The organism is Streptomyces sp. SID13726, assembly GCF_010548375.1.
Classification (GTDB): domain Bacteria; phylum Actinomycetota; class Actinomycetes; order Streptomycetales; family Streptomycetaceae; genus Streptomyces.
Genome location: NZ_JAAGLY010000009.1, coordinates 1 through 114,081, shown reverse-complemented (window position 1 = coordinate 114,081; position 114,081 = coordinate 1). Strand labels below are relative to the sequence as shown.

The following is a 114,081-nucleotide window of genomic DNA, read 5'->3' as shown; positions in this document are numbered from 1 at the left end:
GGGCTGCACCTCTATGCCGACCTCGGGGGCGTTCTTCTTGTCCACCTCGCGGTAGTGCCGCCCCTCGTGGTCGGTGTCGTCGAGGACCTTGCCCACCGGTGAGACCGACTGCCCTTCCTTGTGCTCCTGTGCCCCACTGGTGCCACAGCCCGCGGATCCGGTCACCAGCACGACACAGACCGCGAGCGCGGCAAGGAGTCCCCGCGTCCACGACATGACCCGGAGCGTAGAACACAGGTCCGACACCGCGAATCCCCCTGGGGTCTGGTTCTCGTCCTCCTCCCTGAGGAGGTCAGGGCGGCGGAATCGGTTCCACGGGCCGGCCCCTTGCGCCCGCGAAACCTCATTCCTATGGTGTTCCATAGGAATCGGACCGCAAGGGAGCGACCATGAGCGGGGACCCGCGGAAGACCGCCGAGGGCTTGACCTACCTCACCGGTTTCGGCAACGAACACGCCTCGGAGGCCGTACCGGGTGCCCTGCCGGAGGGCCGCAATGCCCCGCAGCGCGCCCCTCTGGGCCTGTACGCGGAGCAGCTCAGCGGTACGGCGTTCACCGAACCTCGGGCCCACAACCGCCGCTCCTGGCTCTACCGGATCCGCCCGTCCGCCGCGCACCCGGCGTTCACGCACACCCACAATGGCTGGATCCGTACGGCCCCCTTCACCGAGTCGGTCCCGGACCCCAACCGGCTGCGCTGGAACCCGCTGCCGGACCCCGCGGAGGGCACCGACTTCCTGGCCGGCCTGTGGACCCTCGGCGGCAACGGCGACGTCACCCAGCGCACCGGCATGGCCGTGCACCTGTACCACGCGACCGACTCCATGGACCGCGTCTTCAGCGACGCCGACGGCGAGCTGCTGATCGTCCCGGAGCACGGCGGACTGCTGCTGCGCACCGAGTTCGGGCTGCTGCATGTGGAGCCGGGACATGTCGCGCTGATCCCTCGTGGGGTCCGCTTCCGTGTGGAGCTGCTGGACGAGTCGGCCCGCGGTTATGTGTGCGAGAACTACGGCGCCCCCTTCCAGCTCCCCGACCTCGGCCCGATCGGCGCCAACGGCCTGGCCAACGCCCGCGACTTCCGGGCCCCGGTCGCCGCGTACGAGGACGTCGAGGGACCGGTCGAGGTCGTCAGCAAGTTCTGCGGCAACCTCTGGACCGCGACCTACGACCATTCCCCGCTCGACGTCGTCGCCTGGCACGGCAACCATGTGCCGTACGTCTACGACCTGCGGCGCTTCAACGTCATCGGCAGCATCTCGTACGACCATCCCGACCCGTCGGTCTTCACCGTGCTGACGTCCCCGTCGGACACCCCGGGCCTGGCCGGTGTCGACTTCGTGGTCTTCGCGCCGCGCTGGCTGGTCGGCGAGGACACCTTCCGGCCGCCGTACTTCCACCGGAACGTGATGAGCGAGTACATGGGCCTGATCGAGGGGGCGTACGACGCCAAGGCCGAGGGCTTCGTGCCCGGCGGCGGCTCGCTGCACAACATGATGTCGGCGCACGGACCGGACCGGGAGACGTTCGACCGGGCGAGCGCGGCCGAGCTGAAGCCGCAGAAGGTCGACGACGGGCTCGCGTTCATGTTCGAGACACGGTGGCCGGTGACGCTCACCGCGCACGCGGCCCAGGCGGACCACCTCCAGCGGCACTACGACGACGTGTGGCGGGGCCTGGAACGCCACTTCCGCCCGTTGCACTGACCGCCGCGCGAAAGGTACGGATAGCCCGTGACCTCCTTCGCCCCGGACTCGATCGTCCTGAACCGCAAGCTGCCGCTCTGGTACCAGGTGTCGCAGTCCCTGCGCGCCTCGATACTCGGCCGCTCCCCCCAGGACCCGCTCCGCCTGCCCACCGAGGAACAGCTCGCCGGGCACTACGGGGTGAGCGTGCTGACCATGCGGCAGGCGCTCAAGGAGCTGGAGGACGAGGGGCTGATCACCCGCCACCGCCGCCGGGGCACCTTCATCGAGCCGGACGCGCTCAGGGGCGCCCCGGTCCGGCTGCTCGGCTCGGTGGACGCGATCGTGGCCCAGCAGTCCGGCATGACGACCGAGCTGCTGGAGCACGGCAAGTCACCCGTGCCGCCCGAACTCGCCGAGTACTTCCCGGAGTCGGACGAGGTGGCGTCGTACCACCGCCTGCGCAGCGAGGAGAAGACGGGCGAGCCGACCAACCACGCCCGCAACTACGTCCGTCCCGAGGTAGCCGCGCGCATCGACCCCGCCGACCTGGTGCGCTGGCCGATGACCAAGGTGCTGCGGGACGTCGTCGGGGCGGACATCAGCCGCATCACGGACACGGTGGAGGCCCGGCTGGCCGATCCGGAGACCGCCCGGCTGCTCCAGGTCCCGCTGCTCAGCCCGATCCTGCACTACACGGGGGTCACGTACGACACGGACGGGCGGGTGCTGGACGCGGCGGTGATCCACTATCGGGGGGACCGGTTCTCCTTCACGGTGACGCTGGACGCCACGTAGGTGCTCCGCGGGGAAGCACGTCACACGCCCGCGGGCCCGGTGGGGGCCGATCGCGCCGTTCCCCGCGCCCCTTCGGGTCGCTCGACACGTCGTACGATGCCCAGCGTGACGCACGACGACGCTCCGCCGCTGGCGGACCTCATGCCGTGGTCCGTCGCACCGCCGCGGCTCGGCCGGGGGTGGCCGACGGGGCCCGACGCGGCCTCCCTGAAAGCCCGTTGGGACGCCCTGCTGAAGGCCGAGGGGCCCGACCGGGAGGCCCTGTTCGAGCCGACGCGCTCGCGGACCCTGCGGTCGGCGGTCGGGCAGCTGCCGGGGCAGCCGGGCGGCACCGAGCGGCTCGCGCGCGCCTCCGGCCCCTGTCCGGAGCCGGTGCGGGTGCTGCACGCGCCCTTCGACGAGCAGTGGCTGATCCCGGACCACCGGCTGATCGACGCGGCCCGGCCGGAGTTGTGGCGGGTGGCGGACGAGCACCAGGTGTTCGTGGTGGAGACGCCCACGGACTCCCCCGACCGCCTCCAGCTCCTCGCGACCTCCCTGCTCCCCCTGCTGCGCCCCCGCCGCGTCCGCCCGCTGTACCGCCGCCCTGGCGGCACGGAACCGAATCTGGCGCCGGGGCTCCTGGAACACCTGAGGGCCCGGCTCGGGATCGCGGTGGAGCCGCTGGACGTGCTCGCCTGGATCCTCGCCGTGACCCGCCCCGACCTCACCGTCCCGCTCACCGGGGACCCCGAACTCTGGTCCCGGGGCGTCGAGTCGGGGCACCGCGCGCTCTGGCTGATGCGTCGGCACGGCGACCGTCCGAAGCTGCCCGGAGGCCGTCGCCCGTACGTCCGCGCGCCCCTGCCCGCCCGTCCCGTGGCCCTGGACTACGACCGCGACGAGCAGGCCCTGCTGCTGGACGAGGGCCGTATCTCCCCGGTGCCGCCCGCCGCCTGGGACTTCGAGGCGGACGGGGTACGGGTGCTGGAGCAGTGGTTCACGAGCCGGATCGCGGACGCCGAGCCCGGCACGCTGGCGGCGATCCGCCCGGCGACCTGGCCGCAGACGTGGACGTCGGAACTCCTGGAGCTGATCACGGTCCTGGCCCTGCTGGCGGAACTGCGGCCCCTGCGGGACGAGTTGACGTCCCCGGTCACGACGGCCGGCCTGCGCGCGGCGGGTGTGCTCCCGGCGCCGGAGTCCGCACACCGGCCGGCCTCGGTGCTGGACGGGCACGAGGAGGGGCCGGAGGGGCAGTTGGCGCTGATCTAGGGTCTGGGCTCGAAACCGTCCAGCACCCGCCCGAGCATCCGCTCGAACACGGCGTCCAGATCGATCGGCCCCGCGTCCTCCATGAACGACGCCGCCAGTCGCGGATACGCCCCCGACGCCACCTGACCGCCCAGATACGCGATCCGCACCGCGTTCTCCTGCTCCTCCGACCACGGCAACGACCGCACCCGCTCGGCCGTCGACAGCTCGTTGGAGACGTACGTCGTCACACACCCGTTCAGCATCGCGACCAGCTCGATCTTCGTGCCGGAGGGGGCGTCCAGCGGGTCGAGGCAGGCGAGGCAGTGCTCCAGGTAGCGCAGGGCGTTGGGGCTGAAGCCGTAGACCCCCGACATCAGCCGCACCATCCAGGCGTGCCGGTGCATGAGCGCCTTGGTCTGGCGCGCGTTGCGCAGCATGTCGACCCGCCAGTCACCGGTCGGCGCGAAGAGTTCGTGCTCCCCGCTGACCGCGTCCACCATCAGCTCGTACAGGTCCTCCTTGCGGGGGACGTAGTTGTACAACGACATCGTCCCGCAGCCGAGTTCGGCCGCGACCTGCCGCATCGACACCGCGTCGAGACCGCCCGCGTCCGCCAGCCGCACCGCCGCCGCCGCGATGTCCGCCCTGGTGAACGCGGGTTTCGGCCCACGCCCGGTCCGCTCGGGACGTGCCCAGATCACTTCGGGTACGGCCGCCTTGCCCGCCATCGATCATCACCTCGGCCACCATCCTAGTTACGTACAGCGTACGTAGTGCGCTATGGTCGCGCCATGACTTCTACGTACGCTGTACTTAGTGAAGGTCTGGAGAAGCGGTTCGGGGAGGTCCATGCCCTGCGCGGGCTCGATCTCGCGGTCGCTCCGGGCACGGTCTGCGGCATCCTCGGCCCCAACGGCGCCGGCAAGACGACGGCCGTACGGCTGTTGACCACGCTGCTGCGGCCGGACGCCGGCTCGGCGCGGGTCGCCGGGCACGACCTCGTCCGGGAGCCCGAGGCGGTACGCCGCGACATCGCCGTCACCGGGCAGTACGCGTCGGTCGACGGGGACCTCACCGGACGGCAGAACCTGCGCCTGTTCGCCCGGCTGCACCGGGTGCGCGGACCGGCCGAGCGGGCCGCCGAGCTGCTGGAGCGCTTCGGTCTCACCGAGGCCGCCGACCGTCCCGCGTCCACCTGGTCGGGCGGGATGCGCCGCCGCCTGGACCTCGCCGCGAGCCTGATCCGCCGCCCGGAGATCCTGTTCCTGGACGAGCCGACGACCGGCCTGGACCCGGCCGGCCGCAACCTGATCCGGGACGCCGTACGCGGTCTCACCGCGGACGGCACGACCGTGCTGCTGACCACGCAGTACCTGGAGGAGGCCGACCAACTCGCCGATGACATCGCCCTGGTGGACAAGGGGCGGGTCGCGCACACGGGGTCGCCGTCCCAGCTCAAGGCGATCATCGGGGCGCATGTCGAGATCGTCGTCGCGGACCCGGACGTCCTCGGCAAGGCGGCCGGGGTCCTCGACCAACTCACGGGCGGGGAACCGTCGTTCGACCACGACCGGCACGCGGTCGGCGCGGTCACCCGGGACACCACGCTCACCCTGCCGCGTCTGGTGCGTGAACTGGACGCGGCGGGCGTGCCGTTGCTCGACGCGAGCATCCGGCCGCCGACCCTCGACGACGTCTTCCTGCGCCTGACCGAGGAGGTCGCGGCATGAGCACACTGGCCTACGACGGCACCGCGATGCTGGGCCGTCAGCTGCGGCGGGTCCGGAACAACCCGGGGCTGCTGATCCTGACCCAGACCATGCCGATCACCATGCTGCTGTTCTTCGGCTACGTGTTCGGCAGCGCGCTGGCGATGCCGGGCGAGGTGTACCGGACCTTCCTGGTGCCGGGGCTGCTGGTGGCGACGGCGGCGAACGGGATCATGACCGGGATGTTCCAGGCCGCCCAGGACGTCCACCGGGGTGTGACGGACCGGCTGCGCACCCTGCCGATCAGCCGGTCCGCCGTACCGTTGGGGCAGTCAGTGGCGGACGTGGCGGTCACCGCCATCGGCACCGTGCCGTTCCTGCTGGTGGGGCTCGCGGTGGGCTGGCGGATCGAGGGGTCCGCGCTCCAAGCGGCGGGCGCCGTCGGGCTGTTGCTGCTGTTCCGGTTCGCCACGACGTGGATCGGGATCTTCCTCGGCCTGCTCACCCGGAGCGAGGAGGCCTCGGGTCAGCTGGGCGGCGCGACCTTCATGCTGCCGCTGCTGTCCAACGCGTACATCCCGACCGAGGGGCTGCCCGGCTGGCTGCGCACCCTTGCCGAGTGGAACCCGATCAGCGCGGTGACCACGGCCCTGCGGGATCTGTTCGGGAACGCGCCCGTGCCGGAGGGGGCCGCCTGGCCGGTGGCCCATCCGGTCGCCGGGTCACTGCTGTGGTGCGCGGTGCTGCTCGCGGTCTTCGCGCCGCTCGCGGTACGCCGGTACGCGCGCGGAGAGGGCTGAACCCCTGGTGCCGGGAGGGGAGTTCGGGCCCTGCCGGGGTCCGGGCCGACCTCGGAGGCGCGCATGACGAAGGTGTGACGTACGGGGAGGCCGAGCCGGGGATCACGCCCCGCGCTCGGCCGACTCACCTGGCGCGTGCCGCGTGCCGTGGGGATGACGGACCGGATCGCAGCACGACACCGGGCGGCAAGGGCTCAGCGCCCGCCGAACAGCGAACGGCGCAGTCGGCGCAGCGGCGCGAACAGCGAGACGCGGCGGACCCGCGCACCCCTGTCGCTGCGCTCCTGCTTGGTGGTGTCCCGTGCGGTCAGCTCCAGCATGAGCGATGTCGCCTCCGCCGTCTCACGCTGTGGGACCGCCGGCCCCGACAGCACCGAGAGATGGCGGTCGAGGCGCGAACTGGTCGCGCTGCTCCCGCAGGTGATCGCAGGGACCCTCGCCCTGCGCACTGTTATCTGTTCCATGTCACTCCCCACCCGTACGAGTCCACCCGGCCCGGGCAGGTTAACCCTATCGCCCCGTTGGGGCACACGTGTATCGGCGTCACAGGATTCACCTTCCCCGTAAGGGTGTTGACGACCCCTCTTTGATTACTCTCCGAATCCAACCGATTTCAGGGCGAGTTGGACAACCGGCTGTGTAGTGGGTTGCGGAGAGCCACCATCCGGCTCGACCGTCACAGCGAGTGATGTCGCGGACTTGTCGAGACCGGTCGCGACCAAGGGCGTGTCGGAGGCGAACAGCCCCAGGGAGCGCGGTTGCTCGTTGGGGCGCATGAGCCACAGTTGGCGCACGCGTCCGCTCGGGGGCGCGCTGTACCCGCTCAGGGTGACGACCGCGCGCCCCTCCGATGCGGAGGCCACCACTCCGATACTTCGGCCCTGTGCGTCCTGTCCCCGGGTCGCGAGCGCGTCCGCGGCCTGGAGAACGTGGGCGATCTCACTGGCCTGGGCCTTCTGCGCGTCCAGTTCGTCCTGGGTCCGGTTGGCCTGGACGGCGAACAGGGAGGCGACGACGAGAGCCGCGGCGGCGGTCGCCGTCGCGAAGGGCACGAACAGCGGACGCCGCTGCCGCACCCTGGGCGGCGGCTGGGCACCCCACACATGGGGCGGAAGCTGCGACTTGCGGGCACGGACCGGCTCACGCTGCCGGGCGGACTCGCGCTGCCGGGCAGGTTCGCGCTGCCGCGCGGGCTCCCGCTGCCAGTTCGACTCCCGCAGCGGGGACGGCTCCTGCGGAGTCGCGCGTACGGCGGCCAGCACCCGGTCGCGCATCGCGGGCGGCGCGGGGGCGACCGTGGACCAGGCGAGCCGGATGGCGTCCTCGGACAGCGCCCGCACCTCGGCTGCACAGCTGTCGCAGTCCTTGAGATGCCGCTCGAAGCGGACCCGCTCGGCGGGCTCCAGCGCGTCCAGGGCATAAGGGGCCGCGAGGGAGTGGAGGTCCTCGCGGCGGAACCGGTCACGCAGGCTCATGCGACACCTCCCAGGCACTCGCGCAGCCGGGTCAGTCCGTCGCGCATCCGTGTCTTCACCGTGCCCAGCGGCAGGGAGAGCCGCTCGGCCACTTCACGGTACGTGTAGCCGTCGTAGTAGGCGAGCGTCACCGACTGGCGCTGAAGCTCGGTGAGGCGTTCCAGGCAGCGGCGCACCCACTCCCGTTCCAGGCCCGCCTCGACCTCCTCGGTCACCTGGTCGAAGGCGGTGTGGTGGGCCCGGCGGGCCTCGCGCTGCTCCCGCTCACCCGCCGCGCGGGCACTGCGCACCCGGTCGACGGCGCGCCGGTGGGCGAGGGTGAGGATCCAGGACAGGGCGGTGCCCCGGCGTGGGTCGAACCGCGCGGCGGACCGCCAGAGTTCGAGCAGCACTTCCTGGGACACCTCCTCCGACTGCGCGGGATCGCGCACCACTCGCCGTACGAGACCGAACACCGGCCCGGCCACGAGCCCGTACAGCTCCTCGAATGCCTTCTGGTCCCCACCCGCCACGAGCACCAGAAGCTCGTCCGCTTCCAACTCGCCGCCCCCTCCCGCAAAGCCGCACCTGGGCCGTCCCGTCCCATGAGGTATTCGCAACGAACTCACCTTCGGATGGGGTCTGAGCCTGTGTCACCTCCGCCTGGCCACAGAGATGCACAGGCTCATACGGATCAGAGGGCCGAAAACGCGGGTCGAGCAGCGAAAAAGAAGTTTTGAGATTCGACCAATCCGGCCCGACCCCCACTCCGAATCCTCCAGCGTCAGGCAAGTTGGACTGAGGACGGACGGCATGACACCTATCTCCAGGAGCGGCTCGGGACGCAGGAGTCTCGCGACCCTCATATGTGGTGCGCTGGCCGCCGGGGGGCTCGCAGCCGCCGGCGTCGTCGCGCTGGAACCGGGGGCGGCCTCCGCCTCCAGTCACCGGGAGGCCCCGCTCATCTCGGGCGACCCGCAGTACGACAACACGGACGTGTACGCGTTCGTCAGCCCCGACAAGCCCGACTCGACGACGATCGTGGCCAACTGGATCCCGTTCGAGGAGCCCGGGGGCGGGCCGAACTTCTACCAGTTCGCCGAGGACGCGCAGTACGACCTCCACATCGACAACAACGGTGACGGACAGGGCGACCTGCTCTACCGCTTCACCTTCAAGACGCACATCAAGAACAAGAAGTCGTTCCTGTACAACACCGGCGTGGTCGAGAGCCTCGACGACCCGGACCTCAACGTCACGCAGACGTACGACATCGAGCTCTTCAAGCTGAAGAACCAGAATGTCCAGTACAAGACGAAGGTCGCCGACGACATCCCGGTGGCCCCGTCGAACGTCGGCAAGGCGTCCATGCCGAACTACGAGAAGCTGCGCGACCAGGCGGTCTACAAGCTTCCCGGCGACTCGACGTCCTTCGCCGGCCAGGCCGACGACCCGTTCTTCGCCGACCTGCGCGTCTTCGACCTGCTGTACGGCGGGAACCTCACCGAGGTCGGCAACGACACGCTCAAGGGCTACAACGTCAACTCGATCGCCCTCCAGGTGCCGACGGACATGATCACCGAGTCCTCGCACCAGCCGATCGTGGGCATCTGGTCGACGACCCAGCGCAAGAACGCGCAGGGCTACTACTCCCAGGTCTCGCGCCTCGGCAACCCGTTGGTCAACGAGGTCGTCAACCCGCTCAAGGACAAGGACAAGTTCAACGCGTCCTCGCCGTGGGACGACGCCCAGTTCCTGAAGAACGTGACCAACCCCGAGCTGCCGAAGCTCATCGAGGCGATCTACAAGATCAAGGCGCCGGCCGAGCCCCGCAACGACCTCGTGGACGTGTTCCTGAAGGGCGTCAAGGGACTGAACCAGCCGCCGCACGTGCGGCCCGCGGAGGAGCTGCGCCTCAACACGTCCATCAAGCCCACCGATTCTCCGAAGCGGCTCGGTGTGCTTGATGGCGACAACGCCGGGTTCCCGAACGGGCGTCGGCTCACCGACGACGTGATCGACGCCTCGCTCCAGGTCGTCGAGGGCGAGCTGGTCGGCTCGAAGAACGACCTGGGTGACGCGGTCGACAAGAACGACAAGGACTTCGAGAAGTCGTTCCCGTACGTCGCGCTGCCGACCGAGGGGTCCCGCGGACCGCTGGCCAAGGGCACGAGCGGCGGGAACGACGTCCGCAACCAGCTCGGCGACGCGCTGTCCCCGGCCGGTGCGTCCGGGTCGAACAACATGACGCTGATCGCCGGGTCCGCGGGCGCGGGTGCGGCCGGGATCGTGCTGATCGGGGCGGCGCTGATGTGGTGGCGCCGGATGCGGCGACGGGCGTACTAGTCACCGCCGACCGCCCGTAGTCACCCCCTTGCTGGCGCGGCCTGCGCGTACTCATCCCCCACGGTGCAGGCCGCGCCGCAGTTCACGATCACGAGACGAAACACGAGACGAAACAGGAGAGGGCATGTCCGGGTCTACGACCGACAGCGCAGCCGAGAACGAGCACGACGGATCGTCGGAGACCGTGGAGCCCTCTGCTCAGACCGATTCCGCTCAAGCCGAATCCACTCAGGCCGACTCCGCGCAGGCGGAATCCGCTCAGACCGACTCCGCTCAGCCCGACGAGGAGAAGGTCGCCGCCGTGCGGCGGGTCGGAGAGGCCGGGCGGCGGTGGCGGGCCGCTCAACTCGCCGGGTGCGCGGCGCTGTTGGCCGTCGCGCTGACCGGCGGGTCGATCGCCTTCGGGGCGCTGCGGGACGGCGGCACCGCCACCGTCGCCAGTTCGTCCTCGGCGGTCTCCCCCGGGCTCATGGCCAGTGGGGACCTGGACGCGAGCATCAAGGCGATCCAGGTTCATCTGCGCAGCCAGCCCAAGGACTTCGGGAGCTGGGCGACCCTCGGGCTCGCCTATGTCGAGCAGGCGCGGACCAAGGGTGACCCGTCGCGCTATCCGCAGGCCCAGCAAGCCCTGGAGAAGTCACTGAAGTTGAAGGCGGACAACGAGCAGGGGCTCGCCGGTCTGGCCGCGCTGGCCGCGGCCCGGCACGACTTCAAGGACGCCCTCACGTACGCCGACAAGACCCTCAAGCAGAACCCCTACGACGACCGCGCCCTGTCCTCCCGGATCGACGCCCTCGTCGAACTCGGCCGCTACGACGAGGCGTCGAAGGCGGCCGACCTCGCGGACGAACGGCGGCCCGGCATCCCGGTGTTCACCCGGTACGCCTACGTCCACGAGCTCCGCGGCGACGTACGCACCGCCCGGACCGTCCTGGAGCAGGCCCTGTCCACCGCGACCACCCCGGGAGACATCTCATACGTGGCCACCGCTCTGGGCCAACTCGCCTGGAACCAGGGCGACTACGACACGGCCCTGACCGACTACGCCCGCGCTCTCGCCGCCGACGACACCTACCTTCCGGCGCTGGAGGGCAGGGCCCGCGCGCAGGCCGCGAGCGGGGACCGGGCGGCCGCGATCAAGGGCATGGAGAACGTCGTCTCCCGGTATCCGCTGCCCCAACCGCTCGTCGAGCTCGGCGAGTTGTACGAGGACCGCGGCGCCGACGGCGACAAGGCGAAGGCCAGGGACCAGTACGCGCTGGTCGACGCCTGGATCGCGCTCGCCCGGGCCAACGGCGTCAACGCCGACCTGGACACCGCGCTCGCCGCCGCCGACCACGGCGACAAGGCCTCCGCGCTGAAGGCCGCCCGCGCCGAGTGGGCCCGCCGGCACACCGTGCACACCGCGGACGCCCTCGCGTGGGCGCTGCACGTCAACGGCCGGGACAAGGAGGCCCTGCCGTACGCCCGGCAGGCCACCGCCACCGGCTACCGCAACGCCTCCTTCCTCTACCACCGCGGGATCATCGAGCGCGCCGCGGGAGACGAGAAGGCGGCCCGGACACACCTCACCGCCGCCCTGAAGCTGAACTCCGGTTTCTCCCCGCTCGGTGCCCGCGAGGCCCGCAAGGCACTGAAGGAGATGGCCCGTTGAAGCCCCGCCGTCTGTTCGCGTCCCTCACGGCCGTCCTGACGGCGGCTTGTGCGCTCGCGCTGCTCCCTTCCAGCAGCGCGAGCGCCCACCCTCTCGGCAACTTCACCGTCAACCGCTACGACGGTCTCGTCGCCGCCCCCGGTCAGCTCCGCGTCGACCATGTCGAGGACCTCGCCGAGATCCCGGCCACCCAGGCCAAGCCGGACATCGAGAAGCTCGGCATGACCGAGTGGGCCGCGCAGCGCTGCCAGAAGGCGGCGGAGGGCGGCAAGGTCACCGTGGACGGCCGTGCGGTCGCCCTCACGGTCAGGAGCAGCGAGGCGCGGGTGCGTCCCGGTCAGGCCGGGCTCGACACCCTGCGCGTGCAGTGCCGGCTGACCGCCCCGCTGCCCGAGGACGCCACCGTCGCCCTCGGCTTCCACAGCGCGGGCACCGACACCGGCCCCGGCTGGCGCGAGATCACCGCGCGCGGCGACCGGACGACGCTCGCGAAGTCGGACGTACCGACGAAGTCGATCTCGAACGAACTGACCAGGTATCCGCAGGAGTTGCTCTCCTCCCCCGCCGACACGGTGACCGCCTCGCTGCGGGTGCGGCCCGGCGGCCCCGCTCTCGCCGAGGAACAGTCGGACGCGCCCGCCGCCTCGGTGCTGCCCCGCGGCGCCGACCGCTGGACCCGCGCCCTGGACTCCCTGGTCGCCCGCCAGCACCTCAGCGTCGGGTTCGCCGCGCTGGCCCTGCTCATCGCGGTGGTCCTGGGCGCCATGCACGCGCTGGCCCCGGGCCACGGCAAGACCCTGATGGCCGCGGTGGCGGCGGCGCGCGGCGGCAAGGCCCGGATGAAGGACGTCCTGCCGCTGGCCGCCTCCGTCACGGTCACCCACACCCTGGGCGTGGTCGCCCTGGGCCTCCTGGTCACGGCCGGCTCGGCGGCGGCACCCTCGGTGATCGCGTGGCTGGGCATCGCGAGCGGCGTGATGGTGACCGCGGCGGGCGTGACACTGCTGCGCCGGGCGCTGCGCAACCAGAAGCACGGGCACGGACACAGCCACGGGCACGGGCACGGGCACGGTGACAGCGGCGGCCATCCGCACAGCCACGATCACGACCACGGCCACTCGCATCCGCACCCCCACCCGCACCCGCACCCGCACGGCCCCAGCGGCCACACCCACGACCACGATCACGAAGAGGCCGAGGACCGCCCCCTGGTCCTGGCGGCCGCCCACGCGGAACCGGCCCGGGCCGCCACCAAGACCCGCGCTCACGCGCACACCCGCCATCACGACCACGGGCACGACCACACCCACGACCACCCCCATCCCCATCCCCACGCTCACCCCCACACCCTGGAACACACCCACGGCGGCTTCACCCACACCCACGCCGTCGCCCCCACCATCCGCGGCACGATCCTGCTCGGCTTCGCCGGCGGCCTCGTGCCCAGCCCCTCCGCCGTCGTCGTGCTCGTCGGCGCCGCCGCGCTCGGGCAGGCCTGGTTCGGTCTGCTGCTCGTCGTGGCGTACGGCGTCGGACTCGCCCTCACCCTGACCGCGGCCGGCTTCGCCGTCGTCAGGCTGGGTAGCGGAGTCACACGGGTGCTGGACCGCCGCCCCCGTCTCGCGGCGAGCCCGATGACCGCCCTGGTGCGCAGGACCGCGCCCCTGATGTCGGCGTTCGTCGTGGTGGCCCTCGGGGCGGGATTGGTACTCAAGGGGGCGGCATCCGCACTCGGCTGAGCTACTTTTGTGAGGAAATCATGCGAAGTCGAGCGGAGTGCGAAGTGGGGGACGTCCGTGTCCGAAGAACCGGGCAGTGAGCGACTGATCGCGGGCCGCTACCGGCTCCTGTCCCCGCTCGGCGAGGGCGGCATGGGAACCGTGTGGCGCGCCCGTGACGAGGTCCTGCACCGCGAGGTCGCCGTCAAGGAGGTGCGCGCGCCCCACGGACTGCCGACGCACGAGATCGAGCGGATGTACGCCCGCCTCGAACGCGAGGCCTGGGCGGCGGCGCGGGTGGCGAACCGGAACGTGGTGACCGTGTACGACGTGGCCGCCGAGGACGGCCGCCCGTGGGTCGTGATGGAGCTGGTGCGCGGTATCTCGCTGGCCGAACTGCTGGACGCGGAGGGCCCGTTGAGCCCGCAGCGGACCGCGCACATCGGTGCCGAGGTGCTGTCCGCGCTGCGGGCCGCGCACGAGGCCGGGGTGCTGCACCGGGATGTGAAGCCGGCCAACGTCCTGCTGTCCAACGACGGCCGTGTGGTCCTCACCGACTTCGGGATCGCCCAGGTGGAGGGCAGTTCGGCGCTCACGATGACCGGCGAGGTCATCGGCTCGCCCGAATTCCTCGCCCCGGAGCGGGCGTTGGGCCGTACGCCCGGCCCGGAGTCCGATCTGTGGTCGCTGGGCGTGCTGCTGTACGCGGCCGTCGAGGGCAACTCCCCGTTCCGGCAGAACACCCCGCTGAGCACCTTGCGCGCGATCGTGGACGAGGAGCTGCCGCCGCCGTACCGGGCGGGTCCGCTCACCCCGGTGATCGAGGGGCTGCTGCGCAAGGACCCGGCCGAGCGGCTGTCCGCCGACCGGGCCGAGCAGGAGCTGCGGATCATCGGGGCAGGGGGCACGCCTCGCGCGGACACCGTGCAGTCCTCGTCGTACGCCCCGACGGTGGCGGCGCCCTTCCCGCAGGAGCCGGCGCCCTATCCACGGGACCCGACGCCCTATCCGCCCGCGCCCACCCCGGCCTCCACGCCCGTGGCGACCACCACGGCCCCGGCCCCGGAGCGCAACCGCCGGGCGGCCGTCGTCCTGGTCGTGGGTGTGCTGGCGCTCGCGCTGGCCATCGCGGGGCTGACGTACGCGCTGCTCAACCGTGACAACGGCGACAAGGACGGGGAGACCGCCAAGGACACCGGACCCGCGGTGAGTTCACCCTCGGCGACCGGCAAGGACGAGTCCGGGAAGGAGAATCCGCCGCCCAGCAAGAGCCAGAACACCACGAGCGCGGCCCCGCGGCAGTCCGTGGACGTCTCCCTGACGGGTTCGAACACCGACTACTCCGGCACCTGTCCACCGGACAGGTCCGAGGCCCCCGGCTTCACGGCCACCCTGACGGTCGGCAGCCTTCCGGCGACGGTGACGTATCGCTGGGTCTCGGAGAACGGCTCGGTGAACGGCAGTTGGAAGACGCTGACCTTCCCGGCCGGCGGCGGCAGGACCCAGCAGGACCGCCGGTTCATCACCACCCAGGACGACAGCGGGACCTTCGAGGACACCATCAGCGTGGAGGTCCGCGACCCCGTGGCGGAGAAGTCCAACTCGGTCCCCTTCACGCTGACCTGTGTGACGGAGACCCCGTCCGAGTCCGACGAGGCCTCCCCCACCGCGTCCCCGTGAGGGGGATCAGGCCGCGCTGTTCATGACCGGCAGATAGCCGCCGGACTGTCCGGCCGCCGTCGGGTGGTACGACTCGCCGATGTTGAGCAGGTTGAGGCTGTGCAGCCAGGCACTGCCGGAGCAGAGCTCGTGGCCGGTGAAGGTGGAGCGGACGTCGCCCCAGGCGAAGCCGTGGTCCGCGGCTCGCTTGGCGATGGCGGTGTCGAGGTAGTCGGCGGCCGAGTTGATCGCCTTCCGCTTGGTCTCGGAGAGGCCGACGCAGGTGGTGCCGATCCGGTAGAAGCGGGGGTAGCCGAGGACGACCACATGGGCGTTCGGGGCCCGGGTGCTGATCGCCGAGTAGACGTCGTCCAGTCGGCCGGGCAGCGTCGAGTCGACGTACGCCTTCGCGGTGTTGATCCGGGACAGGCAAGAACTGTCGGACTGGAGCACACAGGTCGTCATGACGTCGGAGAACCCGGCGTCGTTGCCGCCGATGGTGATCGAGACCAGGGCGGTGGCGGAGCTGAGCGGGGTCAGCTGGTTCGCCAGGACATCACCCGTTCGAGCGCCCGAGCAAGCCGTGAACGCGAACGACGAGGGTGAGTTGGCGGCCGCCCAGAGGTAGGGGTAGGCCTTCGCGCTGCGCTTGCAGTCACCGCTGGAACCGAGGTAACTGCCTGCGCCGACCCCCGAGGAATAGGAGTCTCCGAGGGCCACGTAGGGGCCTTCGGCCGCGTGGGCGGCGCCCGTCCCGGTGAGGACGGCGGCGACGGCCAGGAGGAGCGAGCCGACGTAAGCGGCAATTCGGGAACGTCTCATGGAACCTCCCTTAGCAGGATCTCTGCCACATCCGTCGTAGCAATGACACGTATCAACGGGAAGTGTCCATGCCAAAACTGCCGTTGATTTCGTGGACATGACAGATTTGTTGACAGGGGCTCAACTCCCTTGTTCTACGCCAGTAGTTGGGCCACTCTTTACTCCAGCCCGGAGCGGAACGCGACGCTCCAGGTCGTGTGCGCGTGCTCGCGCGCACCCCCCACGGACGCGCTTCCGACCCAGTCGCGCGTCGCCCATGAGGAGGACTCCCTCGTAATGGCACAACTGCGTAGCAAGAAGTTCCGGTTCGCCGCGATAACCAGCCTGGCGACCGCCGCTCTCGTGGGCGGGTTCACCGCTCTGCCCGCCCAGGCCGCCCCGGCCGAGGGCACGGTCCTCGCCGCCGACTCCCCCACCGCGGTCAAGGACAGCTACATCGTCACGCTCAAGAAGGGCGCCGCCGGCTTCAAGGCGTCCTCCAGTGACGGCAAGAACCTCGTCAAGGAGTACGGCGGCACGGTGAGGAAGACGTTCGGCACCGCGCTGAACGGCTACTCCGCCACCCTCTCCGCGACCGAGGCGAAGAGACTCGCCGCCGACCCGGCGGTGGCCTCGGTCGAGCAGAACCAGGTCGTCAGGCTGGCCGACACCACGCAGTCCAGCGCCCCCTGGGGCCTGGACCGCATCGACCAGTCCGCGCTTCCGCTCTCCGGGACCTACACCTACCCGGACACCGCGGGCGGCGGCGTGACCGTGTACGTCATCGACACCGGCGTGCGCATCACCCACACCCAGATCTCCGGCCGTGCCTCCTACGGCTACGACGCGGTCGACGGCGACACCACCGCCTCCGACGGCAACGGCCACGGCACCCATGTGGCCACCACGATCGCGGGTACCACCTACGGCGTCGCCAAGAAGGCGAACATCGTGGCGGTCCGGGTGCTCGACAACAGCGGTTCCGGCACCACGGCCGGGGTCATCGCGGGGATCGACTGGGTCACCGCGAACCACACCACCCCGGCGGTCGCCAACATGTCACTCGGCGGCTCCGCCTCCACCTCGCTGGACACGGCGGTCGCCAACTCCATCGCGAGCGGCGTCACTTACGCGGTCGCGGCGGGCAACAGCTCCGCCAACGCCTCCTCGTACTCGCCGGCCCGGGTCTCGACGGCGATCACGGTCGGCGCGACCACCAGCACGGACGCCAGGGCCAGTTACTCGAACTACGGCTCGGTCCTGGACATCTTCGCCCCCGGTTCCTCGATCATCGCGGGCTACAACACCAGTGACACCGCGACCGCCACGCTCTCCGGCACCTCGATGGCGACCCCGCACGTCGCGGGCGCCGCGGCGGTCTACCTCGCGAGCCACACCTCGGCCACCCCGGCCACGGTCGCGTCGGCCCTGGTGGCCGGTGCCACGTCCAACGTGGTCACCAGCCCCGGCACCGGCTCGCCCAACAAGCTCCTGAAGCTCGTCCCGTAACTCCCGCCGGACGATTCCCCGGAGGCGCTCCGTGCCTCCGGGGAATCTCCTGTTCAAGCACATACCAACACTGGGTACAGACCGCCACCCCGTCTTGACGCCCCCCTCGGCACTGAGCGACATTGAAGCCCGGCATCCGGCGCTTTCTGGGGGGAAACGTCGCCCATGCAGATCACACGTATCCGTACCTCATCAAGACCGTCGGGCAGAGAGCTGACTCCGCTGCTCGCCGGCGCCGCGACCGCCGTGGGGGCGCTCGGCGCAGTGCTCGCGCTCACCGGCTCGGACTCGCCGCTGCGCGCGCCGCTCGTGCTCTTCTTCCTGCTCGCGGCACCCGCCACCGGCATCGCCGTCGCACTGCGCGGCCTCGATCCGTTCGCCCGGGTGCTGACCGCGCTGGCCGGTTCGGTCGTCCTCAACATGCTGGTGGCCCAGGGCATGCTGGCCACGCACCGCTGGTCACCGCGCGGCGGTGTGCTGGCGATGGCCGTGATCAGCGCCCTCATCCTGCTGCCGGTACTGCTCCGGCGGCGCCGGGCGGCGCGGGAAGGGGCGACTGTAACGGTCAAACCAACAAAAACGTGAGGCCTCGTTCCAGGTCTTGCCATACGGGTTCAATCGTCAATACCGTCATACATCACACCCGCATCGTCCCGTCATCGAGCGGCTCTAGGGGAGGGCTCAAGGACCGCGACGGGGGGACGCGGGGCGCGGTAGGGGGGTGCCGTGCTCGGTGACCGCACATGTGACCGAGTCGTGCCGCGCGACCGGCTGTCGTCTCTCAGAAACAAGCACAGCACGACGGCTGTCGGCCAGCTTTGCCAGCTCACCCGGCACGTACGGAGATTCCTTCCGGCATGCCGTGGGTGAGAACCCCCCTTTCGAACCGGAGCAATAAACCGGACCGCCCACAGGGGCGGGCGGTCCACCGGACGAGAGGGAACCAGACTCATGAGTTCAGTTCTGCGCCCGGCGGCTACGGGCCAGGATGTGCCGACAGCCGGCCAGTACCGACCGATCTCCACTCATCTGGCCATAGCGCCACCGGTGAGCGTGGTCATACCCGCCATGAACGAGGCGGAGAACCTTCCGTACGTCTTCAAGACCCTGCCCGACTGGATCCACGAAGTGGTCCTGGTGGACGGCAACTCCACGGACGACACCGTCGCGGTGGCCCGTGAGCTGTGGCCCGAGGTGAAGGTCGTGAAGCAGCACGGCAAGGGCAAGGGGGACGCCCTGATCACCGGGTTCGAGGCCTGCACCGGTGACATCGTCGTCATGATCGACGCGGACGGCTCGGCCGACGGGAACGAGATCGTCTCCTATGTCTCCGCCCTGGTCTCGGGCGCGGACTTCGCCAAGGGGTCGCGCTTCGCCAACGGCGGCGGCACCGACGACATGACCTTCATCCGCAAGCTCGGCAACTGGGCGCTGTGCACCATCGTCAACCGCAAGTTCGGCGCCCGCTACACGGACCTGTGCTACGGCTACAACGCCTTCTGGCGGCACTGCCTCGACAAGATCGACCTCGACTGCACCGGCTTCGAGGTGGAGACCCTGATGAACATCCGGGTGGTCAAGGCGGGGCTCAAGGTGCAGGAGATACCGAGCTACGAGTACCTCCGCATCCACGGCGCCAGCAACCTGCGGGCGGTCCGGGACGGCTTCCGGGTGCTCAACGTGATCCTCGGGGAGCGGTCCAACCGGCGCGCGCTGCGCCGCCGTACCCACCGCTCTCCGCTGCTCGACTCGCGCCGGGGAGAGGTGTCTTGAGCGGTCCCGACGTCTCCGTCGTGATCTGCGTGTACACCGAGGACCGCTGGGAGGACATCCTCGCGGCGGTCTCCTCGGTGCGCACGCAGTCGTACCCGGCCCTGGAGACGCTGCTGGTCGTCGACCACAACCCGGCGCTCCTGGACCGGCTGGCCAAGGAGTACAAGGAGGCCGAGGACGTCCGCGTGTCCGCCAACGCGGGCCCCCGCGGCCTGTCCGCGGGCCGCAACACCGGGATCGCCGCCGCGCGCGGCGAGGTGATCGCCTTCCTGGACGACGACGCCGTCGCCGAGCGCGACTGGCTGCGTCACTTCGCCGCGGCCTACGCCGATCCGCTGGTCATGGCGGTCGGCGGCCGTACGGTGCCGATCTGGGCGTCGGGACGCCGACCCGCCTGGTTCCCCGAGGAGTTCGACTGGGTGGTGGGCTGCACCTACAAGGGCATCCCGGCCGGCCTGGTCCGGGTCCGCAACGTCCTGGGCGGCAACGCCTCCTTCCGCCGTACGGCGTTCGACGCGGCCGGCGGTTTCGCCACCGGCATCGGACGGGACGGCGACAAGCGGCCGCTGGGCTGCGAGGAGACCGAGCTGTGCATCCGGCTGAGCCGGGCCAGACCGGACGCGGTCCTGCTGATCGACGACCGGGCGGTGATCCACCACCGGGTGCCCGAGGCGCGCGAGCACTTCGGGTACTTCCGCACGCGCGCCTACGCCGAGGGCCTGTCGAAGGCGCTGGTGGCCCGAAGTGTCGGCGCGGACAAGGGACTTGAGTCCGAGCGCCGGTACGCGACACGGGTGCTGCCGTCCGGCGTGGTGCGCGGGCTGCGGGACGCGGCGCTGTCCCGGCCGGGCGGCGCGGGCCGGGCGGGCGCGATCGTCGCCGGGGTGCTGACGGCGGCCGGCGGGTATGTCGTCGGGACCGTGCGGGCGCGCAGGGGCGGAGCCACGTTCACGGTCGTGGACATCCGGGGGGAGAGAGATGGCTGAGCCACCCGTACCGATCCTCATGTACCACGCGGTGGCCACCGACCCGAACGACGCCACCCGCGTCCTGTCGGTCTCCCCCGAGTCCTTCGCCCAGCAGATGGACGTCATCAGCGAGTTGGGACTCACGCCGGTCAGGACCGCCGATCTCGCGGCCCGTTGGCGCGAGGGGCGCCCGCTGCCCGCTCGGCCCGTCCTGATCACCTTCGACGACGGCTACGAAGGCGTCCACCGCCACGCGCTGCCCGTGCTCGCCAAGCACGGCTTCACGGCCACGGTGTTCGTCTCCACCGGCTGGCTCAGGGGGCCGTACGACACCGGCGGCGGCCTGGACACCATGCTGGACTGGGACCAGGTCCGCGAACTCGCCGCGGCCGACGTCGAGATCGGCGGCCACACCCACACGCACCCGCAGCTCGACCAGCTCGACGACGCCACGCTGCGTCATGAGCTGATCCACTCCAAGGAGATCGTCACCGACGAACTCGGCACTGTACCGGCCTCGTTGGCGTATCCCTACGGCTACTCCAGCCGCCGGGTGCGCGAGGCGGTGCGTGAGACGGGGTACGGCCAGGCGCTCGCCGTGAACAACGGCCTGGCGCGCCGACGGCAGGGCCCCTACGCGCTGACGCGGCTCACCGTGCGCCGCGCCACCACGGCCGAGGAGTTCGAGCGGCTCGTCCAGGGCCGGGCGATCGCCCGGGACTTCGCCAGGGACCGTGCCCTCACCAAGGGGTACGCGTTGGTCCGAAGAGCACGACAGGTCCGCCGGAAGGTCTCCCGTTCCCGTGTCTGACACGACGACCACGACCGAGCCCGAGTCGACCGCCGCCGAGGCGCCCGAGCAGTCGGGGCGCCGTCTTCGGCTGCCCGGACTCGGCAAGGGCGCGGGCGGTGGCAACCAGCTGTTCCGCAACGCCTACGCCCTGATGCTCAACACCGGTATCTCCGCGGTGCTCGGCCTCGGCTTCTGGCTGGCGGCAGCCCGCTACTACTCCGAGTCGGCGGTCGGCCAGGGCTCCGCCGCCATCGCCGCGATGAAGTTCCTCGCGGGTCTGACCGCGGTCACCCTGACCGGGGCGCTGGCCCGCTTCATCCCGGTGGCGGGACGCGCCACCGGGCGGCTCATCTTCCGTACGTACGCGGGCAGTTCGCTGGTCGTGGCGGTGGCCGCGGTCGTCTTCCTGCTGACCCTGGACGTGTGGGGGCCGTCGTACCGCTTCCTGCACGGCCCGCTCAACGGCCTGGGGTTCATCGCAGCCGTCGTCGCCTGGAACGTGCTCACGCTCCAGGACGGTGTGCTGACCGGGCTGCGCAGCGCGCCCTGGGTGCCGGTCGGCAACACCGTGTTCTCCGCGGTGAAGCTGGGGCTGCTGGTCGCCTTCGCGGTGGCGATCCCCACGGCCGGGGTCTTCGTGTCCTGGGTCGCGGCCATCGCGATGTCCGTACTGCCGCTGGGCTGGCTGGTGTTCCGCCGTCTGGTGCCCCGGCATGTGAAGGCCACCGAGGACCACGCCAAGCCTCCGTCGGTCAGGGAGATCGGGCGCTTCCTCGCCGGCGACTACACCGGCTCGCTGTTCTCGCTGGCCGTGGTCTATCTGATCCCGGTGATCATCGCCTCCCAGGTCAGCTCCGAGGACAACGCGTACTTCTACATCACCACGACGATCGGCGGCACCTGCAACCTGCTCGCCATCAACATGGGTGCCTCCCTCACGGTGGAGGGCTCGCACGACCCGGGCCGACTGGCCGCCAACACCCGGGCCGCGCTCAAGCGGATGGCGCGGATCATGCTGCCGGTGGCCGGGATCCTGTTCGTCGGGGCGCCCTGGATCCTCGGCGTCTTCGGGGCGGGCTACGCGGAAGCGGCCACCCCGCTGCTGCGCTGGTTCGCGGTCGGCGCGGTGCTCCGGGTCGTCATGGAGACGTACTTCGCGGTGCTGCGCGCGCAGAGCCGCACCGCCGGACTCGCCTGGCTCCAGGGCCTGTTGTGCGTGCTGGTGCTCAGTCTGACCCTGCTGCTGCTCCCCCGCATGGGGCTGACCGGAGCGGGCGTCGCCGAGATCTCCTCGCTCGCGGTGATCGTCGCGATCGCCGCGCCCAAGCTGTACCGGACGATCCGGCACGCGCCGCCCGCCGAGGTCCCGGCGACCGCGGCGCCCGACGGCGACCTCGCCGACCTCGGGGCCCGCGAGACCACGGTCACCGGCCGCACCCGCCGCCCCGGCTGGGCGCTCGACCAGGACACCCTGGCCCTGGGCATCCACGTCGACTTCGACCACCAGGAGCGCCGCCCCGACGTACGCCCGGGCCCCGGCACCCCGCCCACCGGCACCCCGGTGCCACGCCCGGAGCGCGACCGGCCGACCTGGGCCCTGAAGAGGCTTCCCGAACTCGGGCTGCCCGTGGAGGCGCGGGAGCCCGGCTCCGAGTCCTCCCTCGGCCCGTCCGAGACCGAGGTGGACGCGCCGTTCGAGGTGGCCTTCGACGCGGGCAAGGAGACCGGCGTACGGGAGGAGAGCGTCGTACCGGAGGAGCCCGCCGGGCCGGAGGAGGCGCCGCGGCCCGACGAACCGCCACGGCCCCTCTCACTGCGGGAGCGGCTCCAGCCGACCTGGCTCGGCGTGTTCCTCGGCTGTCTGCTGACCGTCGCGCTGCTCATGTACTGGGTGCCGGCGCTGAGCCTGGGCGAGTCCGACCTGGACCGGATGGGCGGGCTCGGGCTGATCTCGATCCTGCCGATGCCCACGCTGATCGGTGCGGCGCTGCTGGTCGTGGTCTTCGCCTCGCTGCTGTGGCTGGGCCGCGAGCACAAGGCGCTGCTGCTCGTCACGCTGGTGGCGACGGTGTTCTCGCTGCACGCGCTGCCCGCGGTGATCGAGGCCGAGCCGCGGTTCGCGACGGCCTGGCAGCACCTCGGGTTCATCGACTACATCGAGCGGACCGGCTCGGCGGTGCCCGACCTGGACGCCCGCTGGAGCTGGCCGGGCTTCTTCGCGGCGGCCACCTTCGTGGCGCAGGCCTGCGGGGTCAAGGACTTCACCGAGATCATCCGCTGGTGGCCGACCGGCATCCAACTCCTCTACCTGGTACCGATGTTCTTGCTCGTACGGCACATGCGGGCGAGCTGGCGGGCCAAGTGGACCGGCATCTGGATCTTCGTGCTCAGCGGCTGGGTCGGCCAGGACTACTTCTCCCCGCAGGGCTTCACGTACCTCCTCTACCTGGTGTTCGTGGCGGTCCTGCTGGTCTGGTTCCGCGCCCCGCGCGTGATCTGGACCAGAAGGCGACCCGGCGAGGCGGAGGTCGAACCGAGCGACCGGCGTCAACAGGCCGTCCTGCTCGCGGTGGTGATCGGTCTGTTCGCGGCGACCGTGCCCGCGCACCAGCTCACGCCGTTCGTGATGCTCGGTGTGCTGGCCGCGCTCGTGGTCTTCGGCCGCAGCGAACTGCGGGGCCTGCCCATCCTGTTCGCCGTCATCGTGACCGCGTGGATCGGCTACATGGCCGAGCCCTACTGGTCGGGCCACTTCGACGATCTGTTCGGCGGGGTCGGCGGCGTCGGCAGCAATGTGTCCTCGTCGGTCTCCGGCCGTATCGAGGGCGGCAGTTCGACCCACAAGCTGGTCCTGTACGTACGGGTCCTGCTCGCCGGTTCGGTCATGGCCCTGGCCTGCTACGGCTGGTGGCGGCGGCGCGAGCACAAGTACCGGGAAGTCTCGCTGCTGATCCTCACCTTCGTGCCGTTCCTCGGCTTCGGCATGCAGTCGTACGGCGGCGAGATGGCGCTGCGCGTCTTCATGTTCGCCCTTCCGGGCGCGGGCCTGCTCGCCGGTCTCGCGCTCTTCCCGCGCACCGGCGTCACCGCGAAGGAGCGCGACAAGGACCGGGTGAGCCTGGCTCCGGTGGCCGCGCTCATGGCGGGTCTGCTGCTCATCGGCGGCTTCCTGGTGGCCCGTTGGGGCAACGAGCCGTTCGAGCGGATCCGGCCCGGCGAGGTCGCCGCGATGGACTACGTGTACGCCCATGACGATCCGACGGTCCGGGTGCTGTGGCTGTCCAACGACACGGTGAACAACGTGACGCCGGCGATGCCGTGGGGCGCGAAGGACATGGAGAAGGTGTCGTACGTGCCGACGCTGGCGCCGACCGACCCGGTGCTGGTGTCGAGTCTGGTCAAGTCGCTCAAGGACGCGGGGCCGAACTCGTATCTGATGGTCAACGTCAGCCAGGTCACCTATCTGCGGCTCGACGTGGGCTATTCGAGGACGTGGGAGCCGCGGCTCCTGGAGAACCTCGACAACCGCAAGGAGCTGAAGCGGGTCTTCACCAACGCCGACGTGACCATGTACGCCCTGCGGGACCAGCCCGCGGGGAAGGTCCCCAAGCCCGATCCCGGGCCGATCGGGCCGCAGATCACCTGGACGCCCTGGTCGGTGGTGGGGGCGCTGGCCGCGCTGGCGCTGATCCTGCTGCTGTCGGCCCGTGAGGTGGTGCGGGTCGCGGTGCGGCCGGGGGTGCGGCAGCTGCGGTGGCTCCAGAGCAGCTTCTGGTTCTCGCTGCCGCTGCTGGCGGTGTTCCTGGCGGCACTGATCCAGCGGTTCCTGACGATGAAGTAGGCGCTCTTCTCGACGAGGTCCAGTGGCTGAGTGGTTCAGCGGTTGAGTGGCTCAGTGGCCAAGTGGTTCAGTGGCCAAGTGGTCCAGTGGCTGAGCGGCTCAGCCACTCAGCGGCTCAGCCACTTGACCTCGTACGCCTGCATGTCGAACTTCTTCCCGTCGACCTCGGCACTGATCCGCCGGTTCAGGGTGTTCACCACGAGGACGGTCCTGTCCGTGGCGAGGACCCGGACGTTCGGTACGTCGTCGGCGGCGACGGAGACGTCCTGGTACGTGCTCCCGGGCGCGAACGCCTTGCCGAACCGGCTCACGAGGTCGAACATCGGCAGCTTCGCACCGCCGCTCGCACCGCTGGTCGGCGTCCACAGACAGCCCGCGCAGGCGGTGCCCTTCTCGTTCTCCGGGTTCCAGTAGAAGGCGGACGTGGTGCCGCCCTTGGCCAGCGCGATCATGCCGGCGGCCTGCACGGCGACCCGGCGGTCCTCGGACCAGCCCTCGCGTTCGTCCCGGCTGTCGGCGGGCTCGACGTAGTACTCGGCCCACCACAGCGGGAGGTTCCCGGTCTGCTGCCGCACCCACCTGCTGACCGCGGTGAACTTGTCCGTGGCCGCGAACTCGTTCGGCAGCAGCTCGTCGTCGTTGGTGTAGCTGGAGCCGTCCACCACCACGAAGTCGGCGCCGGCCTTGTGCTTGTTCCAGTAGTCGAAGGCGTCGACGATCCGCTGGTCCATCGCCCCCCAGGCACCCGTGAGGGCGGTGGAGGCGTCCTGCGAGCGCGGGTCGACGCTGTCCATCACGAGATAGGGCCCGCCGACCATGATCTTCGGGTTGACCTTCTTGAGCGCCTTGTAGACCAGGTTGTACAGCTGGGTGTAGCCCTCGTAGTCCCAGCGTGCCTTCGAATCGTTCCAGAAGCCCTTGAACTCGTTCCAGACGATGAAGTGGCGTACGTCCGGGTAGCGCTTGGCGACGGTCGCGGCGAGCGCGGCGTAGTCCTTGAAGTGCGCCGGCTGCGGGGCGGTCTCCAGCGACGCCTGGCTCCAGTCGGTGTTGCCGACGCCCGCCTTGCCGCCCTTCATCCAGTCCGGCGCGCAGCACAGGGTGATGACCGGGGTGGAGCCGGAGGCGCGCATGAAGTCGACGCGCCGGTCCAGGTCCTCGAAGTCGTAACGTCCCTTGACCGGCTCGGGGTTGTCGGCGCCCCAGCCCATGATGTGCTGGTTCTGCGGGAGTCCGCCCGCGTCCTTGATCTCCTGTTCGACCCGCTCGGTCGCCTCGGAGCTGCCCTCGTCGGCGCTGAACTGGGTATGGGTGAATCCCCAGCCCACCTCAGGGGTCTCCGCGTCCGGCGTGCTCGTCGGGTTGCCGTGCACTCTGTCGCCGTTGCGGGAGGTGCCGTCGGTGCTCGCGCCGCTGCCCGGAAGTGTGTTGAGGAGGGTCACGGCCAGCGCCAGAGCCGCCGCGCCCACACCGAGCAGAGCGGTGAGCCGCCACCGCCGTGCCCCCGTATACCACCCATGACGTCCCATCGAGGGCAACGGTATCCGCGAACACGCGTGTGCGGGCAGATGCCGTGGATACACATCTCGGTAACAGGAAGTAAAGGACAGACCAGAAGTACGGGACACCCGCGACACAACCGACGCACTACGGAAACCGGGTGCGTCCGGGGGGCCGGTGCCGGATCATGGGCGCCATGTCTGCCAACCCTCACGACGCGCTGCCGATCCGGCTCAACGTCGACGACAGCGACTCGCCGTCCGACGTCGTCGACGCGCTGTTCCTCGGCCGCTTCGCGACGGGCGAGCAGCCGTACTCCCACGCGGCCAACATCGACCGGGTCCGCTCCGGGGCCACCCTGCTGCCGGCGGGCGCGAAGGTGCTGCGCGTCGCGCGCGACGACGACCGCAGCGCGACCCTCGCCGAGGGCGACGGCTGGACCCTGCTGATCTCCCGCTGGAACCGCGGTGCCGACGTCACCGTCACCGCGACCACCGCCGAACTCGCGAAGAAGGTCCTCGACCAGGCCACCGACGGCGCGGCGGACGAGCCCGAACCCCAGCCGGAGAACGTGACGATGGGCTTCTGGTACGTCTCCCCCAGGCGCGGCCCGCACCGCACCACCCGGCAGATCTCCGCGGGCACCTGGGACGAGGTCCGGGACAACTACACGGCGCCGGTCGCGGACGCGATGGACCACCTGATGAAGACGACCCCGGAGGACATCGCGGGCCGGCTGCTCCTGCTGCACGGCCCGCCCGGCACCGGCAAGACCTCCGCCCTGCGCACCCTCGCCCGCTCCTGGCGGGACTGGTGCCAGGTCGACTGCGTCCTGGACCCGGAGCGTCTCTTCTCCGACGTCGGCTATCTGATGGACATCGCGATCGGCGAGGAGGACTCGACGGGCAAGGGCCGCTGGCGGCTGCTCCTGCTGGAGGACTGCGACGAACTGATCCGCGGCGAGGCCAAGCACACCGCGGGCCAGGCCCTGTCCCGGCTGCTCAACCTCACCGACGGCCTGCTCGGCCAGGGCCGCAACGTCCTGGTGGGCGTCACCACCAACGAGGACCTGGAGCGCCTCCACCCCGCCGTGGTCCGCCCCGGCCGCTGTCTGGCCCGGATCGAGGTGGGCCCCCTGACCCGCGGCGAGGCGGTCACCTGGCTCGGCACCGAGGAGGGCGTGGGCCGCGAGGGCGCGACCCTGGCGGAGCTGTACGCACTGCGCCGGGGGACATCACCGACGGCACTGCCGGAGCCGCGGGCTGGGGCGGACGCGGGGCTGTACCTCTAGTACGGCTGGTACGGCGACGCGTTCCAGCGGCTCCGGCGATTGGGAACCTTGATCAGCCCTGTCCGTAGGCCGCCCGCAGCGCGTCCCGTACGGCGGCCAGCGCGTCCGACTCCGTGAGCCCCAGCCGCCGGGCCCGCTCGACGTACGTCTGCGCGGCCGCCGCCAGCTCCCGTTCCGCCGCGGAGCCCGCCGCGGCCACGAAGGTGCCGTTGCGCCCCCGGGTCTCGATCACCCCGTCGCCCTCCAGCGCCCGGTACGCCTTGGCGACGGTGTTCGCGGCGAGCCCGAGCGACTCCGCGAGCCCCCGCACGGTCGGCAGCCGGTACCCCACCGGCAGCACCCCCGTCCGCGCCAGCTCGGAGATCTGCACCCGCACCTGCTCGTACGGCGGTGCGCTGTCGTCGATGTGGATCTTCAAGGTCACGAGCCGATTGTCCCGCACCCACCGGAAAATGAGAGGCACCCCCGCACACCTCCCACGTAGCGTGCGCCTTCATGACTGTGATCGTGCGTGATCTGCGCCCCCAGGACCCGGCGGACGTCGAGAGCTTCGTCCACGCCCGCCATCTCGCCATCCCCCACATGCTGTGGACCGCGGCCGGAGTCCTCCACCGCACGGTCCACACCCACCCGGACGCCCACTACCGCTCCCTGGTCGCGGAGGAGGACGGCGAGGTGGTCGGCACGGCCCAGCTCGGCCTCGTGCACGACAGCCCGGAGCCGGGCCAGGGCTTCCTGAACATCTACGTCCGCCCGGACCGCACCCGGCACGGCGCCGGCACGCTCCTGGTCCGCACCGCCGAGGAGCACCTGGCGGCGCACGGCGCGACCAAGTTGTTCTCCTGGGTCCTGGACGAGCCGCAGAACCGCGCGTTCGCCGAGCGGCACGGCTACCGGGCCAGCCGCTCGGCGCACTTCCTCCGGCTGGACCTGGCGACCGCCGTACTGCCCCCGCTCCAGACCCCTCCCCCGGGCGTCGTGCTGCGCACCGCCGCCGACTTCGCGGACGACCCGCGCCCCTTCTTCCTGCTGGACGCGGAGACCGCGGGGGACGAACCGAGCGACGTGGACACCGAGTTCACGGACTACGAGGTGTGGATCGAGGAGTACTGGAAACACCCGCTCCTCCACCTCGGCCTGACCACGATCGCCCTGGTCGACGGCCGCCCCGCCGCCTTCAGCGCCGCCCACACCGATGGCACCGGCCGCTATGCCACCGCCATGACCGGAACCGCCCGCGCCTTCCGCGGCCGGGGCCTCGCCAAGCTCGCCAAGAACCACTCCCTGCACCGCGCCCGCGCCACCGGCCACACCGAGGCCCTCACGAGCAACGACACGGACAACGAACCCATGCTCGCGATCAACAAGTGGTTCGGGTACGACATCTGCGCCACGGAGGTACGCCATGTCCGCGAACTCACCTGAGCCGAGGCCCCTCCTGGACGTCGTCCTGGTCAAGGCGGGCCGCACGAAGATCCGTTACGAGGCCGAACTCCTCACCGACGACGGCACCCGCGTCACCGTCCGCGCCCCCTGGGCCGGCCGGGGCGTCCGCGACTTCGGCTTCGTCCGCTTCGAACCGGGCGACGTCTTCACCGAGCACTACTGGCGAGACCGCTGGTACGCCGTGAAGGAGGTCCGCTCCGCCTCCGGCACCCTGAAGGGCTGGTACTGCGACATCACCCGCCCGGCAACCCTGAACGGCACCGAGCTAGTCGTGGAAGACCTGGACCTCGACCTCTGGGTCTCGGCCGACGGCAAGGACGTCCTACGCCTGGACGAGGACGAGTTCGAGGAGAGCGGCTTGAGAAGAACGGACCCGGTGGCAGCCGCGTCGGCGATGACAGCACTGAACGACTTGGAGCAACTGGCACACACCAGGGGCGCGGGGAACTGCGCGATCAGCCACAACGCACCCGCAGCCGACACACCGCCCTGGCTCCCGAGCTCCTAGTCGCCCCGAACCACCACCACATACCGCTCGTCATCCACGTCCTTCCCCCACAACGACGAATCCCCCGACAGCCGCTCCAGGACGACTCGCCCCCCAAGCGGCTCCACCAACCCCGAAACCACCTCGGCCGATATCCCAACGACCCCCCACACCCCCTCCACCAGCACCATCCGCCCACCCGGCCGCAACAACCCCCACCACCGCCGCAGCACCCGCCCGGGATCCCGCAGAGCCCACAGCACATGCCGCCCCAGCACCACATCGAACCGCTGCTCCCCCACCGGCGGCACCGCGGCGTCACCGACCAGGAACACCGCGTCACGCCCGGCCAGCTTCGCGCGGGCCAGCTCCACCATGGCCGGTGACAGATCCACCCCGGTCACCCGATGTCCCTGCTCGGCCGCGAGGAGCGACAGGCTCCCGGTCCCGCACCCGAGGTCGAGCACGTCGGCCCCTCGCTCCGGCAGCCACTCCCGCAGCCGCGCGGCCCAGGCACCGCGCACCTCGGGGTCCCGCAGCCCGTGGTCCGGCTCCTCGTCGAAGGAGGCCGCCGCCGCGTCCCAGTCCACTCCGTCACTGTTCTCCGCCATGCGCCCAAGAGTGACACCCGCCACTGACAGTCGAATCGTGACAACCGCCACTGACAGATCAGTGACCGATGAGGAACCCTCCCCGAAAGGGTCTACCTCCGTGTGAACGCGGGAACTCGGTAGGCACCGAAGGAGGCAGCCATGCGCCGTACCACCGTGCAGAAGCCCCTGAAGAGGACGGACACCCGCCGGATCCGCGAGGAGGCCGACCAGCGCCCCGCGGGACGACCCGAGGTCCGAAAGGACATCGCGCGCACATGGTGGCCCGACGGCTGACGGCGCCGGTCATGCCTCGTGTCAGACCAGTCGCTTGCGGTAGTGGACGCGGTCATAGGGCCCGTCCACTCGCCGTTCCACGACCTCATAGCCGAACTTCGGATAGATCTTCTGGTTCTCCCACATCAGCGCGTTGGTGTAGAGCCTGACCTCGGGCAGACCCCGCGCACGCGCGTGTGCCTCCACGAACCGCAGCAGCCGTCCGCCCACGCCCTGCCCTTGGGCGTCCGGGTGGACGGCGATGTTGTCGAGGTACAGATGGTCCTCGCGTTCCTCCACCACCACGAGCCCGGCCACGGGATCCCCCGTGACGAACACCTGCCCCGCGGCCACCTCCGCCGTGTGGTCCCGCTCCATGGGCAGCGGCATTCGCCCGAGGCGCTCGATGTAGTGCGCGTAGGCCGCGTCGGTCACGGCCTTCACGGCGGCCACGTCGGCCGGTCCGGCCGGTCGGATCTCCTCGTTCGTCATGCGCGCACGCTACCTACCTGATCTCAGTCTCAGCACTCCCTTAAGACAGCCATAAAGATCGTCAGCGGCCGTCACAAGCTGGGGATTTCACGGTTTCTTGGTTCCGGCACCCCTGTCAGCACCGGTTCCGAGGAGATCCCCCATGCCCGCACGCCGCAAGGCCGCCACCGTGGCCGCCGTCGGCCTGGCCCCGCTCGCCCTGACCGCCCTGGCCGCCGCACCCGCGTCCGCGCACGGCTCGATGGGCGACCCGGTCAGCCGGGTCTCGCAGTGCTACGCGGAGGGTCCCGAGAGCCCGAGGTCGGACGCGTGCAAGGCGGCGGTCGCGGCCGGCGGCACCCAGGCGCTCTACGACTGGAACGGCATCCGGATCGGCGACGCGGGCGGACGGCACCAGGAGCTGATCCCGGACGGCAGGCTGTGCAGCGCGAACAACAACGAGTTCAAGGGGCTCGACCTGGCCCGCGCCGACTGGCCGGCGACGAGCGTGCGCGGTGGGTCGTACACCTTCAAGTACCGCGTGACCGCCCCGCACAAGGGCACCTTCAAGGTCTACCTCACCAAGCCGGGCTACGACCCCACGCAGCCGCTCGCCTGGAACGACCTGGACCTGTCGAACCCGGTCGCGACGGCCACGGACCCGGTCGCCTCGGGCGGCTTCTACACGTTCTCCGGCACGCTCCCCGAGCGCTCCGGCAAGCAGCTCCTGTACGCGATCTGGCAGCGCTCGGACAGCCCGGAGGCGTTCTACTCCTGCTCGGACGTGACCTTCGGCGGCAGCGGTGGTGACAGCAACTCGACTGCCACAGCTGCGAGTTCGGCCCCGACCCCCGCGCCCACCGCCTCCGCCCCCTCCGAGGCGCAGATCGAGGACGGCGCCGACAGGTCGACGATCGAGCACCACGGACACGGCGACGACGACGCGAGTACGTCGGCGGAGCCGGTGGCCGCACCTGCGGAGAGCGCCCCGGCCAACGACGTGCAGGCGGCGGGCACTTCGCAGAACCTCGCCGACACGGGCGGCGACAGCAGTACGTCGTATCTCGCGATGGGCGGCGCGGCCACCCTCGCGGCCGGCGCGGCGATCCTGTTCGGCTCGGTGCGCAGGCGGGCGGCGAACGGCGGCGGCCGGCACGGCCGTTGACCGACCGGACTCCGGGGCCTGACCGGCGGCTCAGGCCGGACAGGCCCCGGCGGCGGTCAACTCAGCGCCGACGCGCAGGTGGTGCGGGTGGCGTGCGCCGGGTCGAGCGAGTTGGCCACCTCGTGGAAGGCGATCCGGTCGAACAGCCCGATGGCCGCGTGCTCGGAGAGGTCGAGCGGGCACAGGTCCTGGAGCAGGACGTTGCGTACGCCGGACCCGCTGAGGAACTGGCTCTGGTACGGCGTCACGACCTCGTCGTACTTGGTGGCGAGGACCGTGTACTTGACGCCGGGGACGGTGTCGCCGCCCGCGTTCAGCTTGGTGAGGAACGCGGAGCCGACGACCTGGTCGGCGAGGGCCGGGGTGTTGGTGGTGAGGAAGTCCCCGATGCCGGGGAAGTACGGCAGCAGGTTGGTGAGGCCCGACAGGGTGGTGCCGTGGTTGTCGGGGGCGATGCCGACGAGGGCGTTCACCTTGGCGGCTCCGCCGAGGAACTTGAGGTAGTAGCGGGGCATCATGCCGCCCTGCGAGTGTCCGACGAGGTCGGTCTCGGCGGCGCCGGTGGCGGCGAGCACCTTGTCGACGAAGGCCGCGAGCTGCTCGGCCGACTTGTCGATGGGGCCGAGGCCGTAGATGAAGGAGACTCCGGGCAGCTGGCCGTAGTCGAAGGAGAAGACGCAGTAGTCGCGGTCCTCCAGGTAGGGGGCGAGGGCCAGCCAGTTGTCGACGGAGTTGGCGAAGGTGCCGTGCACGAGGACGACGGGGCGGGGGTGGGCGGCGGAGGGTTTGCAGGAGTAGTCGTTCCAGCCGCTGCTCGGGGCGGCGGCCGCCTGGGCGACACCGGCGGCGGCGGCGAGGGCGACGGCGGCGGTCAGGAGCAGTGCGGCGAGGGGTCTGAGCACTCGTTTCCAGGGCAGCATCGTGTGATCTCCTTGCGGCTCAAGGGAGTTGCGATGGCCTTACGCCCTGTGATCCGGATCACGAAGGATGCTGTTCAATTCGAAAGTTACGGACGAGTAGTGCACTTGTGAAGTTACGCGTCAGTAAAAACTTCCAGTGGTAACCGGGTCGGATGCATCCACTGATGAACCGTCACCAGGCGGGCCTGATGGGACCATAGGGAGCAATGCGCCCCAATCGGTCGCACAACGCGCGCACTTCACTCTCACCGAGTACATCGACCCACGCCCGTACGGCTTCCGCGGCGGCCTCCTCCGCCGCCCGGGTGCAGGCCCAGCCCCGCTCGGTCAGCACCACGAGCCGGGCCCGGGCGTCACGAGGGTGCGGCCGCCGCTCGACATACCCCTTGCCGACCAGCTCCTCGACGAGCTGGCTCGCCGCCTGCTTGGTGACCCCCAGATGGACCGCGAGCTCGGTGACCGTGGCCCCGTCGGGCGCGAGCCGCGTGAAGGCGAACCCGTAGGCGGGCCGCCCCTCGAACCCGCGGGCGACGACCCCGTCGTTGATGCGCTGCGTGAGATCACCGGCGGCGGCGAGCAGGGCGGCGGTCAGGGCGAGGGCTTCGGAGTTTTGCACGGAGGCATTGAAACACCCTTGACGATTTGGTCAAGCAGCTTGACCATAGAGGCATATAGTCAAGCTACTTGACCATCTGGTCGGAGGTCTCCGCATGCCCGTAGTCCGCTCGTCCGAAGCCGTCACCCACGAGATCCACGGCGCCCGCTTCGTCTCGTACGCCACTCCCCTGACCGGCGCCAAGGAGCTCTGCGCCTGGCGCGGCGAGATCCCCGCGGGGACGAAGGCACCGGCTCACACCGTCAACCGCGAGGAGATCTTCCATCTGCTCGTCGGTGAACTCCTGATCACCCTCGACGGCACCACGCACCGGATCACCGCGGGTGACACGGTGATCATCAACCCCGGCGCGACCCTGTCCGTGGAGAACCCGGCCGACCACACCGCGCTCACCTGGGTCACCACCTCCATCGGCCTGGAGGCGACACTGGCCGACGGCACCCGGATCACTCCTCCGTGGGCCAACTGACCTTCAGGGCCTGTCCAGCGGATCAGGCCGGCATCATGGGGCTTGGGACCCCCTCTCCCACAGCCTTGGACAACCTCGCGCGGGTGGGGCCCGTCATTTCCCCGCCGCAGAGCGGCCGATGCCACAGTCCCCTCCGCCTCGCGGCCGTCCGCACCAAGCCCCGCTCACCCACACTGATCAGCACCGTTCCGTGCAGCCGGTCTGATCCGCCGGAGGCCCTACGCCGCCAGCGCCCCCGGCAGCACCGCGAGCGGTCCGAACTTCGCGCGGGCGCGGTCCGCGACCTCCTCGATGCGGCGCAGCTTCTCGTCGGTCGGGTCGAAGGCGAGCTGGCAGGAGGCCTGTTCGGCGGAGTCGAGGCCCTCGGCGCGCAGGACCAGCGCGCGGACCCGGGCCCGCTGGAGGCCCAGCGCCTCGTACATGCCGTAGGCCGCCCTGGTCAGGGCCGCCGAGTGGGCGGTGGGTTCGCCGAGGGTGCGACTGCGGGTGGTCGCGGAGCGGTCGGCGTAGCGGACGGTGAGGGTCAGGGTGCGGCAGACCTTGTCGAGGGCGCGCAGCCGGGCGCCCAGTTCCTCGGCCGCGGAGAGCAGCGCGCGGCGGTGCAGGACCGGGTCCAACTCGTCGCGGGTGAAGGGGCGTTCGGTGGCGAGCGAGCGCGAGACGCCGTTCGGGACGACCCGGCCGCGGTCGACCCCGCTGGCCTTCTCGCGCAGCTCACGGCCGCCCTTCGCACCGATCAGGCGCTGGAGCGTGGACAGGGGTGCGGCGGCGACCCGGCCCAGGGTGTCGAGGCCGTACTCGCACAGGGTGCGGGCGGTCGCGGCGCCGACGCCGGGGAGCGTGGCGACGGGCCGGTCGGCGAGGAAGTCGGCCGCCGCGTCCTCGGGAACCGTGCAGGTCACCCCGGGCCGGGCGTCCCTCAGCGCCATCCGGGCCAGCATCGGTCCGGGCCCGGCGCCGATCGCGCAGTCCACCCCGTGCAGGGCGAGGGCGCGGACCCGGATCACCGAGGCCAGCTCGACGGCGTCCCGCTTGAAGTACCGTTCGGCGCCCCGCAGATCGGCCAGCGCCCCGTCCGGCGGCAGCGCCTCGACGACCGGCGTGAACTCCTCCAGGAGGCCGAGCAGTTCGGGCAGGGCCGCCTCCCGCGTCGGCGGCTGCTGGAAACGTACGCAGAGGATGGTCATCCCGCACTCCCCGGACTCTGGTGCCACAACTTCCGTACCTGTGAAGGCTCTTGACCCGCCGGTCGCAGATCGGCCCACGGATGCATTTCGTATCCCGTCGGCATTTGGATTCGCCGGCCGCCGGTCGGATCACCGGGCGCGTCACCGGCCCGCTCCGGCGCCGGTTCCGCCAGCCGCGCCGCCACCGCGTCGAGGCCGTCCCGGTCCCGCAGTTCGACCAGTTCGGCGAGGTTCCAGGCGGCCGAGCCCACCACGCTGAGGCTGCGCGGGCCGCGCCGCTGCACCACCCCGCGCACCAGCAGCAGCCAGGAGTGGAAGACGGTGTGCGCGCAGGCGTCGTGCGAGTCGTCGAAGAAGGCCAGGTCGACCAGGCCGGTGCCGTCGTCCAGGGTGGTGAAGATGACCCGCTTGCCGGACCGGATCGGCGGGGTCTGGGTGGCCGCCTTGGCCCCCGCGACCAGCACCGCCTCCCCGTGCCGCGCCTCCCGCAGCCGCCGCGCGCCGACCACGCCCAACTCCCGCAGGAATTCCCGGTGGTCGTCCATCAGATTGCGCGAGACGTCCATCGACAGCACCCCCAGCTCGGCGCTGAGCCGCTCCACCGAGGAGAGGTCCGGCAGCCCGGCCGGCGCGGTCTCCCGCCCGCCGGCCAGCGGGAGTTGGCCACCGCCCGCGCCCCGCCCGCCGCGGTGCAGCTCGGTCAGATGCAGTTGCAGATCCCGCCGGTTGGCGCCGAAGGAGTCCAACGCCCCTACCTGGGCGAGCCTTTGGGCCAGCGGCCGGCTCGGCCTGCCCCGCTCCCAGAAGTCCAGCAGCGAGGCGTAGGGCTGCCCCTCCGCGATCCGCGCCGCCTCGGCCTCGCTGACACCGTGCACGTCGGAGAGGGCCAGCCGCAGTCCCCACACCGCCGGAGATTCAGACACCAGTTCGATCCGATGAGCGACCGCGGACCGGTTCACGTCCAGCGGCAGGATCGGCACGCCCCGCCGCCGCGCGTCCGCCAGCAGCAGCCGCTTCGGGTACATCCCGGGGTCGTGCGTGAGCAACCCGGCGTAGAAGGCGGCCGGGTGGTGCGCCTTGAGCCACGCCGACTGGTACGTCGGTACGGCGAAGGCGACCGCGTGGGCCTTGCAGAAGCCGTAGGACCCGAAGGCCTCGACGATCTCCCAGGTCCGCTGAATCGTTTCCGCGTCATACCCCTTCGCCGCCGCGTGCTGGGCGAACCAGAACCGGATCCGCCCCTGCGACTCCGGGTCGGACAGCCCGCGCCGCACCCGGTCGGCCTCGCTCCGCCCGCAGCCGGTCATGATGTCGACGATGTCGATGATCTGCTCGTGGAAGACGACGACCCCGTACGTCTCCTTCAGCGGCCGCTCCAGATCCCGGTGCGGATACCTGATCGGCGCCCGCCCGTGCCGCGCCTCGATGAACGGCCGCACCATGTCGGCGGCGACCGGCCCGGGCCGGAAGAGCGAGATGTCGACGACGAGGTCGTGGAAAGTGGCCGGCTGCAACCGCCCCACCAGGTCCCGCTGCCCCGGCGACTCGATCTGGAAGCACCCCAGCGTCTCGGCGGATCTGATGAGCCGATACGTCGCCGGGTCACCCGGCGGCAGTCCGTCCAGGTCGACCACGGCCCCCGTGGCCCGCTCGACCTCCGCGACCGCGTGCGCCATCGCCGACTGCATCCGCACCCCGAGCACATCGAGCTTGAGCAGCCCGAGCTCCTCCACGTCCTCCTTGTCGAACTGCGACATGGGCAGCCCCTCGCCGCTGGTCGGCACGACCGGCGTACGACGGAGCAGGGAGGCGTCGGAGAGCAGCACCCCGCACGGGTGCATGGCGACTCCGCGGGGCAGGGCGTCGAGCGCCTCGACCAGCTCCCACAGCCGACCGTACCGCTCCTTCTCCCCTGCCAGCTCCTTGAGTTCGGGCAGTTCCTCCAGTGCCGCGCGGGCGTCCCTGGCCCGGATGTGCGGGAAGGACTTGGCGATGCGGTCGATGTCGGCGGGGTCCATGGAAAGGGCCGCGCCGACGTCCCGGACCGCGTGCCGCACCCGGTACGTCTCCGGCATCGCGACGGTGGCGACCCGCTCGGTGCCGAACCGCCCGATGATCGCCCGGTAGACCTCCAGCCGGCGCGCGGACTCCACGTCGATGTCGATGTCGGGCAGGACCAGCCGCCGGGTGGACAGGAACCGCTCCATCAGCAGCCCGTGTTCGACCGGATCGGCGTGGGCGATACCGAGCAGATGGTTGACGAGCGACCCCGCGCCGGAGCCACGGGCCGCGACCCGGATTCCCATGTCCCGTACGTCGTCCACGACTTGAGCGACCGTCAGGAAGTAGGAGGCGAAGCCGTGGTGGGCGATGATGTCCAGTTCCCGGTGCATCCGCTCCCAGTAGGCGCGTCGTTCCGCGTACCCCTTCAGCACCATCCCGGCCGCCGCCCGGGAGGCCAGTGCCCGCTGGGCGGTACGCCGTCCCGCGCCGACCAGACGCGGCTCGGGAAAGTGGACGGTGCCGATGCCGAGGTCGTCCTCGGGGTCGAGCAGGCACTCGGCGGCCGTCATCCGTGTCTGTTCGAGGAGCCGGTGCGCGGTGTCCCGCCGGAAGCCCGCGGCCTCGACGATCCGCTCGGCGGCGGCCAGCATGGCGCCCGCGTCCTTGAGCCAGCCCTCGCCGGAGTCCAGTTCCCCGAGGGCGCCGACGGGCACGAGCCGGCGCGCGGAGTCCAGCACGTCGGCGACCGGACCGAGGCCGGGATCGGCGTACCGGACGGCGTTGCTGAGCACGGGCCGGATCCGCTGCTCGGCGGCGAACCCGACGGTACGGGCGGCCAGTCGCAGCGAGCCGGGTCCGGTGCCCTTGCGCCCGTGCCAGACGGCTTCGAGGCGCAGGGCGTCGCCGTAGGTCTCCCGCCAGGGGCCGAGCAGCCGGGCGGCCCGGTCCGGCCGGCCGGCGGCGAGGGCGCGGCCGACGTCCGAGGCGGGTCCGAGCAGCACGGTCAGCCCGTCCCCCCGGTTCTCGCTCCAGGACAGCAGGGGCACGCCCTCCGCGCCCTTGCCGGAGTGCGCCGCCGTGACGATCCGGCACAGGTCGGCCCAGCCGTGGGCGCCGTCCCGGGCGAGGAAGGTGACCCGGGGGGCCGACTCGTCGACAAAGGCACCCCCGCGCACCGGAGCACGGCGCCGCCCTCGTCGTACGGAGTCGCCCTCCTCCACCGCCAGGCCCACCCCGAACAGCGGCCGGACCCCGGCCTTCGCGCAGGCCTTGGCGAACCGGACCGTGCCCGCGAGGGTGTCCCGGTCGGTGAGGGCGAGGGCGTCCATGCCCCGCTCGGCGGCGCGCTCGGCGAGGTGCTCCGGGTGGGAGGCGCCGTAGCGCAGGGAGAACCCGGAGACGGTGTGCAGATGGGTGAAGCCGGGCATCCACACCTCCCACTCGAACATCAGTTCCCTACTCCCGCACCCCCACCATACCCCCATTCTCGAACGCTTGTACGACTACCATCGAAACGCCCCTCACCTGCGAAAACACCCGGACGTCCGGCCCCTACGCAACGCGATCCCCCTCCGGCCGCCGCTCACCCCACAGTCACGAACCCGGGCAGGGTCAGAGCCGAGTGGACCGGCCGCCCCTCCCCCACGGGCATGGTGCCGAGACTCCGCAGCATGTCGTTGCGCCGCTCCAGCGCCTCGGCGGTGGTGGGGAAGAGCGTGGCGCCGCCCTCCCCGATCTGGTCCTGGTTCGCGGTCACGAACCCGCGGGTGTCGCGCTCGTAGGCGGCGAAGCCCTCGGCGGCGTCCCGGCCGGCCAGGGAACAGGCGAGCATGTACGCGCCGACGAGCGCGAGGCTGGAGCCCTGCCCCGTGAGGAACGAGGGCGCGTACGCCGCGTCGCCCACCAGCGCGACCCTGTCGTCGGACCAGCGGGGCATCCTGATCTGGCTGACCACGTCGACGAACAGGTCGTCGGCCTCGTACATCGCGGCGATCATGCCCGGCACCTCCCAGCCCGCTCCGGCGAACACCCCGGCGACCAGGTCGCGTTGGGCCTCCGGATCGCGGAACGCGCCGAACGACGGTTCCGGGCGGGCGAAGTTCAGGAAGGCGTGCACCTCGTCGCCGTCCCCCACGGCGTAGAGAGCCGCCGCCCTGCCCGGGACGTTCCACATCGCGATCTCACGGGAGAGCCCGAGGGTGTTGCGCATGGTGAACCCGGCGAAGCAGTACCCGAGATAGCGGTGGAACCGCTCCTCGGGCCCGAACACCAGCTCCCTGGTGCGGGAGTGCAGACCGTCCGCGCCGAACACCATGTCGAACGTACGGCTGCCACCTCCGCGGAAGGTGACGTCGACCCCGTGACCGGACCGGTCGAGGGTGTCGACGGAGTCGTCGAACAGGAACTCCACGTCGTCGCGGACCACCGAGTACAGGGCGTCGGTCAACTCCCCGCGCGGCACCTCCACATCCCGCCCCTCCACATCCGGCCCCTCCGCACCGCGCGGCTCGACCGAGGCCACCGTGCCGCCGTCCCCGTCGAGGAAGGTGAACCGGCGCAGGTCGACGCGGGCGTCGCGCAGCCGGGGCAGGATGCCCATGCGCCGGACGACCTCCAGCGCGGTACCGCGCACATCGATGGGGTAGCCACCGCTGCGCGGGGCGTGGGCCTTCTCCACCACCGTGACCGCATACCCGTGACGGTTCAGCCAGAAGGCGAGAGCGGGACCCGCGATGCTAGCCCCCGATATCAGGACCTCGCGGCGCTTCGACCGGCCGTTGAGGGTCATCGCTTGACTCCTTTGCGCAGGAAGCGAACGGCGAACAGGGACAGCGCGGTGACGGCGCCGGCGATGACGAAGCCGGTGACGAAGGCGGACTCGTCCGGATCCTCCGCACCGGGACGGGTCCCGGCGGCGAGAAAGGCCCCGCTGACCTGGGCGCCCGCGGCGAACCCGATCACCCGGGTGACCAGAACCAGGCTGGTCGCGGTGCCGGTGTCGCCGTGCCCGACGGAGGTGGCGGTCCTGACGACCATCGCCGTGACGCAGACCCCACTGGCCAGGGCGACCAGCGCCTTGCCGACGACGAGATGCCAGACCTCGCTGTGCACGAACGCCAGGCCCGTCAAGGTGACCGTCATGATCCCGATCCCGGCCGCGACCACGGCACTTGAGCCGAACCGCCGCACCGCCCAACGGCCCGCTGACCGCCCCCGCGACGGCACCGGGCAACAGATACCGCCCGATGTCGGTGGACCCGGCCCCGAAGCCGTACCCGTCACCGGACACCGCGAACAGCTGCGGAACGAGGAACATCGACACCGCGGTGCCCGCACACACGGCGAACGTGATGACGTACGAACTCCACACGGCGGGCTCGGCCACCACCCCGAGATCGACCATCGGCGAGGCCGACCGCCGCTCGACGAGGACCCAGCCACCCACGAGAAGTGCCAGCACCACCACGAAGGCGCCCAACAGCAATGGCCGGCCGCCGAGTTCGGGCGCCGCCGCCAGCCCGAACATGAGCGTCAGCAGAACACCACTCAGGAGCACCAGCCCTGGCCAGTCGATCCTGGCGTCCGGCCGCCCCGGCGGATCGTCCGGCAGCAGCCGGTGCACGAGCAGGGTCGCCCCGACGATCGCGAGGGTCGGTAGGGCGAACATCCAGTGCCGGGACAGCCCTTCGGCGATGGGCCCGGCCATCAGCGTGCCCAGCATCCCACCGCCCACGAACAACCCGCTGACCACCCCGATGGCCACCTGGGACTCGCCCGCGGAGAGGTGCTTGCGCACCAGGATGAACGACAGCGGCATCGCCCCGACCATGGCGCCCTCCAGCACCTGGCCGAGCAGCAGCACCGGCAGGTTGGGCGCCAGTGAGGACACCAGGCCACCGGCCGAGACCACCGCCATCAGCCGGACCATGACGCGTTTCCCGCCGTGGCGGTCACCGAGGTTGCCCGCGACCGGCGTCACGAGAGCGCCGGTGATGAGCATCGTGATGCTGAGCAGAGCCCCTTGAGCGGGGCTCATCGATAACTCCCGCTGCAACAGCGGAAGCGTCGGCGTCACCACCGACTCCAGGGCGCCGGTGAAGGCGGCCAGCAGACCGAGGGCCCCGACAGCGGCCTTTCCGACACGGACCGGTGGAGCAAGCGTTGCGGTCATGAACATCCCTCCCACGAACTACACTACACGGTGTAGTGCACTCAGGTTAGGATACGGCCATGCCGACCACGAAGCCCCTGCGCGAGGGAGCCACACCAAAGCGGGCCGCGATCCTCACCGCGGCCCGCGAACTCTTCCTCGCCGACGGCTTCGACCGCTCCAGCGTCGACGCGGTCGCCGCCCGCGCCGGCGTCTCCAAGCGGACGGTCTACGACTACTTCGGCGACAAACAGACCCTCCTGCAAGCGGTCGTGGACGACGTGGGCCACTCCCTGGTCACCACGGTCCGGCGCATCCTCGACGACACCCTCACCGACCCCATCGAGACCGCCGACCTGGAGAACGTCCTCACCACGTTCGCCCTGCGCATCGCGACCGACATGCTCGGCTCGGCGGAGTACGCCACCCTGCAACGCCTGGTCCGGGCCCGCCCCGGCCACCAGAGCGAGAACTCCATGGCCGACACCCCGGACGAAGCCCTCGCAGAACGCCTCGCCGCCTTCGCCGAGGCCGGCCTCCTCACCGTCCCCGACCCCCGCCTGGCCGCGGACCAGTTCATCGCCCTGACCTTCGGCGTAGCCCTCAACCGCCACGGCTCCGCCAACGCCACGGAGGACCCCCGCATCCAGCCCCTCCTCACAGAGGGAGTACGAACGTTCCTCCGAGCACACCAACGGACCACTTAGCGCCGGGCGCGCCTAGGAGGGTGCCGGGTTCGGTTGTCTGGCGGGTGCGGATTCGTCGTGGCTTGTCGCGCAGTTCCCCGCGGGCAGCTGCGCTGGGCTTGAGCCGGGCGCCTATGGGGGTGCCGGGTTCTGTTGTTTGGCGGGTGCGGGTGCGTCGTGGCTGGTCGCGCAGTTCCCCGCGCCCCTGACGAGCTACAGGCACCCTGCGCCGATACCCGACCCCCCTCGACCGCGGCGCCCAACGCGCGCCACGACGGGCCGTCAGTCGCCGACGGTGCGAAGGGGACGGGGTGGGGGGTGTCCGCCCGCAGCGGCCGGCGTCCATAACCGAGCACCTCTACAAGGGACCGAGCCGCCGGACCGAGGACGGATACCCCCCACCCCGGCCCCGACCCCACCACCGAACGCAACGCGCTACACAAGCCCCCACCGGACCGCAACGGGCCGCCGCAGGCATCTCAGGGGCGCGGGGAACTGCGCAAAACGCCCGCCCCCACCGAACCCGCACCCGACACACGACCGACAACCCACAACCAAAAGCCCCGTCCCCCCAAAAGGAGGACGGGGCCAAAAACCCATCAGCCGATCGACGCCCCCGTCGCCGACAACGCCTCAGTCACCGGCTGAAAGAACGTCTCCCCACCCGAGGCACAGTCCCCACTCCCCCCCGACGTCAACCCAATCGCACTGCTCCCGGAGAACAACGACCCCCCACTGTCCCCCGGCTCCGCACACACATCCGTCTGGATCAACCCGTTCACGACATCCCCGTTCCCATAGTTCACCGTCGCATCCAGCCCGGTGACCTTCCCGGAGTGCACCTGAGTCGTGGACCCACTACGCGTCACGGCCTGCCCGACAGTCGCCGAAGCCGCCCCCGTGATCGCCTGGGCGGACCCGTCATACAGATCCACCTCACTCGGATGTTCGACATCCGCCGTGTACTTCACGAGCCCGAAGTCGTTGTCCGGGAAGCTCGACACGGAGTTGGTCCCGATCACCTTCCCGCTGGAGTCCGCCCAACTGGAGATCGCCTCCGTGCAGTGCCCCGCCGTGAGGAAGTACGGCTCCCCGCCCTTCACCACGTTGAACCCCAGCGAACACCGCCCCCCGGACCCGGAAATCGCGTCGCCCCCGGCGATGAAGGGCTTGAACTCCCCCTGGGACCGCTGGAGTTCCGCCACGGACCCCAACCCGTCGACCACCTTCGCGAGCTTGGCCCACTCGGCCGACGACACCGTACGGTCCGCGGTGACGACCACCTTGTTGGTGGTCGGGTCGGTCACCCACGAAGTCCCCGGAATCGTCGCGGAACCCGTGAGCGTCGTCCGCGCGCTCTTCAGCTCACCGAGCGAGTGCGAGACGACTCTCGCCGTGGCCCCGGCCGCCGACACGGTCCGCGCCGCGTCCTCGTCGAGCACGTTCACCACAAGGCTCTTGGTCTTCGCGTCGTAGAACGTCCCGGCCGCGTCCGCGCCGAGATCCGCCCCGAGCGTCGAGGCGAGCTTTCCGGCCGCGAGGGCCGAGAGGGTCTTGACCTCGGGCGAGGCCGGCGACTCGCTGGCGTTCGCAGTCTGCAAGGTGACTCCCGCGGCGACCAGCGCGGCAACACCCGCACCTGTCACGACGATCCGCCGCCTGGGTATGCGTCGATGCTTCAACTCGCGTCCTCCTGTGGGGGGGCGGCCCGGAGATTGTGGGGACCTCACGGACCGGAAGGCTGGTTGACGGAGGCCCACTCTTCCGAACCCCACAGGGGGCGCACAAGGTTGACTTCAGGACGCGCGTAGAACGCGGTTGCACTCCCCCTCTGGATTGACCGTGCACAGTCACACCAGGCAAATTCACACTGCAAACACTACGAGCGAGTAACCCTTCACCAACCCGTGAGGTCTACTCCTGTCCTGAATTCGCCCCTCCGGAACCCTGATCCGGCAGGGACTCAAGAGACGCCCGTTGCTCCCGCACCGGTTGCTGAACAGCCTGCTGCACCGGCTGCTGCACCGGCCGCTCAACAGATTGCGGCACCGGCTGCTGAACAGGTGGCGGCACCGGCTGCTGAACAGCCTGCTGAACCGCCCCCGCCCCCACCCCCGCCCCAACCCCCTGCTGCGCCTTCTCCAGAAACCGCAACAACTCCACCGGAAACGGCAACACCAGCGTCGAGTTCTTCTCCGCCGCCACCGCCACCACCGTCTGGAGCAACCGCAGTTGCAGCGCCGCGGGCTGCTCCGACATCTCCTTGGCCGCCTCGGCGAGCTTCTTCGACGCCTGGAGCTCCGCGTCCGCGTTGATGACCCGCGCCCGCCGCTCCCGGTCCGCCTCGGCCTGCCGGGCCATGGACCGCTTCATGGTCTCGGGCAGCGAGACGTCCTTGATCTCGACGCGGTCGATGGTGACCCCCCACTCCACCGCCGGGCTGTCGATCATCAACTCCAGCCCCTGGTTGAGCTTTTCGCGGTCGGAGAGCAGATCGTCCAGCTCGCTCTTGCCGATGATGGACCGCAGCGAGGTCTGCGCCATCTGCGAGACCGCGAACCGGTAGTCCTCCACCCGCACGACCGCCTCGGCCGGCCCGGTCACCCTGAAGTAGACGACGGCGTCCACCCGCACGGTGACGTTGTCCCGGGTGATCCCCTCCTGCGCGGGCACCGGCATGGTCACGATCTGCATGTTGACCTTCCGGAGCTTGTCGATGCCCGGAACGATCATGGTGAACCCCGGTCCGCGCACATCCGACCGGAGCTTGCCGAGGCGGAAGACCACGCCCCGTTCGTACTGTTTGACGACCCGCGCTGCCGCCATCGCGTACACCGCTCCGGCGGACACGAGCGTCACGCCCGCCGCCACCAGCTCCTCGACCATCGCGACCCCCAGGGTCCGAACCAGGCGCTCAAGGTGTGTACTTCGACGGTAACTCCGGGATGTACACGAAGGGGAGACGGAGGACACAGGTGGTCGATGGCATACGCACACGGGACGGCCGGCGGCTGACGGTCGAGGAGCACGGCGACCCGGACGGCACCCCGGTGTTCCTGCTGCACACCACCCCGGGGTGCCGCTTCGGCGGGGTCCCCGAGGAGGTCCTGGCCGCGCGGCGGGACATCCGGTTCATCGCCTACGACCGTCCCGGCTACGGCGACTCGGACCGCCGCCCGGGACGCCGGGTGGCCGACGCGGCGGCCGACGTGTCCGATGTCGCCGACGCGCTCGGGCTGGACCGCTTCTCGGTGCTCGGCCGCTCGGGCGGTGCCCCGCACGCCCTGGCCTGCGCCGCGCTGCTGCCCTCCCGGGTCCGGCGGACCGCGGCGCTCGCGTCGCCCGCGCCGCCCGACACCCGGGAGCTGAGCTGGTTCGACGGCATGGCCGAGTCCCACGTCCAGGAGTACACCCGGGCCCTCACCGACCCGCTGGCCTTCGCCGAGCGCCTGGCCGCCCGCGCCGCCGACATCCGCCGGGACCCGGCGCAGCTGCTCGTCTCCCTCCGCGACGGGCTCACCGCGTCCGACCGGCGGATCGTCTCGGACCCGGTCGTCGGCGCGACGCTGCTGCGCAACTACCGCGAAGCGCTGGGCGGTTCGGCGTACGGCTGGCTCGACGACGAGCTCGCCCTGCTGAGCGACTGGGGCTTCGACCCGGCCACCGCCACCCGGCCGGTCCTGCTGTGGCACGGCGCCCTGGACACCATCTCCCCGGTGGGCCACTTCAAGTGGCTCGCCGACCGCATCCCGCGGGTCCGGCCCGTGCTCCAGCCGGACGCCGGGCACTTCGGAGCCATCGAGGCCCTGCCCGCCGTACTGGACTGGCTGTGCTCCGCCCCGGGGCGGGCCACGCCCTGACCGGCGACGAGCCCCCGTACGTCGGATGCGTACGGGGGCTCACCGGGCGCCGGCTGCGGCACAGGGGGTGCGGGGTCTAGAAGACGCTCACGCCATAGGCGCTCAGGGCCTCGGTGACCGGCTGGAAGAAGGTCGTACCGCCGGAGGAGCAGTTGCCGCTGCCGCCGGAGGTCAGACCGTAGGCGACACCGTTGCTGCCGTACAGCGGACCGCCGGAGTCGCCGGGCTCGGCGCAGACGGTGGTCTGGATCATGCCGTAGACGACATCGCCGCCACCGTAGTTGACGGTCGCGTTGAGCGCGGTGACCCGGCCGCTGTGGATACCGGTGGTGGAGCCGCGGCGGTTGACCGTGGTGCCCACGCTCGGGGTGGCGGCGCTGGTGATGTCGACGCTGCCGACGGTGCCGGAGATCGACGAGACCGGGTAGCTCGAGGAGTACCGGACGATGCCGTAGTCGTTGGTCGGGAAGCTGGACCCGGCCGTCGAACCGAGCGTCGTGGTGTGCCCGGAGTTCGACCACCAGGTGCCCGCGCCGTCGGTGCAGTGACCGGCGGTCAGGAAGTAGTACGTGCTGCCGCTGCGGACGTTGAAGCCCAGGGAGCAGCGCCAGCTACTCGCATAGATGGCGTCGCCGCCGGAGATCAGCTTGTTGAACTTGCCCGGGGTCCGCTTGATCGTGAGCGCGTCGGAGTTGCTGCCCGCCTGCTCCTTGATCTTGGCGATCTCGGCCTGCGAGACCGTGCTGTCGACGGTGACGACGACACGGTTGGTCTTGCTGTCGACGGCCCAGGCGGTGCCGGGGATGTCGGCCTTGAGCACCGAGTTGCTGGCGCTCTTGAGCTCGGTGGTGCTGAACGGGGTCGCGGCGGTCGCGTTTGCGCTGGGGACCGCGATGGCGGCCGCGGCCACGAGACCGGTGGTACCGGCGATGAGGCGGGTGCGTCTCGTGATGCCGCTGCGGGGTGTGGTGCGCTTGATCCTCACTTTTCGTTCCCTCCCAGGGGAATTCGGGGGCCCGCGTGGGGTCGGGGCCCGTGAGGCGCAGTCGGGGGCGGGCAGGGTCCGGATTTCGAACACGCCGTGCCCCTGACAAGCGCTGTGGGGGAGTATTCGGCCGAACGGCCGGTAGGCGCAAGGGCGCCTTTCGGCCGTCAGCCTTTGGAACACCTTTGCGTTCGGGAGGGAACCTCAGCCCTTCAGATCACGTCCCGCTCCCCCGCCGCGACCGCGACGCCGAGGGTGTTCCCGGGCGGTGGGAAAGGGCAGATGTAATGGTCGGCGAAGGCGCAGGGCGGCAGCAGCGCGCGGTTGAAGTCGACCGTCGTACGGCCCTCGGCGTCCGGCGCGGCCGGGTACAGGAAGCGGAACCGGTAACTGCTGTCGCCGCTCGTCGTGTCGCCGAAAACCGCCCACAGCGAACCGTCGCCCTGGACCGCGACCTTCAGCGTCAGCTCCCGCCCGTCGAGCGCGAACTCGACCTCCCCGCCGAGTCCGAGCCCGCGCTCGACCCCGTCCGCGGTCGGCACCCGGACGGTCCGCTGTGTGTCGTACGGCGTGAAGCGCCCCGGCACCGACCAGCGCGGGTCGTAGGGCGTGGCCTTGATGCCGCCGAAGGTCCGCCGGGCCGGGGAGCCGGGGTCGAAGTCCCGTACTCCCCACACGCCTTCGCGCACCAGCACCACCAACCGGCGTTCCCCGAGGGCCACTCGGGACGTCTCCGGCGTCCCGGGGTCGGCGGCCAGCCGGACCTCGCCGCCGAACGGCCGCCCGTCGACGGTCAGTCCGTCCGCCTCCTCGGCGGTGAGTACGACACCGTCGTCCGCCGGGCTCCAGCTGCCGGGGAGTCCGGGAAGCCGCCCGTCGGGGTGGTCCACGGGCCAGTGCGTGCCGGTCAGCGCGAGCGGCCCGTAGGGCGCCGACACCGACTCGACCCGGTGCTCGTGCCACTGCTTCCACGCGTCGGTCGCGTCCGTGGTCATGGGTCAGCCTTTCTGTACGGGGTCGGGGAGCCCCAGGTGGGAACGGAGGGTGGTGCCGCGGTACTCGGTGCGGAACGCGCCGCGTTCCTGGAGCAGCGGGACCACCCGGTCCACGAACTCGTCGAGCCCGCCCGGGGTGAGATGGGGTACGAGGATGAAGCCGTCGGCGGCCTCGCGCCGCACGAACTCGTCGAGTTCGGTGGCGACCGCCTCCGGGGTGCCGGTGAAGAACTGCCGCCCGCCCGCCTCGATCACGGTCTGCCGGATCGACAGGCCCTTTTCCTTCGACAGGGCCCGCCACTTCTCGGCGACGGCGACCGTGTCACGGCGCCGGGTCCGGCCCTGGGTGAGCGCGGGGTCGACGACCGGATCGATGTCGGGGAGGGGTCCGTCGGGGTCGTAGGAGGACAGGTCGACTCCCCAGATCTGCTCCAGCGTGAGCAGCGCGGTCTGCGGGGAGGTCTGCTGCCGGCGGATCTCGGCGGCCCTCTCCCGGGCCTCGGCGGCGGTGTCGCCGAGGACGACCCCCACCCCGGGCATGATCTTCAAGTCCCCATGGGCGCGGCCGTACTTGGCGAGTCGCCGCTTCACATCGGCGTAGAAGGCGCGGCCGTCCTCCAGCGAGCTCTGCCGGGTGAAGATCACGTCGGCGGTGGAGGCGGCGAACTCCCTCCCCTCGTCCGAGTCCCCGGCCTGGATGACGACCGGGTGCCCCTGCGGTGAGCGCGGCACGGTGAACTCACCCGCGATGTCGAAGTGCCGCCCCCGGTGCGCGAACGGCCGCGAGATCCCGTCCGGTGTCCAGGAGTCCCACAACTCCCGGGCCGTCTCCAGGAATTCGGCGGCACGGGTGTAGCGGTCGGCCCGGTCCAGGAAGCCGCCGCGCCGGAAGTTCTCCCCGGTGAAGGCGTCGGAGGAGGTCACCACGTTCCAGGCGGCCCGGCCGCCGCTGAGGTGGTCCAACGTGGCGAACCTGCGGGCGAGTTCGTACGGCTCGTTGAAGGTCGCGTTGACCGTGGCCGCGAGCCCGAGCCGCTCGGTGACCGCGGCGAGCGCGTTCAGCACGGTGATCGACTCGGGCCGCCCGACCACGTCCAAGTCGTGGATACGGCCCTTGTGTTCGCGCAGCCGCAGCCCCTCGGCGAGGAAGAAGAAGTCGAAGAGTCCGCGCTCGGCGGTGCGGGCCAGGTGCTCGAAGGACGAGAACTCGATCTGGGACCGCGACTTGGGGTCGGCCCACACGGTGGTGTTGTTGACGCCCGGGAAGTGGGCCGCCAGATGCATCTGCTTGCGGCTCATGACACTCCCCCGGTCCGGGCGTACTGGTTGGCGGGCCTGGCCAGGCCCAGGTGCTCCCTGAGCGAACTGCCCGGATAGAAGGTGCGGAACAGTCCGCGGTGCTGGAGCAGCGCCACCGTGCCGTTGACGAGCCGCTCCAGGTCGCGGAGCGGTTCGGCGGGCGTGAGGTGGAAGCCGTCGACGACGCCCTCGCCGTGCCAGGTGGCGATCAGTTCCGCGAGGTCGACGGGGCCGCCCCGGTACACCGGCCCCTGCGCGGTCTGCCGGGGTCCGCCTCCGCCGTGGCCCGGCTCGGCGGCGTGCTCGCCGTCACCGAGGTCGACGAGCAGGCTCGCGAGCACCCGCAGTTCGTCCGGGTCCCGCCCGAACCCGGCGGCCTCCGCCCTCAGTTGATCCCGTACGGCGGCGGTCTGGCCCGCGCTCACGGCCCGCACCAGGGCCACGTCGGCGTACCGGGCGGCGGTCCGCCTGGCCTGTCCGTCGGTGGCGTCGACCACGCGCACCGGGTGCCCCTGGGGCGGACGCGGCACGATCGAGGGGCCCTTGACGGAGAAGGACGTGCCCCGGAAGTCGACGTGATGGAGCTTGTCCCGGTCGATGAAGCGGCCGGTCGGCACGTCCCGGATCTCGGCGTCGTCCTCCCAGCTGTCCCACAACCTCGCGGCCACGTCGGCGACTTCACCGGCCTCCTGCCACAGGGCGTCGGCCGGTGCCGCGTGCCGGCGCCCGAAGAGACGGGCCTCGCCCTCGGTGGTCGACACGTCGAGCCGCCAGCCGGCCCGGCCCCGGCTGACCCAGTCGAGGGTGGCGACGGCGGCCTGGACGTGGAAGGGCTCGGTGTGGGTGGTCGTGACGGTGGGCACCAGGCCGATCCTGCTGGTGGCGGGCGCGACCCGGGACAGCACGGCGAGCGCGTCGGGTCCTGGCCGGGCGAAGGAGTCGTCCAGGGTCACGAAGTCGAGGCCGCCGCGCTCGGCGAGCCGGGCCAGGCCGACGTAGGAGGCGGCGTCGTAGGCGGACAACTGGTCGACAGCGGCGGCGAGATGCAGCATCACAGCACCTTCGAGAGAAAGGACCGCGTGCGTTCGTGCCGCGGATCGTCCAGTACGTCGGCGGGCGGGCCCTGTTCGACGATCCGGCCGTCGTCCATGAACACGACGGTGTCGGCGACCTCGCGCGCGAAGCCGATCTCATGGGTGACGACGATCATCGTGGTGCCCTGGTGGGCCAGGTCCCTGATGACGTCGAGGACCTCACCGACCAGTTCGGGGTCGAGCGCGGAGGTCGGTTCGTCGAACAGCAGCAGCCGGGGTTCAAGCGCCAACGCCCGCGCGATGGCGACCCGTTGCTGCTGCCCGCCGGAGAGCTGCCGGGGATAGGCGCCGGCCTTGTCGGCGAGCCCCACCCGGTCCAGGAGCCGCCGCGCCGCCTCGACGGCCTCCTTGCGCGGCCGCTTCAGCGCGGACACCGGCGCCTCGACGACGTTGTCCAGCACGGTCAGATGCGGGAACAGGTTGAAGTTCTGGAAGACGAACCCGATCCGCGTCCGCTGTCTCAGCACCTCTCGCTCGGGCAGCTCGTACAGCCTGTCCCCGGAGCGCCGGTAGCCGATCAGCACCCCGTCCACGCTGACCACGCCCTTGTCCACCTTCTCCAGGTGGTTGACGGTCCGCAGCAGCGTCGACTTGCCGGAGCCGGACGGGCCGAGGATGACGGTGACCTCGCCGGCGCGCACCGCGAGGTCGATCCCCTTGAGCACCTCCAGGCCGCCGAAGCTCTTGTGCACGGACCTGATGTCGACCATGACGCTCATCGCTGAACTCCCCTGTTTCCCATATGTCTTAGGCGGCCGCACGGCCGACGAGTCCGGCGAGGAACACCAGCGCGGCCCGCGCGGTCGCGTCGTTCTGGCGGAACGCGGGACCGCCGGTGCGCGGCCGGGTGAAGGCGCCGGGGGTACGGCCATCGGTGTGCGGCCCGAGCGCGAACCGCCGCGGGTGCGGCCGCCCGGACCGGTCCAGGACCCGCCCGTCGGCCCGGTCCACCCGGAGCAGCCCGTCCGGACTCTCGGCGACCCCCTCGGCGTACAGCTCGCGCAGCAGCGGATCGAGCGCCCGCCGGACCGTAGGCTCGGGCAGCCGCGCCTCGACCAGCGCCCGCGCCTGGACCGAGAACCCCGGCACGGTCGGACTCGACGCCGTGAACACCCCGTCCGCGGCCCGGACTTCCATGTCCGCCCCGACGAACCTGAGCACCCCGGCCCGGGACAGCGCAAGCAGCTGCCGCAGCCGGGGTCCGGGCGGCCCGGAGGCGAGGTAGCTGAAGAACCCGTGCCACCACCCGCCGATGTCCCCGAGCCGCACCAACTGCCCGTAGACGGAGAGCAGTCCGAGGAAGACCGCCAGGTCCGGGCTGTGCGACGGATCATGATGGCGTGTCAGATCGACCTCGACGTACGCCCGCAGCCCGTCCTGGAACTCCTCGTGCGACCCGAACCGCACGCCCTCCAGCGGCCGGTCGAGCGCGGCGAGGTCGAGCCGGTCACCGGGGTCGGGCACGGCGGAGGCGACCAGCACCCCGCGCTCGTCCGGGTCCGCCACCGCGTACTTCTCCTCGAAGTCGGCCCAGGACATCGCGGTCCGCTCCGAGTGCACGGTGAACAGCCGGTGGTAGTGGGCGAATCCGAGCTCCTTCTCCACCAGCGGCCAGACATCCCGCCGGAAGTCGAACCCCTCCGCACGGGCCAGCAGTTCGTCGATCTGGGCCGGCCCCAGGAAGCGGGGCAGCGGGGGCCGCTCACCGGTCCAGTCGTAGCCGATCTTCGAGTGGTACGGCATTCCGCGCCGCGATCCGACGTACAGCACCGGCTCCCGGCCCGAGGGGAGGTAGGTGTCCCCGTCGTACCGTCCGCCCCGCCCCTCGGTGAGCAGCACCATCAGGTCGACGAAGGCGAGCCCGAAGCCGCGCACCAGCACCGGTTCGCCGGGCGCGAGGGCGGACAGGTCGCTGTCGGCGGTGAAGTCGGGCGGGAGATGGACCAGGCCGTGGGTGCGCGCGTAGGCCGCCAAGTCGCGCTGTTCGTCGTCGAGTTCGGCGTCCAGATGGCCCAGGTTGAGGACGACCAGGTCGGCGAGGAGCGGGCGCGGGCGGCCCTCCAGCCAGACCTGCTGGCGGCCCTCGCGCGGCCCGTTCACCCGCAGGGCCCGGCGTGGGTGGTGGTGGACGGTGACGCTCTCGGGCAGCGCGGCCACCGCCTGTTCGTGCACCCAGCGCAGGTAGGCGCCCTGGAGCTGCCGGTCGGCAAAGGTGCGGCCGTCGATGCCGGCCCACTCGTGCAGGGTGGGGCCGGGGTTCACGGGTCCGGCCATGTCGACGGTCTCGTCGGTGAACATGGTGACGTCCTCGGCGTGCGAGTTCATCAGCAGCAGCGGCGACTGGTCCGCCCGCCAGACGCGCCCGGCGCCCGGTGGATGCGGGTCCACCAGATGCACGTCCAGGCCCGAACCGTCGTACAGCTCGGGGGCGTTGGCGGCGATCCGCTCGATCAGGCCGGTCCCCCGCGGCCCGGCTCCGACGATGACCAGGGAGTGCCTCATCGGGTGCGCTCCGAGCCGCGGGCGTAGTGCTTCTCCACGTAGTACTGGCCGACGCTCAGCACCGAGGTGACCACGGTGTACCAGACGGTGGCGACCATCAGCAGTGGGATGACCTGGTAGGTGCGGTGGTAGACGAGTTGCACGGAGTAGAGCAGGTCCTGCACGGCGATCACGCTGACGATGGAGGTGCCCTTGAGGGTGCCGATCAGCATGTTCCCGGCCGGCGGCACGATGGAGCGCATGGCCTGCGGCAGCACGATCCGCCACCAGCGCCGCCACCGGCTCAGTCCGAGCGCCTGGGCGGCCTCGATCTGGCCGCGGTCGACGGAGAGGATCCCGCCGCGCACCACCTCGGCGGCGTACGCGGCCTCGTGCAGGGTGAGGCCGATGATCGCGACGGTGACGGGGCCGAGCAGGTCGACCGTCCGTACGCCGAGGATCTGCGGGTACAGCGCCCCGATGTTGAACCAGAGCAGCAGCTGCACCAGGATCGGGATCGACCGGAACAGCCAGACGTATCCCCAACTGACGCTTCTGAGGACGGGGTTGGCGGAGAGCCGGGCGGCCGCGAGCAGGGCGCCCAGCACGAAGCCGAGCGCCATGACCACCGCGGTCAGCCAGAGCGTGAGCCACAGTCCGCGCAGCACCGCGTCCGAGGTGAAGTAGTCCGCGACGACGTCCCACTGGAACGCTCGGTTGCGCAGTACGGAGTCGAGGGCGAGGCCCAGCAGCACGAGGACGGCGACGGCGGCCGTCCACTGGCCGAGACGGCGCTGCGGGACGATGTGCAGGGAGTCCGCGTCTTCCGGTATGTCCGGTGCGGCGGGGGCTTTGGCGAGGGTGTCGGAGGACATGGGAAGGCTCCGTGGCATCGAGTCGTTCGAACTCGGACGGTTGCCTTCACACGGATGCGGCCGAGCCCCTCAGCAGGGCCGCCTCCTGAGAGTACGGGTGCGTTTCCCGGCTCTGTCAAGGCTGTCCATACTGTGAGCCGTACGTCTCAAGTCGGTTGACGCCCCACCGGATGCCTGTTCCACTTACCCCATGCATCCACAGCAGTGGCTGGTCAAGCGCTCCCACATCGACTTCGGTCGCGTGTGGTCCTCTTCCTGTTGAGCTGACCCACTGCGCGCCCTGATCCCGTAGGGCGCCTTTTCGCGTTCTCCCCTTCTTTCTGCCTTCACACGCGCCTCCCCTCACCCCGCGCTGCCTGCTCACAGGAGACCACCGCACCATGCGCACACGCACGCATGCCCGAAAGAGACTGTTCATCCCCTTTGCCGCTATCACCGCCGGAACCCTGCTGCTGACCGCCTGCGGTTCCGGCACGGACGAAGCCGTGACCGCCTCCGCCAAGTCCGACGCGATCCCCACCACCGACGTCGTCTCCGCGATCGGGAAGAACGAGGCCGCGGCGGAGCTGCTGCCCTCCGGCACCAGGACCCTGACCCTCGCGGTCAGCGTCTCCGGCCAGCCGCCGGGCACCTCGATCCTGGACGACGGCAAGACCCTTGCCGGACAGGACGTCGACTTCGCGAACGCGGTCGCCAAGACGCTCGGCATCAAACTGAAGACCGAGCAGGCGAGTTTCGAGGCGATCCTGCCCGCCCTCGACAGCGGCAAGTACGACCTCGGCGTCGGCAACTTCGGTGTGACCGACGAGCGCCGCAAGACGATCGACTTCGTCACGTACATCAACGACGGCCAGGGCTTCGCCACCCGTGACGACAGCAAACTCACCAAGGTCACCGACCTGTCCCAGCTGTGCGGCCTGAACGTGGCGACGGGTGCGGGCACGACGTTCGAGGCGACCCTGGAGGACAACAAGCACCTCTGCGCGGACGCCGGCAAGAAGCCGTACGAGGTCCAGACCTACAACGAGCAGGGCGCCATCTGGTCCTCGCTCCAGCAGGGCCGCAGCGACATCGTGATGTCCACGATCAACGGCCTCCGCTACGCCGTGGCCCACCAGCAGGGCGTGAAGTTCCTCAACGAGTACCACCGCCTGGACGTCGGCTTCGCCTTCAAGAAGGGCACCGCACTGACGCCGGCGTTCCAGGCGGCGGTCAACTCCCTGCTCAAGGACGGCACCTACGCCAGGATCCTGAAGAAGTGGGGCACGACAGGCTCGGCGATCACGAAGTCGGAGATCTCCCCTCCGGAGCTGTAGTCACACCGGCGCTTCAGCGGTCGCACCCGCAATCACAGCAATCGCACCCGTCCCCACAACAGCTGCACCATTCGCCGGAGCCCCCGCCGCTCAGCCCGCCGCGGTGCGTCTTCCGGAATCGCCGCCGGCCTGACTCCCCGTCAGAACCGGTATCGCATCGCACCCGCCGCACCTTCACCCGTACGCCCCACGCCTCACCCGTACGCCGTGAAGAATCATATTTCACTCACAGTCAGCAGCCGTATGGGACGCGACCCTTGGGGTACCTGGGCTCTCGACGTATTCGCTGTGCACCAGTACCGTCACAAACCCCCCGCGCGGCGGCTATCCACTTGGCGCGCGATCCGCATCATGGATGACCATAGGGATACAGAAGCAAGAGAGACCGCTGTGAGAGGAGGCGTCCATGGGATCGGTGCGCAAGGCGAGTGCCTGGCTGGGCCTCGTTGACGACAACGATGACGAGCGTTACTACGACGACGACGGATACTCCGAAGGGACCGAGCCCGGGGATGCCTGGGTCACCGACCCGCGGGTCAAGGTGGCCTCGGACGTCGCCGAGGAGAAGGGCCGCCGGATCGGCACGGTCACCCCGGACAGCTTCCGGGACGCCCGCGCCATCGGCGAACTGTTCCGTGACGGCGTCCCCGTCATCATGAACCTCACCGCGATGGAGGCCGGTGACGCCAAGCGCGTCGTCGACTTCGCGGCCGGGCTGATCTTCGGACTGCGCGGTTCCATCGAGCGCGTGTCCACCCGGGTGTTCCTGCTGACCCCCGCCAACACGGAGATCGTGAACGGCGACCCGGCACAGCACCGCACGGACGGCTTCTTCAACCAGAGCTGAGGCAGGGCCGCTCGCCGGCCCTGCCCCCAGCAGGCTCTACCGGAACGCGTCCAGTCCGGTGAGCGCCTTGCCCAGCACCAGCTGGTGCATCTCGACGGTGCCCTCGTAGGTGAGCACCGACTCGAGGTTCGTCGCGTGCCGCATCACGGGGTATTCGAGGGAGATCCCGTTGGCACCGAGGATCGTCCGCGCCGTACGGCAGATCTCGATCGCCTCGCGGACGTTGTTGAGCTTGCCGAAGCTGACCTGCTCGGGGCGCAGGCGGCCGGCGTCCATGCGCCGCCCCAGATGGTGGGCGAGCAGAATCCCCTTGTGCAGTTCGACCGCCATGTCGGCGAGTTTGGCCTGGGTGAGCTGGAAGCCCCCGATCGGCCGCCCGAACTGCTCCCGCGTCTTCGCGTAGTCGACGGCGGTCTCGAAACACGACCGCGCCGCGCCCATCGCCCCCCACACGATCCCGTACCGGGCGTGCGTCAGACAGCTCAGCGGCCCCTTGAGCCCCGCGACCTCCGGCAGCACGGCGTCGGCGGGCAGCCGTACGTCGTCGAGGACGAGCTCGCTGGTGACGCTGGCCCGCAGCGACCACTTGTGCTTGATCTCGGGCGCCGAGAAGCCCGGCGCGTCGGTCGGCACCACGAATCCGCGGATCCCGTCATCGGTCTGCGCCCACACCACGGCGACCCCGGCGACCGACCCGTTGGTGATCCACATCTTGCGCCCGTTGAGGACCCAGTCGGTGCCGTCCTTCTTGGCGTACGTCCGCATGCCGGCGGGGTCAGACCCGTGGTCGGGTTCGGTGAGCCCGAAGCAGCCGATGATCTCACCGGCGGCCATGCGGGGCAGCCAGGTCCGCTTCTGCTCCTCGCTGCCGAACCGGTGGACGGCGTACATGGCGAGCGAGCCCTGCACGGAGACGAGGGAGCGGATGCCGGAGTCGGCGGCCTCCAGCTCAAGGCAGGCGAGGCCGTACTGCACGGCGGAGGCTCCGGCGCAGCCGTATCCGCTGAGCGACATCCCGAGGGCGCCGATCCCGCCGAGTTCGCGGGCGAGTTCCCTGATCCCCGGCAGCTCGCCCTTCTCGTACCAGTCGGCGACGTACGGCTGGACGCGGTCGGCGGCCCAGGTCCGCACGGTGTCGCGGATCGCCAGGTCCTCCGGCTCCAGCAGGTCGTCGATGCCGAGGGGGTCGGCGGGGTCGAACGGGGGCATGGCACATCCTCCGACAGACGAGCGGCTCGAAACTAGCAGCGCTAATTAAAGCTTCCGTGGCCGACGTTACCGCCCGCTCCCCCGCACAGCCAGACGCCGTCAGGCCGTGACGCGGGACTCCGCGACCTCACGGGGCGCCGGAAGCTCCACGGCCGCCGGGGCCTCTCCGCACTGCATGGTCCGCGGCAGCCGCAGCGCCATCACCGCGCCCAGCAGCAACAACCCCGCGCTCACCAGCAAGGTCACGTGCAGTCCGTGCACGAAGGAGTCGCGGGCGGCCCGGCGCAGGGCCACGCCCGCGGAGCCGCCGAGGTGTCCGGCGACCTCGTAGGCCTCGCCCAGGGAGTGGCCCGCCGACCGGGACGCCGACTCGGGGACACCGGGGACGCTCGAAAGACCGGGTGCGTAGGCCGCGTTCATCACGCTGCCGAGCAGGGCGATGCCGATGCCCGCGCCGAGCTGGTACGAGGTCTCGCCGATGGCCGCGGCCCCGCCCGCCTGTTCCAGGGGGGCCTCGCTGAGCATCGACTCGTACGCCCCGAAGAGCGTGGTCTCCAGGCCGAACCCGAGCAGCACGAACCCGGACAGCAGCAGCCCGGTGTTGTCGGAGTCGCCCATCGCGGTGAGCAGCAGCACGGCAACGGCCGTGAGGCAGAACCCGGCGCTGACCATCCGGCGCGGCCCGAACCTCCGCAACAGGCGCGCTCCGGCGAGCCCCGCCGCCATCGCGGCGATGGTCAGCGGCAGCAGTCGTAGACCGGTCTCCAGCGGGGACAGGTCCAGGACCAGCTGGAGATACTGCGCGGCGATCAGTTCGAGGCCGACCAGGGCGAGCATCGCCAGCACGATGCAGCCGACCGAGGTGCTGAACGCGGGGCGCGCGAACATCCGCAGGTCGACCAGGGGATGGGTGAGGCGGCGCTGCCGTCGTACGAAGAGGGCGAGCAGCACCCCGCCCGCGACCAGCGGGATCGCGGTGAACGTGTCCAGCTCGCCGCCGCCGAGCCGCTTCACGCCGAGCACGAGGGCGAACAGTCCGGCGGCGGCCGTCAGCGCGCCGACGACGTCCCAGGGGCCGTCCCCGCTGCCCTTCGACTCGGGCAGCAGCAGCCGGCCGATCGGCAGGCTGACCAGCATCAACGGGATGTTGACGAGGAAGACCGAGCCCCACCAGAAGTGTTCGAGGAGGAAGCCGCCGAGCAGCGGGCCGACCGCGGCACCGACCGCGGCGACCGCGCTCCAGATGCCGATGGCGAGCGCCCGCTCGCGCCGGTCGGGGAAGACCTGGCGGAGGATCGAGAGGGTCGCGGGCATGATCATCGCGCCGCCGACACCGAGCAGGGCGCGGGCCAGGATCAGCACCTGGGCGGTGTCCGCGAGCGCGGCGAGGCCGGAGGCGACGCCGAAGAGGCCGTAGCCGAGCAGGAGGACCCTTCTGCGGCCGACCCGGTCGCCGAGGGTGCCGAAGAGGATCAGCAGCGAGGCGCAGACGAGCGGATAGACGTCGACGATCCAGAGCAGTTCTATCGCGCCGGGCCTGAGGTCCTCGGTGACGGCGGGCACCGCCACGTGCAGCACCGTCGCGTCGAGGGCGACCAGGAGCAGGCTGACGCAGAGGACGACGAGGACGACCCAGCGGTTGGCACCGGCCCCGGCCGCCCGACGGCGCAGCGCGTCAGCGGCCGTGGTCGTCCCGGACATGTACGTACCTCCCAGATGTTCCCTCGCGTTCGGCGGGCACATGGGGTGGGGACTCCCCATGATCTCGGCCGGAGAGGAGCGGGGTCTCCGGCCCGCGCAGCGAACGGCGGGTGACACGTCAGCGTACGCGAGTTCGCGTGGCGGCCCAGTGGCGGACCTCTCAGACTTCGGACAGAACACGTGTGGCGTACACCACTCCCCTCACCTGCTCCCACGCCCCGGCGGCCGTGCCGGTTCAGCGCGCGGTCGATAATCGGCCCCGTGACCGATCTCGCGACGCGCACCGAACCGGCCCTGCGCCGAGCCGCCCCGGCGCTGCTCGGCTATGCGGCCGTCCGCGCCCTGGGCCTTGTGACGCTGGCCCTGTGGAGCGCGGCGCGCGACAAGAGCGCGTACACCTTGCTGACAGCACGCTGGGACTCCCTCTGGTACACGCGGGTCGCCGAACTCGGTTACGGCTACGAGGTGCGGCTGCCCAACGGCGACGTCCACTCCAATCTGGCGTTCTTCCCTCTCCTGCCCTGGCTGGAGCGGCTGATGTCCGCGGCGACCCCGCTGTCGTACGCCGACGCGGGGCTCGTGGTCTCCTTGCTGGCCTCGCTCACGGCGGCCTGGGGGATCTTCGCGGTGACGGACCATGTGTACGGCCACCGCGCGGGCGTCTGCGCGGTCCTGCTGTGGGCCGTCCTGCCGGTCGGGATCGTCCAGTCGATGGCGTACAGCGAGTCCCTGTTCACGGCCCTTGCCGCCTGGTCCCTGTACGCGGTCCTGACCGACCGCTGGGTGACGGCGGGACTGCTGGCCTCCCTGGCGGGCCTGACCCGCCCGGTGGGGCTGGCGGTGGTGGCGGCGGTGTGGGTGACGGGGGTCGCCGCGTTCACGCGAAGCCGGACGGGGATCGCCGCGTTCGCGCGAAACCGGCGAGGGACCGCCTCGTTCGTGCGAACTCGGAGCGCGGCCGGGGCGAGCGGCGCCCAGGACACCGAACACTCCCCCACAACGCTCCCCGCTCGACGCGCCGTCGGCCTGGCCCTCGCCCCCCTCGGCACCGCCGCCTACGTCCTCTGGGTGGGTCACCGCACCGGCAAGGGCCCCCTCGGCTACCTCGACGTCCAGGCCGGCTGGCGGAACGGGTTCGACGGCGGGTATGCCTTCGCCCGTTTTGTCGGCGACAAGTTCACGTCGTTCCCGGCGGCCCTGGCCGGTGTCGGACTGATCGTCGGTGTCGGGCTGGTGGTGTGGCTGTACGTCACCTGTGCGCGGCAGGGCCAGCCGCTGCCCCTCCTGGTGTACGCGGGGGTCGTCACGACGCTCGCCCTGTGCGCGTCGAGCTACTTCGGCTCGAAACCGCGCCTGCTGATGCCCGCCTTCCCCCTGTTGGTCCCCCTCGCCCTGGCCCTCGCCCGCAGCAGTAATCGCAGGTCAGCGGTGATCCTGACGTCGATCGCCACCGCGTCCGCCCTGTACGGCGCCTTCTGGCTGAACGGCTCCGGTCCGCCATGATCGACCGCGGGGCGTCGATGAGCGTACGGAGAATTCCACCCCATGATTCGGTGAACGAATTCATAAGGGCCATAAAACCGGAACCCGGAATGATCAAAGGAATTGAAGGGCGCGGCCGCCCGCTTTTGCGGAATCCCTGGAAATAAACCCCTCCCTGAGAGGAATCCCACATCACATCGTCATCACAAAGCCGCTGATTCGCCAGGGATCTGAGCTCACTCGCTGTAACGTCGATTGAGTGCGTACCGAACGAAACCCCACCCGTCTGGACCGGGTGTTCGCCAGGCTGGACCGTGAGCCGGAACGACCGGCCCACCTGAGCGTCCCGAGGACGAGCCGGCACCGGACCGTGTTGGTGGTCGCCGCCCTGGCCTTCTATCTGGCGATCGTGTGGCTCGTGGTGACCACCTCATGGCTGGTCCGCCTCGACTGGCAGGTCATGTTCTTCCGGCCCTACCAGCAGTGGGCCTCGATCCACTGGTTCGTCGACTACTACGTGGTGCTCGGCCAGCGCGGCCCCACCGCGGTGATGGTCGCGGCCTGGCTGGGCTGGCGTTCCTGGCGCCAGCACACCCTGCGCCCCCTGCTCACCCTGGGCACGTCCCTGCTCCTGCTGAACATCACGGTCGGCGCCGCCAAGTACGGCATGGGGCGGCTGGGCCCGCACTACGCGACCGTCATCGGCTCGAACGAGATGGGTCTGGGCGGCGATATATTTCCCAGCGGCCACACCGCCAACGCCGTGGTGACCTGGGGAATCCTGGCGTATCTGGCCTCCACCCCGTGGGCCCGCCGCTGGCTGTCCGCGATCTCCGCGGTGACCTCCCTGGGCGTCGGCATGGCCACCGTCTACCTCGGTACGCACTGGCTGAGCGATGTCCTGCTGGGCTGGGTCGCGGGTCTGCTGATCCTGCTCGCGCTGCCCTGGTTCGAGCCGCTGATCGCCCGCACCGAGGCGTACGCCTTCGACCTGCGCGACCGCTGGCGGGCCCGCGGCGGTGCACGGGCGCCGGCTCCGGTCACCCCGGTCAAGGCCCCCGCCCCGGCCCGGCTCAAGCCGCTCACCGCCCCGCAGAACGAGACGGCGGCCCGCGAGATCACCCCGGCGCACGGCGTCAGACCGCCCGCCTACCTGGCGCCGGGCCCGCACACCACCCGCTCGGAGCGCACCCCGGTCACCCCGCTCGGCAGCCGCCGTCCGCCGCAGTCGGACCGCGTCGTGCGCGGCACGCCCTCCCCGGCCAGCCGGCCGGTGACCGGCGGCTGACGACCACCCCGGCGGGGCCGGTACGCACAACCACCCCGCACGAAGGCCCCGGTTCCCCGCGAGGGGAACCGGGGCCTTCGTCGTGACTCAGCCCTTCCAGGCCCGCGCCACCCGGCCGTCCTTCACCTCGAAGTTCAGCCGGCCCGCGCGGTACTCCATGGTGATGATCGTCCCCGGCGGCAGCGACCGGACCGTCGACCAGCCCCGCTCACGGGCGAGCCGCTCGGCGGCCTCCGAGTCGAGGCCGACGTAGCTGTCCGGGTTGTCCGAGGGTTCGGCGGGCGGTGTCGGAATGGATGCCATACCGCCACGCTAGGCGCTGCCCCGCGGCCGCGGAAGTCCGATCCCCGTCCCCCTCCTGTCACGCTTCTGTCACAGGATCACGGCCCGGGTTTCCGTCTCGCTCCGTCACACGGACGAGCGTTTCCCTAGCCCTTGTGCGGGTATTCGAACGCAATTCCCGCGTGTCGTACGACTTCCCCGAATGACCCGCGAGAAGGCTTGTCCGAGAAGCTGCCCGGGCCCCTTTGAGCACCGATTCCGGACCGGGCCACGGAAGCTGACACCGCATAAGAAATACACGGTTCCAGCACAGAACCCCCTTACGCCCCCTGTCGCCGCGCACGACGGCGCGAGCATCATGGCGTGAGCCGAGCGAAGGGGCGAGCGATGGGGACGCAGACCGTGCAGGCGACGGCACGACCCGTGCGGACCATGGGCCACGGCCGGGTGGTCGTCGACTGGCTGACCACCACCGACCACAAGAAGATCGGTCACCTCTATCTGATCACGTCGTTCCTGTTCTTCCTGGTCGGCGGGGTCATGGCGCTGCTGATGCGCGCCGAACTGGCCCGGCCGGGGCTCCAGATCGTGGACAACCAGCAGTTCAACCAGCTCTTCACGATGCACGGCACGATCATGCTGCTGCTCTTCGCGACCCCGAGCTTCGCGGGCTTCGCCAACGAGCTGATGCCCCTCCAGATCGGCGCCCCCGACGTGGCGTTCCCCCGGCTGAACATGCTGTCGTACTGGTTCTTCCTGTTCGGCGGACTGATCGTGCTCGGCTCGCTGCTCGTGCCGTCGGGGCCGGCCGCCTTCGGCTGGTTCGCCTACGCCCCGCTCAACAGCGCGCAGCACTCCCCCGGGGTCGGCCCCGACCTGTGGATCATGGGCCTCGCGCTGGCGGGCTTCGGCACGATCCTCGGCGCGGTCAACTTCATCACCACGATCATCGGCATGCGCGCACCCGGCATGACGATGTTCCGGATGCCGATCTTCACCTGGAACACCCTGTTCACGTCGATCCTGATCCTGCTGGCGTTCCCGGTGCTGGCGGCCGCGCTGCTGGTCCTGGAGGCGGACCGGCGGTTCGGCTCGCAGGTGTTCGAGGCGGCCAATGGCGGGGCGATCCTGTGGCAGCACCTGTTCTGGTTCTTCGGGCATCCCGAGGTGTACATCATCGCGCTGCCGTTCTTCGGGATCATCACGGAGATCATCCCGGTCTTCAGCCGCAAGCCGATCTTCGGTTATCTGACGCTGGTCGGGGCGACGATGTCGATCACCGGTCTGTCGCTGGTGGTGTGGGCGCACCACATGTTCACCACCGGCGCGGTGCTGCTGCCGTTCTTCTCGTTCATGAGCTTCCTGATCGCCGTCCCGACGGGCGTGAAGTTCTTCAACTGGACCGGCACCATGCTCAAGGGCTCGCTCTCCTTCGAGACACCGATGCTGTGGGCGACGGGCTTCCTGGTGACGTTCCTGTTCGGCGGCCTGACCGGGGTGATCCTGGCGTCGCCGCCGCTGGACTTCCATGTCTCGGACACCTACTTCGTGGTGGCGCACTTCCACTACGTCGTGTTCGGCACGGTCGTCTTCGCGATCTTCGCCGGCTTCTACTTCTGGTGGCCCAAGTTCACCGGGAAGATGCTCGACGAACGGCTCGGCAAGATCCACTTCTGGACGCTGTTCGTCGGCTTCCACACCACGTTCCTGGTGCAGCACTGGCTGGGCGCGGAGGGCATGCCGCGCCGGTACGCGGACTATCTCGCCGCGGACGGCTTCACCACGCTCAACACGGTCTCGACGATCGGCGCGTTCCTGCTCGGCATGTCGACGCTGCCGTTCCTCTACAACGTCTGGAAGACCGCCAGGTACGGCGTGAAGGTCGAGGTCGACGACCCGTGGGGCTTCGGCCGCTCCCTGGAGTGGGCGACCTCGTGTCCGCCGCCACGGCACAACTTCACGACGCTGCCCCGGATCCGCTCCGAGTCCCCGGCGTTCGACCTGCACCATCCGGAGTACGCGGCGCTGACCCCCCAGCCCGAGCCGAAGAGCGAGCAAGCGAGCGAGCAAGCCGGTCGTGAGCCGTCCTGATCGCCTCGGTCAGCTCGGCCGGCTCCAGCACCTCGAACTCGAAGCCCGTCAGCATCACATGGATCACCATCACGTCGAGGCTCGACGCCCCGGTGCGCAGGATGCAGCTGCCGGGCCCCTCCGCCTCCAGCACCCCGGCGCTCGGCGAGATCCGCTCGGCGGCCTCCTCCTTGGACACCAGCAGCCGTACGACCGCGTGTGAGGCGTACGCGCGCGTGGAGACGCCTCGCGAGACGTACGCGGCGAGGTCGTCGGCAGGCGGGGTGCGGGGCGTGAACCGGGGGCCGTGCGGGGGCTTCGGGGTGACGCGGTCGACGCGGAAGGTCCGCCAGTCGTCCCGGTCGACGTCCCAGGCGACCAGGTACCAGCGCCGCTCGCTGCACACCAGGCGGTGCGGTTCGACGGTACGGCGGCTCGCGGCACCCCCGTGGTCGCTGTACTCGAAGCGCAGCCGCTCGGCGTCCCGGCAGAGGTTGGCGAGCTCGGTGAGGACGGCCGGGTCCACGGCACCCGGTTGCGGGCCGCGCAGCATCGGCACGGTGAAGGCGTTCAGGGCGCCCACCCGGCGGCGCAGCCGGCCCGGCAGGACCTGCTCCAGCTTGGCGAGGGCCCGCACCGAGGTCTCCCCGATGCCCTCGATGCCCTGTCCGGCGGCGGTGCGCAGCCCCACGGCGACCGCGACGGCCTCGTCGTCGTCCAGGAGCAGCGGGGGCAGCTCTGCGCCCGCGCCCAGCTGGTAGCCGCCGCCGGTGCCGGGGCTGGCGTTGACGGGGTAGCCCAGCTCGCGCAGCCGGTCCACGTCCCGGCGCACGGTGCGCGGGGTGACGCCGAGCCGGTCGGCGAGATCGGCGCCGGACCAGTCGCGGTGGGCCTGGAGGAGCGAGAGCAGGCGCAGGAGTCGTGCCGAGGTCTCCAACATGGTTCCGAGTCTGCCAGCCATTGCGGACAGCAGCTGTCCGCAAGCGTTCCCGGGCGAGTGCGGGCCGGTGGGGGCTGGTCGCGCAGTTCCTCGCGCCGCCTCACCCACCTGTTTTAGGGGCGCGGGGAACTGCGCGACCAGCCACGACGTACTCGCACCCGGCAACGGACGGACGCGGGCTGGACATACGACACCTCCCTGCCGTATCTCCGCGAGCTCGCCCCGTACTGGCGGAACGTCTGCCACTGACGCAAGCACGAGGCCGACTCCAACGAACTCGCGCTGATCCTGACCCACGGCAGACCCACCTGGTGATCCCGTCCCTGCCGGGCTTCGGCTTCTCCGGCCCCACCCGTGAGAAGGGGTGGAACGTCCACCGGGTCGCCCGCGCGTGGGCGGAGCTGATGAGCAGGCTCGGCTACGAGCGCTACGGCGCCCAGGGCGGCGACGTCGGCGCGCTGGTCTCCCCCGCGCTGGCCCGCATCGCCCCCGAGTCCGTCGTCGGCGTCCATGTGAACGCCGCCTCGGTCGGCTTCATCCCGCTCGGCCCGGTCGACGAGGAGGCCCGCGAGGGGCTCACCGAGCGCGAGACGACGAGCCTCGCGAGCATCGCCGAGTTCACCACGGACGGCTTCGGCTACAACGCCCTCCAGTCGACCCGCCCGCAGACCCTCTCCTACGGCCTCACGGACTCGCCTGTCGGTCAACTCGCCTGGATCATGGAGAAGTTCCAGGCGTGGACGCACTCCTCGGCCGCGCTGCCGGAGGACGCGATCGACCGGGACACGCTGCTGACCAACGTGATGCTGTACTGGCTGACCGGCACGGCCGGTTCCGCGGCCCGCATGTACTACGAGAACAGCCATGTCATGGACTGGTTCCCGACGTCGAGCTCCGGGGTGCCGACGGCGGTGGCCAACTTCGGCGAGGACGTGGCGATCCGGCGCTGGGCCGAACAGGCCAACACCGTGGTGCGCTGGACGGAGTTCGAGCGCGGCGGCCACTTCGCCGCCCCGGAGGCCCCGGACCTGCTGGCCGCCGACGTCAGGGAGTTCTTCGGCTCACTGAACTGACGGACACCGACAGGTCGTTGTCCCGCGTGCAGTACGGCCCGGCCCCGACCGGGCCGTACGCCGTCTCCACGCGTGCGCGTGGACAAGTGAACACCGGCTCCTCGTCGGCCACGCGCGCGGTGGTGTTCTGTCAGACCGTCGTACGCCCCTCTTGGTTGCCTGTCGGCGGTGACTCACTGCTGATAGGGCAGTTGCGGAACGTCGAAGCAGGTGCGGTCCATGTCGCCCTGCGAGACCCAGCCCCGGCCGTCCTCCCAGCGGGCCACCGACAGACAGGTCCGGCGGGACGCGGGCGGCTCGGCCAGGTGCTCGAAGGCGACGGGGACCAGGAGTCCGCCCGCGGTGTAGCCCCGGCTGCGGTTCATGTAGGCGTCGACACACGCGCGTGTGATGCCCTGCCCCGCACAGGACTTCGCCGCGTCCGTGAACCACATCGCGGCCGCCCAGCCCTCCAGCTGCCACTGGGAGTGCGTCCTGAGGCCGTTGGTGGCGTCCCTGAACTCCCGTACGGCCGCGTTACCGGTGTCCTCGAAGTTCCGGCTGGACCCGGTCGCCCACAGGGCGTTGCGGCAGCGCGGGGCGTCCTTGTAGTCGTCGGGGACGGTGGACGTCCAGTTCTGCACGTTGGTGACCTTCGCGGTGACCTCGACCCCCGCCGCGTCCATCGCCTCGCACAGCCGCGCGTTGCCATGGCCGTCGACGGCGTCGAAGACCAGGTCGGCGCCCTGCTCCTTCAGGTCGGCTGCCACGGCACGGAAGTTGGGCAGCGCGAAGTCGACCTGCTCGGTGACGACCTTGTAGCCCTCCGCCTTCAGGCCCTGCTCGACGAGCCGGGCGTAGGCGGCGGACGCGGCCTGGTTGTACGACACGACGGCGGCCGTACGCGCCCCGTGTTCACGCTTGAAGTACCGGTAGACCTCGGTGCCGCCGTACTGCTTCCCGTCCCAGCCCGTGGTGCCGTCGCGGGGCGCGAGGCTGCCGTAGATGCCGTAGAGGTGCGGCCAGGTGTCGTAGGCGGCGCCGATGGGCTGGCCGCCGATGTCGGGCACGCGCGCGTGGGAGACCCGGGCGGCGCCCGCGTAGTCGAGGGCGGTGGTCGCGACCAGGGCGACCACCTTGTCCTCGTCGATCAGCCGGTGCACACAGGTGTTGTTGCCGACCCCGCTGCCGCCGTCGTCGCACTCGCGCACCTCGATCCGGCGTCCTGCGAGGCCCCCGCGCGCGTTGAGGCGCTCGAAGTACGCCTTGGCGCCGTCGCGCGGGCCGGTGAAGGCGCTGCCGCCGACGGGGCTGGTGGCGCTGGTGATGATCCCGACGCGGACCGGGGTGGCGTCCGGGGCGGGGGTCGCCCGCTCCCGGTGCTCGAAGTCGCTCTCCGGGAGCCTGCTGCCGCACGCCGTGGCCAGTGTGAGCAGCAGGACCGCGGCGGCGGCCTCAGCAGCCCGGGAGCGCCGACGCCGTGGCATTGCCGCTCAGCTGGACCAGCGCGCACAGGGTGTTGACGGACACCTTCCAGGTGCCGCCCTCCTCGACGGCCGTCCCGGAGGCGCCGGGCAGGGCGGTGGCGCCGTTCAGCATCAGGGTGTACGTCACGTTCGCCGCGGTGGGCCCGGTGAACTCCACCTCGGTGACGTTCGCCTGCACCTGCCCGCCGCGCTGGTCACCGCCGAACGCCTGGAGCACCGGGCCCATCCTGTCGCCGTTCTCCAGGACCGCCTGCTTGTCCTCGGTGGAGGTCTTCGGGTCGAAGAACTTCTCCCAGTTCGCCTTGACCTCCCGCCGGGCGGCGGCCGCGTCGGCGGGCCCGCTGGAGGACGGGGCCGCGGAAGGCGTGCTCCGCTCCACGGAAGGCGTCGGCGGCGGGCTCTCGCTGCCGCCGCCGCTGTCGTCGCTGCACGCCGTGAGGGCCACGGCGAGGGCGAACACCGCCGCCACCAGCCCCCGGCTGCCGTTCCCCCACGTGCGGTCGCTCCCGAGAACCATCTGGCTCACCACCGGGTGTCGGTCCGGGCCAAGTGCGCCCGGTGCTTTCAGGGTCAGCTTCCAGAAGGCATAGTGCAAGCGATTGGTTGACATGGACAGCGGCGAGGCACGCGACATGTGGGAGCCAGAGATGCGGACAGCCCGACTGCGGACCGTGCACCCCGTCCTGTGGGCCGGCTGGGCCGCGCTCGCCGCGGGTGCGGTGCTGTGCGTCCTCGGCTGGTACGGCGTCTCCGGCGAGCACTGGGCCGAACGCCAGCTGCCCTACCTCGCGTCCTGCACGGTGCCCGGCGCCGCGCTGATCGTCGCCGGAGCGGTGCTGCTCACCCACGGCCGGGGCGCGCTCGCCGCCGCGCGCGTGGAGGAGCTGTACGGCCTCCTGGTCGCCGCGGAACCCGCCGGGACCGAGGACTCCGGCACGGCGGCCACCGCGCCCCTGGCGGTCAGCGGGGACCTCCTGATGGTGCCCGGCGGCACGCTCTGGCACCGCGCGGACTGCCCGCTGGTCTCCGGGAAGGTGGAGGCGGTCCCGGTGGACGCCAAGGTCCTGGCGAGCGGCGAGCTGGGCCCCTGCCCGATCTGCGAGCCCGTCGAAGAGACCGACTGATGTCCTCGCTGACCTACGACCTCACCCTCGCCGGTCTCTCGGTCGGCAGCGCCGCCGCGCTCACCGGGATCGGCCTGATCGTGACGTACCGCGCGACCGGGGTGCTGAACTTCGCGCACGGGGCGATCGCGATGGTGTGCGCGTACACCCTGCGGCAGTGCGTGGTCGAGTGGGGCTGGCCGCTGTGGGCCGGGGCGGCGGCCACGCTCCTGGTGCTCGCACCGGGCCTGGGCGTGGTGCTGGAACGTCTCGTCTTCCGTCCGCTGTCGGTCCTCGGCGACGATCCGGTCCGGACCCTCGTGGCCTCCATCGGCGTCTTCGTGCTGCTGGTGGGCGGGGCCGCGCTGGTGTGGGGCCAGGGCGCGCGCGACGACGCGCCGGAGCTGGTGCGGGCGGACCCGTGGGGGCAGCTCGCGGTCGTCCTGGTCCTGGCCGCCGGGGTGGCCGCGGTGATCCGCTGGACCCGCTTCGGCCGGGAGCTGCGGGCCGTCGTGGACGACCGGCGGCTGGCCGTGCTCGGCGGTATCGACGCCGACCGGGTGGCGGCGGCCGGGTGGGCGTTCGGGTCGTTCACGGCGGGCCTGACGGGCGTCCTGCTGGCCCCTTACGTCCGCCTCGACCCGTACGGCCTGCCCCTCCTGGTGATGGAGGTGGTCGCGGTGGCGGTGGCCGCCCGGATGCGCAGCCTGCCGGTGGCGGTGCTGACGGCGCTGGCCGTCGGCGTGGCCCAGAGCCAGCTGACGAGGCTGCACCCGTCGGGCTGGGGCGAGCCGTTGCTCCAGGCGGTGGGCGCGAACCTGTTCGTCGTGGCCCTCCTCCTCGCGGCCCTGGCGCTCCCCGGCGTCGGCACCCGGGACGTGCTCCCGCGCCCGGCCACCGCGCGCGTGCCGACGCCGCCGGGCGCGTGGATCGTGGCGGCGATCCTGTTCCTGCTCCCGCTGGGCTTCGCGGGTTCGGACCTGCACACCTCGGTGCAGGTGCCGGCGCTGGGCGTGGTGCTGCTGTCACTGGTGATCGTGACGGGCAGGGGCGGCCAGATCTCGTTGGGCCAGGCGGCGTACGCGGGCCTCGGAGCCCTGTTCACCGCCCTCCTGTCCGCGGGCCGCTTCCCCGGCCTGCCCCGCCTCCCGGAACTGGCCGCGCTCGTGGTGGCGGTGCTCCTGGTGGCCCCTCTGGGCCTCCTCACCGGCTGGCCGGCGATCACCCGCCGGGGCCTGGCCCTGGCCCTCGCGACCTTCGCGGTCGGCGTCGGCGTGAGCCGCTTCGTCTTCGCCCAGCCCTACGCCACATCGGGCCTGTCCCTCAACCGCCCGAAGGGCTTCGAGGGCGACCGCGCCTACTACGCCCTGGAGTTGGCGCTCCTCCTCTGCGCCCTCCTGGCGACCCACGCCCTGCGCAGGGGCCGCACGGGCAGAGCGCTGGCCGCCCTGCGCGACCACGAGTCCGGCGCCTCGGCGGCGGGCGTCCCGGTCCCCGCCCTCAAACTCGTGGCCTTCGTGGCGGGCGCCGCCCTGGCGGCCCTGGGCGGCGGCCTCCTCGGCATGGGCCTGCACGCCTTCGACCCTTCGGCCTACGACCCCGTCCGCAGCCTCCTCTGGTTCGCCGCGGTGGTGGTCCTGGGCGCCGACAGCACCCTGGGCGCCCTCGCCGCGGCGGCCCTGCTGGTCGGCTTGGACGCGGGGACCCGGGGCGGGGTGGCGGCGGCCCTGATCGGGGTACTGGCGGTGCTGGTGGGGCGCTTCCCCGGGGGACCGTACGAAGCGCTGCGAGCGGTGAGGGACCGGCTGCGCCCGCGCCGGGCGGCGAACCCGGCGAGACTGACGGAGGCGGGGCGCGCGGCACGGCGGCGGCTGGTACCGACGGTGGCAGGGACACCTGTGGGCGGCACAGCGGCGGGCGCGGGAAGCCACGGTACGGCTGGAGGCGGCACCGGACAGCCGGTCCCGGCCACGCCCCGCCCGGTCCTCACCGCCCACGGCCTCCACGCCCGCTACGACGGCTTCACGGCCCTCGCCGGAGTCGACCTCACCGTCCGGCCAGGTCAGATCACCGCGGTCATCGGCCCCAACGGCGCGGGAAAGTCCACCCTGTTCCACTGCCTGGCCGGGACCGTCCGCCCCTCCCAGGGCCAAGTCCGCTACGGCACAAGGGACATCACCCGCCTCGCCCCCCACACCCGCACCCGCCTGGGAATCGCCCGCACCTTCCAGCAGCTCGCCGTCTTTCCCACCCTCACCGTGGCCGAGAACGTCCGGGTGGGCGCGGAACAAGGCAGATCCGCGGACCCCGCCGCGGTGGACCGCGCGCTGCGGCTGTTCGCCCTGGACGGCCCCCTGCGCGACGCCCCCGCCGCCGGCCTCCCCACCGGCACCCTGCGCCGGGTGGAGCTCGCGAGGGCCCTCGCCGGCGCCCCCGACGTCCTCCTCCTCGACGAACCGGCGGCGGGTCTGGACACCGCGGAGGTGACTGCGCTGGCCCACGTCCTCAGGGCCCTGGCGGCGGACGGCACCGCCCTCCTCGTGGTCGAGCACGACCTCGACCTGGTCGCCGGCCTCGCGGACGTCGTGCACGTCATGGCCGTGGGCCGCGTCATCGCCTCCGGCCCCCCGGCCCACGTACTGGGCACACCGCACGCCCGCGAGACCGCCGTATGACGGCGCGGACGGCGATCTCCCTGCGTGACGCCCGCGTCCGCCACGGCCCGCTGGAGGCCCTGCACGGCATCACCCTCGCCGCCGTCGGCCCCGGCCTCACCGTCCTGCTGGGCCGCAACGGCTCCGGACGTACGACGACCTTGCGCGCCCTGGCCGGAACAGTGCCGCTCTCCCAGGGGGCCGTGGTGTGGGACGGCACCGACGTGACCCGGGTGCCGGCGTACGAGCGGGCCCGGCGTGGCCTGTGCCTGGTCCCCGACCGGCAGGCGGTGTTCGGCTCGCTCACCGTCCGCGAGAACCTCGAACTCGCCGCCCCCGACCCCGCTCCCGCCCTGGACGCCTATCCGCGGCTGGCCGGACTGCTCCCCCGCCGGGCCGGCACCCTCTCCGGCGGCGAGCAGCGCATGCTCGCGATCTCCCGTGCCCTGCTGGCACGCGCGCGCGTGGTCCTGGTCGACGAACCGGCTCAGGGCATGTCCCCCGCGGTCGCGGCCCGCACGTACGAACTCCTGGCGGCTCTGGACGCCTGTGTGGTCGTGGCCGAGCAACGGCTCCCGCCCGCGCTGCACGGCCGTCCGGTGATCGTGTACGAACTGCGGCGCGGCGCGGTCGTGTTCAGCGGCGAGGCGGCCGAACTCCGGCCGGATCGCGGCCCGGACGAGCCCGGCGGGCCGGGAACCCCCAGGGGCCCCGCCCGGTCGGAGTGACCAGGCGGGGCCCCGTGCCCGTGGCAGGGGGGAGCTCTCAGAGTTCGAGGCTCTGCCCGGGCACGATCAGATCGGGATCGGCGCCGATGACGGCCTTGTTGGCGGCGTACACCTTCTGCCAGGTCGTCCCGTGCCCGGCGGCGATCGTGCTCAGCGTGTCGCCCGAGCGGACGGTGTAGTCGCCGCGGGACGCGCTGCGGTTGGTGTGGGTCTCCGAACGAGCCGGCGCCTTCGACGGCTTGGACGGGGCGGCCTTCGTCCCGGGGGCCGCGGCGGCCGAGCCCGAGGAGCCGCCGGGCGCGCTGCCGTACGCCCCGGCGCGCGCCGAGCAGGTCGGCCAGGCGCCCCACCCCTGGGCCTTCTGGACCTTGGTGGCCACGGCGATCTGCTGGGCCTTGCTGGCCTGGTCGGCGGTGGCCGCGTAGGCCGTGCCGCCGTACGCGCGCCAGGTTCCGGCGGAGAACTGGAGTCCGCCGTAGTAGCTGTTGCCTGTGTTGATGTGCCAGTTCCCGCCGCTCTCGCACTGGGCGATGCGGTCCCACACTCCGCCGTCGGCCGCCGCGGAGTTGCCGGCCGCGGCCAGCAGTCCGAGCGGGGCGAGCACGGCGGCCCCGGCGAGGGCCGCGGTGGTCCGGGTCCTACGAACGCTGTCGCGCTTGGTATCGGCACATTCGGACATGTAATTCCCTCTCGAAACACTCGGGGTCCCCCAAGGCGGGGCGCGCTCCCGGCACAGGGGCCGGGCGGTCGCGCTCCACCCCGTCCGCCGGCGGTGGTGCGATGAGCTGGCTTCGTCGTGCGGCCGGCGGACGTTCCCGAGCGGTGCTCGTTGCACACGGCGGAGGAATGTAGAGAGGCCGACCGTCCGGTATCAACCAACTCCCGGTCGCTCCAGGCCAGTTGCCAGTTACCGCGGGTATCGGCGAATTCCGGACACCCACTTCATTCCCTGATTTCCTGATTTGTCAACCAGGCACCTTGAGGTCCTGTGACCCACTTCACGCAACCAACTTCCTTGGGTTTCCTAGGAATTGACAGTGAGTGCCGGATTCCGCACGAGCTGTGACCCTGCGCTGTCGATGGTTCGATTCCGTTCGCCGTAAGGCGTGACTCCCGCCACAGATCGCCCGTTGTCTTCTTCATGAGCCCGGGGCCCGCCCGGATCACGGACCGGGAGCCACCCGGCCCCCGCCAAGCACCACATCCCGAGGGAGTCACCCGTGCCGCGCATGCTCGACGTCAGCGACGAGGTACGTGCCGAGATCGGCGACGAAGAAGCCGACCGGCTGCTCGCCGGCGAGAACGCCCCCGGCAGCTACGACTGCACGTCCTGCCGCACCCAGGGCGACTCCGAACAGGAGCGCACCAGCACCGTCCTGTTCATCGGCGACGAGACCGCCGTGCTGGCCTTCGCCCACGCCACCTGCCTGCCCTCCCAGGTCGTCCAGGTCACCGAGGAGCAGCTCCAGGGGGCGGTCAAGTCCATCACCGGCGACTCCGTCGACCTGGACACCGACAAGGTCGTACCCGAGCAGGCGGTGCTCGGCGTGACCAGCGGACTCGTGCTGATCGCCGGGGAGTTGCACCCGGCGCTGGTCGTGGAGCCGACCGGGCCGATCGTGCGGCCCGGGGCGACCGGACTCGGCGACGACTTCCTCCCGCTGCTGATCGAGCAGGGGTTCATGCCGCTGACGGCCATCGAGTCGGTCCCGTCCGTGCTGCACGGCTGGTCGGTGCTGCTCGCGGTGGGCCAGCTGCACGCGGTGCTCCAGCCGTCGGCGAACGGCGGCCAGCCGGTGGCCTGGTGGCAGGCGCACCAGCCGCTCCAGGTCACCGAGAGCTGGCGGGCCGCCGCCAACAAGCACCAGCAGGTGCTGATGTTCGCGGCACCGGTGGGCTCGATCGGCCGCCAGCCCCGCGAGGACCTGCTGCGGGACGCGCTCGACAAGGCGGCGGCGAACGGCAAGCTGGTCGCCGCGGCCATGCCGCTCGCCGGTACCTGAGGGTGCCCCGGAGACCGCACCCGCATCCCCGAAGTCCCGCCGTCGTTTGGACATACGTGCACCCATACGACGCTCCGCGCCGGTTTTCCGGCGCATCATCGGCCACGCCGATCTACGACGCGCTCTACTCCGAGTACGTCAAGACCTTCCGTTCGCTGCCGGGTGACCGCAGCGGCGAGGAGGAGCTGGGCTTCACCGCGTTCGGGAACATCCCGCACGCCTCGGGCTCGTTCAGCAGCTCGTACAGCGCCTACAGCGCGGGGGCGTTCAGCGCCCGCCAGCAGTCGCAGTGGCAGCGGGTGGGTCACATCGGGCAGCAGCACACCGGGATGCACCACGTCCCGGCGGCGCTGCCGCCCGGGCCCCGCAGAGGGATCTGAGACATGAGTGAGGGGGCGGTCCCGGCCGGGACCGCCCCCTCACTCATGCGTGCGTCACTTCTTCTTCGCGCCGCGCTTCTCGCGCACCCGCACCGAGATGTGGATCGGGGTGCCCTCGAAGCCGAACTCCTCGCGCAGCCGGCGCTCGATGAAGCGCCGGTAGCCCGCCTCGATGAAGCCGGAGGCGAAGAGCACGAACCGCGGCGGCTTGGTGCCGGCCTGGGTGCCGAAGAGGATGCGCGGCTGCTTGCCGCCCCGGATCGGGTGCGGGTGGGCGGCGACCAGCTCACCGAGGAAGGCGTTCAGACGGCCGGTGGGGACACGCGTCTCCCAGCCCGCCAGCGCCGTCTCGATCGCCGGGACGAGCTTCTCCATGTGCCGTCCGGTCTTCGCCGAGACGTTCACGCGCGGCGCCCAGGCGACCTGGCCGAGCTCGGTCTCGATCTCCCGCTCCAGGTAGTAGCGGCGCTCCTCGTCGAGGGTGTCCCACTTGTTGTAGGCGACGACGATCGCACGGCCGGCGTCGACGGCCATGGTGACGATCCGCTGGTCCTGCACCGAGATGGACTCGGAGCCGTCGATCAGGATGACCGCGACCTCGGCCTTCTCGACGGCGGCGGCGGTGCGCAGCGAGGCGTAGTAGTCGGCGCCCTGCTGGAGGTGGACCCGCTTGCGGATACCCGCGGTGTCGACGAACTTCCAGGTGACACCGCCGAGTTCGATCAGCTCGTCGACCGGGTCACGGGTGGTGCCCGCCATCTCGTTGACGACGACCCGCTCCTCGCCGGCCACCTTGTTCAGCAGCGAGGACTTGCCGACGTTCGGGCGGCCGATCAGCGCGATCCGGCGCGGACCGCCGATCCCGGCCCCGCCGAAGGTCTGCTCGGGCGCCTCCGGCAGCGCCTCCAGGACGGCGTCCAGCATGTCGCCGGTGCCCCGGCCGTGCAGCGCGGAGACCGGGTGCGGCTCCCCCAGGCCCAGAGACCACAGGTACGCCGCGTCGGACTCGCCGCTCAGGCCGTCCACCTTGTTGGCGGCCAGCACCACGGGCTTGCCGGCCTTGCGCAGCAGTCGTACGACCGCCTCGTCGGTGTCGGTGGCGCCGACCTTGGCGTCGACGACGAACACCACGGCGTCGGAGGCCTCGATCGCGTACTCGGCCTGCGCGGCCACGGAGGCGTCGATGCCGAGGACGTCCTGCTCCCAGCCGCCGGTGTCGACGACCTTGAAGCGGCGCCCCGACCACTCGGCCTCATAGGTGACGCGGTCGCGGGTGACCCCGGGCTTGTCCTCCACGACGGCCTCGCGGCGCCCGATGATGCGGTTCACCAGGGTCGACTTGCCGACGTTCGGGCGCCCGACGACGGCCAGCACCGGCAGCGGACCGTGCCCGGCCGCCTCGATGGCCCCCTCGACGTCCTCGACGTCGAAGCCCTCTTCCGCGGCGAGCTCCATGAACTCCGCGTACTCGGCATCGCCAAGCGCCCCGTGGTCGTGCTCCTCGCCCGAGCCCTCGGAGTGGATGTGGTCGTTCATGAAGTCCGTACCTCGTTCATCGTGGTGATCGGTGGACCCCCCGGCCCTTTCGCCGGATTGATCCACTACTCAGTGTCGCCTAGCGCCCGGTGAGGCGCCTGGCGTTTTCCAGGTGACTGCTCAGCTGCTTCTGGATGCGCTCGGTCGCCTCGTCGAGCGCCTTGCGGGTGCGCCGGCCGCTGCCGTCGCCCGCCTCGAAGGGGTCTCCGAAGACGACGTCGACGCGGCTGCGCAGCGGGGGCAGCGCCTTTATCAACCGTCCGGGCCTGTCGGAGCTTCCCAGCACGGCGACCGGGACGATCGGGGCGTTGCCGCGGACCGCGAAGTAGGCGAGCCCCGCGCGCAGCGAGGCGAAGTCGCCCTCACCGCGGGTGCCCTCGGGGAAGATCCCGAGGACGCCGCCGGCGGAGAGGGTGTCGAGCGCCCGGGTGATCGCCCCGCGGTCGGCCACCGAGCGGTCGACCTTGACCTGTCCGATGGCCGTCAGGAACGGGTCCAGCGGCCCGACGAACGCCTCCTTCTTGATCAGGAAGTGCGCCGGCCGGGGCGCCACGCCCATGACCATGGGGCCGTCGACGATGTGGCTGTGGTTGACCGCGAGGATCACCGGCCCGGTCGCCGGGACCTTCCAGGACCCCAGCACCCGCGGCTTCCACAGGCCGTACATCAGGCCGACGCCGATGCGCCGCCCGACCTCGGCACCCCGCGCCGAAGGCAGCTCGCTCACTTCCCGGCCCGCTTCTCCTCGACGAGGGTGACGACGCACTCGATGACCTGCGTGAGGGTCAGCTCGGTGGTGTCCACCTCGACCGCGTCGTCCGCCTTGGCGAGCGGCGAGGTCTTGCGGCTGGAGTCGGCCGCGTCCCGCTTGATCAGGGCCTCGCGGGTGGCCTGCACGTCGGCGCCCTTGAGCTCACCGCTGCGCCGGGCGGCGCGGGCCTCCGGCGAGGCGGTGAGGAAGACCTTGAGGTCGGCGTCGGGCAGCACGGTCGTACCGATGTCCCGTCCCTCGACCACGATGCCGTGCTCCGCGGAGGCCGCCAGCGAGCGCTGCAACTCGGTGATCCGGGCCCGCACCTCGGGCACCGCGCTCACGGCGCTGACCTTGGAGGTGACCTCCTGGGTCCGGATCGGTCCGGCCACATCCGTGCCGTCGACCGTGATCGTCGGGTTCTCCGGGTCGGTGCCGGAGACGATCTCCGCCTTCCCGGCCACCGCGGCGATCGCGGTCGGGTCCTCGATGTCGATCCCGTTGGTCACCATCCACCAGGTGATCGCCCGGTACTGGGCGCCGGTGTCCAGGTAGCTCAGACCCAGCTGTGCGGCGACAGCCTTGGAGGTGCTCGACTTGCCCGTGCCGGAGGGGCCGTCAATGGCGACAATCACGGGCTGGGCGACGCCGTTTTCCACGGGGGGACACCTTTCGGGTGCGGTCTGGCGAGTGGTGTGGGGGCGCGACCGCGCCCCGCACAAGGTTACTGGGTGCACATCACTCGTCCGGACGCCCGCTTCCCGGCCCGGCCGACGGCCCCTACTGGCGGATGTCCCAGCCCCGCTCCCGCAGCGCGGCCGACAGCACCGGCGCGGCCTGCGGCTCGACCATCAGCTGCATGAGACCCGCCTGCTGCCCGGTCGCGTGCTCGATGCGTACGTCCTCGATGTTGACGCCCGCCTGCCCGGCGTCCGCGAAGATGCGGGCGAGCTGGCCCGGCTGGTCGTTGATGAGCACCACGACGCTCTCGTACGCCCGCGGGGCCGCCCCGTGCTTGCCCGGGACCCGGACCTGCCCGGCATTGCCGCGCCGCAGCACGTCCTCGACCCCGGCGACGCCCTCCCGGCGCTTCTCCTCGTCGGAGGACTGCAGCGAGCGCAGCGCGCGGACCGTCTCGTCGAGGTCGGCGGAGACGTCCGCGAGCAGGTCGGCGACCGGCCCGGGGTTCGCGGAGAGGATGTCGATCCACATCCGGGGATCGGAGGCGGCGATCCGGGTCACGTCCCGGATGCCCTGCCCGCACAGCCGTACGGCGGCCTCCTCGGCGTTCTCCAGCCGCGCGGCGACCATGCTGGACACCAGGTGGGGCATGTGCGAGACGAGCGCCACGGCCCGGTCGTGGGCGTCGGCGTCCATGACCACCGGCACCGCGCGGCAGTGCGAGACCAGTTCGAGCGCGAGGTTCAGCACCTCGGTGTCGGTGTCCCGGGTGGGCGTCAGCACCCAGGGCCGGCCCTCGAAGAGATCCGCGGTACCGGCCAGCGGCCCGGACTTCTCGCGCCCGGACATGGGATGCGTGCCGATGTAGGAGGACAGGTCGAGCCCGAGCTCCTCCAGCTCCCGGCGCGGCCCGCCCTTCACGCTGGCCACGTCGATGTACCCGCGGGCCAGCCCGCGCCGCATGGCGTCGGCGAGCACCGCGGCCACAAGGGCGGGCGGCGCGGCGACGATCGCCAGGTCGACGGGGCCGCCGGGCTCCTCGTCCGTGCCGGCGCCGAGCGCGGCGGCCGTACGGGCCTGCTCGGGGTCGTGGTCGGCGAGGTGCACGGTGACACCCCGCTGGGACAGGGCGAGCGCGGCGGAGGTGCCGATGAGCCCGGTGCCGATGACGAGCGCGGTCCTCACTGGGCGATGTCCTTGCGCAGGGCGGCGGCGGCACCGAGGTAGACGTGCGCGATGTCGGCGCGGGGCCGGTCGGACTCTATGTGCGCGAGCACCCGGACCACACGGGGCATGGCGCCCGCGATGTCGAGTTCCTGGGCGCAGATCAGCGGTACGTCGACGATGCCGAGCTTTCGGGCGGCGGCCGCCGGGAAGTCGCTGTGCAGATCGGGCGTGGCCGTGAACCAGATGCTGATCAGGTCGTCGGCGGTCAGTTCGTTCCGCTCCATGATGGCGGTGAGCAGCGCCCCGACCTGCTCGTCCATGTGGCCGGCCTCGTCCTGTTCGAGTTGGACGGCGCCCCGGACCGCTCGTACCGCCACGGCTTCGCTCCTCGCTGATGTACAACCCGGCTCTGTGCACGACCAGCCTAGTCAGCCGGTACGGAGAGGGACCGCGCCGCCCGCCCCGTGAGACGCCCGCCCGGCCACGGGGCCGCAGGCCGGCCACGGGGAGGGCCGCCCGGCTACAGGGACTGCTGCCGGGCCAGTTCCTCCAGGGACGCGGGCACCTGGCCGCCGGGGGTCAGCTTGTCGACGGCACCCGGCAGCACCTGGGCCAGCTCGGAGGCGGCCTCGTCCGGCGAGACGCCGGTCCGCTCGGCGACCTGCTGGAGGGTGTCGTCGGGCAGCGCCTGCTGGATCTGCGCGCCGGTCACGGACCGGTTGGCGCCGGTGCCGACCCAGGAGTCCTTCTGCTCGGCGAGACCGGACTTGGCGAGCAGGTCGAGCAGCCCGCCCAGCGAGTCACCGCCACCACTGCCCCGGGCCCCGCCGAGGGCGCCGAGCAGCGCGCCCAGGATGTTGCCGGAGCCGGAGCCGGACCCCGAGCCACCGGAGCCACCGCCCCCGAGAAGCCCCCCGAGCAGAGTGCCGAGATCGTTGCCCGCCATGGTTCCGCCTTTCCGAAGTCGGACCATGCCAATGTCACCCGAATGTCCCAGTTCCGCTACTTGGGGTGAAAACACACCCGTGCGCCTCTGGACTCGGAGCCACGGGTCCGCTCTCATGGCAGGAAACTCGCCTCGGGGGAGGCCCCTTTCATGAAGCGTTCCGGACCCTTGCTCACGCTGCTCGCGGGACTGTTGGTCGGCTTGTTCATGCTCTCGCTGAACGCCACGACGGGTGAGAAGCCCACGTCGGCGTCGGTGAGCCCGTCGCCGAGCACCAAGTCCTCACCGAGCGCCGCGCCGACACCGACGTCCGCGCCGCCGAGCCCGACCCCGTCCACGTCCCCGTCCCGCACCGCGGTGCCCGAGGGCGTCTACACGGGCCGTACCGACGACGACTCCTCCGCGGTGGCGATCACCGTCCGCGACGACAAGGCGATCGCGTACGTCTGCGACGGCCACAACATCGAGTCGTGGCTGAAGGGCGACGTGAAGGACGACGGCAGCATGCGGCTGACCGGCAAGGGCGGCGCGAGCCTCGACGCCATCGTCAAGGACACCCGCCGGATCAGCGGCAAGGCCAATGTCGGCAGCGGGAGCTACGCCTTCACCATCGACAAGGCCAAGAAGCCGTCCGGCCTGTACCGGGCGAACAGCCAGGTGGCCGGCGCGAAGATCGAGGGCGGCTGGATCGTCCTGCCGGACGGCCTCCAGGTCGGCATCCTCCGCCGCGACGGCAAGCCCTCCTCGGCACCCGAGATCGACCCGGCGACCGGTGCGGTGACGGTCGACGGACAGCAGCTCACGGCCCGCCCGGTAACCCCCTGACCTCCGCCCGAGGGAGCCGATCATGACCGTCGACCCGAACGCCGCCACCCAGAGCTGGCCCTCCCCCGAACCCGAGCGCCGCCCGAGCCCGGCCCGCTATCTGATCCCCGCCCTGGTCGCCGCCGCCCTGGCGGTCGCCCTGGGCGCCTACGGCAAGGTCCACGACCCGACGGGCACGGCCTTCAACCTGGCCGGCTTCAGCAGCACGGGCGCGGTGAAGTCCTGGCTGGCCACGGTCGCGTTCTTCTTCGCGCTGGTGCAGCTCGTCTCGGCCCTGATGGTCTACGGCAAGCTGCCGGGCCCCAGCTGGTCGGCCACCCTGCACCGCTGGTCCGGCCGCATCGCGTTCCTCGTCGCGGTGCCGGTCGCGGTGCACTGTCTGTATGCGCTGGGCTTCCAGTCGTACGAATCACGCGTTCTGTGGCACTCGCTCTTCGGTTGCTTCTTCTTCGGTGTCTTCAGTGCCAAGATGCTGCTGCTCCGCTCGGAGCGACTTCCCGGCTGGCTGCTGCCGATCGTCGGCGGGCTCGTCTTCACGGCGCTCACCGTCCTCTGGCTGACCTCGGCCCTCTGGTTCTTCCGCACCTTCGGAGTGACGACATGACGCAAAGCCCGACGCGGCGCACGGTACTTCTCGCGACGGGCGCGGCCACGCTGACCGTCGGCTGCGGCGAGTACGGCAACGAGAACAGCGACTCCGGGTCCGACTCGGTGGAGGCGTCGGCCGGCACCGAGCTGGCGAAGACGAGCGAGATCCCGGTCGGCGGCGGAAAGATCTTCAAGGACGAGAAGGTCGTCGTCACCCAGCCGAAGGAGGGCGAGTTCAAGGCCTTCTCGGACATCTGCACCCACCAGGGCTGTCAGGTGACCAGCGTGTCCGGCGGCACCATCAACTGCCCCTGCCACGGCAGCAAGTTCAACATCACGGACGGCTCGGTGGCCAACCCACCGGCCGCCAAGCCGCTCACCGAGAAGCAGATCACCGTCAGCGGGGGCTCGATCCAGCTCGCCTAGGGCATATCAGGCAGGCCCTAGGCATCCCAGAGCGCCCCGAGCGTCACCAGCTCGCTGCCGTACTCGATCCGGTCGGCCCACTCCACCGGCCAGGCGTCCGCACCCAGCCGGGCGCCCGCGAAGGCTCCCGTCAGACAGGCGATCGAGTCGGAGTCACCGGAGCTGCAGGCGGCCCGCCTGAGGGCCGTCAGCGGCTCGTCCGGGAACTGGAGGAAGCACAACAGCCCGGTCGCCAGGGCCTCTTCGGCGATCCAGCCGGCACCGGTGGCCAGACACGGGTCCTCTTCCGGCGAGGCGGTGCGCACGGCCGCGTCGAGCCGGTCGAGGACCGCGATGCACTCGTCCCAGCCGCGCGCGATGAACTGCCCGGCCGTCGGGTCCTGGCTGCGGGTCCACAGGTCGCCGAGCCAACGCTCGTGGTACTGGCCCCGGTTCACCACGGCGTACGACCGCAGCAGCCCGACCAGTTCCCCCGGCTCGGCCCCCTGCGCGAGCAGCCGCACGGCACGCGCGGTGAGGTCGGACGCGGCCAGCGCGGTCGGGTGCCCGTGGGTGAGCGCGGACTGCAACTGCGCGGCGCCCGCCCGCTGTTCGTCACTCAGCCCGGGGACGAGACCGACGGGCGCGACCCGCATGTTGGCGCCGCAGCCCTTGGAGCCGATCTGGCTGGCGTCCTGCCAGGGCAGTTCCTCCCGCTCCAGGAGATCGCACGCCGTGAGGCAGGTGTTGCCGGGGGCGCGGTTGTTCTCCGGGGAACGGTTCCACGCGATGAACTCCCGGCGCACCGGCTCCGCCATCTCGGGCCCGAGCACTCCCCGGTCCATCGCCGTCCGCAGCCCTCTCCCCACCGCCAGCGTCATCTGCGTGTCGTCGCTGACGACGGCCGGTGTGCGCAGCTCCATCTCCCGCCAGGGCCCGCACTTGGCGAGGATCGACGGCACGTCGTCGAACTCGGTCGGGAAGCCGAGCGCGTCCCCGAGGGCGAGGCCGACGAGCGCTCCGGTGGCGGCGCGCTTGGTGAGGATCGTGGTCATGCGGGGCGTCCTTCCGGGGACGGTCGAAGGAGAGGGGGGTGCAGTGCGGTGGCCGGTCCCGCGCGGTACAGCGCGGCCGGTTTGCCGCGTCCGCCGGTCAGGCGCGCGGCGCCGGGGACGGCTTCGACGAAGCCGGGCGTGGCGAGCACCTTGCGGCGGAAGTTGGGCCGGTCGAGGGCGGTGCCCCACACGGTCTCGTACACCTGCTGGAGCTCGCCGAGGGTGAACTCGGGCGGGCAGAAGGCGGTCGCGAGGCAGGTGTACTCGAACTTGGCACCGACGCGTTCATGGGCGTCGGCCAGGATCCGGTCGTGGTCGAAGGCGAGCGGTCCGGTCCTGTCGTACGGAATCCAGCGGGCCTCGGCCGCGTCTCCCCCGCCGTGCGGCTCGGGCGGGTCGGGCAGCAGGGCGGCGAAGGCGACGGAGACGACCCGCATCCGGGGGTCGCGGCCGGGCTCGCTGTAGGTCCGCAGCTGTTCGAGATGGAGCCCGGAGACGTCCGACAGCCCGGTCTCCTCGGCGAGTTCGCGCCGGGCCGCGGTCTCCGCCGACTCGTCCGGGTGCACGAACCCGCCGGGCAGCGCGCGGTGTCCGGCGTACGGCTCCTGCCCCCGCTCTATGAGCAGCACGTGCAGGGCGCCCTCGGCGAGGGTGAGGACGGCGAGGTCGACGGTGACCGCGAAGGGTTCGTGGGCGTACTTGTCGTAGTCCACCCGCGCCCGCCCCCTTTATGGTCGACATGACCAATAGTCACTACGACTATAAAAGGGGTGGTGATGTTAGACAAGCCCTCTTCAGACTTCGACCGGCCCCCTACGGACAGCGCCCCAGGAAACCCAGCAACCGCACCTCGGGCCGCGCGCGGGACGGCACCTCGACCGGGTCGGCGAACCGCACGCCCCGGTCCTCGTCCCCCACCACGCACCGGGCCACGGAGAGCAGTTCGGCCGCGAGTCCCTCCGGGATGGGCCGTCGCCGCCCGCAGGCCCGGGCCACGTCCCATCCGTGCACGGTGATCTCGACGGCACCGACGGCGGCCATCACCCGCGCGTCCAGCGGCCGTTGGCCCACCAGCACGTCCTCGGGGGGCCCGGCGGCCCAGGCGCCGAGCACGGCACACGCGCGCGTACGGAAGCCGCAGACCCGGTCGGCGTGCGGGAACAGCCCGATCCGCCCGCCGGTGAGTCCCTCGTACAGTGCGTCCAGGGAGTCGTCGAGATGCCCGAGCAGTTCCCCCAGGTCCCACGCGGCACACGGCGTGCCCCGTTGGAGACTGACGGCCTCCGCACCCGCCACGCTGCCCAGCGCGTAGGCGAGCGAGCGCTCCAGCAGCTCCCCGGAGCTCATGCCGCCACCCCCGACGCTCCCGCCGCCGCAGCAGCCCCAGCGCCCCTGAGCGCCTCCTCGGCGGCCTCCGGCGCTCCTCCCGACGCTCCCGGCGCCGGAGGCTCCCCGGGCCGCACACGGCCCTCGCAGCCGCCGTGCCGCCCGCGCTCCGCACGTCCTGCCGTCGTCACGGTCATCCCCGCTCTCCTTCCGTCACGTGTACAGACCGGCGAGCGGGCGAAAACGCATCGGCCGGCCCCGGAGATGTCCGGAACCGGCCGCACGCGTGCGTGGAGGACTACAGATCGACTTCCTTCATCAGCATGCCGACCTCGGTGTTCGACAGCCGGCGCAGCCAGCCCGACTTCTGGTCGCCCAGGGTGATGGGGCCGAAGGCGACCCGCACCAGCTTGTCGACCGGGAACCCGGCCTCGGCGAGCATGCGGCGGACGATGTGCTTGCGGCCCTCGTGGAGGGTCACCTCGACCAGGTAGTTCTTGCCGGTCTGCTCGACGACCCGGAAGTGGTCCGCGCGCGCGTACCCGTCCTCCAGCTGGATGCCGTCCTTGAGCTGCTTGCCCAGGTCGCGCGGGATCGGGCCCACGATGTGCGCGAGGTAGACCTTCTTCACGCCGTACTTGGGGTGCGTCAGCCGGTGCGCCAGCTCACCATGATTGGTGAGCAGGATGACGCCCTCGGTCTCGGTGTCGAGCCGACCGACGTGGAAGAGCCGCGTCTCCCGGTTGGTGACGTAGTCGCCGAGGCACTGCCGGCCCTCGTTGTCCTCCATGGTGGAGACGACACCGGCGGGCTTGTTCAGCGAGAAGAACTGGTACGACTGTGTCGCCACCGTCAGGCCGTCGACCTTGACCTCGTCGTGTTCGGGGTCGACGCGCTTGCCCTGCTCCAGGACGATCTCGCCGTTGACCTCGACCCGCGCCTGCTCGATGAGCTCCTCGCAGGCCCGCCGCGAGCCGTAGCCCGCGCGCGCGAGGATCTTCTGGAGCCGCTCGCCCTCCTGCTCGGCGCCCGGGAAGGTCTTCGGGATCTTCACGTCCTTCTTGCCGGCGTACCGCTCCCGGTTGCGCTCCTCGGCCCGGGCGTCGTACTCACGGGAGGTCGCGGGCGCCCAACGGCCCCGCCCGGTGCCCGGGGACTGCTTCGGGCCGCCCTTGGCTCCCCCGCGCGCCGAGGCGCCGCGCCCTGACTTGGGGCCCTCCGGGGAGGCGCCGGGGCCCACGTCGTAGCGGCGCTCCTCGGGGCGGGGCTTCTTCGGCCGGCCGCCCTGCTTGTCGTCGCGGTCGTTGCCGGCGCCGCGGAAGTTCCCGCGTCCTCCGGTGCTCCCGCCGCGACCACCGCTGTTCCCACCGCGGCCGCCGCTGTTGCCACCACGGCTCCCGCCGTTGTTTCCGCTGCTGTTCCTGCCGCTGCTGCTTCGCATCACATTTCCGTCTAGTCGTCGTCTGGTTCCTCGGAATCCGGAGCGTCCGGATCGAACGACGGTACGGCTTCCTGAGTCTCGGCCTCGATCGCCTCCGCCTCCGGGAGGAAGGGCGCCAGCTCCGGGAGCTCGTCCAGACCGCGCAGGCCCATCCGCTCCAGGAAGTAGTTCGTCGTCACGTACAGGATCGCACCTGTTTCGGGTTCCGTGCCCGCCTCCGCCACCAGGCCCCGCTGGAGCAGGGTGCGCATCACACCGTCGCAGTTCACTCCGCGCACCGCGGAGACCCGGCTGCGGCTGACCGGCTGGCGGTAGGCGACCACGGCCAGCGTCTCCAGCGCGGCCTGGGTGAGCCGGGCCTGCTGCCCGTCCAGGACGAACCGCTCCACGGCCGGTGCGTACGCGGCCCGGCTGTAGAACCGCCACCCGTTCGCGACGTGCCTCAGCTCGAAACCGCGCCCCTGCGCCGCGTACTCGCCGGCCAGCTCCCTGAGCGCCTTGGTGATCTGCCGCTTGGGCCGCTCCAGGATCTTCGACAGGTGCTCCTCGGTCGCGGGTTCGTCCACGACCATGAGCACGGCCTCCAGGGCCGGCTTCAGGTCGAGGTCGGCGACGCCGAGCAGCCCCACCGGGGCCTCGTCGGTCTCCTCACTCACGCCTTCTCCTCCTTGGGCGGCTCGGGCGGCCGGTCGAACTCGTCGGTCACCACCGGCTCGGTCTCCCCCTCGCCGCCGGTCCACCGCACGATCAGCTCCCCGAGGGCGGTCTCCTGGTCCAGCGCGACGGCCTTCTCCCGGTACAGCTCCAGCAGCGCGAGAAACCTGGCTACGACGGTCAGGGTGCCGTCGGCGTCCGCCACCAGCAGCTGGAAGCTGGCCTCACCGAGTTCCCTGAGCCGCGCGACCACGATCCCGGCCTGCTCCTGGACACTCACCAGCGGCGCGTGGATGTGGTCGACGTACACCTGCGGCTTGGGCCTCGGCTGCATCGCCTTCACGGCGAGCTTCGCGAACCCCTCGGCCCCGATGCTGATGACCACCTCGGGCAGCAGCTCGGCGTGATGCGGCTCCAGGCCGACGGTACGGGGATAGCGCCGGGCCTCCTCGTCGAGGCGCCGGTTGAAGATGTCGGCGATCTGCTTGTACGCGCGGTACTGGAGGAGCCGCGCGAAGAGCAGGTCCCGCGCTTCGAGGAGAGCCAGATCGGCCTCGTCCTCGACCTCGGCGGCGGGCAGCAGCCGGGCGGCCTTGAGATCGAGCAGCGTGGCGGCGACGACGAGGAACTCGGTCGTCTCGTCCAGGTCCCAGTCCGGTCCCATGGCCCGGATGTACGCCATGAACTCGTCGGTGACCTTGGAGAGCGCGACCTCGGTGACGTCCAGCTTGTGCTTGGAGATCAGCTGGAGCAGCAGGTCGAAGGGGCCCTCGAAGTTGGCGAGCCGCACCTTGAAGACACCGTCGGAGGCCTCTTCCCGGGGTTCGACGACCGAGGGCTCTTTGTCGACCTCGCCGCCGTCGCGCCCACCGGCCTCAGGCCCGGCCTCGGCCTCGGCCTCGGGCTCGGCCTCCGCGACCGGCACAGCTCCCGGCCCCCGCCCCAGCGCACGTCGCCGCCCGCCGGAACCGGCACCGGAAGAAACGTCGTTCGAGGTCATAACCCCCGCAGGCTACCGCTTACCGCCCACGCAACCGGCGTACGAGAATGCTCGCGTCCCCGCGGGACTCCAGATCCGCCAGCACCACGGCGACCGCCTCGCGGACGATCCGCCCCCGGTCCACCGCGAGCCCGTGCTCACCCCGGAGCACGAGACGCGCGTGCTCCAGATCCATCAGTTCCTCGGCGGACACGTAGACGGTGATCTTCTCGTCGTGTCGCTCCCGGCCGCTGGGCCGCCGCGAGGGCGACCGCCCCCGCTTGCCGCGCGGCTGCGCGCCGGCGGCCTGGGCAGAACCTTCCTGCGCCTCCTGACGTGGCCCGGAGCGCTCCGCCGCGGCGGCCCGGCTGCGGGACTCGCCCTCCTCGGAGCCGTCGGCGTCGGCCGCCACGTGCTCGGCACCGTCGCCGTCCCCGCCCTGCGCGGGCACGGAGTGCGGCGCGTCCTCGGCCGCGGCCCCGTCGGACTCCCCCGCGGGAGCCGGTACCCGGGCCTCGCCGTTGGCCCCCCGCCGGGGAGTGGACGCCTGGAGCGCCATCCCCCCTGTCGTACGGAACAGTTCGTCGGCCCCCGGCAGACTCACTCGGCGTGACACCGGGCGAGCACCTCCCTGGCGAGCTGGCGATAGGCGGCGGCACCGACGGAGTTGGAGGCGTACGTGGTGATCGGCTCACCGGCGACCGTGGTCTCCGGGAAGCGGACCGTGCGTCCGATGACCGTGTGGTAGACGTGGTCGTCGAACGCCTCGACCACACGGGCCAGCACCTCGCGGCTGTGGACCGTGCGCGAGTCGTACATCGTGGCCAGGATCCCGTCGAGCTCCAGCTCCGGGTTGAGCCTCTCCTGGACCTTCTCGATGGTCTCCGTCAGCAGGGCGACACCACGCAGGGCGAAGAACTCGCACTCCAGAGGCACTATCACCTTGTGCGCGGCCGTCAGAGCGTTGACCGTGAGCAGGCCGAGCGAGGGCTGACAGTCGATCACGATGTAGTCGTAGTCGGCCATGAGCGGCTTCAGAGCCCGCTGCAATGTCGACTCACGGGCGACCTCGGAGACCAGCTGGACCTCCGCCGCCGACAAGTCGATATTGCTCGGCAGCAGGTCCATGTTGGGGACCGCGGTCTTCAGCAGGACCTCGTCGGCCGCCATGCCCCGCTCCATGAGCAGGTTGTAGACCGTGAGGTCGAGCTCCATCGGGTTGACACCGAGTCCCACCGACAGCGCGCCCTGCGGGTCGAAGTCCACGAGCAGCACGCGCCGGCCGTACTCCGCGAGCGCGGCACCCAGGTTGATGGTCGACGTGGTCTTGCCCACGCCGCCCTTCTGGTTGCACATCGCGATGATCTTCGCGGGGCCGTGGTCGGTCAGCGGGCCCGGGATCGGGAAGTACGGCAGCGGGCGTCCGGTCGGGCCCACGCGCTCACGGCGCTGGCGGGCCGCGTCGGGCGCGAGCGTGGCCGCGTACTCCGGATCCGGCTCGTACTCGGCGTCGGGGTCGTAGAAGTGCCCCTCGGGCAGTTCGTCGTAGTCGGCGAAGTGGTTGTGGGGCGCGCCACTTCCGTCGCCGGCCATGGCGTTCACGTGATGGCCATCCATGCTCTGGTGTGCTGTCCGCAGGGTCTGCGGACGACTCTGGTGGGCTGCGAAGGTGCGCACCGCGACGGAGCCGACAGCCTCGAACCCCGCGTGGCCCTGGGCCTCGGCAGGCATTCCTGGTTGACCACCCCCGGGAGAAAATGTCGACTCATTCACAAGTCGTCTTACCTCCTTGGTGACCAGGAAACTTCTAGACAAGGTCAGCGTGGCACCATGCCGACGGTTGGCGACTCTATGGCGTGTCGGGTGTTCACAGCAACACAATCCGCCGGACCCGGCAGGATGTGTCGGCAATGAAACATCCCGCTGTCAAGGGCGTACGGCAGTCGCACGGCAGGTTTCGCCGGTGTACGAATCGGTTCAAGGGTTACGTTCGACGTGAGTTGACCGAGAGTCGCAAAGTGACCATACACACATCCGGCCGGACCTTGTGGGGCAAGGTCCGGCCGCATGTGCGTCGTTGACGCGCCTTGTTGACGTATCGCCTTTACGAAAAGGTGACTTAGCAGTTCGGCGAGGTCAGGGGCTCAGCCGAGCAGGGTCTCCAGCTCCACGTGCTCCAGGCCGTGCGCCTCGGCGACCTCGCGGTAAACGACTTTGCCGTCATGGGTGTTGAGACCCTTCGCGAGCGCGGGGTCGCGGCGCAGCGCCTCCACCCAGCCCCGGTCGGCGAGTTCGACGATGTAGGGCAGCGTGGCGTTGGTGAGCGCGTAGGTCGAGGTGTTGGGCACCGCGCCCGGCATGTTGGCGACGCAGTAGAAGACCGAGTCGTGTACCTGGAAGGTCGGCTCGGCGTGGGTGGTCGGACGGGAGTCCTCGAAGCAGCCGCCCTGGTCGATCGCGATGTCGACAAGGACACTTCCGGGCTTCATCCGCGCGACGAGCTCGTTGGTGACCAGCTTCGGGGCCTTCGCGCCGGGGATCAGCACCGCGCCGATGACGAGGTCGGCGTCCAGGACTGCCTTCTCCAGCTCGAAGGCGTTGGACATGATCGCCCGCACCTTGGTGCCGAAGACCTTGTCGGCCTCGCGGAGCTTGTTGATGTCGCGGTCGAGCAGCGTGACGTGGAAGCCCATGCCGACGGCAATCTGCGTGGCGTTCCAGCCGGAGACACCGCCGCCGATGACGACGGCCCGCGCCGGCTGGGTGCCGGGGACACCGCCGGGCAGGACACCGCGGCCGCCGACCGAGCGCATCAGGTGGTAGGCGCCGACCTGCGGGGCGAGCCGGCCCGCGACCTCGGACATCGGGGCGAGCAGCGGCAGTGCGCGGGAGGGCAGCTCGACGGTCTCGTAGGCGATCGCGGTGGTGCCGGACTCGATGAGCGCGTCGGTGCACTCCTTGGAGGCCGCCAGGTGCAGGTACGTGAAGAGCGTCTGGTCCTTGCGGAGGCGGTGGTACTCCTCGGCGATGGGCTCCTTGACCTTCAGCAGCAGGTCGGCGGCGGCCCACACCTCGTCGGCGGTGCCGAGGATCTGCGCGCCCTCGGCGACGTACTCCTCGTCCGGGATCGAGGAGCCGAGCCCGGCGCCCCGCTCGATGACGACCTGGTGGCCGTGGCGCACCAGCTCGTGCACACCGGCCGGGGTGATGGCCACCCGGAACTCGTTGTTCTTGACCTCGCGGGGGATGCCGACCTTCACGTGGATCACGGTCCTTGGCTCAGTGGATGTGGGGCAATACAACACATACCCAGGCATGCATGAGCACACCAGGAGACACCGCAGGAGAAGGTGCGGCAGAGCCAGTCTAATGAAGGTGTTCCCGCTGTCTAGCCTTTCATTGCATCAATCTTCTGCGGATGTACTACGGATTTCGCAGGCGTCAGCGTCTTGTTTCGGCTCGTCAGCCTGCTGCGCCCCCGGTTCACCCTCGGAAAGCGCGCCCGGCTCGCCTTCGGAAACCACACCCGGTTCGCCCTCCGAGACCACGTCCTGTTCGCCCTCCGAGAGCCCGTCCGGCTCCTCCTCGGAAGCTGCTTCCGGTGTCTCCTCGGAAGCGGCTTCCGGTGTCTCCTTGGAGACCTCCTCCGGATCGCCCCCGGACAGCTCCTCGCCCAGCAGCCGCTCGGCGGCGCCGCGGTGCAGCCGGGCGGCCGCGGGGTCGCCCAGGTGTTCCAGGGTGTCCGCGAGCCGCAACTGGAGCGCCGCCTGGAGCCGGGAGTCCTCGGCGCGCCGCGCCCACTCCACGGCCTCCTGGCAGGTCTGCAGCGATTCCTCGGGGTGTCCGGCGTACTCCTGGACCCGGGCGAGTTCGCTCAACGCCCGTGCGTGCGCGGCGACATCACCGCTCTTGCGGTGCCCCGCGACGGCGGCCCGCCAGTTGCGCAGCGCCTCGCCGTAGCGGCCCGCGTAGGTGTGCGCGGCGGCGATACGACCGTACAGCCGGGCGGCCTCCGCACGCTCGTCCCGGGCCAGGCGCTGGGCGAGGGCCCGGCCGAACCAGTCGGCGGCCCGGTCGTAGTCCCCGAGCTCCAGATGCGCGCCGCCTACGGATTCCATCGCGCGGACGGTCGCGTACGGGTCGTTCGCCTCCCGCCCGGCGTCCAGGGCCGCCCGGTAGCGGGCCAGTGCCTCCTGGGTGCGGCCGGTCCGGGCGTCCAGATCGGCCAGGTTCAGCAGCGCGGCGGCCTTCTCGCGGGGCAGCCCGCGCCGCTCGGCCACGTCGAGGACCAGGCCGTGGACGCCGTACAGGTCGGGCGCCGCGGCCTGGGTGCCGAAGTGGGCCACCATCGTGCGCACCAGCTGGGACATCAGGCGCCTGGCCAGGGTGTCGAGCTGCCCGTCGGCGACCGCGGCGAGGGCGGCGGCGAGCAGGGCGGGCCTGCGGACGCGCAGCCAGTCCTCGGCGGCCCTGGGGCTCGGGAAGCGCAGGGAGCGCGGCATGCCCTGGAGCTTCTCGCGGGCGTCGGGGTTGTCGGTCTCGGTGATGGCCCGGGAGGACTGGAGCAGCCGTACGGTCCGCTCCAGCATCCGGGCCCTGGCCAGCTGGAGTTCGGCCGGGCGGTCCTGGGTGTCGGCGAGGGCCTTGAGCAGGGGCTGGAGGCAGCCGGGCACCTCGTACTGCGGCAGCGGCGAGGCCACGGCGTGCAGCAGCCCGAGGGCGACGAAGTCGTCCAGGGTGGAGCGGGCGCTGCCCACCGAGCAGCCGGCGAGCGCGGAGGCGGTGTGCGGGTCGACGAGGCCGGCCGGGGCGAGGGAGAGCAGTCGCAGTATCCGGGCGGCGGGGGTGGGCAGGGAGGTGTAGACGAGCTTGAAGACCCGGCTGAGCGGGCTCCCTTCGTCACCCTCCGCATGCAGATGCTTGGCCAGATCGGCGACGGCGGCCTTCGGCCGGGCGGCGAGCCAGCCCCCGGCCAGCATCAGCGCGGCGGGGTGCGCCTGGCACTCCTCGACGAGTCCCTCGGCCGCGCGCGGGTCGACGGTGATACGGACCGAGCCGGTGTGCCGGGACAGCAGTTCGAGGGCGGACTTGGTGTCGAGACCGCCGAGCGTGCACGGCCGGACGTCCGAGATCCCGGTCAACGGCCCTCCCGAAACGGCCACGACCAGGCACTCCGGGGTGTCCGGAAGCAGGGCGTCCACCTGTTCCGCGGCCGTCGCGTCGTCGAGCAGCAGCAGCGCCCGGCGCTCGGCGAGGGCCTCGCGCAGCGCATGGGTCAGGTCGTCCTCGGCGGCCCCCGCGGGCGCCGGCACGTCGAGCGCGCCGAGCAGTTCCCTGGCCGTGTGCTCGACCGGCACAGGCGTGCCGTCGGGCTCGCTGAGCCGGGCCCGCAGCACCCCGCCGTCGTAACGCTCCGCAACCTGCCGTACGAGTTCCTCGGCGAGCGCGGTACGGCCGGACCCGGGGCGCCCCGCGATGAGCAGCACGCGCGCGCGTGGCGCCTTCCGGCCCGCGATCGTGTCCAGGCCGGCCCGCTCGATATCGGCCCGGAGTTCCTTCAACTCCCGCGTCCGCCCCAGGAACTGACCCTCACTCGACAGCCGCAGGCCGCCCGAGTACACCGCCTGATCCGTCACGGGCCACACTCCCGTCCACCGCACGCGCAAAGCCCGCCGGTGACCCCGGTTCGGGCACCAAAAGCCTAGTTCACGCTGTGCAACGTTCCTGGCGGAGCGCGACGGTGGAGTCCCTCGATCGGATCAACGGATCATAGGAACTTCGGTCCTGTGGTGCAGCCAGGGGCGCGGGGCTGTGTCGACATGCGGCTCCGCCGCGCGGGGCGCGACCGGCCATGCCGATCCGCACCCCGCGACGAACCGGCTGGAACAACGGCGCGACCCGAGACCGTCAAGCCTCGAAAGGCCGCGCAGGCCACTCCGCCTCAGCCGGCCGCAACTTCTCCAGCCCTCCGCCGGAGGCTCGCGCCGCGACCAACGACAACACCCCCACCACCAGGCAGTTGTTGTGAAGCTCCCCCGCGAGAACCCCCCGCACCAGCTCACCCACCGGCACGCGCGCGTACTCGAGGTCGATCTCCTCGTCCTCGACCGCGAACCGCTCCTCCTGCGCCTCGGACAGCCCCCGCGCCAGGAAGATCCGGATCGCCTCGTCGCAGCCGCCCGGCGTCGTGTAGATGTCCGTCAGCACCCGCCAGTCCTCCGCCTTGACGTGCGCCTCCTCGTACAGCTCCCGCTGGGCCGCGTGCAGCGGGTTCTCCCCGGGCACGTCCAGCAGCCCCGCAGGGATCTCCCACAGCTTCTGCCGTACGGGATGCCGGTACTGCCGGATCAGCAGCACCCGGTCCTCGTCGTCGAGGGCGAGGACGGCCACGGACCCCGGGTGGACCTGGTAGTCGCGGCGGACCACCGAGCCGTCGGGCATGACCACCTCGTCCGTGCGGACGGAGGTCTTGTTGCCCACGAAGGGGGTCCGAGTCCCCCGGATCTCCCACTCCTCCGGGGTGTCCTTGATCGTCATGCCCTGTCCTTCCCCACGTGCGCAAAAGAAGCCGGGGCGCCCGCCATTTGAATGCGTGCGCCCCGGCCACCGTACAACTGTTGTGTTACTTCGAAGTCTTCCGCTCGACCGAGGCCTTCACCAGGCCCGCGAAGAGCGGATGCGGACGCGTCGGACGCGAGCGCAGCTCCGGGTGGGCCTGCGTGGCGACCAGATAGGGGTGGACATCGCGCGGGTATTCGACGTACTCGACGAGCTTTCCGTCCGGCGAGGTGCCGGAGAACAGGATGCCCGCCTTCTTCTCCAGCTCGGCGCGGTAGGCGTTGTTCACCTCGTACCGGTGACGGTGCCGCTCCTCGACATACTCCTTGCCGTCGTACACCTCACGGACGATGGAGCCCTCGGCGAGCTTGGCCGGGTACATGCCCAGCCGCATGGTGCCGCCCATGTCGCCCTCACCGGCGACGATGTCGAGCTGCTCGGCCATGGTGGAGATGACCGGGTGGGAGGTCGCCGAGTCGAACTCGGTGGAGTTGGCGTCCGGGATGTCGGCCAGGTGGCGCGCGGCCTCGATCACGATGCACTGGAGGCCCAGGCACAGGCCGAGCAGCGGGATCTTGTTCTCGCGGGCGTACTGGATCGCGCCGACCTTGCCGAGCACACCGCGGTCGCCGAAGCCGCCGGGGATGCAGATGCCGTCCACGTCACCGAGCTGCGCCGCCGCGCCGGCCGCGGTCTTGCAGTCGTCGGAGGTGACCCACTTGATCTTCACGCGGGCCTTGTTGGCGAAGCCGCCCGCGCGCAGCGCCTCGGTGACCGAGAGGTACGCGTCGGGCAGGTCGATGTACTTGCCGACCAGGGCCAGGGTGATCTCGTGGTCGGGGTTGTGGACGCGGTCGAGCAGGTCGTCCCAGGTCCGCCAGTCCACGTCCCGGAAGGGCAGGTCCAGCTTGCGGACGACATAGGCGTCCAGGCCCTCGCCGTGCACGGTCTTCGGAATGTCGTAGATCGAGCGGGCGTCGGGACAGGCCACCACCGCGGCCTCGTCGACGTCGCACATCAGCGAGATCTTGCGCTTGATCGCGGTCGGCACCTCGCGGTCGCAGCGCAGCACGATCGCGTCCGGCTGGATGCCGATGTTCCTCAGGGCCGCAACCGAGTGCTGGGTCGGCTTCGTCTTCAGCTCACCCGACGGTCCGATGTACGGCAGGAGGGAAATGTGGACGACGAAGACGTTGTCACGGCCGACCTCGTGCCGGACCTGGCGGACCGTCTCCAGGAACGGCAGCGACTCGATGTCGCCGACAGTGCCGCCCACCTCGGTGATGACGACGTCCACCTCGTCCGTCGCCATGCGGCGGATGCGGTGCTTGATCTCATTGGTGATGTGCGGGATGACCTGCACGGTGTCACCGAGGTACTCGCCGCGCCGCTCCTTGGCGATCACCGTGTTGTACACCTGGCCGGTGGTGACGTTGGCGGAGCCGTCGAGGTCGCGGTCGAGGAAACGCTCGTAGTGGCCGATGTCCAGGTCGGTCTCGGCGCCGTCGTTGGTGACGAACACCTCGCCGTGCTGGAAGGGGTTCATCGTGCCCGGGTCGACGTTCAGGTACGGGTCGAGCTTCTGCATGACGACGCGCAGACCCCGCGCCTTCAGCAGCATGCCGAGGCTGGAGGCCGTCAGGCCCTTGCCGAGCGAGGAGGCGACACCCCCGGTGACGAAGATGTGCTTGGTCGTCGTAGATTTCGGCGGCATGGCCAAGACGGGGCTCCCGTGGTCGCGTTCTGGGGGTGCGGTTCGGGGGTCAGGTGCCCACCGGTCCACGGGCTACCAGGGTATCAGCGCCGCGGCGAGATGGCTTCCGGCCACGCTCCGCACACGAGTCGACACGGACCAGCACGAGCACACCCGTTCCTCACCCGTTGCTCACCCGTTCGGCCCAGCCGCGTTGCCCGGAGCGGCACACAGATCATCTACGTGCGTCGTATCCTGCTCGGACACTCGCTGCCGAGCCCGACCGGAAACACGGGACCACCCCCACCCGTAAGCCCCGGAACAACGAGAGCTCGTCAGTTCGTTGAGCAGCAGTTGTCGTTTTGCCTCACAGCGGCAGGCCTGTTTTGCTTCACCGCTCAACGACGCTTTACAACGACCCCCTTGACCGCACCAAGCGACAGCCCCCTTTTTCCTTCAGGGGGTGACGTGGCCGTTCGACTGGAGTTGCACGTGGCCGGGCGCATCGAAGACTACGCACTCATCGGAGACATGCAGACCGCGGCATTGGTCTGCCGGGACGGCACAGTGGACTGGCTGTGCCTGCCCCGCTTCGACTCGCATGCCATCTTCGCCGGTCTGCTCGGCACAGAGGAACACGGGTTCTGGCGGCTCGGCCCCGCGCACGCGGCCGACGCCGAGCCCCCGACGGCGGCCCGGCGCACCTACCGCGGCGACTCCCTGATCCTCGAATCCGAGTGGGACACCCCGCGCGGCACGGTCCGGGTGACGGATTTCATGCCCCCGCGTGACGGCGCCCCGCAACTCATCCGGATCGTCGAGGGCGTCTCGGGCCGCGTGCCCATGCGCTCGGCCCTCCGGATGCGTTTCTCCTACGGCCGTGTCGTCCCGTGGGTCCACAAGCACGAGGGCCGCACGGTCGCCGTGGCCGGCCCGGACTCGGTGTGGTTCGACACGGACTGCGAGACGTACGGCAAGTCCCTGACGACGTACTCCGACTTCACCGTCGCCCCGGGTGACCGGATCGCCTTCACCATCTCGTGGGAGCCCTCGCACAAGCAGCCGCCGCCGCTGCCGGAGCCGGAGCAGTCCCTCACGGCGACCGAGGACTTCTGGCGCGAGTGGGTCGAGCACTGCACGTACCACGGCCCCTACCGCGAGGCCGTGATCCGCTCACTGATCACCCTCAAGGCGCTGACGTACGCCCCCACGGGCGGCATCGTGGCGGCCCCCACGACCTCCCTCCCGGAGGACATCGGCGGCGTCCGCAACTGGGACTACCGCTACACCTGGCTGCGCGACGCGGCCATCACCCTGTCCTCGCTGCTGCGCACCGGCTACCGCGAGGAGGCCCGCGCCTGGCGCGAGTGGCTGCTGCGAGCCGTCGCCGGTGATCCGGAGAACCTCCAGATCATGTACGGCATCGCGGGCGAGCGGGAGCTGGGCGAGGCCGAGCTGGACTGGCTGCCCGGCTACGAGAACTCCGCGCCGGTCCGGGTCGGCAACGGCGCCGCGCACCAGCTCCAGCTGGACGTCTACGGCGAGGTCACCGAGGCCCTGCACCTCGGCCACATGACGGGCCTCGCCCGCAACGACTACGCCTCCATCCTCCAGCTCAAGCTGATCCGCTACCTGGAGGACCACTGGAACGAGCCGGACGAGGGCATCTGGGAGGTGCGCGGCCCGCGCCGCCACTTCGTGCACTCCAAGGTGATGGCCTGGGTCGCCGTCGACCGCACCATCAAGCTCATCGAGTCCGGCGACGCGGACGGCCCGCTGGAGAAGTGGCGCGATCTGCGCGACGACATCCACCGGGACGTGTGCGAGAAGGGCTACGACAAGGAGCGCAACACCTTCACCCAGTCGTACGGCTCGAAGGAGCTGGACGCGAGTCTGCTGCTGATCCCGCAGATGGGTTTCCTGCCGCCCGACGACAAGCGCGTGATCGGCACCATCGAGGCGATCCAGCGCGAGCTGTCCACCCCGGACGGCTTCATCCTGCGCTACCCGACCTCCAGCGGCGACGAGAACGTCGACGGCCTCCCCGGCGACGAAGGGGCCTTCCTGGCCTGCTCGTTCTGGATGGCGGACGACCTCGCGATGATCGGCCGGGTCGACGAGGCCCGCAAGCTGTTCGAGAAGCTGCTGGCCCTGCGCAACGACCTCGGGCTGCTCGCCGAGGAGTGGGACCCGCGCCTCAAGCGCCAGGTCGGCAACTTCCCGCAGGCCTTCAGTCACGTCCCGCTCATCGACACGGCCCTGCGGCTGACGGCGTCGGGCGCGTACGGCGGTTGATCCGCTCCGTGCGGTGACGGCCGGCGGCTGAACAGGACCGCCGGCCGAAGCCCGCCTAGGCTGGGAACCAACAGCCCCTGCACGAAAGGGGGCGCCCCATGGCATCCCCGTCGAAAGCGGGCGCGGCGCTCGCCGCGCTCCGTGAGGATCTGGTCGGCGACGTGCTCGCCCCGGACGACCCGGGCTACGACGAGGCCCGGACCGTCTTCAACGCGATGATCGACCGCAGGCCCGCGGCCATCGCGCAGTGCGTGAACGAGGACGACGTCGTACGGGCCGTGCGCTTCGCCCGTGAACTGGACCTGCCGATCGCGGTGCGCGGCGGCGGGCACAGCGTGGCGGGCATGGCGCTGAACGACGGCGGGCTCGTCGTCGACCTGCGTCATCTGCGCGCGGTCACCGTCGATCCCGAGGGCCGGGCGGTACGGGTCGCGGGCGGCGCCACCATGAGCGACCTGGACCGCGCCTGCCAGCCGCACGCCCTCGCCACCACCGGCGGCCGGGTCTCCACCACCGGGGTCGGCGGCTTCGTCCTGGGCGGCGGCTCGGGCTGGCTGGACCGCTGGTGCGGACTGGCCGTGGACAACCTCCTCGGCGCCGACCTGGTCACCGCGGACGGTGAGCGGGTCCACGCGAGCGCCGACGACAACCCCGACCTGTTCTGGGGTCTGCACGGCGGCGGAGGCAACTTCGGCGTCGCGACCTCACTGACCCTGAAGCTCCACGAACTGCCCGAGTTCTCCATCGCGTTGCTGCTGTACCAGCCGGAGTTCGGCCCCGAAGTGGCCCGCACCTACCGTGAGTTGATCACCGTGGCGCCGGACGAGGCGAGCGGCGGTGTGCTGTATCTCACCGGCCCGCCCGAGGAGTTCGTACCACCGCACCTGGTCGGCACGCTGCTGTGCGGTGCGCTGCTGACGTACGCCGGCACCGAGGAGGACATGCGCAAGCTGGCCGAGCCCCTGCTGGCGCTGCCGCACGAGACGGAGGTCGTCGGCGCGATGCCGTACGCCGATGTCCAGTGCATGCTCGACGATCCGCCGGGGATGCGGAACTACTCTGGTCGGCGGAGTACCTGACCGGCGCCCCCGACGACTACCTGGACGCCTTCTGCGCCGGGGCGGAGACCATGCCGGTGCCGACCGGCTCCCTCCATGTGCTGTTCCCGCTCGGCGGGGCGATCGCGGCGGGCCCGCACGAGTACCCCGTCCCCTACCGGGACGCGCCGTGGGCAGTGCACCCCTTCGCTATGTGGGAGGACCCCGCCGACGACGAGCGGTGCGAGCGCTGGGTGCGGGACGTCCGCGCCGCCGCGCAGCCGTGGAGCACCGGCGCGGTGTACCTCAACTTCATCGGCGACGAGGGCGCCGACCGGGTGGTGGCGGGCGTCGGCACCGAGAACACCCGCCGGCTCGCCGAGGTGAAACGGCGGTACGACCCGGACAACGTGTTCCGCTTCAACCACAACATCAGCCCGGCCTGAGGGCGGTGAGCGTGCCTTCCCCCGCCGGGTCACCGGCGGTGGCGGGCACCAGGACGACCTCGTCGAGCCCGGCCTCGACGAAGACCTCGCTGTAGCCGGGCACGGTGAGATACCCGGCGATGCTCCCCAGCACCTGGGCGAACGCCAGCAGGTCCGGGTCGACGGCCGCGGGCAGCCGGGCGGCGAGCACGAACGGGTCCCAGGTCGGCCCCTCCCCCGCCCACACCTCCCGGTATCCGAGCCGGTCGGCGAGGACCGCGACCCGGAGCGGCTCCTCGACCGGGCTGTCGTCCTCCCGTACCACGGCGACCACGCTCAAGTCCCTCGGGTAGCGTCCGGCTCATGGACAGCGGTACGAACAGCGGATTCGACACCCAGGGCGCCGGGATCACCGTGCAGCGGGCGCTGGAGCTGCCGGGTCTGCGCAGCGGGCTCCCGGAGATCCTCGCGGGCGCGGACCGGCTGCACCGGACCGTGCGCTGGGTGCACGCGGGCGAGGTCCCCAACATCGCGTCCCTGCTCAAGGGCGGCGAGCTGCTGCTGACCACCGGCTACGGCCTCGGCACCCGACCGGCCGAGCAGCGGGCGTTCGTCCGCACCCTGGCCGAGCGCGGGATCGCGGCCCTGGTCGTCGAGCTGGGCCCGCGTTTCACCCGGCTGCCCGCGGCCCTCGTCGACACGGCCCGCGCGACCGGTCTGCCGCTGGTCCAGCTGCACCGCGAGGTGCCGTTCGTGACGGTCACCGAGGAGATCCACACCGAGATCGTCAACGGCCACTACGCGCTCCTCCAGCGCGCGGAGGAGGTGCACCGCCGCTGCACCGAGGCCCTGCTGGGCGGCGGCGGGGTCCCGCAGGTGCTCGGCATCCTGGCCGACTTCGGCGGCAACCCGGTCTTCCTGGAGACGACGGACGGCCAGCTCCTGTACGCCGCCGGAGAGGGCCCCGAGGGCGCCGACCCGCTCCAGGTCTGGGAGGGCCTGCGCGGCCAGCACAAGGACACCCCGCCGGCCGGCTCGGTCCTCGTGGACGTGCCGGGCGGCGGGCCCGGCGCCGGTGCGGTCCGGGCGCGGCTGGCCCTGCTTCCCGTACGGGCGCCGCTGGGGCCGGTGCACCGCATGGCGGCCGAGCGGGCCGCGGGCATCCTGGCCGTGGTCCTGATGCAGGCCCGCCAGGAGGAGGAGCTGGCCGCCCGCGGCCGCGGCGACTTCCTCACCGACCTCGCCGAGGGCCGGATCACCGCGGAGGACGCGCCCGCACAGGCGCGCGTACTGGGCTTCAAGCCGAGCGGCGGCCCGCTGCTGCCCGTGGTGATGCACCTCGGCTCCTCGGGCGGCGGCTGGGCTGTCCTGGCCCGGGCGGTCTCCGAGGAGCTGGCCTCGGTCGGCGTACCGGTCCTGCTGGGCGTACGGCCCGTCGAGGGCCGCGTCCTGGTGCTGCTCGGCCTGCGCTCGGAGTCGGAGCGGCCCACGGTCGCGGACCGGGTCGCGGCGGCGCTGCGGGCCGGAGTGGAGCGGGCCGGGCTGCAGCGTCCGGGCGCCCAGCCGCCGGTGGTCGTGGTCGGTGTGGCGGGCAGCTGGACGGCGGCCTCGGCGGGCCTGCGCCACGCGGCCGAGACGGCGACCGCGGCCCAGGGCCTGTCCGACCGCCCCTGGTACGACGCCCGCCGCCTCGACATCGACCTGCTGCTGTGGCGGCTGCGCGACCATCCCGACCTCGCGGCCTTCGTGGACCGCGCGATCGGCCCGCTGCGCGCCCACGACGACCGCTCCAAGCCGCCGCTGCTGCCCACCCTGGAGACCTATCTGGCGCACGCGGGCCGCAAGGCGGAGACAGCCCGTGAACTCCACCTCAACCGGCAGACCCTCTACAACCGCCTCGCCCGCATCGGCGAGTTGCTCGGCACCGACCTCGACGACCCGCAGACGGTACTGGCGTTGAGCCTGGCGCTGCGGGCCCGCAGACACGTGCCCTAGATGAGCGGCCGGTGCTGGGTCAACTCGTCGTAGACGCTGAGCACTTGCGCGACCGTCTCGTCCTCCGTCGGCCAGGTGGCCGCCTGTCGCACCCCCCGCTCCCTGAGCAGTTCCTGGTGTCCGGGGTCGCCGAGCAGTCGTACAACGGCCTCGGCGAGCGCCCCCGGGTCGCCGTACGGGACGAGTTCGGCCGCGTCGCCGACGAGTTCGGGGATGCCGCCGACCGCGGTCGCGACGAGCGGCACGCGCGCGTGGAAGGCCTCCTGGGCGAGCACGGACCGGGCCTCCCAACGGCTGGGCAGCAGCGCGAGGTCGGCCGCCGCGAGCAGTTCGGTGATGTCGTCGCGCCGCCCGATGAGCCGGACCGGCAGCCCCTCGTCCTCGATCCGGCCCTGAAGGAGCGTCCGCAGCGGCCCCTCCCCCGCGATGACGACCAGCGGGACGGGGTCGAGCAGCCGCCACGCGCGGGCGGCGTCCAGCAGGGTCTCGTAGCCGCGGTGCTTGTCCAGGGAGCCGACGGCCATCAGCAACGGGCGTCCGGTGGCGCCGAGTTCGGCGCGCACCTTGGGCCGTAGCCGGTCGGGGTCCTCCTGTTCGACGGCCCCGCGCGGCCCGGGCAGGGCGACGGCGGCGAGCCGCGCGTCCCGGGCGCCGGTGCTGCGCGCCCGGTCGACGAGCGCCGAGGTGGAACCGAGCACCACGGCGGCGGCCTTGACGACCCGGCGCTCGAGAAGGCGCACGAAATGAGCCCGCGCGCCCTCGGCATACGCCCGGTCGTGCCAGGTGACGACCAGCGGAGTCCGCCGTCCGCTGAGCGCGAGCACGGCCCGGAAGGACGCGTGCAGCCCGTGCGCGTGCACCAGATCCGCGTCCGCGCACGCAGCCCGGAGCACGGCCACGGAGGTCGGGTCGCTGCTGCGTGGCACGTGCACGTGTTCGGCACCGGCCCCGGAGAAGTCGTAGGTGCGATCCGCCTCGGCGGGGGCGCACACCGTGACCCGCACGCCCCGCGCGACGAGCCCCGAGGTCAGGGAGCGCACATGCGCGCTGCTGCCGGCATTGCCGCCGCCCAGCACCTGCACGGTGCGCAGCGACGACTGGCCGTGCGGTGAGTGGCTGCTCACGGGGGTCACGTGGCCGGGGCTCCTGGTTCGGGTCGGACGGTCACGAGGAAACGTACAGAAGGTACCGAGCGGAGGGGTGTACCGCGCGCTTCCTACGCGTGATGGGTTCTTGGCCAAGGATGCCAGGACGTACGGGTGTTCCGTGCATGCGAAGAACGGGGGAAGGGTGCGCGCGGCGAGTCGGCGTCACTCACAAGAGTGAGGGTGCGGTGTCCAAGCTGCCTTTGGGGGGCGCGGGGCCGTATCGATGTGCGACTACCGCCGGGTGGGCGCGACAAGCCCCCACCCGCCGCGAGCCGAGACACGACTCACGCGTCCGCCCGTGCCGTGGCCAGCAACTCCTCCGCATGCGCCCGAGCCGTCTCGGAGTCCTCCTGTCCGGCGAGCATCCGGGACAACTCCCGTACCCGCTCCTCGCCTTCGAGGACCTTCACACCGGACCGCGTCACCGACCCGTCGTTGGTCTTCTCGACCAGCAACTGCCGGTCGGCGAAGGCCGCGACCTGGGGAAGGTGGGTCACGACGACGACCTGCGCGGTCTTCGCGAGCCGCGCCAGACGCCGCCCGATCTCGACGGCCGCCTTGCCGCCGACACCCGCGTCGACCTCGTCGAAGAGATACGTCGGCACCGGGTCCGTCCCGGCGAACACGACCTCCACGGCCAGCATCACGCGCGACAGCTCACCGCCGGACGCGCCCTTGGCGATGGGCCGGGCCGGCGCGCCGGGGTGCGGGGCGAGCAGCAGTTCGACCTCGTCGACACCGGCCGACCCGTACGCGACCGCGCGCCCGCCGACCTCGACGCCGTCCGGGTCCTCGGTCTGCCGAAGGGCGAAGGACACGCGCGCGTGGGGCATCGCCAGCGAGGCCAGCTCCGCCGTCACCGCCGCCGCGAACCGCTCGGCGGCGTCGGTTCGCGCATCGGTCAACGCCTGCGCCAGCCCGCCCAGTTCGGCCCGGAGGGCGTCCCGCTCCGCGGTCAGCTCGTCGATCCGCTCGTCGTCGCCGTCGAGCTGGGTGAGCCGCGCGGCGCTCTGCTCGGCCCAGGCCAGCACGGAGGCCACGTCGTCGCCGTACTTCCGCGTCAGCGCGGTGAGCGCGGCCCGCCGCTCCTCGACGGCCGCCAGCCGCAGCGGATCGGCGTCCAGGTCGTCGGCGTACCCCGCCAACTCCCCCGCCACATCGCCCAGCAGGATCCCGATCTCCCCGATCCGGTCGGTGAGCGCGGCCAGAGCGGGGTCATGCGACCGCACGGCCTCCAGGGCCCGCTGAGCGCCCGCCACGAGCGTCGCTGCGTCGATCCCCTCCGGGTCCTCGGGGTTCCCGGCGAGAGCGGCGTGCGCGGCCGTGGCGGCGGAGGACAGCGCCTCCGCGTGCCCGAGCCGCTCGGCCTCCTCCGCCAGCTCGACGTCCTCACCGGCCCGCGGCTCGACACCGGCGATCTCGTCGAGCCCGTACCGCAGCATGTCGGCTTCCTGGGCCCGCTCACGCGCGCGCGTGACGATCTCGTCCAGCTCGACGGAGACGGCCCGCAGCCGCCGGTACGCCTCGGTGTACTTGGCCAGCGGCACGGCTACGGCGTCACCCGCGTACCGGTCGAGCGCCTGCCGCTGCCGGTTCAGCTTGAGCAGCCCCTGCTGATCGGTCTGCCCGTGGACGGCCACCAGCTCGTCGGCGAGCTCGGCGAGCACCCCGACGGGCACCGACCGCCCCCCGAGATGCGCCCGGGACCGCCCTTCGGCGGAAACGGTACGGCTGATCAGCAGCGCCCCGTCGTCGATCTCCGCCCCGGCCTCCTCGGCCCGTACGACGACGGAGTCCCCGGCGGACACACTGATCCGCCCCTCCACGACCGCCTTCTCGGCCCCGATCCGCACGAGCGCCGGGTCGGCCCGCCCACCGAGCAACAGCCCCAGGCTGGTGACCACCATGGTCTTGCCCGCACCCGTCTCACCGGTGACAGCCGTGAACCCGGGCGACAACTCGACGACAGCGTCATCGATGACTCCGAGCGACCGTATCCGCATCTCTTCCAGCACGGTGAAGACCTTACGAGGTCGGGGCGGGCGAGTGCGAGGTGCCCTTGTCACTCGGGCGAGTGTCAGGCTTTAGGGGCGCGGGGAACTGCGCGACAAGCCCCCACCGGCCGTCAGCCCCCCACGCTCCGCAACCACCCCCCACGGTTGGCTAGTGAGGCGCCCCCCGCCACCCTGATACGGGCAACGCAAACTTCGCCACAAGCCGGTCAGTGAAGGACGCATGATGCAGCCGAGCCAACCGCACCGGCACAGCCCCCCGCCGCACCTCCACCCGCGCCCCCGGCGGCAACTCGAACGTCCGCCGCCCGTCACACCACAACACCCCCGGCGGAATGTGAGGCAACAACTCCACAGCCAGCACAGAGTTCGGCGAGGTCACCAACGGCTTCGCGAACAACGCATGCGCGGAGATCGGCACCATCAGCAACGCCTCGACCTCAGGCCACACCACAGGCCCACCCGCCGAGAACGCGTACGCCGTGGACCCGGTGGGCGTGGACAGCACGATGCCGTCACACCCGAACCCCGTCACCGGCCGCCCGTCGATCTCCAGCACGACCTCAAGCAGCTTCTCGGCCCCGGCCTTCTGAACAGCCGCCTCGTTCAGCGCCCAGTCGGTGTGGACGATGTCCCCGTTCCGGTGAACGACGACATCGACCGTCATCCGCTCCTCGACCTCGTACGACTTGGTCACCACCCGGTCGACGACCTTGTCGAGATCGTCCCGCTCGGCCTCCGCGAGGAACCCGACGCTGCCGAGGTTGACGCCGAGCATCGGCACCCCGGACGCCCGGGCGAACTCCGCGCCCCGCAGCAGCGTCCCGTCACCGCCGAGCACGATGAGCAGCTCGCACCCTTCGAGGCACTGCGGGGTCGCCTCCTTGACGAGCTCCACCTCGGGCGGCAGCGGCAGGTCGGCGGCCTCGTACTCCAGGACGCGCACGCCGATCTCCGAGTGCAGCAGCCCCTTCACCACGAGCTCGGCACTGCGGATGGCGGCGGGCCGCCCCGTGTGCGCGAGCAGGAAAACAGTACGAGATCGGTTCGGTGTCACCGCGGCCCCTCCGCCACTGCACGGTCAACATCGGCCGGGTCCAGGGCGGGCGCCCCGGCACGCAGCCACAGAAAGTATTCGACATTGCCCGAGGGCCCGGGCAGCGGACTGGCCGTGACCCCGTTCACCCCGAGCCCGAGTTCCGCCGCCTTCGCGGCCACTCCCCGCACGGCCTCCGCCCGCAGCTGCGTGCTCCGTACGACTCCCCCACTACCGAGCCGTTCCTTCCCCACCTCAAACTGCGGCTTCACCATCATCACCAGATCGGCGTCCGGCTTCACGCACCGCACCAGGGCGGGCAGTACCAGTCCGAGCGGGATGAAGGACAGATCCCCCACGACAAGATCCACTGGTTCCCCATCGATCGCTTCGAGCGTCAACTCGCGTACGTTCGTACGGTCCTTGACGGTGACGCGTTCATCGCTTTGGAGAGACCAGGCGAGTTGGCCGTACCCGACGTCGACGGCGACCACGTGCGCGACCCCGGCCCGCAGCAGCACATCGGTGAACCCGCCGGTGGACGCGCCGGCGTCCAGCGCCCGCCGCCCCTCGACGACGAGCCCCCGCGGCCCGAACACCTGAAGCGCGCCCGCAAGCTTGTGCCCGCCCCGGGACACGTAGTCGGGTTCGCCGCCGTCGTCCTGCACCACGATCGCGGCCGCCGTCTCCACCTGGGTGGCGGGCTTGGTCGCGACGGTCCTGCCGACGGTGACCCGCCCGGCCGCGATCAGCTGGCTGGCGTGCTCACGCGAGCGCGCCAGCTTCCGCCGGACCAGCTCCGCGTCCAGCCGACGGCGTGCGACTCCTGCCACGTTCGGTTCAGCTCCTAGTGCCATACGAGGGTGAGGGCGCCCTCTGGTCATACGACGGTGAGGGCGCCGGAGGTCCCGGGCGGGCGTCGAGCGCGGTGAGCGCGTCGCGCAGCCCCCGGTGCACATCCTCGTACACCTCGACGTGCCCGTCCGTGGCGAGGTGGTCGGCGTCGCCCAGCCGCTCCAGCAGGGCGTCGACCTCGGCGTTGCCGGTGGCGGTGCGAGGGACGTTCAGAGGCGCGGGGGCGGCCGGGTCGTGCTCGGGTCCGGCCGCGACCTCTTGTGAAGGCTCTGGAAGGGCGTCGCTCATGCCCAGACGCTACCCCGAACCGCTGGGGTACCGTCGATCGCGATGGCCACGATCGAGGAGTGCCGCGCCGCACTCGAAAAGCTCTCCGACAGCATGGGGAACGCCGAAGGGGACGTCGCCGCGGCAGCGTCGATGGACCGCTCGGTGAGCTGCCGTGTCACCGATCTCGACGTCACCTTCGTCGGCCGGATGACCGGCGGCCGGATCGTGGTGCACGACACCCTCCAGGGCCCTCCGAAGGAGAAGGCCCAGATCAGGCTGACCATGACCGGCGACGACCTGGTGGCCCTGGTCAACGGCGAGCTGAACTTCGCCAAGGCCTGGGGCTCGGGCCGGGTGAAGCTGGAGGCGGGCCTCAGGGACCTGTTCCAGCTCAGGAAGCTTCTGTAGCGCCGACGGCCCCGCTGCCGGCCTCCACGCGCGTACGTGCCTTGCGCGCGGCCGGCACCACCAGGGGCGTCCCCGTCTCCGGGTCCTCGATGACCTGGCAGCGCAGCCCGAAGACCTCCTCGACCAGCTCGGCCGTGACGATGTCGTTCGGGGCGCCCTCGGCGACGACGCTGCCGCTCTTCAGCGCGATCAGGTGCGTGGCGTACCGCGCCGCGTGGTTGAGGTCGTGCAGGACGGCGACCAGCGTGCGGCCCTGCTCCTCGTGCAGCTCGGCGCAGAGGTCGAGGACGTCGATCTGGTGCTGGATGTCGAGGTAGGTCGTCGGCTCGTCGAGGAGCAGCAGCGGGGTCTGCTGGGCGAGCGCCATGGCGATCCAGACCCGCTGCCGCTGACCGCCGGACAGCTCGTCGACGTACCGCTCGGCGAGCTCGGCGACCCCGGTCTGCCGCATGGACTCCTGGACGACCCGCTCGTCCTCGGTGGACCACTGGCGCAGGATGCCCTGGTGCGGGTAGCGGCCTCGTCCGACCAGGTCGGCGACGGTGATCCCGTCCGGCGCGATGGACGACTGCGGGAGCAGGCCCAGGGTGCGGGCGACCTTCTTCGCCGGCATCGACTGGATGACCTGCCCGTCGAGCAGCACCTTGCCCTGACTGGGCTTGAGCATCCGCGACAGGGCCCGCAGGAGCGTGGACTTGCCGCACGCGTTCGGACCGACGATCACCGTGAAGGAGTTGTCGGGTATCTCCACCGACAGCTGCTCGGCGATGACCCGCTGGTCGTAGGCGAGAGTGACGGTGTCGGCGGACAGGCGGTTCACGGTGCTCCTAGGGTTGTTCAGTCCGCTGGTGAGGCTGGTCCCGGCGCTCATATCCGGCCCGCCCTGCGCTCGGTGACCAGGAGCCAGAGCAGGTAGACGCCGCCGAGGACCCCGGTGACCACGCCGACGGGCAGCTGGTCGGCGCCGAAGACCTTCTGCGAGACCCAGTCGGCGGTGACCAGGAGGGCCGCGCCCATGCACAGGGACGGCAGCAGGTTGGGGCCGGGCGAGCGGGTGAGGCGGCGGGCCAGCTGGGGTGCGGTGAGCGCGACGAAGCTGACGGGGCCGGCGGCCGCGGTGGCGGCGGCGGTGAGCAGGACGGCGGCGACGAGCAGCAGCAGCCGTACCCGCTCCACCCGTACACCCAGGGCGTTCGAGACGTCGTCGCCCATCTCCATCATCCTCAGGCCGCGGGCGTTGGCGAGGACCAGCGGGACGAGGACCGCGCACAGCCACAGCAGCGGCCAGACCTGGTCCCAGTCCCGGCCGCTGAGCGAACCGGTCATCCAGACGACGGCCTGGGCCGCCTCGGTGAGCGTGGACCTGGTCAGCAGATAGCCGTTGACCGCGGTGACGACCGCGGAGACCCCGATGCCGACCAGGACCAGCCGGTACCCGTGCACGCCCTGCTTCCAGGCGAGCAGATAGATGGCGAGCCCGGTGACCAGCCCGCCCACGAGCGCGCCCGTGGTGACCTGGGCCGAGCTGCCGGAGAACAGCACGATCATCGTGAGCGCCCCGGCCGTCGCCCCCTGCGAGAGCCCGAGCACGTCCGGACTGCCCAGCGGATTGCGGGAGATGGCCTGGAACAGCGCACCCCCGAGCCCCAGCGAGGCACCCACGAGAAGCGCGACGAGCACCCGCGGCAGCCGCAGCTCGTTGACGATGAACTCCTGCCCCGCGTCGCCGTTCCCGAGCAGCGTCCTGAGCACGTCCCCGGCGGGGATCGGGAAGTCGCCGGTGCCGATCAGCACGACGCTCGCGGTGAGCGCGGCGAGCAGCACCAGGGCGACGACGACAGCGGCCCGGACGTCCAGCCGGAGCGAGAGCCCTCCGGGGGTCCTGATGGCACGGTTGGTCCTCACAGCTGAGCCGTCCTCCGCCGTCGTACGAGAAAGATGAAGACCGGCCCGCCGACGATCGCGGTGACGATCCCGACCTGAAGCTCCGCGGGCCGCGCGACGACCCGGCCGATCACGTCGGAGCCCAGCAGCAGCACGGGCGACAGGATGGTCGCGTACGGCAGGATCCAGCGCAGGTCGGGGCCGGTGAAGGAGCGCACGATGTGCGGGACCATCAGGCCCACGAACACGATCGGACCGCAGGCGGCGGTGGCGGCACCGCAGAGCACGGTCGCGGAGAGCATGGCCAGCGCCCGGGTGCGGTTGAGGTTGGCGCCGAGGGCCTTGGCGGTGTCGTCGCCCATCTCCATCGCGTTGAGCGGCCGGGCGAGCGCGAGGGCGAGCAGGGAGCCGGCCACGAGGAACGGCAGCACCTGTGTGATGGTCGAGTTGTTGGCCGAGGACAGCGAACCGACCGTCCAGAAGCGCATCTTGTTGAGCGCCTGGTCGTCAGTGATCATCACGGCCTGGAGATAGCCGTACAGCGCCGCGCTGATCGCCGTGCCGGCCAGCGCGAGCCGTACCGGGGTGGCGCCCCGGCTGCCGCCGAGGAACCAGACCAGGGCGCCGACCGCGGCGGCTCCGGCGAAGGCGAACCACACATAGCCGCTGAGCGAGGTGACGCCGAAGAAGGTGATCGCGGTGACGACCGCGGCGGACGCTCCGGCGTTGATGCCGAGCAGCCCGGGGTCGGCCAGCGGATTGCGGGTGAGCGCCTGGAGCACCGCTCCGGACAGCCCGAGCGCGGCACCGGCCAGCAGTCCGAGGATCGTCCGCGACAGCCGGTCGGCCACGACCACGTCGCCGTAGGTCCCCGTGTCGTGGAAGAGACCGTGCCAGACCTCGCCGACGGACAGTCCCTTCGCGCCGATCGCGATACTCGCCACCGAGACGGCCACCAGGATGGCCACGGAGACGAGGAGCCCAAGGACTCGTATCGCCCGGCGGGTTGGGGGCGCGGGGGCGGTCTCCGCGCGCTGTTCAGGGGGACTGTCGACCAACACCCAGTTAGGTTAGCCTACCCTGCCCATCGGCCACGATTCGGTGGTCCGAACGCACTCGGACTCACAGAAACCCGCCCCGGCGCCTACCGACAACACCGGCTACAGCCCCAGCCTGGCCAGCGCCTTCCCCGCATCCAGCTCGCACACACCCTCCCCGGCCGCCGTCCAGGCAGCCGCGCACAGCGCCCGCAGCCCGTCCAGCGCCTCACCCTCACCGTCGATTTCCAGCCGCTCCATCCCGGCCGTCGCCGTCCACCCCCCGCACCGGAAGCCGTCTCCCGCCTCAACGACCTCGGGCTGCCCGGTGAGCATGCCCCGCAGATCGGCGTCCACGAAGGTCGGCCGGTGCTGCGGCGGCGCGGCCAGCAGCTGGGCGCCGTCGGTGACCCCGGTGAGCACGAGCAGCGAGTCCACCTCGCCGTTGAACGCGCCCTCGATGTCCGTGTCCAGCCGGTCCCCGACCACCAACGGCCGCTTCGCACCGGTCCGCAGGATCGTCTCCCGGTGCATGGGCGGCAACGGCTTGCCCGCGACCTGCGGCTCGGCCCCGGTCGCGATCCGCACGACCTCCACCGCGGCGCCGTTGCCCGGCGCGATCCCCCGCCCGCTCGGAATGGTGAGATCGGTGTTGGACGCGAACCACGGCACCCCGCGCGCGACGGCGTAGGAAGCCTCCGCGAACCGCCCCCACGGCAGATCAGGACCGCCGAACCCCTGCACCACCGCGGCCGGATCGTCGTCGGCGGACTCGACGGGCTCCAGTCCCCGCTCCCGCAGCGCGACCCGCAGCCCCTCCCCGCCGATCACCAGCACCCGAGAACCCTCCGGCACCTGCTCGCTGATGAGCCGCGCAACCGCCTGGGCGGAGGTGATGACGTCATCGGCGCCCGTCGGTATCCCCAGCTCGGTGAGGTGCTCGGCCACGGTGTCGGGCGTACGCAGCGCGTTGTTGGTGACGTACGCGAGATGCATGCCGCCCGCACGCGCGGTGGCCAGCGACTCGACCGCGTGCGCGATGGCGTTCCCGCCCGCGTACACCACCCCGTCGAGGTCGAGCAGCGCGGTGTCGTACGCCTCGCTCAGGGCCTGCCCACTGCCCTCGGGCCTCGTCCTTGCGCCCTGGCTCATTCCGCATCGCTCCTAGTTCGACGGCTTTCCCCCGATCATCCCCCATGCCACTGACACCCGTACGATGCCGGGATGAACACAGCAGGTCACCCGGAAGCAACGGCGCGCCGAGGCCTGGAACTCACCCCGTTCCGAGGCCTGCGCTACGACCCCGACCGGGTCGGCAGCCTCGCCGCAGTGACATCCCCGCCGTACGACGTCGTGGTCCGCCCCGACGGCCTGCACCAGCTCCAGTCCAACGACCCGTACAACATCGTCCGGCTGATCCTGCCCCAGGCCACCACCCCGGCCGAGCGCAACGCACAGGCGGCCCGCACCCTGCGCGGCTGGCTGTCCGAGGGCATCCTGGCCGCCGACACCGAGCCCGGCCTGTACGTCTACGAACAGCACGACGACGCCGGCCTCCTCCAGCGCGGAATCATCGGCACCCTGCGCCTCTCGGAGCCCTCGGAAGGTGTGGTCCTGCCCCACGAGGACGTCATGCCTCATGTGGTCGCCGACCGTGCGGCCCTGATGCGCGCCACCTCGGCGAACCTGGAACCCCTGCTCCTCACCTACCGCGGCAACGGATCCACGGCCGGCTTCGTGGAGCGCACCGCCGAGCGGCCACCGCTGCTCTCCACCACCACGGAGGACGGCTACAGCCACCGCCTGTGGGCCGTCACCGACCCCGCCGACGTGGCCGACATCCAGGCCGACCTCGCCCAGCACCAGGCCCTCATCGCCGACGGCCACCACCGCTGGGCGACGTACCGCCGTCTACGCGCGGAGCACCCGTCCCCCAGCCCCTGGGACTACGGCCTGGTCCTCCTCGTCGACACGGCCCGCTACCCCCTCCGCGTCCGAGCCATCCACCGCCTGCTGCACGGCGTCCCGGTAGCCCGGTCTCTGTCGCTCCTCGACGGCCATTTCCGCGTACGCCGACTCGACGTGCCCCTGGCCGAGGCCCTGGAGACCCTCGCCGACGCGGCCTGCGCGGGCAACGCCTTCCTCCTCGCCGGCGACGGCGCCTTCCACCTCGTGGACCGCCCCGACCCGGACCTCCTGTCCCGCACGATCCCCGCCGACCGCCCGGCCGCCTGGCGCACCCTGGACGCGACGGTCCTGCACGCCACCCTCCTCGACCACGTCTGGCACATCCCCGAGGACGACCCGGCCCGCATCGCCTACATCCACGACACGGCCGCCACGGTCGAGAAGGCGGAACGCGACGGCGGCACCGCCGTCCTCATGCACCCGGTCCGCGAGGAAGTCGTCCGCGACCTGGCCCGCCAGGGCGTCACCATGCCCCGCAAGTCGACGTCGTTCGGCCCGAAACCGGCCTCCGGCCTGGTCCTGCGCGCACTGGACGTCTGACGCACGAAGGGGCGGAATCCCAGCACCGGGATTCCGCCCCTTCATTCACCGCTGTCAGTCCTTGAGGTCGCCCTCTTCGCCGTCCTCATCCTCTACGGCCTTCTCGACGACCTCGGTGTCGTCCGCGACCTCTGCCTCGTCCTCGCTCTCGTCCTCCGCCTCGTCGAACGCGTCGACGAACTCGACCCCGTCCATCTCGGCGAGCCGGTCGGACGCGTCGGTGCTGCCGTCCTTGTCGGACTCGACAGCCTTGGCGAACCACTCCCGCGCCTCGTCCTCCCGACCGGCCGCAAGGAGCGCGTCGGCGTAGGCGTACCGCAGCCGCGCGGTCCACGGTTGCACGGAGCTGGACGCCAGCTCGGGGCTCTGGAGCGTCACGATGGCCGCGTCCAGCTGCCCCATATCACGCCGGGCACCGGCAGCGACGAGCCGCATCTCGACCTGCCCCGCCTTGTCCAGCTTGTGCACCTCGGGCGCCCCGGCCATGTCCAGCGCCTTCTCCGGCCGCCCGAGCCCACGCTCGCAGTCGGCCATGACCGGCCACAGCTCCACGTTCCCGGTCATCCGCCGCGCGGCCCGGAACTCGGCGAGCGCCTCGCTGTACTTCTGCGTCGCGTACGCAGCGAACCCGGCCGCCTCCCGTACGGCGGCCACGCGCGACGCCAGCCGCAGCGCCACCCGGGAGTAGCCGTAAGCACCCTCGGGGTCCTCGTCGATGAGCCGCGCCACCATCACCAGGTTCTTGGCGACATCCTCGGCAAGCCCCTTCGGCAGGCTCTGAAGCTCCTGCCGTACGTCCTTGTCGATCTCCTCGCCGGTGACGTCCTCGGAGATCGGCAGCCGCTTGATCGGCTCCCGGTCCCGCTCGTCACGGAACCGCCCGCCACCGCGACGGTCGTCGCCTCCGCGACGGTCACGGTCGTCCCGCCCACGGAACCCACCGGGCCGCCCACCGCGGTCGTCCCTGCGGGGGCCACCGCGCCCACCGCGGTCGTCACGCTGGCCGTAACCGCCGCCACCGCCACGGTTGTCATCACGCCGGAAACCACCGCGATCACCACCACGGTTGTCGTCCCGACGGAAACCGCCACGGTCGTTGCCACCGCGGTTGTCGTCACGCCGGTCGTTGTCACGCCGGAAGCCACCACGGTCACCGCGGTCGTCGCCCCGGCGATCGTCACGCCGGTCGTCCCGACGCTCATAGCTGCCACGGTTGTCATCGCGACGGAAACCGCCACGGTCGTCGCCCCGGTCGTCACGCCGGAAGGCGGGCCGGTCACCGTCACGCCGGAACCCACGGTCCCGGTCACGGTCGTCACGGCGAGGCCCGGCCGGCCGGTCGTCCCGCCGTGCGTAGCCACCGCCGCCACCACGGTTGTCGTCACGCCGGTCGTTGTCCCGACGGTCGTTGTCCCGACGGAAACCACCGCGGTCTCCCCGGTCGTCACGCCGGTCATCCCGACGTGCGTAGCCACCGCCACCACCACCGCCACGGTTGTCATCACGCCGGAAACCGCCACGGTCGTCGCCCCTGCGCTCGCCACGGTCGCCCCGGTCGTCACGCCGGAAGGCAGGCCGGTCACCGTCACGCCGGAACCCACGGTCCCGGTCACGGTCGTCACGGCGAGGCCCAGCCGGCCGGTCGTCCCGACGGAATGCAGGACGGGGCCCACGGTCGTCGCCTCGCCGATCATCACGGCGGTCGTCACGCCGGCCGTAGCCACCGCCACCGCCACGGTTGTCGTCACGCCGGAAGCCACCACGGTCCCCGCGGTCGTCGCCCCGGCGATCATCACGCCGGTCGTCCCGACGCTCGTAGCCACCGCGGTCGTTGTCGCGACGGACGTACCCACCACCGCGGTTGCCACCACGGTCGCTACCGCCACGGTCATTGCCACCGCGGTCGTTGTCGCGGCGGTCGTTGTCGCGGCGGAAGCCGCCCCGATCGCCCCGGTAGCCGCGATCGCCACGGTCACCACTGTCCCGTCGCCGCTGGTCGCGCTCCGGTCGGTCGTCGGGAGAGTTGGTGGACATGGTGACTCCTGTCTTCGGTACTGCAAGCATTCTAAAAACAAAAGGACCCCTGGTCCCAGCTGAACGCTGGGACCAGGGGTCCTCCAAAGATTGTTCGGCGGCGTCCTACTCTCCCACAGGGTCCCCCCTGCAGTACCATCGGCGCTGTAAGGCTTAGCTTCCGGGTTCGGAATGTAACCGGGCGTTTCCCTCACGCTATGGCCACCGAAACCCTAATGGTTTCGAGCGAACAAGCACACTTTTTTGTTATGCGTTCCAGCTCAAAGCCGACAACGGTCGTTGCCTCAGAACTAACACAGTGGACGCGAGCAAATATGGACAAGCCCTCGGCCTATTAGTACCGGTCACCTCCACCCCTTACAGGGCTTCCAGATCCGGCCTATCAACCCAGTCGTCTAC

General features: G+C 71.2%; 100 protein-coding genes, 2 rRNA genes and 4 pseudogenes (1 of these 106 only partly in view). 42 read left to right on the top strand and 64 right to left on the bottom strand.

The features are described from left to right. Window positions 1-216, bottom strand: the 5' end (the start) of a protein-coding gene (locus tag G3I78_RS24460; RefSeq protein WP_343243838.1) for a hypothetical protein. It extends 510 nt beyond the left edge of the window; 216 of the gene's 726 nt are visible here — the first part of the coding sequence; its start codon is at window positions 214-216; its stop codon lies off the left edge, out of view. 173 nt (window positions 217-389) lie between these two features. Between G3I78_RS24460 and hmgA the strand changes: the two genes are divergently transcribed. From hmgA to G3I78_RS24445, 3 genes are all read left to right on the top strand, one after another. Beyond that, window positions 390-1,706, top strand: a complete 1,317-nt coding sequence (gene hmgA / locus G3I78_RS24455; protein ID WP_164428112.1) for a homogentisate 1,2-dioxygenase — start codon at window positions 390-392, stop codon at window positions 1,704-1,706. A 27-nt stretch (window positions 1,707-1,733) separates the two neighbouring features. Continuing rightward, a complete protein-coding gene (locus G3I78_RS24450; protein ID WP_164428110.1) occupies window positions 1,734-2,483 on the top strand; it encodes a GntR family transcriptional regulator in 750 nt (249 codons plus the stop codon). 96 nt (window positions 2,484-2,579) lie between these two features. Beyond that, a complete protein-coding gene (locus G3I78_RS24445) occupies window positions 2,580-3,737 on the top strand; it encodes a type ISP restriction/modification enzyme (RefSeq protein WP_164428107.1) in 1,158 nt (385 codons plus the stop codon). On the opposite strand, the gene G3I78_RS24440 is transcribed toward G3I78_RS24445, so the two are convergent. Then, a complete protein-coding gene (locus G3I78_RS24440; RefSeq protein ID WP_164428105.1) occupies window positions 3,734-4,447 on the bottom strand; it encodes a TetR/AcrR family transcriptional regulator in 714 nt (237 codons plus the stop codon). The genes G3I78_RS24445 and G3I78_RS24440 overlap by 4 nt on opposite strands. A 63-nt stretch (window positions 4,448-4,510) precedes the next feature. Between G3I78_RS24440 and G3I78_RS24435 the strand changes: the two genes are divergently transcribed. Then, window positions 4,511-5,449, top strand: coding sequence for an ATP-binding cassette domain-containing protein (locus tag G3I78_RS24435; RefSeq protein WP_164428103.1), 939 nt, complete (start codon window positions 4,511-4,513; stop codon window positions 5,447-5,449). Then, window positions 5,446-6,228, top strand: coding sequence for an ABC transporter permease (locus G3I78_RS24430; RefSeq protein WP_164428101.1), 783 nt, complete (start codon window positions 5,446-5,448; stop codon window positions 6,226-6,228). Before G3I78_RS24435 ends, G3I78_RS24430 begins: the two co-directional genes overlap by 4 nt. 194 nt (window positions 6,229-6,422) lie before the next feature. Here the strand turns inward: G3I78_RS24430 and G3I78_RS24425 are convergent, their stop codons facing one another. The 3 genes from G3I78_RS24425 to G3I78_RS24415 form a co-directional block, all read right to left on the bottom strand. Then, window positions 6,423-6,692, bottom strand: a complete 270-nt coding sequence (locus G3I78_RS24425; protein ID WP_164428099.1) for a hypothetical protein — start codon at window positions 6,690-6,692, stop codon at window positions 6,423-6,425. A gap of 126 nt (window positions 6,693-6,818) precedes the next feature. Continuing rightward, window positions 6,819-7,703: an anti-sigma factor gene (locus G3I78_RS24420; protein WP_164428097.1), complete on the bottom strand. Its 885-nt coding sequence runs from the start codon at window positions 7,701-7,703 to the stop codon at window positions 6,819-6,821. After that, on the bottom strand, window positions 7,700-8,242 hold the full coding sequence (locus tag G3I78_RS24415; RefSeq protein WP_164428095.1) for a sigma-70 family RNA polymerase sigma factor: 543 nt from the start codon (window positions 8,240-8,242) through the stop codon (window positions 7,700-7,702). Before G3I78_RS24415 ends, G3I78_RS24420 begins: the two co-directional genes overlap by 4 nt. A 253-nt stretch (window positions 8,243-8,495) precedes the next feature. On the opposite strand from G3I78_RS24415, the gene G3I78_RS24410 reads away from it, so the two are divergent. The 4 genes from G3I78_RS24410 to G3I78_RS24395 all read left to right on the top strand — a co-directional run bounded on the left by G3I78_RS24410 (window position 8,496) and on the right by G3I78_RS24395 (window position 15,080). Continuing rightward, the gene (locus tag G3I78_RS24410; protein WP_203615453.1) at window positions 8,496-10,028 is read left to right on the top strand and encodes a DUF4331 domain-containing protein; all 1,533 of its coding nucleotides are present in this window, start codon (window positions 8,496-8,498) and stop codon (window positions 10,026-10,028) included. Between the two features lie 124 nt (window positions 10,029-10,152). After that, entirely contained in the window at window positions 10,153-11,682 is a 1,530-nt protein-coding gene (locus G3I78_RS24405) for a tetratricopeptide repeat protein (RefSeq protein ID WP_164428093.1), read from the top strand. Continuing rightward, entirely contained in the window at window positions 11,679-13,421 is a 1,743-nt protein-coding gene (locus tag G3I78_RS24400; protein WP_164428091.1) for a sulfite exporter TauE/SafE family protein, read from the top strand. Before G3I78_RS24405 ends, G3I78_RS24400 begins: the two co-directional genes overlap by 4 nt. A 57-nt stretch (window positions 13,422-13,478) precedes the next feature. Beyond that, the gene (locus G3I78_RS24395) at window positions 13,479-15,080 is read left to right on the top strand and encodes a serine/threonine-protein kinase (protein WP_164428089.1); all 1,602 of its coding nucleotides are present in this window, start codon (window positions 13,479-13,481) and stop codon (window positions 15,078-15,080) included. A gap of 6 nt (window positions 15,081-15,086) precedes the next feature. Here G3I78_RS24395 and G3I78_RS24390 read toward each other — a convergent pair whose 3' ends face one another. Then, on the bottom strand, window positions 15,087-15,881 hold the full coding sequence (locus tag G3I78_RS24390; protein WP_164428087.1) for an SGNH/GDSL hydrolase family protein: 795 nt from the start codon (window positions 15,879-15,881) through the stop codon (window positions 15,087-15,089). A gap of 276 nt (window positions 15,882-16,157) precedes the next feature. Here G3I78_RS24390 and G3I78_RS24385 point away from each other — a divergent pair, with 276 nt between their 5' ends. The 6 genes from G3I78_RS24385 to G3I78_RS24360 all read left to right on the top strand — a co-directional run bounded on the left by G3I78_RS24385 (window position 16,158) and on the right by G3I78_RS24360 (window position 24,744). Continuing rightward, complete coding sequence (locus G3I78_RS24385; protein ID WP_164428085.1) at window positions 16,158-17,369, top strand: S8 family peptidase; 1,212 nt, start codon at window positions 16,158-16,160, stop codon at window positions 17,367-17,369. 165 nt (window positions 17,370-17,534) lie between these two features. Then, window positions 17,535-17,954 (top strand): hypothetical protein, encoded by a 420-nt coding sequence (locus G3I78_RS24380; RefSeq protein WP_239158021.1) that lies wholly within the window; start codon window positions 17,535-17,537, stop codon window positions 17,952-17,954. A 366-nt stretch (window positions 17,955-18,320) separates the two neighbouring features. Next, window positions 18,321-19,142 carry a glycosyltransferase family 2 protein gene (locus G3I78_RS24375; protein WP_164428083.1) on the top strand — a complete coding sequence of 274 codons (822 nt, stop codon included), beginning with the start codon at window positions 18,321-18,323 and terminating at the stop codon, window positions 19,140-19,142. Continuing rightward, window positions 19,139-20,128 carry a glycosyltransferase family 2 protein gene (locus tag G3I78_RS24370; protein ID WP_164428081.1) on the top strand — a complete coding sequence of 330 codons (990 nt, stop codon included), beginning with the start codon at window positions 19,139-19,141 and terminating at the stop codon, window positions 20,126-20,128. Before G3I78_RS24375 ends, G3I78_RS24370 begins: the two co-directional genes overlap by 4 nt. After that, complete coding sequence (locus G3I78_RS24365) at window positions 20,121-20,921, top strand: polysaccharide deacetylase family protein (protein ID WP_164428079.1); 801 nt, start codon at window positions 20,121-20,123, stop codon at window positions 20,919-20,921. The genes G3I78_RS24370 and G3I78_RS24365 overlap by 8 nt, the downstream gene beginning before the upstream one ends. After that, window positions 20,914-24,744, top strand: coding sequence for a lipopolysaccharide biosynthesis protein (locus G3I78_RS24360; protein WP_164428078.1), 3,831 nt, complete (start codon window positions 20,914-20,916; stop codon window positions 24,742-24,744). The genes G3I78_RS24365 and G3I78_RS24360 overlap by 8 nt, the downstream gene beginning before the upstream one ends. A 107-nt stretch (window positions 24,745-24,851) precedes the next feature. Here the strand turns inward: G3I78_RS24360 and G3I78_RS24355 are convergent, their stop codons facing one another. Beyond that, window positions 24,852-26,273 carry a xylan 1,4-beta-xylosidase gene (locus G3I78_RS24355; protein ID WP_164428076.1) on the bottom strand — a complete coding sequence of 474 codons (1,422 nt, stop codon included), beginning with the start codon at window positions 26,271-26,273 and terminating at the stop codon, window positions 24,852-24,854. 167 nt (window positions 26,274-26,440) lie between these two features. Between G3I78_RS24355 and G3I78_RS24350 the strand changes: the two genes are divergently transcribed. Then, window positions 26,441-27,535 (top strand): DUF5925 domain-containing protein, encoded by a 1,095-nt coding sequence (locus G3I78_RS24350; protein ID WP_164428074.1) that lies wholly within the window; start codon window positions 26,441-26,443, stop codon window positions 27,533-27,535. Between the two features lie 52 nt (window positions 27,536-27,587). On the opposite strand, the gene G3I78_RS24345 is transcribed toward G3I78_RS24350, so the two are convergent. Continuing rightward, entirely contained in the window at window positions 27,588-27,959 is a 372-nt protein-coding gene (locus tag G3I78_RS24345) for a GntR family transcriptional regulator (RefSeq protein WP_164428072.1), read from the bottom strand. Between the two features lie 71 nt (window positions 27,960-28,030). On the opposite strand from G3I78_RS24345, the gene G3I78_RS24340 reads away from it, so the two are divergent. After that, entirely contained in the window at window positions 28,031-28,960 is a 930-nt protein-coding gene (locus G3I78_RS24340; RefSeq protein ID WP_164428070.1) for a GNAT family N-acetyltransferase, read from the top strand. Next, window positions 28,941-29,489: a DUF402 domain-containing protein gene (locus G3I78_RS24335; protein WP_164428068.1), complete on the top strand. Its 549-nt coding sequence runs from the start codon at window positions 28,941-28,943 to the stop codon at window positions 29,487-29,489. The genes G3I78_RS24340 and G3I78_RS24335 overlap by 20 nt, the downstream gene beginning before the upstream one ends. On the opposite strand, the gene G3I78_RS24330 is transcribed toward G3I78_RS24335, so the two are convergent. Next, window positions 29,486-30,079, bottom strand: coding sequence for a class I SAM-dependent methyltransferase (locus G3I78_RS24330; RefSeq protein WP_164428066.1), 594 nt, complete (start codon window positions 30,077-30,079; stop codon window positions 29,486-29,488). The two genes, G3I78_RS24335 and G3I78_RS24330, sit on opposite strands and share 4 nt — an antisense overlap. 141 nt (window positions 30,080-30,220) lie before the next feature. Between G3I78_RS24330 and G3I78_RS52880 the strand changes: the two genes are divergently transcribed. After that, entirely contained in the window at window positions 30,221-30,355 is a 135-nt protein-coding gene (locus G3I78_RS52880; RefSeq protein ID WP_275424843.1) for a hypothetical protein, read from the top strand. Window positions 30,356-30,376: 21 nt separating this feature from the next. On the opposite strand, the gene G3I78_RS24325 is transcribed toward G3I78_RS52880, so the two are convergent. After that, window positions 30,377-30,826, bottom strand: coding sequence for a GNAT family N-acetyltransferase (locus tag G3I78_RS24325; RefSeq protein ID WP_164428065.1), 450 nt, complete (start codon window positions 30,824-30,826; stop codon window positions 30,377-30,379). Window positions 30,827-30,968: 142 nt separating this feature from the next. Here G3I78_RS24325 and G3I78_RS24320 point away from each other — a divergent pair, with 142 nt between their 5' ends. Then, complete coding sequence (locus G3I78_RS24320) at window positions 30,969-31,970, top strand: lytic polysaccharide monooxygenase (RefSeq protein ID WP_164428063.1); 1,002 nt, start codon at window positions 30,969-30,971, stop codon at window positions 31,968-31,970. A gap of 56 nt (window positions 31,971-32,026) precedes the next feature. Here the strand turns inward: G3I78_RS24320 and G3I78_RS24315 are convergent, their stop codons facing one another. Continuing rightward, a complete protein-coding gene (locus tag G3I78_RS24315) occupies window positions 32,027-32,890 on the bottom strand; it encodes an alpha/beta fold hydrolase (protein WP_164428061.1) in 864 nt (287 codons plus the stop codon). Window positions 32,891-33,062: 172 nt separating this feature from the next. After that, entirely contained in the window at window positions 33,063-33,506 is a 444-nt protein-coding gene (locus G3I78_RS24310) for a MarR family winged helix-turn-helix transcriptional regulator (RefSeq protein ID WP_164428059.1), read from the bottom strand. A 94-nt stretch (window positions 33,507-33,600) separates the two neighbouring features. On the opposite strand from G3I78_RS24310, the gene G3I78_RS24305 reads away from it, so the two are divergent. Beyond that, the gene (locus G3I78_RS24305; RefSeq protein ID WP_164428057.1) at window positions 33,601-33,975 is read left to right on the top strand and encodes a cupin domain-containing protein; all 375 of its coding nucleotides are present in this window, start codon (window positions 33,601-33,603) and stop codon (window positions 33,973-33,975) included. A gap of 218 nt (window positions 33,976-34,193) precedes the next feature. On the opposite strand, the gene G3I78_RS24300 is transcribed toward G3I78_RS24305, so the two are convergent. From G3I78_RS24300 to G3I78_RS24285, 4 genes and pseudogenes are all read right to left on the bottom strand, one after another. Next, the gene (locus G3I78_RS24300; protein WP_164428055.1) at window positions 34,194-35,162 is read right to left on the bottom strand and encodes a hypothetical protein; all 969 of its coding nucleotides are present in this window, start codon (window positions 35,160-35,162) and stop codon (window positions 34,194-34,196) included. Continuing rightward, complete coding sequence (dnaE, locus tag G3I78_RS24295) at window positions 35,159-38,593, bottom strand: DNA polymerase III subunit alpha (RefSeq protein ID WP_164428484.1); 3,435 nt, start codon at window positions 38,591-38,593, stop codon at window positions 35,159-35,161. The genes G3I78_RS24300 and dnaE overlap by 4 nt, the downstream gene beginning before the upstream one ends. Window positions 38,594-38,748: 155 nt before the next feature. Beyond that, window positions 38,749-39,954, bottom strand: coding sequence for an FAD-dependent monooxygenase (locus tag G3I78_RS24290; RefSeq protein WP_164428054.1), 1,206 nt, complete (start codon window positions 39,952-39,954; stop codon window positions 38,749-38,751). Next, window positions 39,951-41,337 (bottom strand): annotated as a pseudogene (locus tag G3I78_RS24285) (MFS transporter). Before G3I78_RS24285 ends, G3I78_RS24290 begins: the two are co-directional and overlap by 4 nt. 59 nt (window positions 41,338-41,396) lie before the next feature. Between G3I78_RS24285 and G3I78_RS24280 the strand changes: the two are divergent. After that, window positions 41,397-42,023, top strand: coding sequence for a TetR/AcrR family transcriptional regulator (locus G3I78_RS24280; protein ID WP_164428052.1), 627 nt, complete (start codon window positions 41,397-41,399; stop codon window positions 42,021-42,023). A 578-nt stretch (window positions 42,024-42,601) separates the two neighbouring features. Here G3I78_RS24280 and G3I78_RS24275 read toward each other — a convergent pair. Further along, on the bottom strand, window positions 42,602-43,684 hold the full coding sequence (locus G3I78_RS24275) for a S1 family peptidase (RefSeq protein ID WP_164428050.1): 1,083 nt from the start codon (window positions 43,682-43,684) through the stop codon (window positions 42,602-42,604). Between the two features lie 232 nt (window positions 43,685-43,916). Next, complete coding sequence (locus G3I78_RS24270) at window positions 43,917-44,888, bottom strand: slipin family protein (protein WP_164428048.1); 972 nt, start codon at window positions 44,886-44,888, stop codon at window positions 43,917-43,919. Window positions 44,889-44,977: 89 nt separating this feature from the next. Between G3I78_RS24270 and G3I78_RS24265 the strand changes: the two genes are divergently transcribed. Next, complete coding sequence (locus G3I78_RS24265) at window positions 44,978-45,862, top strand: alpha/beta hydrolase (protein ID WP_343243837.1); 885 nt, start codon at window positions 44,978-44,980, stop codon at window positions 45,860-45,862. Between the two features lie 76 nt (window positions 45,863-45,938). Here G3I78_RS24265 and G3I78_RS24260 read toward each other — a convergent pair whose 3' ends face one another. From G3I78_RS24260 to G3I78_RS24230, 7 genes are all read right to left on the bottom strand, one after another. Further along, a complete protein-coding gene (locus tag G3I78_RS24260; protein WP_164428044.1) occupies window positions 45,939-46,847 on the bottom strand; it encodes a S1 family peptidase in 909 nt (302 codons plus the stop codon). A gap of 212 nt (window positions 46,848-47,059) precedes the next feature. Next, entirely contained in the window at window positions 47,060-47,842 is a 783-nt protein-coding gene (locus G3I78_RS24255) for a DUF1684 domain-containing protein (protein ID WP_164428042.1), read from the bottom strand. A gap of 3 nt (window positions 47,843-47,845) precedes the next feature. Next, window positions 47,846-49,126 carry an NtaA/DmoA family FMN-dependent monooxygenase gene (locus G3I78_RS24250; RefSeq protein WP_164428482.1) on the bottom strand — a complete coding sequence of 427 codons (1,281 nt, stop codon included), beginning with the start codon at window positions 49,124-49,126 and terminating at the stop codon, window positions 47,846-47,848. A gap of 11 nt (window positions 49,127-49,137) precedes the next feature. Next, the gene (locus G3I78_RS24245; RefSeq protein ID WP_164428039.1) at window positions 49,138-50,193 is read right to left on the bottom strand and encodes an LLM class flavin-dependent oxidoreductase; all 1,056 of its coding nucleotides are present in this window, start codon (window positions 50,191-50,193) and stop codon (window positions 49,138-49,140) included. After that, window positions 50,193-50,954, bottom strand: a complete 762-nt coding sequence (locus G3I78_RS24240; protein ID WP_164428038.1) for an amino acid ABC transporter ATP-binding protein — start codon at window positions 50,952-50,954, stop codon at window positions 50,193-50,195. The genes G3I78_RS24245 and G3I78_RS24240 overlap by 1 nt, the downstream gene beginning before the upstream one ends. A gap of 28 nt (window positions 50,955-50,982) precedes the next feature. Further along, window positions 50,983-52,737, bottom strand: a complete 1,755-nt coding sequence (locus G3I78_RS24235) for an FAD/NAD(P)-binding protein (RefSeq protein ID WP_164428036.1) — start codon at window positions 52,735-52,737, stop codon at window positions 50,983-50,985. Then, on the bottom strand, window positions 52,734-53,591 hold the full coding sequence (locus G3I78_RS24230) for an amino acid ABC transporter permease (protein WP_164428034.1): 858 nt from the start codon (window positions 53,589-53,591) through the stop codon (window positions 52,734-52,736). The genes G3I78_RS24235 and G3I78_RS24230 overlap by 4 nt, the downstream gene beginning before the upstream one ends. A gap of 380 nt (window positions 53,592-53,971) precedes the next feature. Here G3I78_RS24230 and G3I78_RS24225 point away from each other — a divergent pair, with 380 nt between their 5' ends. After that, window positions 53,972-54,907 carry an ABC transporter substrate-binding protein gene (locus G3I78_RS24225; RefSeq protein ID WP_164428032.1) on the top strand — a complete coding sequence of 312 codons (936 nt, stop codon included), beginning with the start codon at window positions 53,972-53,974 and terminating at the stop codon, window positions 54,905-54,907. Between the two features lie 406 nt (window positions 54,908-55,313). Beyond that, a complete protein-coding gene (locus G3I78_RS24220) occupies window positions 55,314-55,754 on the top strand; it encodes a cell division protein SepF (protein ID WP_164428030.1) in 441 nt (146 codons plus the stop codon). 36 nt (window positions 55,755-55,790) lie between these two features. Here G3I78_RS24220 and G3I78_RS24215 read toward each other — a convergent pair whose 3' ends face one another. Further along, window positions 55,791-56,963 (bottom strand): acyl-CoA dehydrogenase family protein, encoded by a 1,173-nt coding sequence (locus G3I78_RS24215; protein ID WP_164428028.1) that lies wholly within the window; start codon window positions 56,961-56,963, stop codon window positions 55,791-55,793. A 99-nt stretch (window positions 56,964-57,062) separates the two neighbouring features. Further along, the gene (locus tag G3I78_RS24210; RefSeq protein ID WP_164428026.1) at window positions 57,063-58,664 is read right to left on the bottom strand and encodes an MFS transporter; all 1,602 of its coding nucleotides are present in this window, start codon (window positions 58,662-58,664) and stop codon (window positions 57,063-57,065) included. Between the two features lie 261 nt (window positions 58,665-58,925). Here G3I78_RS24210 and G3I78_RS24205 point away from each other — a divergent pair, with 261 nt between their 5' ends. After that, window positions 58,926-60,167: a mannosyltransferase family protein gene (locus G3I78_RS24205; RefSeq protein WP_164428024.1), complete on the top strand. Its 1,242-nt coding sequence runs from the start codon at window positions 58,926-58,928 to the stop codon at window positions 60,165-60,167. A 238-nt stretch (window positions 60,168-60,405) separates the two neighbouring features. Further along, complete coding sequence (locus G3I78_RS24200; RefSeq protein WP_164428022.1) at window positions 60,406-61,434, top strand: phosphatase PAP2 family protein; 1,029 nt, start codon at window positions 60,406-60,408, stop codon at window positions 61,432-61,434. A gap of 87 nt (window positions 61,435-61,521) precedes the next feature. On the opposite strand, the gene G3I78_RS24195 is transcribed toward G3I78_RS24200, so the two are convergent. Beyond that, complete coding sequence (locus G3I78_RS24195) at window positions 61,522-61,737, bottom strand: I78 family peptidase inhibitor (protein WP_164428020.1); 216 nt, start codon at window positions 61,735-61,737, stop codon at window positions 61,522-61,524. 366 nt (window positions 61,738-62,103) lie between these two features. Between G3I78_RS24195 and ctaD the strand changes: the two are divergent. After that, window positions 62,104-63,630: pseudogene (ctaD, locus tag G3I78_RS24190) on the top strand (cytochrome c oxidase subunit I); the annotation flags it as partial. A 43-nt stretch (window positions 63,631-63,673) separates the two neighbouring features. Here ctaD and G3I78_RS24185 read toward each other — a convergent pair. Continuing rightward, a complete protein-coding gene (locus G3I78_RS24185) occupies window positions 63,674-64,726 on the bottom strand; it encodes a YafY family protein (protein WP_164428018.1) in 1,053 nt (350 codons plus the stop codon). A 171-nt stretch (window positions 64,727-64,897) separates the two neighbouring features. On the opposite strand from G3I78_RS24185, the pseudogene G3I78_RS24180 reads away from it, so the two are divergent. Beyond that, a pseudogene (locus tag G3I78_RS24180) lies at window positions 64,898-65,799 on the top strand (alpha/beta hydrolase); the annotation flags it as partial. Between the two features lie 173 nt (window positions 65,800-65,972). Here G3I78_RS24180 and G3I78_RS24175 read toward each other — a convergent pair. Beyond that, the gene (locus G3I78_RS24175; RefSeq protein ID WP_164428016.1) at window positions 65,973-67,265 is read right to left on the bottom strand and encodes an ABC transporter substrate-binding protein; all 1,293 of its coding nucleotides are present in this window, start codon (window positions 67,263-67,265) and stop codon (window positions 65,973-65,975) included. Further along, window positions 67,234-67,794 (bottom strand): hypothetical protein, encoded by a 561-nt coding sequence (locus G3I78_RS24170; RefSeq protein WP_164428014.1) that lies wholly within the window; start codon window positions 67,792-67,794, stop codon window positions 67,234-67,236. The genes G3I78_RS24175 and G3I78_RS24170 overlap by 32 nt, the downstream gene beginning before the upstream one ends. Window positions 67,795-67,912: 118 nt before the next feature. On the opposite strand from G3I78_RS24170, the gene G3I78_RS24165 reads away from it, so the two are divergent. From G3I78_RS24165 to G3I78_RS24155, 3 genes are read left to right on the top strand one after another with little or no spacing between them, the layout of a single operon-like run. Further along, entirely contained in the window at window positions 67,913-68,389 is a 477-nt protein-coding gene (locus G3I78_RS24165; protein ID WP_164428012.1) for a hypothetical protein, read from the top strand. Next, window positions 68,389-71,043 carry an ATP-binding cassette domain-containing protein gene (locus G3I78_RS24160; protein WP_164428010.1) on the top strand — a complete coding sequence of 885 codons (2,655 nt, stop codon included), beginning with the start codon at window positions 68,389-68,391 and terminating at the stop codon, window positions 71,041-71,043. Before G3I78_RS24165 ends, G3I78_RS24160 begins: the two co-directional genes overlap by 1 nt. Continuing rightward, window positions 71,040-71,750, top strand: a complete 711-nt coding sequence (locus G3I78_RS24155; protein ID WP_164428008.1) for an ATP-binding cassette domain-containing protein — start codon at window positions 71,040-71,042, stop codon at window positions 71,748-71,750. The genes G3I78_RS24160 and G3I78_RS24155 overlap by 4 nt, the downstream gene beginning before the upstream one ends. Before the next feature lie 37 nt (window positions 71,751-71,787). Here G3I78_RS24155 and G3I78_RS24150 read toward each other — a convergent pair whose 3' ends face one another. Next, a complete protein-coding gene (locus tag G3I78_RS24150) occupies window positions 71,788-72,429 on the bottom strand; it encodes a transglycosylase family protein (RefSeq protein ID WP_164428006.1) in 642 nt (213 codons plus the stop codon). Window positions 72,430-72,970: 541 nt separating this feature from the next. On the opposite strand from G3I78_RS24150, the gene G3I78_RS24145 reads away from it, so the two are divergent. Continuing rightward, the gene (locus tag G3I78_RS24145) at window positions 72,971-73,753 is read left to right on the top strand and encodes a hypothetical protein (RefSeq protein WP_164428004.1); all 783 of its coding nucleotides are present in this window, start codon (window positions 72,971-72,973) and stop codon (window positions 73,751-73,753) included. 56 nt (window positions 73,754-73,809) lie between these two features. Beyond that, window positions 73,810-74,133, top strand: coding sequence for a hypothetical protein (locus G3I78_RS24140; RefSeq protein ID WP_343243835.1), 324 nt, complete (start codon window positions 73,810-73,812; stop codon window positions 74,131-74,133). A gap of 54 nt (window positions 74,134-74,187) precedes the next feature. On the opposite strand, the gene der is transcribed toward G3I78_RS24140, so the two are convergent. The 6 genes from der to G3I78_RS24110 form a co-directional block, all read right to left on the bottom strand. Then, window positions 74,188-75,669, bottom strand: coding sequence for a ribosome biogenesis GTPase Der (der, locus tag G3I78_RS24135; RefSeq protein WP_164428002.1), 1,482 nt, complete (start codon window positions 75,667-75,669; stop codon window positions 74,188-74,190). A 79-nt stretch (window positions 75,670-75,748) separates the two neighbouring features. Beyond that, the gene (locus tag G3I78_RS24130) at window positions 75,749-76,396 is read right to left on the bottom strand and encodes a lysophospholipid acyltransferase family protein (RefSeq protein ID WP_164428000.1); all 648 of its coding nucleotides are present in this window, start codon (window positions 76,394-76,396) and stop codon (window positions 75,749-75,751) included. After that, window positions 76,393-77,079: a (d)CMP kinase gene (gene cmk, locus G3I78_RS24125; protein ID WP_164427998.1), complete on the bottom strand. Its 687-nt coding sequence runs from the start codon at window positions 77,077-77,079 to the stop codon at window positions 76,393-76,395. Before cmk ends, G3I78_RS24130 begins: the two co-directional genes overlap by 4 nt. A 121-nt stretch (window positions 77,080-77,200) precedes the next feature. Further along, the gene (locus G3I78_RS24120; protein WP_164427996.1) at window positions 77,201-78,286 is read right to left on the bottom strand and encodes a prephenate dehydrogenase; all 1,086 of its coding nucleotides are present in this window, start codon (window positions 78,284-78,286) and stop codon (window positions 77,201-77,203) included. Then, window positions 78,283-78,645: a chorismate mutase gene (gene aroH, locus G3I78_RS24115; RefSeq protein ID WP_164427994.1), complete on the bottom strand. Its 363-nt coding sequence runs from the start codon at window positions 78,643-78,645 to the stop codon at window positions 78,283-78,285. The genes G3I78_RS24120 and aroH overlap by 4 nt, the downstream gene beginning before the upstream one ends. 143 nt (window positions 78,646-78,788) lie before the next feature. Then, window positions 78,789-79,214, bottom strand: coding sequence for a YidB family protein (locus G3I78_RS24110; protein ID WP_164427992.1), 426 nt, complete (start codon window positions 79,212-79,214; stop codon window positions 78,789-78,791). Window positions 79,215-79,364: 150 nt separating this feature from the next. Between G3I78_RS24110 and G3I78_RS24105 the strand changes: the two genes are divergently transcribed. Genes G3I78_RS24105 through G3I78_RS24095 form a run of 3 tightly spaced genes read left to right on the top strand, consistent with a single transcriptional unit; the run spans window position 79,365 to window position 81,053 of the window. Continuing rightward, window positions 79,365-80,039, top strand: coding sequence for a hypothetical protein (locus G3I78_RS24105; RefSeq protein WP_164427990.1), 675 nt, complete (start codon window positions 79,365-79,367; stop codon window positions 80,037-80,039). Window positions 80,040-80,061: 22 nt separating this feature from the next. Beyond that, window positions 80,062-80,643: a DUF6529 family protein gene (locus G3I78_RS24100; RefSeq protein ID WP_164427988.1), complete on the top strand. Its 582-nt coding sequence runs from the start codon at window positions 80,062-80,064 to the stop codon at window positions 80,641-80,643. Further along, complete coding sequence (locus tag G3I78_RS24095; RefSeq protein ID WP_164427986.1) at window positions 80,640-81,053, top strand: Rieske (2Fe-2S) protein; 414 nt, start codon at window positions 80,640-80,642, stop codon at window positions 81,051-81,053. The genes G3I78_RS24100 and G3I78_RS24095 overlap by 4 nt, the downstream gene beginning before the upstream one ends. Window positions 81,054-81,070: 17 nt before the next feature. On the opposite strand, the gene G3I78_RS24090 is transcribed toward G3I78_RS24095, so the two are convergent. The 12 genes from G3I78_RS24090 to G3I78_RS24035 form a co-directional block, all read right to left on the bottom strand. Continuing rightward, entirely contained in the window at window positions 81,071-82,087 is a 1,017-nt protein-coding gene (locus tag G3I78_RS24090) for an ADP-ribosylglycohydrolase family protein (protein WP_164427984.1), read from the bottom strand. After that, window positions 82,084-82,800 carry an NUDIX hydrolase gene (locus G3I78_RS24085; protein ID WP_164427982.1) on the bottom strand — a complete coding sequence of 239 codons (717 nt, stop codon included), beginning with the start codon at window positions 82,798-82,800 and terminating at the stop codon, window positions 82,084-82,086. The genes G3I78_RS24090 and G3I78_RS24085 overlap by 4 nt, the downstream gene beginning before the upstream one ends. Before the next feature lie 100 nt (window positions 82,801-82,900). Next, entirely contained in the window at window positions 82,901-83,434 is a 534-nt protein-coding gene (locus G3I78_RS24080) for a TIGR03086 family metal-binding protein (RefSeq protein ID WP_164427980.1), read from the bottom strand. A gap of 277 nt (window positions 83,435-83,711) precedes the next feature. Then, complete coding sequence (locus tag G3I78_RS24075; RefSeq protein WP_164427978.1) at window positions 83,712-84,854, bottom strand: pseudouridine synthase; 1,143 nt, start codon at window positions 84,852-84,854, stop codon at window positions 83,712-83,714. Between the two features lie 11 nt (window positions 84,855-84,865). Continuing rightward, window positions 84,866-85,510, bottom strand: a complete 645-nt coding sequence (gene scpB / locus G3I78_RS24070; protein ID WP_164427976.1) for an SMC-Scp complex subunit ScpB — start codon at window positions 85,508-85,510, stop codon at window positions 84,866-84,868. Then, window positions 85,507-86,508 carry a segregation/condensation protein A gene (locus tag G3I78_RS24065; RefSeq protein ID WP_164427974.1) on the bottom strand — a complete coding sequence of 334 codons (1,002 nt, stop codon included), beginning with the start codon at window positions 86,506-86,508 and terminating at the stop codon, window positions 85,507-85,509. The genes scpB and G3I78_RS24065 overlap by 4 nt, the downstream gene beginning before the upstream one ends. Window positions 86,509-86,527: 19 nt before the next feature. Beyond that, complete coding sequence (locus G3I78_RS24060) at window positions 86,528-87,103, bottom strand: hypothetical protein (protein WP_164427972.1); 576 nt, start codon at window positions 87,101-87,103, stop codon at window positions 86,528-86,530. Further along, window positions 87,088-88,218 carry a ParA family protein gene (locus tag G3I78_RS24055; protein ID WP_123988243.1) on the bottom strand — a complete coding sequence of 377 codons (1,131 nt, stop codon included), beginning with the start codon at window positions 88,216-88,218 and terminating at the stop codon, window positions 87,088-87,090. Before G3I78_RS24055 ends, G3I78_RS24060 begins: the two co-directional genes overlap by 16 nt. Window positions 88,219-88,631: 413 nt before the next feature. Continuing rightward, a complete protein-coding gene (gene ald / locus G3I78_RS24050) occupies window positions 88,632-89,747 on the bottom strand; it encodes an alanine dehydrogenase (protein ID WP_343243834.1) in 1,116 nt (371 codons plus the stop codon). A gap of 144 nt (window positions 89,748-89,891) precedes the next feature. After that, the gene (locus G3I78_RS24045; protein ID WP_164427968.1) at window positions 89,892-92,123 is read right to left on the bottom strand and encodes a tetratricopeptide repeat protein; all 2,232 of its coding nucleotides are present in this window, start codon (window positions 92,121-92,123) and stop codon (window positions 89,892-89,894) included. A 271-nt stretch (window positions 92,124-92,394) separates the two neighbouring features. After that, window positions 92,395-93,024, bottom strand: a complete 630-nt coding sequence (locus G3I78_RS24040) for an NUDIX hydrolase (RefSeq protein ID WP_164427966.1) — start codon at window positions 93,022-93,024, stop codon at window positions 92,395-92,397. Window positions 93,025-93,109: 85 nt separating this feature from the next. Further along, window positions 93,110-94,759, bottom strand: coding sequence for a CTP synthase (locus G3I78_RS24035; protein ID WP_164427964.1), 1,650 nt, complete (start codon window positions 94,757-94,759; stop codon window positions 93,110-93,112). A 471-nt stretch (window positions 94,760-95,230) separates the two neighbouring features. On the opposite strand from G3I78_RS24035, the gene G3I78_RS24030 reads away from it, so the two are divergent. After that, window positions 95,231-97,033, top strand: a complete 1,803-nt coding sequence (locus tag G3I78_RS24030) for a glycoside hydrolase family 15 protein (protein ID WP_164428478.1) — start codon at window positions 95,231-95,233, stop codon at window positions 97,031-97,033. Between the two features lie 98 nt (window positions 97,034-97,131). Beyond that, window positions 97,132-98,516, top strand: a pseudogene (locus G3I78_RS24025) (FAD-binding oxidoreductase). Here the strand turns inward: G3I78_RS24025 and G3I78_RS24020 are convergent. Then, the gene (locus G3I78_RS24020; RefSeq protein WP_164428476.1) at window positions 98,503-98,829 is read right to left on the bottom strand and encodes a hypothetical protein; all 327 of its coding nucleotides are present in this window, start codon (window positions 98,827-98,829) and stop codon (window positions 98,503-98,505) included. The pseudogene G3I78_RS24025 and the gene G3I78_RS24020 sit on opposite strands and share 14 nt — an antisense overlap. A 29-nt stretch (window positions 98,830-98,858) precedes the next feature. Between G3I78_RS24020 and G3I78_RS24015 the strand changes: the two genes are divergently transcribed. Beyond that, window positions 98,859-100,490, top strand: a complete 1,632-nt coding sequence (locus G3I78_RS24015) for a PucR family transcriptional regulator (RefSeq protein WP_164427962.1) — start codon at window positions 98,859-98,861, stop codon at window positions 100,488-100,490. On the opposite strand, the gene G3I78_RS24010 is transcribed toward G3I78_RS24015, so the two are convergent. The 5 genes from G3I78_RS24010 to G3I78_RS23990 form a co-directional block, all read right to left on the bottom strand. Next, on the bottom strand, window positions 100,487-101,623 hold the full coding sequence (locus tag G3I78_RS24010; RefSeq protein WP_164427960.1) for a glycosyltransferase family 4 protein: 1,137 nt from the start codon (window positions 101,621-101,623) through the stop codon (window positions 100,487-100,489). The genes G3I78_RS24015 and G3I78_RS24010 overlap by 4 nt on opposite strands. A gap of 299 nt (window positions 101,624-101,922) precedes the next feature. Beyond that, the gene (gene recN / locus G3I78_RS24005) at window positions 101,923-103,641 is read right to left on the bottom strand and encodes a DNA repair protein RecN (protein WP_164428474.1); all 1,719 of its coding nucleotides are present in this window, start codon (window positions 103,639-103,641) and stop codon (window positions 101,923-101,925) included. Window positions 103,642-103,801: 160 nt separating this feature from the next. Beyond that, window positions 103,802-104,707 carry an NAD kinase gene (locus G3I78_RS24000; protein ID WP_164427958.1) on the bottom strand — a complete coding sequence of 302 codons (906 nt, stop codon included), beginning with the start codon at window positions 104,705-104,707 and terminating at the stop codon, window positions 103,802-103,804. After that, window positions 104,704-105,519: a TlyA family RNA methyltransferase gene (locus tag G3I78_RS23995; RefSeq protein ID WP_164427956.1), complete on the bottom strand. Its 816-nt coding sequence runs from the start codon at window positions 105,517-105,519 to the stop codon at window positions 104,704-104,706. The genes G3I78_RS24000 and G3I78_RS23995 overlap by 4 nt, the downstream gene beginning before the upstream one ends. Window positions 105,520-105,526: 7 nt before the next feature. Next, on the bottom strand, window positions 105,527-105,829 hold the full coding sequence (locus G3I78_RS23990) for a hypothetical protein (RefSeq protein WP_164427954.1): 303 nt from the start codon (window positions 105,827-105,829) through the stop codon (window positions 105,527-105,529). 42 nt (window positions 105,830-105,871) lie between these two features. On the opposite strand from G3I78_RS23990, the gene G3I78_RS23985 reads away from it, so the two are divergent. Beyond that, window positions 105,872-106,219, top strand: a complete 348-nt coding sequence (locus G3I78_RS23985; RefSeq protein ID WP_164427952.1) for an SCP2 sterol-binding domain-containing protein — start codon at window positions 105,872-105,874, stop codon at window positions 106,217-106,219. Here G3I78_RS23985 and G3I78_RS23980 read toward each other — a convergent pair. The 4 genes from G3I78_RS23980 to G3I78_RS23965 form a co-directional block, all read right to left on the bottom strand. After that, window positions 106,203-107,090, bottom strand: coding sequence for an ABC transporter ATP-binding protein (locus tag G3I78_RS23980; RefSeq protein WP_164427950.1), 888 nt, complete (start codon window positions 107,088-107,090; stop codon window positions 106,203-106,205). The genes G3I78_RS23985 and G3I78_RS23980 overlap by 17 nt on opposite strands. Next, window positions 107,087-108,124 (bottom strand): iron chelate uptake ABC transporter family permease subunit, encoded by a 1,038-nt coding sequence (locus G3I78_RS23975; protein ID WP_164427948.1) that lies wholly within the window; start codon window positions 108,122-108,124, stop codon window positions 107,087-107,089. The genes G3I78_RS23980 and G3I78_RS23975 overlap by 4 nt, the downstream gene beginning before the upstream one ends. Further along, the gene (locus G3I78_RS23970) at window positions 108,121-109,164 is read right to left on the bottom strand and encodes an iron chelate uptake ABC transporter family permease subunit (RefSeq protein WP_164427946.1); all 1,044 of its coding nucleotides are present in this window, start codon (window positions 109,162-109,164) and stop codon (window positions 108,121-108,123) included. Before G3I78_RS23970 ends, G3I78_RS23975 begins: the two co-directional genes overlap by 4 nt. A gap of 99 nt (window positions 109,165-109,263) precedes the next feature. After that, complete coding sequence (locus tag G3I78_RS23965) at window positions 109,264-110,292, bottom strand: HAD-IIA family hydrolase (RefSeq protein ID WP_164427943.1); 1,029 nt, start codon at window positions 110,290-110,292, stop codon at window positions 109,264-109,266. A gap of 72 nt (window positions 110,293-110,364) precedes the next feature. Here G3I78_RS23965 and G3I78_RS23960 point away from each other — a divergent pair, with 72 nt between their 5' ends. Then, a complete protein-coding gene (locus G3I78_RS23960) occupies window positions 110,365-111,648 on the top strand; it encodes a DUF1015 domain-containing protein (protein ID WP_164427942.1) in 1,284 nt (427 codons plus the stop codon). Between the two features lie 54 nt (window positions 111,649-111,702). Here G3I78_RS23960 and G3I78_RS23955 read toward each other — a convergent pair whose 3' ends face one another. The 4 genes from G3I78_RS23955 to G3I78_RS23940 all read right to left on the bottom strand — a co-directional run. Continuing rightward, window positions 111,703-112,488 carry a tetratricopeptide repeat protein gene (locus tag G3I78_RS23955; protein WP_164428470.1) on the bottom strand — a complete coding sequence of 262 codons (786 nt, stop codon included), beginning with the start codon at window positions 112,486-112,488 and terminating at the stop codon, window positions 111,703-111,705. Beyond that, window positions 112,380-113,618, bottom strand: coding sequence for a hypothetical protein (locus G3I78_RS23950; RefSeq protein ID WP_203615526.1), 1,239 nt, complete (start codon window positions 113,616-113,618; stop codon window positions 112,380-112,382). Before G3I78_RS23950 ends, G3I78_RS23955 begins: the two co-directional genes overlap by 109 nt. 156 nt (window positions 113,619-113,774) lie before the next feature. Next, window positions 113,775-113,891, bottom strand: a 5S ribosomal RNA gene (rrf, locus tag G3I78_RS23945). Window positions 113,892-113,996: 105 nt separating this feature from the next. After that, a 23S ribosomal RNA gene (locus G3I78_RS23940) occupies window positions 113,997-114,081 on the bottom strand; the annotation flags it as partial.

Bases quoted from the DNA above. Each gene is read 5' to 3' on its own strand.
- hmgA (WP_164428112.1), top strand. From the start codon at position 390: ATGAGCGGGGACCCGCGGAAGACCGCCGAGGGCTTGACCTACCTCACC.
- G3I78_RS24445 (WP_164428107.1), top strand. From the start codon at position 2,580: ATGCCCAGCGTGACGCACGACGACGCTCCGCCGCTGGCGGACCTCATG.
- G3I78_RS24440 (WP_164428105.1), bottom strand. From the start codon at position 4,447: ATGGCGGGCAAGGCGGCCGTACCCGAAGTGATCTGGGCACGTCCCGAG.
- G3I78_RS24435 (WP_164428103.1), top strand. From the start codon at position 4,511: ATGACTTCTACGTACGCTGTACTTAGTGAAGGTCTGGAGAAGCGGTTC.
- G3I78_RS24430 (WP_164428101.1), top strand. From the start codon at position 5,446: ATGAGCACACTGGCCTACGACGGCACCGCGATGCTGGGCCGTCAGCTG.
- G3I78_RS24425 (WP_164428099.1), bottom strand. From the start codon at position 6,692: ATGGAACAGATAACAGTGCGCAGGGCGAGGGTCCCTGCGATCACCTGC.
- G3I78_RS24420 (WP_164428097.1), bottom strand. From the start codon at position 7,703: ATGAGCCTGCGTGACCGGTTCCGCCGCGAGGACCTCCACTCCCTCGCG.
- G3I78_RS24410 (WP_203615453.1), top strand. From the start codon at position 8,496: ATGACACCTATCTCCAGGAGCGGCTCGGGACGCAGGAGTCTCGCGACC.
- G3I78_RS24405 (WP_164428093.1), top strand. From the start codon at position 10,153: ATGTCCGGGTCTACGACCGACAGCGCAGCCGAGAACGAGCACGACGGA.
- G3I78_RS24390 (WP_164428087.1), bottom strand. From the start codon at position 15,881: ATGAGACGTTCCCGAATTGCCGCTTACGTCGGCTCGCTCCTCCTGGCC.
- G3I78_RS24385 (WP_164428085.1), top strand. From the start codon at position 16,158: ATGGCACAACTGCGTAGCAAGAAGTTCCGGTTCGCCGCGATAACCAGC.
- G3I78_RS24380 (WP_239158021.1), top strand. From the start codon at position 17,535: ATGCAGATCACACGTATCCGTACCTCATCAAGACCGTCGGGCAGAGAG.
- G3I78_RS24375 (WP_164428083.1), top strand. From the start codon at position 18,321: ATGAGTTCAGTTCTGCGCCCGGCGGCTACGGGCCAGGATGTGCCGACA.
- G3I78_RS24365 (WP_164428079.1), top strand. From the start codon at position 20,121: ATGGCTGAGCCACCCGTACCGATCCTCATGTACCACGCGGTGGCCACC.
- G3I78_RS24355 (WP_164428076.1), bottom strand. From the start codon at position 26,273: ATGGGACGTCATGGGTGGTATACGGGGGCACGGCGGTGGCGGCTCACC.
- G3I78_RS24350 (WP_164428074.1), top strand. From the start codon at position 26,441: ATGTCTGCCAACCCTCACGACGCGCTGCCGATCCGGCTCAACGTCGAC.
- G3I78_RS24340 (WP_164428070.1), top strand. From the start codon at position 28,031: ATGACTGTGATCGTGCGTGATCTGCGCCCCCAGGACCCGGCGGACGTC.
- G3I78_RS24335 (WP_164428068.1), top strand. From the start codon at position 28,941: ATGTCCGCGAACTCACCTGAGCCGAGGCCCCTCCTGGACGTCGTCCTG.
- G3I78_RS24330 (WP_164428066.1), bottom strand. From the start codon at position 30,079: ATGGCGGAGAACAGTGACGGAGTGGACTGGGACGCGGCGGCGGCCTCC.
- G3I78_RS52880 (WP_275424843.1), top strand. From the start codon at position 30,221: ATGCGCCGTACCACCGTGCAGAAGCCCCTGAAGAGGACGGACACCCGC.
- G3I78_RS24325 (WP_164428065.1), bottom strand. From the start codon at position 30,826: ATGACGAACGAGGAGATCCGACCGGCCGGACCGGCCGACGTGGCCGCC.
- G3I78_RS24320 (WP_164428063.1), top strand. From the start codon at position 30,969: ATGCCCGCACGCCGCAAGGCCGCCACCGTGGCCGCCGTCGGCCTGGCC.
- G3I78_RS24315 (WP_164428061.1), bottom strand. From the start codon at position 32,890: ATGCTGCCCTGGAAACGAGTGCTCAGACCCCTCGCCGCACTGCTCCTG.
- G3I78_RS24305 (WP_164428057.1), top strand. From the start codon at position 33,601: ATGCCCGTAGTCCGCTCGTCCGAAGCCGTCACCCACGAGATCCACGGC.
- G3I78_RS24300 (WP_164428055.1), bottom strand. From the start codon at position 35,162: ATGACCATCCTCTGCGTACGTTTCCAGCAGCCGCCGACGCGGGAGGCG.
- dnaE (WP_164428484.1), bottom strand. From the start codon at position 38,593: ATGCCCGGCTTCACCCATCTGCACACCGTCTCCGGGTTCTCCCTGCGC.
- G3I78_RS24290 (WP_164428054.1), bottom strand. From the start codon at position 39,954: ATGACCCTCAACGGCCGGTCGAAGCGCCGCGAGGTCCTGATATCGGGG.
- G3I78_RS24280 (WP_164428052.1), top strand. From the start codon at position 41,397: ATGCCGACCACGAAGCCCCTGCGCGAGGGAGCCACACCAAAGCGGGCC.
- G3I78_RS24270 (WP_164428048.1), bottom strand. From the start codon at position 44,888: ATGGTCGAGGAGCTGGTGGCGGCGGGCGTGACGCTCGTGTCCGCCGGA.
- G3I78_RS24255 (WP_164428042.1), bottom strand. From the start codon at position 47,842: ATGACCACGGACGCGACCGACGCGTGGAAGCAGTGGCACGAGCACCGG.
- G3I78_RS24250 (WP_164428482.1), bottom strand. From the start codon at position 49,126: ATGCATCTGGCGGCCCACTTCCCGGGCGTCAACAACACCACCGTGTGG.
- G3I78_RS24245 (WP_164428039.1), bottom strand. From the start codon at position 50,193: ATGCTGCATCTCGCCGCCGCTGTCGACCAGTTGTCCGCCTACGACGCC.
- G3I78_RS24240 (WP_164428038.1), bottom strand. From the start codon at position 50,954: ATGAGCGTCATGGTCGACATCAGGTCCGTGCACAAGAGCTTCGGCGGC.
- G3I78_RS24235 (WP_164428036.1), bottom strand. From the start codon at position 52,737: ATGAGGCACTCCCTGGTCATCGTCGGAGCCGGGCCGCGGGGGACCGGC.
- G3I78_RS24230 (WP_164428034.1), bottom strand. From the start codon at position 53,591: ATGTCCTCCGACACCCTCGCCAAAGCCCCCGCCGCACCGGACATACCG.
- G3I78_RS24225 (WP_164428032.1), top strand. From the start codon at position 53,972: ATGCGCACACGCACGCATGCCCGAAAGAGACTGTTCATCCCCTTTGCC.
- G3I78_RS24220 (WP_164428030.1), top strand. From the start codon at position 55,314: ATGGGATCGGTGCGCAAGGCGAGTGCCTGGCTGGGCCTCGTTGACGAC.
- G3I78_RS24215 (WP_164428028.1), bottom strand. From the start codon at position 56,963: ATGCCCCCGTTCGACCCCGCCGACCCCCTCGGCATCGACGACCTGCTG.
- G3I78_RS24210 (WP_164428026.1), bottom strand. From the start codon at position 58,664: ATGTCCGGGACGACCACGGCCGCTGACGCGCTGCGCCGTCGGGCGGCC.
- G3I78_RS24195 (WP_164428020.1), bottom strand. From the start codon at position 61,737: ATGGCATCCATTCCGACACCGCCCGCCGAACCCTCGGACAACCCGGAC.
- G3I78_RS24185 (WP_164428018.1), bottom strand. From the start codon at position 64,726: ATGTTGGAGACCTCGGCACGACTCCTGCGCCTGCTCTCGCTCCTCCAG.
- G3I78_RS24175 (WP_164428016.1), bottom strand. From the start codon at position 67,265: ATGCCACGGCGTCGGCGCTCCCGGGCTGCTGAGGCCGCCGCCGCGGTC.
- G3I78_RS24165 (WP_164428012.1), top strand. From the start codon at position 67,913: ATGCGGACAGCCCGACTGCGGACCGTGCACCCCGTCCTGTGGGCCGGC.
- G3I78_RS24160 (WP_164428010.1), top strand. From the start codon at position 68,389: ATGTCCTCGCTGACCTACGACCTCACCCTCGCCGGTCTCTCGGTCGGC.
- G3I78_RS24155 (WP_164428008.1), top strand. From the start codon at position 71,040: ATGACGGCGCGGACGGCGATCTCCCTGCGTGACGCCCGCGTCCGCCAC.
- G3I78_RS24150 (WP_164428006.1), bottom strand. From the start codon at position 72,429: ATGTCCGAATGTGCCGATACCAAGCGCGACAGCGTTCGTAGGACCCGG.
- der (WP_164428002.1), bottom strand. From the start codon at position 75,669: ATGAACGACCACATCCACTCCGAGGGCTCGGGCGAGGAGCACGACCAC.
- G3I78_RS24110 (WP_164427992.1), bottom strand. From the start codon at position 79,214: ATGGCGGGCAACGATCTCGGCACTCTGCTCGGGGGGCTTCTCGGGGGC.
- G3I78_RS24105 (WP_164427990.1), top strand. From the start codon at position 79,365: ATGAAGCGTTCCGGACCCTTGCTCACGCTGCTCGCGGGACTGTTGGTC.
- G3I78_RS24100 (WP_164427988.1), top strand. From the start codon at position 80,062: ATGACCGTCGACCCGAACGCCGCCACCCAGAGCTGGCCCTCCCCCGAA.
- G3I78_RS24095 (WP_164427986.1), top strand. From the start codon at position 80,640: ATGACGCAAAGCCCGACGCGGCGCACGGTACTTCTCGCGACGGGCGCG.
- G3I78_RS24090 (WP_164427984.1), bottom strand. From the start codon at position 82,087: ATGACCACGATCCTCACCAAGCGCGCCGCCACCGGAGCGCTCGTCGGC.
- G3I78_RS24080 (WP_164427980.1), bottom strand. From the start codon at position 83,434: ATGAGCTCCGGGGAGCTGCTGGAGCGCTCGCTCGCCTACGCGCTGGGC.
- G3I78_RS24075 (WP_164427978.1), bottom strand. From the start codon at position 84,854: ATGCGAAGCAGCAGCGGCAGGAACAGCAGCGGAAACAACGGCGGGAGC.
- G3I78_RS24065 (WP_164427974.1), bottom strand. From the start codon at position 86,508: ATGACCTCGAACGACGTTTCTTCCGGTGCCGGTTCCGGCGGGCGGCGA.
- G3I78_RS24055 (WP_123988243.1), bottom strand. From the start codon at position 88,218: ATGCCTGCCGAGGCCCAGGGCCACGCGGGGTTCGAGGCTGTCGGCTCC.
- G3I78_RS24040 (WP_164427966.1), bottom strand. From the start codon at position 93,024: ATGACGATCAAGGACACCCCGGAGGAGTGGGAGATCCGGGGGACTCGG.
- G3I78_RS24035 (WP_164427964.1), bottom strand. From the start codon at position 94,759: ATGCCGCCGAAATCTACGACGACCAAGCACATCTTCGTCACCGGGGGT.
- G3I78_RS24015 (WP_164427962.1), top strand. From the start codon at position 98,859: ATGGACAGCGGTACGAACAGCGGATTCGACACCCAGGGCGCCGGGATC.
- recN (WP_164428474.1), bottom strand. From the start codon at position 103,641: ATGCGGATACGGTCGCTCGGAGTCATCGATGACGCTGTCGTCGAGTTG.
- G3I78_RS23990 (WP_164427954.1), bottom strand. From the start codon at position 105,829: ATGAGCGACGCCCTTCCAGAGCCTTCACAAGAGGTCGCGGCCGGACCC.
- G3I78_RS23985 (WP_164427952.1), top strand. From the start codon at position 105,872: ATGGCCACGATCGAGGAGTGCCGCGCCGCACTCGAAAAGCTCTCCGAC.
- G3I78_RS23980 (WP_164427950.1), bottom strand. From the start codon at position 107,090: ATGAGCGCCGGGACCAGCCTCACCAGCGGACTGAACAACCCTAGGAGC.
- G3I78_RS23965 (WP_164427943.1), bottom strand. From the start codon at position 110,292: ATGAGCCAGGGCGCAAGGACGAGGCCCGAGGGCAGTGGGCAGGCCCTG.
- G3I78_RS23960 (WP_164427942.1), top strand. From the start codon at position 110,365: ATGAACACAGCAGGTCACCCGGAAGCAACGGCGCGCCGAGGCCTGGAA.